Origin of the sequence: Halorussus sp. AFM4 (assembly GCF_051194995.1) — an archaeon.
Classification (GTDB): Archaea; Halobacteriota; Halobacteria; order Halobacteriales; family Haladaptataceae; genus Halorussus.
Genome location: NZ_JBNTJT010000003.1, coordinates 1 through 111,114, shown reverse-complemented (window position 1 = coordinate 111,114; position 111,114 = coordinate 1). Strand labels below are relative to the sequence as shown.

Sequence of the window (111,114 nt, the reverse complement as noted above, 5' to 3'; positions counted from 1 at the left end):
ACCGCGGCCTGCTGGCGGTCGAACCGCTCGTACTCGGGCGTGTCGGGCTCCTGCTCGTTCCGGAGCGCCTTCTTCTCCTCGCGCTCCGCGAGCGTCTCGTCGATGATCTCCCGGATGATGCCGTCGGGCTCCTTCCGGAAGTGGGTGCCGTTGGGCGCGACGTACGTCTCGCCGTCGTACTCCGCGGGGTCGACCTTGGTCTCGGGCGAGGCGTTGATGGTGGTCATCGACATCGGGTACAGCGACTTGAGGTCGAGCACCGTCACGTTCTCCTTGACCCCGGTGATGGGCTCGAACACCGCGCCGCCCTCGTAGTCCTCGCTCTCCTGCTGGCCCTTCGACGGGAGCGCGAACTCCCCGTGGGCCTTGTGGAGGACGTAGACGTCGACCGCGTCGCCGGGCGTGGTCGCGTCCTCGAGCTTGCAGCCGACGAACGACGCGACCTCCTCCCAGAACGAGATGATGTCCTGCTTGCGGTCGAGCTCGACGCAGAGCTCGACGTCCCTGACGTTGTACTCCAGCAGGCGCTCGGGGTCGTCCTCCCAGAGGTCGCCGATGTCGCCCGGGTAGCGCTCCTTGCCGACGCCGAGCTCGACCTCGCCGACCGCGTCGAGCCGGTAGGACTCGAGCTCGGAGAACTGGGTCCGCTTGTAGCCGTACAGCAGGTCGAAGACGACCCGGCCCTTGACCGACGGGCCGCCCCAGTCCGAGCGCCACACCTCGTCGACCCGCGAGAGCCGCTCGACCGAGAGGTCGTACTCGTGGGGGCCGTCGAGCTCCCCGAGCCGGTCGAGCAGGTACGGCGCGTCGAAGTCGTCGGCGTTCCAGCCCGTCAGGATGTCGGGGTCGGTGTCCTCGATGTAGTCGACGTACGCCGCGAGCATCTCCCGCTCGTCGTCGAACGACCGCACCTCGATGTCGGCCTCCTCGATGGGGTCGTAGCCCGAGAGGTCCTCGGGCACCGCTGCGTCGCCGACGGGCGCGTCGTAGAGCCACGCGATGTACTTGTCCGTGTAGGAGTCGAACGTGGTGAGACAGATGATGGGCTCCTCGCCCTCCTCGGGGAAGCCCGACCGGTCGTCGACCTCGATGTCGAAGTAGTGGACCCGGGGGTCGGCCTGCACGTCGACCGGCTCGAGCTCGTCGAGGCCGTCGTGGAAGTAGAGGTCGCCCTCGTCGTCGCGGCGCTCGGGGATGCGGATGCCGCCCTTGATGTCCTTGTCGATGAGGAAGCGGTTGGGGAAGAGGATGTCGGCCTCGTAGTGGTCGAACTCGTCGCGGACGTTCCCGACGTCGCGGGGCGTCCGGCCGAAGATCTTGGTCAGGCGCTCGCCCCGGATGCTCTCGTAGGGCTCGCCGTTCTCGTCGGTGGTCTCGCTGCCCGTGAGGACGTCGTACTCCTCCTCGGGCGGCCCGGAGAGCGACGCGGTCGGCGCGTAGAAGTACGGACGGAACCCGACGACGCGGACGTGTTCGAGGACGTTGTCGCGCGTGCGCCCGAAGACGTGGACGACCGGGCGCTCGTCGTCGCCCGACCCCTCGACGGTGTAGTCGACCTGCACGACCGACAGCTCGATCTCGCCGTCGGGGTCGGGGAGCCAGTCGTCGTCGCCGACCACCGCGTCGGCGGCCTGGTGGTCGCCGCCGGCGACGGCGCGGGCCTCTGCCGCGACGTCGCGGTCGGCGCCCGCACCGGCGTCGGAGAAGTCTGTGAGTGTCGTAGACCCCGGATCGCTCATGTATTCGGGGTTTGGGGCATTCGGCTAAAAACCCTCGCTTTCGCCGGCCCGCGGGGGAACGCGCCGGCCTGCGCGGGAACGCGGCGGCCCGCAGGGCGGTTACCGCGAAGGAAAGACATATATCATGCTAACACATACCAAAGGAAGAGGTGACGCCAATGTCCGACCACGTCGACACCGGTGACGAGCTGGACCGTGCGCGAGCGGCACTTCCCGAACCCGACGACGGGGAGGCGACAGTCGAGTCCTACGAGACGGAGGACGGCGTCGTATTCTACGACGCGGACAACCCGTTGGCGTGGTTGAAGGCGGGCCGACCGCTCACGCTCAGCGAGCAGGTCTGACGCCGCCCGGACGAAGCGCTTTTCCACGTGCCGTCTCCACAGTCGAACGGTGCCGCCTGACGACCCGACGCCGGACGAGCCCGACAACTCGGCCGGCGAACTGCTGCCCGAGGACCGCCCCGGCCCGGAGGCCGACCTGCTCCCGGACGACCCCTCCGAGGGGCTCGCCCCTGACCCGCCGAGCGTCCCGGAGTTCTCTGCGGACGACGCCGACACCGAACTGCGCCGCCAGTTCTGGTCGCTGGTGCTGCTGTTCAACGTCGCGCTGTTCGGGATGAGCCTCGGGCTCATGCTCGTCGGCTTCGAGGGCGAGTGGAAGATCGGGGGCGGGCTGTTCGTCGTCGGCGCGTTCGCGTTCGCCCGCGGGTGGCACGGCTACCGGCGGGCGACCGCCGACGCCGACGGCACCGATGGAGGAGAGACCGTCGACTCCGAGAAAGACGGCGCCGACGAGGCCCACGCAGAGGACTGACGCCGAGCGTGTCGACGGCGCGTCTGACTCCGACGATGCTCGCCTGAATTCCTCCCGTTCCGCCACTCCGCAACGACTAACCCCGCGACGGCCCTACGCCGGCCCATGCGAACCGTCCGGGACGAGTCGGGGACCGTCTACCTGCTCGTCAAGGAGTCCGGCGACGCCTGCAAGGTCCGGGACCCCGAGACCGGCGAGGAGAGCTACCGCGACCGCGACGCTCTCGAACCGGCCGCCGGCGAGTCGCCGCTGGCGACCGCGGCCCGCGCCGTCCCGGAGCCCGCCCGGCGGGTCCTGACCGCGACCCCCGACGAGCGCGCGCTGGGACTGCTCGTCGAGCTGCGCGAGCGCGGCCCCCACTCGGTCCGCCACCTGCTCGACGCGACCGACCTCTGCGAGAGCGACCTGCTGGGCGTGCTCACCGAGTTCCGCGCGGCCGGCCTCGTCGAGGAGGCCGACGTGATGGGCGAGCGCGGCTATGCGGCGACCGACCGAGCCGAGGAGGGACTCGCACTCCTCACCGGCGAGGCTGCGAACGGGAAGAATCGGCGGGAATAGCGTTCAGTCCGCGGCTTCTACGAGCGCGTCGCGTCGTTCGACGGTCGAGCGGTTCGACACCGCGTCCTTCTCGACGTACACCACGTCGTCGGCCGCCGCCACCAGCTCGTCGTCGTGGCTCACGACCACGATCTGTTCGACGCCGAGCGTCCGCATCGACTCGATGAGCTCGGCGAGCTGCGAGACGTGGCCCGAGTCGAGGAAGACGGTCGGCTCGTCCAGGATGAGCGGCGGCATCGGCGCGGTCCCCTCGATGCCCTCCGAGAGCAGCCGGTAGATGGCGCACCGGAGGCTGAGGTTGAACAGCGCGCGCTCGCCGCCCGAGAGCTGCTCGGGGTCGAGCGGCTCGCCGTCCTTCTGGTAGACGGTCAGCTCGTACTCGCCGTCGAGCCGGATGCGGGCGTACGAGTCGTTCTGGTAGACGAGGTCGAACACCTCGTTGAGCATCGACTCGAGCTGGTCGACGTTGCGCTGGCGGAGCTCGGCCCGGAGGTCGCCGTACATCCGCTGGAGCTGTTCGGTCTCCTCCCGGAGCGACTCCAGGGCCTCGACGCGCTCGGCCAGGTCGTCGCGCTTCTCCCGGAGGTTCTCGAGCTCCTCGAGCTCGCTCTCGACGCCGCCGACGGCGCTCTGGAGGTTGTCGCGGCGTTCCTCGAGCTCCTCGAGCTTCACCGCGACCTTCTCCAGGTAGTCCTCGGCCTCTTTCTTGTCCTCGCGGGCGGACTCGACCTTCTGCTCGTCGTAGCTCTCGCGGAGGTCGGCCCGGCGCTCGCGCTTCTCGGCGAGGCGGTCCCGGCGCTGGTCGTTGACCGCCTCCAGGTGGGCGCGCTTCTCGCGGTGGCGCTCGGCCTCGTCCTCGGCGTCGGCGATCTGCTCGCGCACCGACTCGATCTCCTCGAGGCGCTCCTGCTTCGCCGCGATGGCCTCTCGCTCGGCTTCGAGCTCCTCGACGCGGGCCTCGCGTTCCTCGGCCTTCTCCCGGAGGTCGGCGGCGTCGCTTCGCTTGTCCTCGGCGTCGGCCGCGAGCTCGTCGGCCTCTTCGCGTAGCTCCACGGCCTCCTCGCGCTTCTCGGCGACGGCGGCCTCCTTGTTCTCGACCAGCTGCTCGACGTTCCGGCGGTTCTCCCGCTTGCTCTCGACGGTGCGCTCGGCCTCGCGGAGCCGCTGGGCCGCCTCGACGTCGTCCTCGACCGCCTCGCGGTCCTCGCGGACCGACTCCAGTTCGGCCTCGAGCTCGGCGGCGCGCTCGCGGTCCTCGTCGACCGAGTCGACGTGCGGGGAGTCCTCGACCGGCTGGCCGCACTCGGGGCACTTGCCCTCCTCCAGCAGCGCCTCGGCCTCCTCGATGGCGTCCCGGAGGCTGGTGAGCTCGGCGGTCAGCTCCTGCTCGCGCTCCCGGAGGTCGGCGAGCTCCTCCTCGAGTTCGTCGAGGTGCGCGTCGGCCTCGCCGAACGCGACCGGGGCGTCCTCGAACGCCGCCTTCTCGGCCTCGATCTGCTCGCCGAGCGCTTCCAACTTCTCGCGGTACTCCTCGAGGTCGGCCTCGGCCGCGTCGGCCTCGCCGGCGAGCTCGTCGGCGCGCTCGCGCTTCTCGGCCGCGCGGGCCTCCAGCTCCTCGGCGCGCTCGGCGAGGTTGCCGGCCTGGTTGTCGAACATCTGGGCCTGGGTGCGGGCGTCGCCGAGCTCCTCGGCGAGGGCCTCGTCGTCCTCGTCGAGCTCGGAGAGTCGGGACTCGATGGCGTCGGCGTCGGCCGAATCGAGCTCGGTCTCGGCCAGCAGCTCCGCGACCGTCTCCTCCAGACGCTCGATGCGCTCGCGGAGTTCCCGGACCCGCTCGCCGTGGTCGGCCCGCTCGCGATCGGTCTCGCTGATCTCGGCCTCCAGCTCCTCGATGTCCTCGGTCAGCGACTCCAGCTCCTCGCGCTTCTCCTCGTAGCTCTCCAGCACCTCGACGGCCTGCTCGCGGGTCTCCTCGGCGGTCTCCCTGTTGTCCTCGAACCGCTCGATCTCGCTCTGGGTGTCGGCGAGCTTCGACCTGAGGTTGTTCAGCCGCTCGTGGAGGTTCTTGTCCTCCTTCTCTTCGATCTGGTCGTCGAGCCCGGCGAGCCGGCCCTCCTTGTCGTCGAGCACCGACGTGACCCCCAGCCGGGCGTCGCTGGCGCGCTCGCGGTACTCCTCCAGCTTGCCGAGCTGGAGCAGGTCGTCGATCATGTCCTGGCGCTGGGCCGGCGTGGCGTTGATGAGCTTGTTGACCTCGCCCTGCCGGACGTACGCGCAGTTGACGAACGCCTCCGAGTCCATCCGGAAGAGCCGGGTGATCTCCTCGCGGACGTCGCGGGCGCCCTCCACGGTGTCCTCGGGCGTCTCCAGCACGCACTCGGCGGTCGTAGCGCGCTCGCCGGTCGCCCGGATGCGCCGCCGGACGTGGTAGGCGCCGCCGTCGTGGGTGAACCACAGCTCGACGATGGCCTCCTCCTCGCCGATGGTCACCACGTCGTCGAGCGTGCGGTCGAGCGCCCTCGCGCCGTAGAGCGCGAAGAAGCACGCCTCCAGCAGCGAGGACTTGCCGCTGCCGTTCAGCCCGTGGATGACGGTGACGCCCGGGTCGAGGTCGAGGTCGGCGTCGGCGTAGCACTTGAAGTTCCGGAGGCGGACGCGGTCGAACTTCACAGGTACTCCTCCAGGGTCCCGTCCGCGGTGTCGGTCTCGCCAGACGAGGCGTCGTCGGTTCCGGGTTCGGGTGTCCCGTCGTCCGACCCCGGTTCGGACCCGGCGTCGCCGGCCTCGGCGTCCGACGGGGGTTCGGCGTCCGTAGCCTCGCCGTCGGCCACGGTCTCCGTCTCACCGCCGGCCTCGGCGTCCGCCGCGACATCGGCGTCGGCCGCGGCCTCCGCGACCGCCTCGACCGCCTCGGGGTCGTTCGGGTCGGGCGCGCGCTCCCCGTCCCCGTGCTCGTCGGGCGTCGCGGCGTCGCTGCGCTCCTGGTCCCGCGGGGCCGCTCCGTCCTCGTCCGTGCCCGGCCCGGCTCCGTCGTCAGCCTCGTCGGTCTCCGCGGGCGCCGACTCGAACGACGCGAGGTCGCCGTCCTCGACCAGTTCGCTCACGCGGTTCCGGACCGACTCCCGGACGTTCGAGTCGGCGATCTTGCTCGCCCGGACCGTCTCGTCGATGCCGCGGGCGGCCTCGCTCAGGCCGAGGTCGCGGACCCGCTCCCGGACGGCGTCGTCGGGGTCGGCGAACGAGACGTCGACCTCGCCATCGTCCTCCTCGATCTCGCGGCGATCCCGCACCCGGGCGACGAGCGCGCCCCGGTCCAGCGCGAACTCCTCGACCCGGGCGGGCGTGACCTCCTCGCCCTCGCCGTCGATGTCGACGATGGCCACGGCGTCCTCGAGGTCCCGCTCCCGGAGCTTCTCTCGGACCCGGTCGATGCCCTCGCCCTCCGCGAGGTCGGCCTCGACGTACTCGAAGTCGCGGGTGACGTCGAGCCCCCGCCGGGTGATGGTGACGTCGCCGTCGAACTCCACGATGTTGTACCCGCGGTCCTCGCGCTCGTCGGCGCTACAGCGCTCGGTCGACCCGCAGTAGGTGACCCACGTCTCGGCGACCTCCTTGACGCCGGGGTCGTGGTTGTCGCCGAGCAGCATCGCGTCGAAGTCGACGTCGGCCTCGGTCAGCACCTCCTCGGCGTCCCAGTCGCCCAGGTCGAAGGGCTTGAACAGCCCGTGGCTCACGAGCGCGGCGTGGGGCTGGTCGTGGGCGTCGAACGCGTAGTCGAGGTCGTCGCGCTTGGACCGGGGCACGTGGTCGAGCCCGTAGAAGGCGGTCTCGCCGACGACCTCGGGGTCGTCGCGCAGGCGGGTGGCCAGCCCCAGCATCTCGAAGAGGTCGAGCCACTGGCGCCCGCGGGTGCCCTCGTGGTTGCCGACGATGGCGAGGAAGGGGATGTCGGCGTCCCGGAGCTTGCCCAGAATCGAGATGGTGCCGTGGAGAGCGTCCAGGTCGGGGCGACGGTCGTGGAACAGGTCGCCGGCGTGGACGACGGCGTCCACGTCCTCGGCGATGGCGTCGTCGACGACCTGCTCGAAGGCCCGGCGGAAGTCCGCCCGTCGCTCGGGGGAGTGGTACTGGCGGTACCCGAGGTGGGTGTCCCCCGTGTGTATCACCCGTGTCATCGATTCGTCGTTTGCGTCCGGAACCTAAAGGCGTTCCGCGACGTGCCAATCGGGGGAGGGCTCTCCGGGGTCGGTCCGCGCTCGGTCGACTCGACGTCGGTCATGTCTCGGAGTCGCGCGCTCTCGGCTATAAACCTTGGTCTGTTCGCGGGGCGGGTTTTCACCGTTTTGCAGGTACTCGATAATCCAGCAGTTGGCGCGCGCTGGCGGCCCCTCGTGGGCCGCCATCGTCGTGCGAGGGATGAGGACCGCAGGGAGCGTAGCGACCGAGGACCGCAAGCGGTTGGGGAGGGGTGAGGCTCGCGGTCGCGGGGCGGTGCGGGACAGATGTGACGGCAGTAGCTAGCGAATCAGATTCAAGCAGAAATTCCTGCCGTAGTTCGTAACGGTCAATGACTCCTGAAGCGACACTGCCCCCGGGCCGCTACGTCCACTTGTCCAGCCCCGTCTGGACCACCGACTCCTCGATGCGCTCGAAGCCGCGCTCGACCTCGTCGGCGTGGACGCCCCACTCGTCGACGACGTACTCTCGGGCCGCGTCGAGGTCCGGGTCCATCTCGGTGTCGAACGCGTAGTCGTCCGAAACCGTCGGGTTCAGGAACAGCTCGCGGATGACGTCGACGTCCTTGTCGATGCTCTCGCCCCGATTCTCGAGCACGCCCCAGATGTCGCCGTACTCCTTGACCTCCTTCAGCGCGGTCTTTGGGCCGACGCCGGGGACGCCCTCGTTGAAGTCGGTGCCGCAGAGGATGGCGATGTCGACCAGCTGCTCCCAGGTCACGTCGTGCTTCTCGAGGGTGGCCTCGAAGTCCATCAGCTCCGGGTCGCCCTTGCTGGTGAGCTGGCGCAGCGTCAGCGGCGCGCCCAGCGGGAGCGCGTCGTAGTCCTCGGTCCCGCAGTAGTCGACCGCCCCGGTGCGGTTCATGTACGCGGCCTGGGCCTCGCCCTCCGCGGGCGCCTCGATGTACGGCACGTCGAGCCGGTCGAACAGCTCGCGGGTGGTCTCCTGGATGGTGGCGGTCAGCCGCTGGGTGTGGGCCTCGAGCCGGGCGATCTCGACCGCGTCGCCCTCCTCGCGGGCCGCCTCCAGCTGCTCCTCGCGCTTCTCGCGCTCCTCGCGGCGCTGCTCGATCTCGGCGGTCTTGTGGTCGGTGACCGCGCCGTCGAAGACGAAGACGGGCGTCAGGTCGTTCTCGAAGAACTTCGGCAGCCCCTGGACGACCCCGATGAGGTTGGCGACCTCGGTGCCGTCGTCGGTGGTGTACGCGTCGTCCTTCGTCCACTTGACCGTGGTCGTGAGGTACTTGTAGAGCCAGTTGTGCGCGTCCACAGCGACGGTGTTACCGTCGAGCTCCTCGAAGGGGACCTCCTCTAGTACCGCGAGCTGGCGCAGGTCCGTGTTTCCCATTACTACGGGGTAGGTATCGCGGGGGTTTGAAACCTACTCCTCCGGATCGCCGGCGCGCGTTCGGCTGCCGTCGTGAGTTCTCGCGCACTAGCGATACGAGTCCGCAGTCGGGGCCAGCCGGGAGCGATTGATCGACCTGAAGCGTGTGTTCTCCGTGTCTGCCCCGAAAGATTATTATCAACGGAGTTGGATTATCGGGCTGGAATTAATGGTCGACTCCGCGCTCGTCTGGATCTCGCTAACGACGCTGGTGAGCGTCGTCGGTGTCGCCGCGGTCGCCTACCGCTACGTCCGATCGACTGAGTATCGTCTCGAGGCGTTTGCGGTGGCGGTGGTGTTCGGCGGGTACGGGCTCGAACTTGTGATGGCGAACGGCTATCTTCCCGGAAAGTCGCTTCTCGGTGCCGCTGTCGACCCCTGGGCCGTTATCGCAGTCGTCGTAGCGGTCGTTAGTCTGATCGGTAGCGATCGACTCCGGAGATGGTATCGGGGTCGACAGGGCGGGTCGCGATAGATTCTCCTCTCCTGGTCCGGCATCAGGGTCCCGTACGACCGGCAATTGGCGGGTTTTGGACAGGGTGAGTTCGGGAACGGGACCGAATCTGAGCTAGCTACTGCCGTCACATCTGTCCCGCACCGCCCCGCGACCGCGGGCCTCACCCCTCCCCAGCCTCTTGCGCTTCTCGCTACGCTGCGATGCTCATCCCTCGCGCACATCGGCGCGACTACCGGAGGACTCACTTCGTTCGTCCTCCGAGCCCTGTCGTCCGAAAATCTCCGATTTTCGGGATCACGAAAGGCGAAGCCTTTCGAACGACTTCGCTACGCTAAGCAGGACACTGCCGGGTCGCGCCAGTGCGCGCCGATTGCCAAATTCGAGGATGGCAAACTGGCTCTACTCCCCGCGCTTCGGGAGGTCCTCGACGGCCGGCCCGTCCAGCACCTCGCCGTCGACCGAGAACCGCGAGCCGTGGCAGGGGCAGTCCCACGACTGCTCGCCGTCGTTCCAGTGGACGATGCAGTCCATGTGTGTGCAGACCGCCGAGACGACGTGGAGCTCCCCGTCCTCGTCGCGGGCGACCGCCCACTGCTTGTCCCCGCGTCGAACGACCTCGCCCTCGCCCGGCGCCACCGCGGGGTCGCCGCCCCGGAACGGCGCCTTGGCCCAGTCGCGGGTGAACTCCTTGCCGACGTCGAGGTTCTCCGACAGCAGCTCCTTGCCCGCGGCGTCGAGGTCGACGCGCTGGGGGTCGAAGGCGTCGGCCCACTTCGGGGTCGTCCCGCGGGCGAACGCCGCGAGCATCCGGCCCGCGGCTGTGCCGTTGGTCATGCCCCACCCGCCGAACCCCGTGGCGACGTACACCCCGTCGCTGGTCGGCCCGAGGTCGCCCACGTACGGGATCTTGTCGACCGAGACGTAGTCCTGGGTCGACCACCGGTACCGAACCGCCTCGATATCGAAGTGGTCGCGGGCCTGCCGCTCCAGCTTGCGGTACCGGTCGGCTGTCGACCCGCCCTGGCCGGTCTTGTGGTTCTGCCCGCCGACCAGCGCCGCGGGGCCGTCGGCGCTCGGGACCGACCGGACCGAGAAGTACGGCGACTCGTCCCGGTAGTACATCCCCTCGGGCGGCTCCTCGGCGAGTTCGACCGCCAGCACGTACGACCGCTTGGGGTACTGTCGCGCGAAGTAGGCGGCGTGGTCCTCGATCGGGAAGTGGGTGGTCACCAGCACGCTGTCGGCGGTGACGGTCCCGCGCTCGGTCTCGACCCGACAGCGCCCCTCCTCCCCGCCGCCCGACCGGTCCTCGACGTCGGTCACCTTCGTCTGCTCGTACACCGTCGCGTCGCCGGCGTCGGGCAGGTCCTCGGCGAGCGCGAGCAGGTACTTCCGGGGGTGGAACTGTGCCTGGTCGGCGAACTTCACCGCGCCCGGCGCGTCGTCGGGGAACGGCGGGTCGTCGACGTACGAGGCCGGCAGCCCCAGCCCCTCGGCGACCGTGGCCTCGCGCTCGACCGTCGCGCGCTGGTCGGCGCTCGCGGCGTAGGTGTACGCCGGCAGGCGCCGGAAGTCGCAGTCGATGCCGTGCTCGTCGACTCGCGAGGCCACTTCCTCGATGGCCGCGGCGTTGGCGGCGGCGTACTGCCGGGCCGCGGTCCGGCCGTGCTTGTCGACCAGGTCGTCGTAGACGAGCCCGTGCTGGGCGGTGACCTTCGCGGTCGTCCGGCCGGTGACGCCCTCGACGATGCGGTCGGACTCGAGCAGCGCGACCGACTGGCCGGCCTCCGCGCACTCGAGCGCGGCGGTCACGCCGACGATGCCGCCGCCGACGACCGCGGTGTCGACCCGCCGGTCGCCGTCGAGCGGCGGGTAGTCGGTTCGCTCGGTCGTCGCGAGCCACAGCGATTCGTCCTCCCCGGGTAACGCGTCTCTCTCCCCCATGTGAACCCCGAACCGCGTCCAGATTCGACCTCGGCGCGCTTAATCCCGGCGGCCCCACCCCGCGCGTTGCACTGGGGAATCGTTGGAGGCGGCGCTACCCCGGGTCGGCGACCGGGTCGGGCGGTCCCGCGCCGGCCTTCGCCGCCAGGAACTCCCGCTCCGCTCGCGCGAGACCCTCCCGCTCGCGGTAGGCGTCGAGCCCCGACTGGTACCGCTCCCGTGTTCGGTCGGCGGGCGCGGCCATGACCAGTTCGGCGAGCCCGGTCCGCTCGCCGGTGTAGCCGAACCCGGCCTTCGAGAGCGCGTGGTAGGCGAAGGGGTTGTTGACCGCGATCTGCACCCGGTCGTAACCCCTCTCGCGGAGCCGCGCGGTCGCGAACTTCGCGAGCCGCGCCCCCAGGCCCTCGCCGCGGCGGTCGTTCCGGACGGTCACGTACCGGAGCCACGCGGTCGCCGGGTCGGTCCGGTCCCCGTTGAACGCGATCGCGCCGACGATGCTGTCGTCCGCTATCCAGTCGGCGTCGGGGTCGGACTCCCCGACCGGGGCGTCGTCGTCCGCGGCCGGCGGCTCGGCCTCCGGATCGCGGACCACCGCCTTCCCGGTGTTCGACATCACGAACTTCCCGGCGTAGCTGAACGCGCGGTGGTCGAGCCGCAGCTTCGGCCCGTCGTCCGGCCACCCGACCACCGCGTACTCCATGCCGGCGGCTTCGGGCCGGGGCGGTAACTGTGCTTCGCTCGAGACGGTAGCGCGATTGTGGCCCCGCGTGCTGACCCACCCGCTCGGCGGGTCAGCTTTTTGCCGCGTCGCGTCGTGACGGTGGCCCATGAGCCGCGCGGGCGACGTCGCGACCTTCGACCGCGTTGCCCGGTTCTACGACTGGGTCTCGCCGTCGGCGGACGCGGCGGAGTTCCGAGAGGCCCTCTCGTTCGCCGAGCGCGACGTCGAGCGCGTCCTCGACGTCGGCGGCGGCACCGGCCGGGGCGCGAGCGCGCTCGACGTCCGGGAGCGGATCGTCGCCGACGCCGCCGCGGGGATGACCCGGCAGGCGCGACGCAATGGGTTCGAGGCGGTCCGGGCCGACGCCGGCCGGCTGCCTTTCGTCGACGAGAGCGTCGACGCCGTGCTCGTGGTGGACGCGCTCCACCACTTCGGCGACCCGGACCGGGCGCTTGCGGAGGCGGCCCGGGTCCTTCGCCCCGGCGGCGTCCTCGTGATACGGGAGATCGACCCGACGGCGCTGGTCGGCCGACTCGTCGAGTGGGGCGAGCGCGCCTACGGCTTCGACTCGACGTTCTTCCCGCCCGCGGACCTCGGCCGCCGGGTCGCCGCCGCGGGCCTCGACGCCAGGTTCCGGTCGTCGGGCTTCGAGTACACGGTCGTCGGGCGGGCCTGACTCGCGGGATCGCCGTGGAACTCGCTTTAAGCGGCTGGCGGCTCGCGGGCCGCATCGCGGGAATCATAACCGCGGGGGTCCAACTCGCAGCCATGAGCAACGCCGAAGGGCTGTTCCGGTCGCGGGTGGACCGCTCGTCGGGCGCCGCGCTGCTCGCGCTCGGCGACCTGCTGGTGCTGGTCGGGTTCCTCGTGATGGGCGAACTCCGCCACGGCGTGGATCCGATCCGGCAACCCCTCGTGGTCGCCGACACCGTGGGACCGTTCCTCGTCGGCTGGATCGTCGCGTCGTTCGCGGCCGGTGCGTACGCGCCCGGCGCCACTCGGACCGTCAAGTCGGCCGTCGTCCGCGCGGTGGCCGCGTGGGTCCCCGCGGCCGTCATCGGACTGGCGCTGCGTGCCACGGGATACTTCCACGGCGACTCGCCGCTGTCGTTCGCGCTGGTCGTGACGGGCGTCGGCGTCGTCTCCTTCTCGCTCTGGCGCGCGGCGGTGGCGTTGGTGCGCTGACCGGTCCGGCCTGTGGTCGACCGCGGACTCCGAGGCTACGCGCCGACCCGGCGGTACTCCGCGTAGGAGAACACCGCGGCGTACAGCGACACCGCGAGGACGGGCGCCACGACGAGGAGTTCGGCGTACGCCGGGACGAGCGCGCCCAGGGCGGCCACGACGCCCGCGAACTTGAACAGCGGCGCGGCGCGGTCGTGGGTCCGCTTCCAGACCTCGTCGCTGGAGATGGTCCACGGGGTCCGGATGCCGACGAACCAGTTGCGCTCGGCGTGGGCCGAGAGGACGCCGACGTAGTAGTACAGGGCGCCGACCGCCGGCGCGAGCGCCTGGATCAGCTCGAACTCGTAGCCCGCGTTGGCGGCGACCACGACTGCCTGGAGGTACGCCAGGAACGCCAGCACCAGTACGACGAAGGTGTCGTACTGCGCGCGGAACTGCTCGACGTTCTCGCCGAGCGGGTCGATTCGCGGAACCACGGCGAACAGTCCGAGCAGGGCCGCCATGAGCACGGGAAACAGCCCGAGCGCGAGCAGTTTCGGCGTCCGGCCGTCGATCTCGCCGGCGGCGTTCCAGTGGGTCGCCATCTCGGCGGGCAGCTGGGGGTACGCGAGCGCGCCGAACACCGCGGAAGCCGCCACGAGGGCACCGCCGATCGTGTAGCTTCGTCGGGGACTCATACGCCAGAGTTGTCGGTTACGGGATATAAATCTGGGGTCGGTCCGGAACTCTGGGGCCGGTTCGGAACTCTGGGGTCGGTCCGGGCGACCAGCCGCCCGCGAACCGCGACAGTTCCGCCCGCTACCTCAACCCTTTTGCACACCGGCGACCAGACTCGACGTATGCCCGTAGAGAGCGACGCCGAACTGCGCGAGGTGCTCGGCATGGAGCGCGTCGCGGTCGTCGGCTGCTCGTCCACGCCCGGCAAGGACGCCCACGAGATCCCCAAGTACCTGCTCGAGCACGGCTACGAGGTGATCCCGGTCAACCCCACCGCCGACGAGATATTCGGCCGGACCGCCTACGACTCGCTGGCGGACGTCGACGAGGAGGTCGACGTGGTCGACGTGTTCCGGCCGAGCGACGAGGTGGCGGGCATCGTCGACGAGGCGCTCGACCGCGACGACGTGGCGGTCGTGTGGACCCAGCTCGGCATCGCCGACGGGGAGGCGGCCGCCCGGGCCGAGGACGCCGGCCTCCGGGTCGTCCAGGACAAGTGCATCAAGGTCGAACACCAGCGGCTCGTCGCCTGACGCGCCGCCGCGACCGACCACTTTTGAGGGCGCGGCGCCTACACCGGTCTGATGACCGACGCTGACGTCTCTGCCGTCTTTCTCGACCTCGACGACACCATCTGTTCCCATCCCCGGTCGACCGCCGACCGGCTCGCCGACGCCTTCGCGGCGGCGGGGGTCGACCCGTTCTTCGACGCGGCCGACTTCCGGCGGTGGCTCCCGAAGGTGACCGCCGACTCCGCGGTCGAACTCCGCGAGCGGTGTTTCGCGGGCATCGCCGACGAACAGGACCGGGATCGGCGACGACGCGCTCGCGGTGGCCCGCGCCTACGAGGACCCCGATCCGACCGCCGTCGAGTTCCTCCCCGGCGCGGAGGCGGCGCTCGACGCGCTGGGCGCGGGCCACGACCTCGCGCTGGTGACGAACGGCGACCGCGCGACCCAGACCGCGAAGCTCGAGGCGCTGGGCATCGCCGACCGGTTCGACGCGGCGACGTTCACCGAGCCCGGCGGGCCGGTCAAGCCCGACCCCGACCACTTCCACCGCACCCTCTCGGCGCTGGGGCTGGCGGCCGACGAGGCGGTCCACGTCGGCAACTCGCTGCGCTCGGACGTGGCCGGCGCCCACGCCGCGGGCGTGACGTCGGTGTGGCTCGAGCAGGCCGACGCGACCGCCGACCACTCGCCGCACTACACCATCGGGTCGATGCGGGACCTGCGCGATCCGCCCTGGGTCTGAGCGACCGAGCAGACTGTTCTTCGAATCCGAGGGCTCCTGTTGCCGACGTGGTCCGCCGACCGGGCTTGCCGGCCCGTGACGCCGGCGAACCGCGGAACTCGGACACCGGATCGGCCGACCCGTCGAGTCGTCGGTGAGACACGTCTGCGAACTATCTATTTAAAATCCAGAAGATATTTGAAATGGGGTCGGGAGGGTTCGATTAATGGCTCCCTCCATCGCGAGCAACACCACGGAGTTGCTTGTCGTCGTCAGCGTCGCCATGCTGTTCGTCGGCGGCCTGGCCTTCTACGTGATCCAGACGCTGCTCGACCGCGGCGACGGCGACGACTTCGAGTCGTTCGACGAGCTCCGGCGGCTCGTGTCCGCCCAGGACCGCCTCGCGGTGATCCTCCCCGCCGGGGCGTCGATAGACGCGCTGGCGGCCGGACTCGGCTTCCAGGCGGTCTGCCGGGAGTTCGGCGCCACGGCCCGGCTGTTCGTCGACGGCGAGCTCACGAGCGAGGACAGCAAGACGTTCTGCAACCTCTTCGACCTCGACCCCGCCCGGGTCGGCGGCGCGAGCCGGAACGTCGCCGACTGCGACGCCGCGGTCGTCATCGGCGGCGCCGGTGCGATTCCCAACTGCTCGTCGATCCCCGTCGTCGCGGTCATCCGCCACCGACAGCTGACCGACGAGAGCGCGCTAACGATCACCCGCCCCGAGGACGGGGCGACGTCGACGACGGTCACCGAGATCGTCCGGCGGGCGGAGTTCGCGCCGAACCAGCGCGTCGCGACCGCGCTGCTCTACGGCATCCGGGCCGGCACGGGCGAGTTCCGCCGCCCCACCGGCGAGAACGACCACCGGGCCGCGGCCTACCTCCACTCGTTCGCCGACCTCGGCCGGGTCGAGGAGCTCCACGCGCCCAGCATCAGCGACGAGTCGTTCGACGTCATCGGCGACGCCATCAACAACCGGGAGCGCCGGTCGAGCTTCGCGGTCACCAACGTCGGGCTCGTCCCGACGGTCAGCGCGCTCGAGGAGGCCGCCGGCACGCTGCTCCGCGTCGAGGGCGTCTCGACGGCGGCGGTGTTCGGCATCCACGACGAGACGATCGTGATATCGTGTCAGACTGACGACGTCAGGATGAACGCGGTCGACGTCCTCGAGGAGGCCTTCGACGACACCTACGACGTGGCCGGAAACGCCGACGCCTCGCTGGTCCGGGTCCCGCTCGGGATATTCTCGGAGACGGGCGTCTCGGAGAACGAGACGCTCGACGAACTGATCGACCTCAGCGGGCGGAAGGCCCTCTTCAACGCGTTCGAGACCGCTTAGTCAAGTTAACCTTCTCTCATCTTATACCTTCTTCGAACTAGGAATTTACGCCATCATTTCAAACTCTTCCGAGAGTTCTCTGGAAAATACAGGAAATAACACCGGAACATTAAATATGCGGTCTTCTGACGGGACGAACAGCAACGGACGATGGGAAGAAACATCTTGTCTCGACTGCCCTCCCGCCGGACGCGAGCGCTGACCGCTCTCCTCGTCAGCCTCGTCTGTCTCACCGCCCCGGTGCTCGGGGCGGTCGCCCTCGTGCCGACGAGCCCCGCTCCGGCGTCCGGGACGCCGACCCCGGCCGGCGCGGACCTCTCCTCTCGCTCACCCTCGCCCGCGACCGTGACGGCCGACGCCAACGAGTCGTCCGGGACCGCGACGACTACGACATCCGAAACCACTGCGACCTCCACCACGTCTGGGACTTCGACCGCTACCACATCTTCGACCGCGACCACCGTGACGTCGTCGACGACTCAGCGAACCACAGCGACCAGTGACGAGGACGGCCAGGCGACGTCCACCGCGACTCCGGAGAACGAGACCACCACCGAAGGGACGGACACCGAGAACACCACCGCCCGAGAAACGACAACTCGGAACACCACGACTACCACAGCAGGAACCCCGACCGGCAACGCCACGGCGGACGACGGGACGGAGAACGTCACGGCGGACGACGGGACAGGGAACGCCTCCGGGGAGACGGCCTGGATACGCGGAACGCTCCGGTCCGCGTCGGGCCGGCCGCTCGCCAACGACACGGTGTCCGTCGAGGACGGGGAGGGGAACCGGACGCGCACGCTGACGGACGGGAACGGGACGTTCGCGGTGCCAGCGACGCCGAACCGGACCTACACGCTCGTCTACCGGCAGCGCGCGCCGAACGAGACGGCCGGCAGCGAGGACTACGCCGGCGTCGCCGGTCAGGACGGCGTCCCCGACGTCCGGGTCGTCGCGACCGACCTGAACAGCTCGTCCGGCGTCGACCTCGGAACCGAGTCGCTCCCGACCGCCCGCACCGTCGAGGTCGGCGTCCGGGACGGGAACTCGTCCGTGTCGAACGCGAGCGTCAGCCTCCGGTTCTACGGCGACGGCGGGCAGTCCCCGACCGGTGTCGCCGTCGACGGGACGACGAACGCGACGGGCACGACCGACTTCGGCAGGTACGGCACCGCGCTCGAAGTCGCGGATTCGACCACGGTCGAGGCCGTCGGCGTCCGACCCGTGACGACCGCCGAGAGGCGGACCGTCACCGGGAACGCGACGCTCGACCTCCGGGTCGACCGCGAGGCGCCGACCGTTCGGACGGCGGTCCTCGAATCGCCCGTCAACGTCGGGCAGAACACCACCATCTCGGCGGCCGACAGCACGGACGATACCGGCATCGAGCTCTACAAGTGGGACACGCCGTACAACCGCTTCACGACGCTCAGTCCCAACTTCACGACGTCGTACCTGACGACGACGGGCGTCTACAACGTCACCGTCACCGCTGTCGACGGGGCCGGCCGGAACAGCTCGCAGCTGGTCCAGATTCCCGTCGTCGACGAGACTCCGCCCGAGGCGTCGGTCACGGTCGCCGAGTCGACTCCGATGGCGGGCGAGACGCTGACGCTGAACGCGAGCGGGTCGTCGGACAACGGACGGATCAGCGAGTACCGCTGGAACACCGACGGGGACGCGGAGTACGAGGCGGTGACCGCCTCGCCGACCTACCGGACCGCGTACGACACCATCGGCGCTCGGCAGATCGCGGTGGAGGTCGTCGACGGGGCGAACAACACGGCGACGGCGTCCCGGAACGTCACGGTGTATCCCAACGCGACCATCCGGGCGAGCGCCGCGACGGTCGGCGTCGGCGAGCGGGTCCGGTTCGAGGCCGCGAACCGGCGGCCGAACGTCACCTACGAGTGGCGGTACAACGACACCCACAGCCCCGGCGTGACGGTGGCCAACTTCACGACGCGAACGGTCGCGGACGTCGCCCACAACACGTCCTACGAGGTGATCCTGCGGGCCACGAGCGAGAGCGGGCTCACCGCCACCGCGAACCGGACGATCCGGGTCGTCAACCACCCGCCGAACGTCACCGTCGACGCGCCCGAGACCGCGAAGGCCGGTTCGACGGTCGCGCTGGACGCGAGCGGGACCACCGACAGGGACGCCGACGGGCCGCTGACCTACAACTGGACGCTGGCCAACGGGACCGGCGTCTCGCTCGCGAACGCCGACACCGCGACCGCGTCGTTCACCGCGCCGGAGGTGCTGTTCCCGACGACGGTGAACGGCACCGTCTCGGTCACCGACGAGCACGGGCGGACCGCCGAGCGGAACGTCTCCGTGCCCATCCGGCCCGCCCCGGACATCGAGTACAAGCCGTACGTCTACCCGAACGAGACGGTCTCGTTCGCGCTGTCCAACGTCGCCGCCGACCGCGACGCGATCACGGCCTACCGGTGGCGCTTCGGCGACGGGCGGACGAGCGCGAACCGCACCCCGACCCACAACTACTCGGCGCTGGGCACGTATCCGGTGACGCTCCGACTCGACACCACCCGGGGCGAGCCGCGCGCGGTGTCGGCGCCGGTGTCGGTGATTCCCCGGCCGAACGTGTCGCTCCCGGCGACCGAGCGCGTGGCCGCCAACACCACGGTCACGCTGAACGCGTCGGTCCCGGAGGGCCTCGTCGGCGAGACGTACACCTGGCGCGTCGAGCCCGCGGCGAACGACTCCGCGCTCGGGAACGTCTCCCGGACCAGGGTCACGGAGTCGCCGTCGCTGACGTTCGCCGCGCCGTCGAACCTCACCGAACCGGCCGCCCTGAACGTGAGCGTCGAGGTTGTGGACATCAAGGGGAACAGCGCCACGGCGAACGCGACGCTCGCGGTCGCGCCGAACGCGACCGGTGACGGCTCCGCGACGACGGGCGGTACCGGAGACGGTGGCGGTAGTACCGGCGACGACGGCGGTGGTGGCGCTGCCGGTGGTGGTGCCGGCGGGAACGGTGCCGGCGCCGGGAGCAGCACCGGCGGAAACGCCGGTAGCGGCGGTGGCAGTGGCGGTAGCAGTAGCACCGGCGCCGGCGGAGCGGGCAACAGCGGTGGCGGGAGCAGCGGCGGTGGCGGGAGCAGCGGCGGTGACGGGAGCACTGGAGCGAGTAGTAGTGGGGGAAGCAGTAGGGGAGGTAGTAGCAGCGGAGGTAGTAGCGGCGGAGGAAGCAGCGCCGGAGCCAGCAGTGGCGGAGGCAGCGGGAGTTCGGACTCGTCGGCCGGCGGCCAGCCGGGCGGTTCGGGGTCGCCGCCGGCGAAGCTTGGGGTGGAGGTCCGACCCGGTCAGGCGGGCGCGGCGACGGTGACCGTCCGACACGCGGGGTTCGGTAACAAGATCCCGATCTCGCTTCCCGACGGGTCGGGAGCGTCCGCCTCCGCGTCGTTCGAGTCGATCGACCTGGTGACGCCCGCCGAGTCGTCCGGCGCCGTCGTCAACGAGTCGTTCGAGCTCCGGACGCGGGAGCGCGCGTCGCTGCCGCCGGGCGTCGCGGCGCCGCCCGTCCGAACCGCGTTCTCGTATCTCACCGTCCGCAAGGACGGGATCGACAACGCGGCCATCGAGACGGCGACGTTCACCTTCCGGGTGGGGACGGCGGTCCTCGACGACCGCGGCGTCGACCCGAGCGCGGTGACGCTGTACCGCAACCACGCCGGCGAGTGGTCGGCGCTGTCGACCGAGGTGGTCCGGAACGCCTCGGACGCGGTCGTGTTCCGGGCGACGTCCCCGGGCTTCTCGACGTTCGCCATCGGCGTCCCGCACCCCGAACGGGACCCGAACGCCGCCGGCGGCGACGGGTCGACCGCGGCGGGCGGGACGGCTGAGAGCGGCGACAGTCCGACGACAGAGGAGGCCGGCGCTCGACCCGCGGAGACGGCGTCGCAGGGCGACCGGAAGGACGCGGCCCAGGAGTCGCAGTCCGCGGCCGCGAGCGGTGTCGGCATCAGCACGGTGTACGTCGTCGCACTGCTCGTCACGGTCGTCTGCGCCGTGCTGTGGGGCTACCTGCTCCGGCAGCGCGACTGACGATCGGCGAACGGGGAGGCCTCTCGATTTTCTGCTTGGTCCGACGGGGAGCGTCCGTCGATTGCCGCGGAGGGAGAAGGGTGGTCGTTCAGGCGCCGGTGACGATCCGCATCAGGACGCCGCCGCACCGCGGGCAGTCGTCGTCCCAGCGCTCGCTCTCGACCCCGCAGTGGGCGCACTCGTAGACGCTCTCGACGCTCGGGCCGTCGAGCGAGGCCGCCAGCCGCCCCCGCAGGTCATCCATCGGGGAGCGCCCCCCGGCGGTCGGCCATCCCCAGCGACACCCCGACCGTCCAGCCCCCGCGCTCGACCAGCGCGAACTCGTCGAAGATCCTGACGAGGAAGGAGGTGTCACAGTCGGGGCACGACGGCTCGGGCCAGTTCGCTGCCAACCGCGTCTCGCAGCGCGGACAGCGGACGTCGATGTCGCTCGCGTCTCCCGAATCGGTGTTGCAGTCCGGTACCTCGGTTGCGTTCTCGCGTGCCATGGTTCGGTGGGGCGACACCGGACTCCCGGTATCGCTCGCTACCGAGTCCTCTATAGTATTAGGAGTAAAACCTTATCGACGGAAAGCAACATGTTTCCCAGATGCGTCGATTCGAATCAGTATTAGTTCAGGAACGATCGGGCGGGCGGAGAGATATTTTCGAAACCGTAATTTAGTGATCGTCCGCCCGGCCCGAACGACCCTACCCCTCCCACTCCTCGAACGACCGGTAGATGCCCTTCGAGAGGTAGCGCTCGCTGGAGTCGGGGAAGACGGTCGCCACGGCGTCGTGGGGCGCGTCGATCTCGCCGTCGCGGATGCGCTCGGCGACGTGCACGGCCGCCGCGCTGGCCGCGCCCGCGCTCGACGCGACCAGGTGGCCCTCCTCGCGCGCGAGTCGCTTGAGTTCGTCGTGGGCGCGGCGGTCCGGGACCTGGAGCACCTCGTCGACGAGGTCCGGGTCGAACAGCTCGTTCGTCGAGAGGTCGTGGGTGCCGATGCCCTCGATCTTGTAGGCGTCCTCCTCGACGTCCTCGCCCTTGGTCTCGGCGTACAGCGACCCCTCGGGCTCGACTGCCGCGACGTGCGTGTCGGGGTTCTGCTCCAGGGCGTACTCGGCGATGCCCATCAGCGTGCCCGCGGTGCCACAGCCCGCGACCACCGCGCCGACCTCGCCGTCGAGCGCCTCGAAGATCTCGGGAGCCGTGGTCTCGTAGTGGGCCTCGACGTTCAGCGGGTTCGAGAACTGCTGGGGCACCACGGCGCCGTCGATCTCCTCGGCGAGCTCGTGGGCGCGGTCGATGGCCCCGCCCATGCCGTCCTCGGTCGGGGTGTTGATGACCTCCGCGCCCAGCGCGTCCATCAGCTGCTGCTTCTCGACGCTGAACCGCTCGGGGACGACGAAGACCGCGTCGACGCCGAGCTGGCCGGCGGCGACCGCGAACCCGATGCCGGTGTTGCCGGCGGTCGGCTCGATGACGGTCCCGCCGGGCTCGAGGTCGCCCCGTTCGAGCAGCTGTTCGATCATGTACTCGCCGATGCGGTCCTTGACGCTCGCGCCGGGGTTGAACGTCTCGAGCTTGGCGTACACCGGCACCTCGTCGGGTGCGGCGTGGACGCGGACGAGCGGCGTCTCACCCACCGCGTCGAGCACGGAGTCGAGCGGCGTCCGGTGGTCGGTCATCGGGTAGGCAAAAGTTGGGAGGGCGGTTAACCTTTTTTGTGTGGGCCTCGCGGCGAGGGCGAAACCCCTCTCCGTCCCGGTGTCACTCGGTCGCGGCTCCCGCGCTTCGAGGTGATCGCGGCCCTACGCCTCGGCCTCGGCGCCGGACTCCTCGGTGTCCGAGGAACCGGTTCCGACGTCGGGCTCGATCTCGTCGACGTCGATGCCGCGGTCCTCGGCGATGGCCTCGAGGAGCGCGCGCTGCTCGGCGTTCTCCCGCTCCAGTCGCTCGACGCGCTCGCTCGTGGTGTCGAGCTTCTCGCGCATCTCGGTGACCTGGTCGCGGAGCTCGTTGAGCTTGCTGTACAGCTTCTCGGCGGTGTCGGCGAGCTTCTGGACCTTCTTGGCCGTGCTTCCGAGTCCCATACCGACCGGTTCGGTCGCCCGATACGTGACTTTTCCGACTCGACCGCCGGGCTTAATGAGACCTCCGGAGAACGTCCGCGTATGTCGCAGGAGCGCCTCTCGCAGGAGCGGTTGCCCGACACCCCCGCGCCGACCGCCGGCGTCGTCGCCGCGCTCGCGGTCATCGCCGCCGTGATCGCGCCGTACTTCGTCATCGACGCGACCGAGGCCGCGGTCTACTACAGCGCCCCGACGCTCCTCCCGGTCCACTTCGTGGTCGGCCTGCTCGCGATGATCGCGGTCGTGGTGTTCGCGGCCGGGCGCAACGGCCGGACCGACCCGCCGACCGCGGCGGGCGCGGCGGTCGTCCTCGGCGGGTTCATGGCGCTGGTGGTGCTCTGGTGGGCGGTCGCCGCGGGCAGCCTGGTCGGCAGCCTCACCGACGTCGCGGCGTTCGACTACCACCGCTGGGTGCTGCTCGCGACCGCGGTCGCGGTCGCCGCGTGCGCCGGCTGGTTCGCCAGCGACGTGCTGTAGCGGGTCGCGGACGACGGACACCTCCGCTCTCAGCGAGTAGCGACCGATTACTCGGGTGTAGACGCCGCGTGACGTCCTGTCAGCCGACGCATAACAAAGCCCAGTCCGGGAGTAACTCCGGTCGTGTCCGAGAACGACGCCTTCGAGGCCGGCGGGCTGGGCGACGCCCCGGTCCGCGACGACCCGTCGGGCGACGGCGGACTGGGCGACCTCGCGGAGTCGGAGGCGGCCCGCGAGCGCTGGATGCTCAGGGACGACGAGTTCCTGCTCGAGGAGGACCGCGAGTACGTGCTCCGCGACGAGGGCCGGTCGTGGTGGGGCTACGTCTCGCCCGTCGTCTTCGGCGCGGTGCTCGCGGTGATGGTCGGCGACGTGATCACCACGGGCGTCGGCATGGCGATGGGCCTGGAGGAGGCCAACCCGGTCGCGAGCGCGCTCATCGCCGAGGCGGGGCTCGGCGGCCTCGTGCTGCTGAAGGCGATGGCGGCCGTCGTCCTGCTGCTGCTGCCGGGCGTGACCGGCGACGCCCGGCGGACGTTCCGCGCGGGGAGCGCGGCCTACCTGCTGGTCGGCCTCGCGGTCGTGGCCGCCAACGCGTGGGCCATCCTCGCCGCCGCGTGAACGCCCGCGGCGTCCCCGCGGACGGGCCGCCGAAAGCGTCCGGACGCGTTCGGTCGCTGCCGTCGCACGATTAGCGAAAGGCCCTTAAGTCACCAGCCGCTTAGTAGAAGATGGACTAGGTCGGGCAGTTAGGCCCTGCTCGCTACCCGCACTACGGTCTTCAGCGGGGACCGAACCCCGGAGGCGTCCGGTCAGACCGTGCCGGGCCCCGGAAGCCGACTTCGAAGCCTCGTCCTGCGGGGATAGCGGTCTCCGACGGGCACTCGCAGGAGTGCTGCGGTCGGAGTTAGCCGGTGGCAATCCGTCAGGCGCGGAAGCGAGCAGCGGACCACTGGACAGCTATCGCTCGCAGGGTTGCGGGGTGGAGGACGCGACCGGGATTCCCCGGCACGGAACGCCGGGCAATTCCGGGTCGTCCGCACTCATACTTCGTCATTCACGCTCCGACAGCGACCGCGCCGCCGGCCGGAGTCGGTGCGCCGGTCTCCGATCGGTCGCTGCTGTGATGTCCAATTCTGCGCTCGGTTTCGATACGACTCACGCACACGAAGGTGCGACCCAAAGAAGCGACCCGTGGGAGCTATTCGATGCGCGCCCGCGCGGCGCTGGTGTTCGGCGCCTCCTCGGCGAGCGCCGACGCGATGTAGCCCCAGTCGTCGAAGTCGGCGGGGGAGTTGGTCCCGTCGGAGTAGTCGTAGTTGCAGTCGCAGCCGCCCAGCCGGTGGTAGTTCATCACGCTGGGGTACCGTTTGGGCTGGATCGCGTACGAGTCGATGCCGCGGTGTCTGCCGGGGTGGAGCCCGAGGTTGTGGCCGAGCTCGTGCATCAGCGTCTTGGCCACGCGGACCCCGCTCCGGCGGTGCTCGACGACCATCCCGTCGACGCCGGTCGAGGTGATGCCAACCCGGTTGCCGCCGCCGCGGTCGGGCACCTCCTTCACGATCAGCGCGTGGAAGTAGCCGTTGCCGCGGGTGTCGTACTCCGACTCGTAGTAGCCGTTCGAGTACTCGTACAGGGACGTGTCGCGCGCCGGCGCGACCGGGTCGTCGCCGACCCGGACGTGGAGGTCGATGCCCTTCGACCCGTCGGGGTTCTCGACGGGCGCGGTGGCGAACGCGCGCTCGACCTTTTCCAGCTTCTCCGTCGGGACGGCGGTGCCCCGCATGTAGTCGACTTCGAGGAACACGTCCTTGCGGAGCGGGTCGGCGGCCGCCAGCTCCGCCCCGGCCAGGACCTCGACGCCGTCGCGCAGTCCGTCGGCGTCGGTGTCCGGGTCCGTGGGGTCCGTCCCGTGCTCGTGGACCTCCGGGCCGTCGTCGAGGCTGTCGCCGTCGGTGTCGGCGACCGTGGGGTCGGTCGCCCGGTCGAGTTCCGCGCCGTCGGCGAGCCCGTCGGCGTCGGTGTCCCGGTCTACGGGGTCCGTCGGATGCTCGTTCACCTCGGCGCTGTCAGCCAGACCGTCACCGTCCGTGTCGGCCCGGGCGGGGTCGGTGCCGTGCGCGACGACCTCCGCGCGGTCGGCCAGGCCGTCGGCGTCGGTGTCCGGGTCCGTGGGGTCCGTCCCGTGCTCGTGGACCTCCGGGCCGTCGTCGAGGCCGTCACCGTCGGTGTCGAGGCGCGTCGGGTCCGACCCCGCGTCGGTCTCGTTACCGTCGTTCAGGCCGTCGCCGTCGGTGTCGGCGACCGTGGGGTCGGTCGCGCCGCCGCGTTCGGCGCCGTCGGCGAGTCCGTCGGCGTCGGTGTCCGGACTGACCGGGTCGGTCGGCCCCAGCAGTTCGTCGACCGTCGGGACGCCGTCGCCGTCGTCGAGGGCCGCCAGCGCGCCGGCGCTCAGCGTCGCCACTACCAGCACCGCGACGACCGCCGCGGCCGACTTCATCGCGGCGGACCACCGCGTATCGGCGGGTCGGGCGCTTCGCTGCCGCGGGCGTCGCTACTGACCGTTGCTCGAGGAGGGGGAGTCTCCCACCGCTCGCGTGCCATGCCGGTGGAAGCATCTCAGATCACCTTTTTATAAGTTGGCTTTCGGCCTTGACAGAACACCGATTCCGCTCGGGAAGATTCGGGCGGCGGCGCGACGTCGGCGGTACACGCCGCGAGGTTTCCGGCCGTTCGCGGTGGGGGAACGACGCACGGAGAAACGGCGCCGGGGTCTCAGTCGTCGGCGGTCTCGGCGACCGCCTCGACGTTCGTGAGTTCGAGGCCGCCACCGAGCGTCCGGTTCGGGTAGGGGATGTCGATGCCCTCCTCGTCGAACCGCTCCTTGACGCTGGTCACGTACTCGCCCTTGGTCTTCACGTAGTCGCTCCGGGAGGGGTCGGCGATCCAGATGCGCGACTGGAGGCCGACCGACGAGTCGCCGAGCTCGGTGAGCCGGACCGAGGGCGCGGGGTCGTCCAGGATGTCCGGGTGGGCCTCGGCCTCCTCGACGATGATCTCGGTCGCGCGGTCGATGTCGTCGTCGTAGCCGATGCCGAACAGGAACTTCAGCCGGAGCCGGTCGGCCTCGACCGGGTTCTTGATGACGCCGTCGGTCAGCGAGGAGTTGGGCACGGTCAGCAGCTCGTTGTCGAAGGTCCGGACCCGCGTCACCCGCAGGCCGATGTCCTCGACGATGCCCGCGTACGTCTCGTTGTCCCACTCGATCCAGTCGCCGATCTTGAACGGCTTGTCGGTGTAGATGAACACGCCCGCCACGAAGTTCTTGATGACGTCCTGGGTCGCCAGCCCGATGGCGAGGGTGGCGGCGGCCGCGATGGTCGCCAGCGACGTCAGGAAGTTGCCGTAGTCGGCGAAGCCGAACGCCACCGAGACGGCGACGAACACGACCGCGAACTTCACAATCCGGACCAGCGGCCGCTTGGCGTGGCTGTCGACGTCTCGCCGGTCGAGGAACCGCCCGACCAGCGGGACCACCGTCGCCCGCCCGACCAGGTAGACCGCCAGGAACGCGACCACGAAGTACAGCGCCTGGGTCACGGCCAGGGCGTACGCCGTCGGCAGGAAGCTGTCGATTATCGGAAGTGGTTCGACCATACTGCCAAAGGGTCCCGACGGTAGGAAAAACTACTGTCCGGGGCAGAACGGCGGGGTTCCGGCGTTTCCCGGCGGTTCGGGTGCAGTACCGCTCGGACCCGGCGCGACGTCAGTGCAAGACCGCGGTGTTGCCGCGGGTCTCGACCAGTTCGGCGTCGACCCGGTCGGCGAGTTCGTCGGCGAGCTCGTCGGTGGTGGTGCCCCCGCGGGCCGCCCGGAGGAACTTCACCTTCACCAGGTCGCGGTCGGCCAGCTGGTCGGCCAGTTCGTCGGTGACGGCGTCGATGCCGGACTTCCCGACCCAGACGGTCACGTCGAGGTCGTGGGCCCGTTTCCGCAGGTCTTCGTCGGTCATACGTCCGACTCGGGAGCGGACGGGTATAAAACGCTTGCACCCGGTCGGCGGGCTTTATCCGGCGGTGGCCCAATCGTCGCGCCATGGGCGCCGCGAGCCTCGTCGACGACTACCTGTTCGGGTGGGTCCTGCTGGCGGTCGCGCTCGGCGTCGCGTTCCCCGACCTGGCCGCGATAGCGACGCTCTCGACCCCGATCCTCGCGGTCATGGTCGGCAGCGTCTCGCTGACGCTGTCGGCCTCGGCGTTCGCGTCGGTGGACCGGTCGGCGCTCGCGCGGGTCCTCCTCGGCCACGCCGCCATGCCCGCGGTCGCGTTCGGCGTCGCCCGCGTCCTTGGTCTGTCGCCCGCGCTCACCGCCGGGTTCGTCCTGCTCGGCGCGGTCACGCCCGAACTCGTGACGCCGACGATGACCGCGCTCGCAGACGGCGACACCGCCCTCGCCTCGACCGCGCTCGTCGTCATCGGTGCCGGCAGCACGGTCTTCACGCCGCTCGCGGTCGGGGCGCTGCTCGGTCCGGGCGTCCGGATCGACGGCTGGCGCATCGCCGAGAGCCTGGCGGTCGCGGTCGTCGCCCCGATGGTCGTCGCTGTCGGCGCGCGGACGCAGTGGGAGGCGGCCGTCGGCCGGTACGACGAGTACTACGCGACCGTCTCGGCGCTGATGGTGGTGCTCATCATCGGCGGGGTCACCGCGGCCAACGCCGCGCTGATCCGGGGCCGGGCCGACCTGCTGGCGGTCGTCGGGGCGGGCGCGCTCGGACTCAACCTCGCGGGCTACGCGCTCGGCTGGGTCGGCACCCGGTCGGCGGCCCGGCCGGCGCGGGTCGCCGGCGCGCTCTCGGTCGGGATGCGGGACTTCGCGGTCGCGGCCGCGCTGGCGACCGCGGCCGGCTTCCCGGCGAGCGCGTCGCTGCCGGCGGTGGTGTTCGGCATCGTCGAGATGGCGACCAGCGCGCTCCTCGCGCGGCGGTTCGCCGAATAGGTCGGCTGGACGACCCGGACGACGGCCCCGTTACTCGTAGGGGTACCGCTTCTGCGCGCCGCAGTCGCAGGTGAGGACGACGTGGCCGTCCTGCGTCCTGACGCGGGCGTTCTTCCCGGGCCGGAGGTAGCTGTCGCAGCTGTCGCAGGTGAACCGCTTGAGCCGCTTCGGCAGGGCGACGCGGTTGCGCTCGGCGAGGCGCCGCGCGAGCCGGACGTACTCGCGGGCGCGGTCGTCGTGGCACTCGGCGGCGGCGTCGCGGGCGAGCGTAGCGAGGCGCTCGATGCGCTCTTCGGCTATCGTCATGCAATATGGGAATGGGGGGTGGGGGTTTCCGGGGCGAGACAGGACAAGGATAGAAGGTTCCTGTGTTGCCCCATGGGTGGCATTCTCCGAACGGGTAATATAGTTTTTGGTTTCTTCCGGGCGGAATCGACTCCGGTCCGCGACGCCGACCCGGACCCCGAGCCACCGGAACCGCGGCACTCCGGCGGCCCGGACCGCGTTCCGGTACCGTTTTGTCCCGCCCGCGTTTCCCGTCCGACAGTGAGCGCGCAGCGACCCGGAGCCGGCGGTCGCGGGGCCCGACGCCGACCTGAACCATGAAGGTGAGCCACTACTTCGAGTGGGAGGAGTACATCACGGGCGGGCACGCCCAGTCGGTCGACAACCAGCGCAAGATCATGGACCGGCGGGGCGTCGAGTACACGACCGAGCCCACCCTCGACGCCGACCTGCTCCACCTCAACAACATGGGGCCGAAGTCGGTGTACTACGCACGGAAGGCCCGCCGGGCCGGCGTGCCGGTGCTGATCCACGCCCACCAGACCGCCGAGGACTTCCGCGAGAGCTTCGCGCTCTCGAACGCGCTCGCGCGCCCGATGAAGCCGTACCTGCGGTACGCCTACTCGCTGGCCGACCACCTGGTCTGCCCCTCGGAGCACAACCGGCGGGTCCTCGAGGACTACTCCGACGCCCCGAAGACCGTCATCAGCAACGGGTTCGACCCCGACAAGGTGGCCGGCTTCGACGACGAGGGGCTCCGCGAGGAGTACCTGGAGCGCTACGACCTCGACCCGCCGGTCGTGTTCAACGTCGGCCACGTCATCAAGCGCAAGGGGCTGGCGGCGTTCGTCGAGACCGCCCGCGCGATGCCCGACCTCGACTTCGTGTGGTTCGGCTACCTCAACCCCGCGGGCGGGGAGCTCGACCGCTTCCTCAAGAGCCGCGACACGAGGCGGCTCGTCGAGAGCGCGCCCGACAACTGCCAGTTCACGGGCTACGTCGAGGACATCGAGGGCGCGTTCGCGGCCGGCGACGTGTTCTTCTGGCCCTCGAAGAACGAGAACGAGGGCATCGCGCTGCTGGAGGCGATGTCCTGCGGCAAGCCGCTGGTCATCCGGGACATCCCGACCTACGACTGGCTCGACGACGGGACCCACTGCCTCAAGGCCGACGGCGGGGTCGACGACTTCGCCGAGCAGCTCGACCGGCTCCGCGACCCGGCGCTCCGCGACCGACTCGGTGCGGCCGCAGCCGAGAAGAGCGCGGAGTTCGAACTGAGCGCAGTCGGCGACGAGCTCGTCTCGCTGTACCGCGAACTGGCGCAGTAGCCCGTCTCTCTCCGGTTCTCGCCCGGACTCTCAGCTCCGAGTCAACTTCAAAAGGTCTTAAGTACCGGTTCCCAAAGGGGCCAACAATGGAACAGGTCGCCGCGTTCACCGACACCTACCTGCCGACCGTCAACGGCGTGACCTACACCATCGCGTCGTGGCGCGAGCGGTGGGAGCGGGCGGGCGGCCGGATGGACGTGGTCTACCCCCGGGCCGACGGTCACCGGCCGACCGACGGCGAGCACCCGGTCGGCAGCCTGCCGTTTCCCTTCTACGACGGGTTCCGGCTGGGCACGCCGAAGATCCCCCGGGCGGTCCGGGACGCCGAGGTGGTCCACGCCCACACGCCGTTCAGCCTGGGACTGGGCGGCCTGCGGCTCGCGCGCGACCAGGACGTCCCGCTGGTGGCGTCGTACCACACGCCGACCAGCGAGTACGCCGCCTACGTCTCGCCCACCGACTCGGTGGCCTCGGTGATCGGCCGGGTCTCGGAGAGCTACGAGCGGTGGTTCTTCGGCCGGGCCGACGCCGTGCTCGCGCCGTCCGCGGCGACCCGCGACCACCTGACCGAGGAGGTCGGCGTCGACACGCCCGTCGAGGTGGTGCCCAACGGCGTCGACACCGAGCGGTTCCGGCCGGTCGACCCCGACGAGTTCCTGGCCCGCCACGGCCTCGACGGTGACCGGCCCCTCGTCGGCTACACCGGCCGGCACGGCTACGAGAAGTGCCTCTCGGAGCTCGTCGAGGCCGCAGCGGAGATGGACGTCACGGTGGTCTTCGGCGGCGACGGCCCGGCCCGCGGGGACCTCGAAGCGAAGGCCGCCGACCTCGGCGCCGACGCCCGCTTCCTCGGCTTCCTCGACCGGGAGGAGATGCCGGCGTTCTACTCGGCGCTCGACGCCTTCGCGTTCCCGAGCCCGGTCGAGACCCAGGGGCTGGTCGCGCTGGAGGCCAACGCCTGCGGGACGCCGGTCGTCGGTGCGAACGAGGGCGCGCTGGCGAACACCATCGACGACGGCGAGACCGGCTACCACTACGAGAGCGGCGACGTCGAGGACTTCAGGGCCGCCATCCGCCGGACGCTGGCCGAGCGCGAGGAGCTGCGCGAGACCTGCCTGGCCCGGCGCGACGAGGTGAGCGTCGAGCGCGCGGTCGAGAGACTCCGGGACGTCTACGACCGCATCAGGTGACTCCGTCACCGCTCCTGACACGTCCCGAACCGTATAAGTCCCCGCGGCAGCACCTCCAACTGTGACTCTCTCGGATGCGGTCGTCAGCGCGGGGTTCGACGCGCTCCCCGGCCAGGCCGCGGTCCTGGACGCGACCGGACGCATCCTCCGCACGAACCGCGCGTGGCGGGAGTTCGGGACCGCGAACGGGGGCGACTCCGACCACGTCGGCCAGAACTACCTGGCGGTCTGCGACGCGAGCGACGACGAGCGGGCCGCCCGGACCGCCGAGGCGCTGCGGCGACTCCTCGACGGCGAGCGGGAGGCGGTCTCGGTCGAGTACCCGTGCCACACGCCGGATCGCAAGCGGTGGTTCACCATGCGCGCCGAGCGGTTCGCGCACGACGGCGAACAGTACCTCCTGGTCGTTCACTTCGACATCACCGACCGGAAGCTCGCCGAACTGGAGGTCCGCGAGCAGAACGATCTGCTCGAAGCGGTCGCGGGCGTTCTCAGCCACGACATCCGCAACCCCCTCACCGTGGCGATGGGCCGCGCGGAGATGATCGAGTCCGAGCACGCCGACCCGCTGGTCGAATCGCTCGAACGGATCGACGCCATCGTGGGAGACGCGCTGGTGCTGGCCCGCGGGAACGGGGTCGAGGAGACCCGCAGCGTCGACCTCGCTGCGTGCGCCGAGCGAGCGTGGCGGCAGGTCGAGACGGGCGACCGCGACCTCGTCGTCGCCGGGTCCGTCTCGTTCGAGGCCGACCCGGATCTGCTCGGCCACGTCTTCGAGAACCTGTTCCGGAACTCGGCGGAACACGGCGCGACGACCGTCACGATCGGGGTGATCGACGGCGCTGACCCGGAGGAACCGTGCGACGGGGCGACGGCGGAATCGGCCGGCTTCTACGTCGAGGACGACGGTCGCGGCATCTCGCCCCAGGACCGCGAGGCGGTCTTCGACGCGAGCTACTCCACGGCCGTCGACGGGACCGGACTCGGCCTCGCCATCGTCGAGCGGGTCGTCGAGGCCCACGGGTGGTCGGTTCAGGTGACCGACGCGACCGGGGCCGCCCGCGCGGACGGTGCCCGGCGGGCGACGGCCGACGGCGGCGAGTCGGCGTCTGACTCCGGTACGTCGGCGTCCGAACCGGGCACGGAGACTGCGCGCGGCGCGCGCTTCGAGATCCGGTTCCAGAACTGACTGCGGTTCTCGGACCGACGTCGCGGTCAGAGTTCGACGCGCTCGACCAGCTGGTTGCCGTCCTCGCGGACGTTGACCGCGATGATGCGGATGTCGTCCTCGAGCCCGGAGTCCCGGAGCTTCGCCTTCAGCAGGTTGTCGACCTGGTAGACGCCCGCGGCGTTGAGCATCTCGATTTCGACCAGTACCGGTACGGCGTCGCCCTGCATCAGCGAGACGCGCTGGATGGCCTGACTCGAGACGGTGTCGATGCCGCGGCCGCCCTTCTCGTAGGGCATCCGCGAGCGGCCCTTCTCCATGTCGAGGGCGTCGGCGACCCGGACGACACCGGCCTCGGTCGTGAGGGGGTCCTCCTCGGTGTGGTGACAGAGGATCGCGTGGAGCACCTCGCCCTTCATCCGGACGACCTCCTCGGTGCCGTAGAAGTCGAACTGCGGGAGCACGCGGTCGAGCAGGTCGGCCGCAAGCGGGATCGACCAGTAGGCGTGCTCGTCGCGGTGGACGACGTGGCCGATGTCGTGGATGGTCGCCGCCAGCGCGATGATGACCGGCTCGTCGGCCTCGTCGAGGCCCTGTTCGGACGCGCCGTTGAACTCGACGCCGCCCTGCTTGAGGAGGTCGTACAGCGCCAGCGCCCGGTTCCGGACGATAGAGATGTGCTTCCGGCCGTGGTCGTTGTACCCCTTCCGGACCACGGGGTTGACGTTCTGGGCGCGGAGGTAGGTCTGGATCTCGGGATCGTTCTGGACGAACTCGAGCACCTCGTTGAGGCGCTCGTCGGGGAACGCGTGGTCGGCCCGCGGGTCGTACTCCCGGCCCTCGTCGTCGGACTGCTCGGTCTCGTCGGTCTCGCTCATATCTCCTACCTCGTCTCCCAGCGGAAAAAGGACTCGGCCCGGTCGGGACCGGTTCGCACGGTGGCGTTCGAGACTTCGAACCGAACGCGGGAACCGAACGCGATCAGTCGGCCGCCTCGGCCGCTTCGGCCGCCGCCTCGCGGACCGCCTCGTAGTCGGGCTCGACGCCGGGGTCGTCGGTGACCCACTTGTCGGCGATCCGGCCGTCCTCGTCGACGACGAACACCGACCGCTTCGCGACGCCGTAGTAGCCCATGTCGGCGAAGTCCATCTCGACGTCGTAGTCGTCGATGATCTCCTTGTTGGAGTCGCTGATGAGGCCGAAGCTCAGGTCCTCCTGGTCGCGGAACTCGTTGAGCGAGAACGGCGCGTCCACGCTGACGCCGTAGACGGTCGCGTCGGCCTCGTGGAACTCGTCGAGCTGCTCCTCGAAGGTGGCCATCTCGGTGGTGCAGACCCCGGTGAACGCGCCGGGGAAGAACGCCAGCACGATGGGTCCCTCGTCGAGGTTCTCCGAGAGGGTGAACTCCTCGACGTCGCCGTTCGCGAGCGGTGCGGTGAAGTCAGGTGCGTCGTCGCCTACGTCGACCATACAATCGCCGATAGACACGTCCGGGAAAAGTCAGTTCCGAATCTCGTCGGCCCCGAACCGGCGCCTCCCGGTGCGCGGAGTTCGCCTCCGCTCCGGGGTCGCCCGCCGGCCGCCTCTGCGTCGTAGGCTCCCTCGCCGGTTCCCGCGCCGCCGAACAGGTTCGGGCCGCCTCTCGCGGCCGGCGAACTAGCAAAAAGCCTATAGTCGAGAATCAGCTATCCTCAGGTAGAGATGGCACAGATGATTCCACTGTTCGGACCCGTGCCGGGCGGGATGGAGATGATGGTGATCCTCCTCATCGCCGTCCTGCTGTTCGGCGCGAACAAGATCCCGAAGCTCGCCCGCTCGACCGGCGAGGCCATGGGCGAGTTCAAGAAGGGCCGCCAGGAAGTCGAGGAGGAACTGCGCGAGATGCAGGACCCCGACACCACGACCACCACGGAGACGGACACGGCCACCGAGACCGAGACCGACACCAACACCAACTGACCGCTTTTTTGTGGGGCGTGTGGCCTAGTGGATAGGGCAGAAGGTTCCTAACCCTCTGATCGCGGGTTCGAATCCCGTCACGCCCGCTCCAGTGTCGAGCAACGCGAGACCTGGAGCGAAGCGTGCGGGATTCGAATCAGGGAGGTCGCGCGCAGCGAAGCGAGCACGTCCGACCGTGGTTCGAATCCCGTCACGCCCGCTCGACTTCGCTGCGCTCAGTCTCGCGGGCGTGACGACCCTCGCGAACAAACCGCGTTCGCTCGGTCCCGTCACGCCCGCTCCAGTGTCGAGCAACGCAAGACCGGATGAGAGGTATGCATTTTCCGCAACCGCGACTCGCTGCCACCACCCTCAACACGCTCGCATCCCAACCGGGCGCGTGGTCGACTTTCCCCTTCGGTACGTCCACAGACCGCCCGACGATCCGTCGTCGGACGCCCCGGCAGTGCTGGTGCTCCACGGCTACGGGGCCGACGAGCACGACCTGCTGGCCTCCGCCGAGCGACTGTCCGACGACCGCCACGTGCTGAGCGTCCGCGGCCCCCACGCCGCCGGGAACGGCGGGTACGGGTGGATGGCGTCCGGCGCCGACCCGTTCGCGGAGAGCGTGCGACTGCTCGCGTCGTTCGCCGAACTGGTGCCCGAGGCGTACGACGTGGCGCCCGACCGCATCGGCGCGTTCGGGTTCAGCCAGGGCGCGAAGGCCGCGCTGGCGGCGCTGGTCGAACACCCCGACCTGGTCCGGTGGGCCGTCTCGCTCCACGGGTTCCTGCCGCGGGCGTACGACGACCCCGACCGCCTGGCCGCGGCGCGCGACCGGTCGGTCTTCGTCGGCGTCGGCGCGGACGACACCGTCATCTCGCCCGAGCACGGCGAGCGGACCGCCGAGCGGCTCGCCGACGCCGGCCTCGACGTGACGTTCCGCGAGTACCCCGTCGCCCACGCCGTCTCGCCGGCGGCGGTCGCGGACGTCGCCAAGTGGCTCGGCCCGCGGCGGTGAGGCACTCCCGGGTGGCCGGGTCGTCCCCTCGCACGCGACCCGCGCCAGCAGTTCGCAACGCTAGCTATCGAACACCCTACCGGCCGCCCATCGAATACGTATAGGGGTCAGGGTTACACGGTCGTCGCTCCTACGAAGGAGTGATGACTACGAACTCTCTCGCCTCCGGAGCGGTAGTACGGTGATCTGGCAGGACCTCGTCTTCCTCGTCGGCAGCGTGCTCTCGATCGTCTTCCTGGCGCCGACGCTGCGCGACCACACGGCCCGGGTCCCCCTGGGGACCAGTCTGCCGTCGGCGTTCATCGGCGTCGTCTACGGCGCGAGCTTCTACACCATGGGGATGTCGTTCTCGGCCACGGGGTCGCTGCTGACCGGGGTCCTCTGGGCCGGCATCGCGGCGCTGCGCTCGCCGTCGCCGTCGGGGAACCTCGCCGAGGAGATCGCCGCGGTCCGGACGCGGCTGTCGGACTGACCCGTCGCCGTTCTCGTTCCGTACCGTCGAGCGACTAGAATTAGATCCGGGCCCGGTTCTCCCCCCGAGTGGCGGAGCCCGCGTGCGCGACGATTATTTATCGCCACGCTATCCGTCGCCGATTTATCGCCACGCTATCCGTCGCCGATTTATCGCCGCGCTATCCGTCGCCGTGCTCGTCGATGATGACGACCTCGCCGTCCTGGACGTCCACGTTGATCAGCGTCTTGACCTCGTAGTCGGTGTCGTCGAGCTCGTTCGGCCCCTCCTTCTTGATGACCGCCAGCACGTCGGCCACGTCCGCGCCGATGTGTTCGAGCGCCTCCGTGATGGCCTTCATCGTGCCGCCCGTGCTGAGAACGTCGTCGAGCAGGAGCACGCGGTCGCCCTCCCGCACGTTGTTGACGTACATCTCGTTCTCGGAGTAGCCGGTCTGCTGGGAGAGCGCGACCTCGCCCTCCAGGCCGTACTCGCGCTTGCGGATGACCACCAGCGGGATGTCGGTCATCAGCGAGACCGCGGTCGAGATGTGGATGCCCATCGCCGCCGGGGTGACGATCTTGTCGACGTCCTCGAGCTCGGCCTTCCGGATGATCCGGATGACGATCTCGCGGAGGAGGCTCGGCTCGAGGACGGGGATGCCGTCGCTGATGGGATGAACGAAGTAGTGATAGCCGTCCTTCTCGATGATCGGCGCGTCCAACAGGGACTGCTTCAGCTTATCCATGTTGGGGGTACTCGATGAGTCAATAAAAGGTGACGGAATCGGGCGGCCGCGGGCCCGATTCGCACGCGAACCGGCCGCACGGTCCGCCGCGGCTCGGCGCTGTAGTCCCAGCGACCGCACCGCGGCCGCCCGGCCGTCGGGCGGTCCGTCCGGATGCGTCCCCGCGAATCGACACCGGATTTGAGAACTGTTAAGTCTGGCCCGGAGCGAGTCTCGGACGTGCAACCGACACCGGACCCGGCAGCGTCGGCGGTACTCGCCGTCGTGTTCCTGCCGTTCGTCGCGGCCGCGCTGGTGCCGCTCGTCTACCGCGCACTCGGCGAGCGCACCGCATACTACGCGGCCGCGGTCGCGCTGGCCTGCTTCGGACTGGTGGCCAGCCAGTACGGCGCGCACGGCGCGGTCACGGTCCCGTGGATTCCCTCGCTCGGGGTCTCGGTGAGCTTCTACGTCGACGGACTCTCGCTCCTCATCGGCTTCCTGGCCAGCGGGGTGGGCGTCCTCATCCTCACCTACTCCGGCGGCTACATGCACGGGGAACCGGCCCAGCCCAAGTACTACGCCGCGCTGCTCGCGTTCATGGGGTCGATGCTCGGCGTGGCGTTCGCCGCCGACCTCGTCGCACTGTTCGTCTTCTGGGAGCTGACGAGCCTCTCGTCGTTCGTCCTCATCGGTCACTACCAGCGACAGGAGAGCTCGCAGTACGCGGCCCGGAAGTCGATGCTCATCACGGTCTCGGGCGGCCTGTTCATGCTCGTGGGCTTCCTGCTGCTCCACGACGTCCTGCTCGACGTGACCGCCGCGGACAACGCGTTCAGCATCGTCTGGATGCTGGAGCACGCCGACCTGGTCCAGGAGGAGCTCCGGGCCGCCGGCCTGTTCCTGCCGGTCCTCGGCCTGATCGCGGTCGGCGCGGCCGCCAAGTCCGCGCAGGTCCCGCTGCACATCTGGCTGCCCAACGCGATGGAGGCGCCCACGCCGGTCTCGGCGTTCCTCCACTCCGCGACGATGGTGAAGGCCGGCGTCTACCTCCTGGGTCGGCTCCGCCCGATCTTCGTCAGCGAGGAGTGGCAGCTGCTGTTCGCGGTGCTCGGCCTGACCACGATGACGGTCGCCGCCATTCTGGCGGTCGGCGCGACCGACATCAAGGAGCTGCTGGCGTACTCGACCGCGAGCCACCTCGGGCTCATCGTGGCCGGGTTCGGCTTCCTCTCCGACCTCGGCGGCGAGACCGGCGCGTTCCACATCGTCAACCACGCGGCGTTCAAGGCCGCGCTGTTCCTGGTGGCCGGCATCATCGCCCACGAGGCCGGCACCCGAAAGATCGCCAACCTCGGCGGGCTGAAGGACGACCTCCCGATAACGGCGGCAATCACCGCGGTCGCGGCGCTCGGGATGGCCGGCGTCCCGCCGTTCAACGGCTTCTACTCCAAGGAGCTCCTGTTCGAGGCCGCGTGGGAGGCCGCGGCCCACGCGGGCGGCCTCGCCTGGCTCTACCCCGCGGTCGCCGTCTTCGGCAGCGTGTTCACCTTCCTCTACTCCATCAAGTTCCTGATGCTGTTCTTCGGCGAGAAGCCGACCGGTCTCCACAGCGTCCACTCGCCGCCCTGGGTGATGCTCGCGCCGCCGCTGGTGCTCGGCGTCATCGCGGGCGCCATCAGCCTCGGCGGCGTCCTCGGGACGTTCGGTATTCACTTCGCGCCGTTCGACCACTTCGTCGGCGAGGTGTGGGCCAGCACCCTCCCGCCGGAGGCCGAGGGCCACGCGTTCCACTACTACGTGCCGACCCACCTCACCCCGGCGGCCGCGATGAGCGCGGTCACCATCGTCGTCGGCGCGGCGGCCTACCCGTTCTACGACCGGCTCCACCGCGGCGTGAACCGGCTGACCGACGTCGACGCCCTGCGGGCGAACTGGTACTACGACTCGGCGGTGTTCGGCGCCAACGACTGGAGCGACGTCGCGGCCGCCCGGGTCCAGAACGGGCTGCTCCGGACGTACGCCACCTGGGCGATGGCCGCGGTCGCCGCCCTCGCGCTGGCGGGGTACGCCGCGTCGGGGGTCGCGCTCCCGAGCGTCGACATCTCGGCCGGGATGACGCTGCCCATGGCGCTCGTGCTGGGCGTCGCCATCGTCGGCGCGCTCGCGGTGTCCATCGCGCCCTCGCACATCTCGGGCGTGCTGACCCTCTCCATCCTGGGGTTCATGGTCGCGGTGTTCTACGTCCTCGCGGACGCGCCCGACCTGGCGCTGACCCAGCTGGTCGTCGAGACGCTCACGCTGGTCATCTTCCTGCTCGTCCTCGACAAGCTGCCGGCGTTCTACGGCAACGCGGGGCGCGGCAAGATGGTGCGCGACGGCGTGCTCTCGGTCGTGGTCGGCGCGACCGTGTTCGTGACCGTGCTGGTCTCGACCGCGGCCGCGCCCGCCGAGAGCATCGCCGGCGAGTTCCTGGAGCTGTCGGTCCCCGAGGGCGGCGGCGGCAACGTCGTCAACGTCATCCTGGTCGACTTCCGGGCGTTCGACACGATGGGCGAGATCTCGGTCGTCGCGATGGCGGCCCTCTCTGTGCTGACGCTGATCGCGATGCGAGAGCGAGGTGAGATCCAATGAGCACGGTAATCGCGCGGACAGTCACGCGGACAGTGGTACCGCTCATCCTCGTGACCGCCGTCGCCCTGCTGCTGCAGGGCCACAACCTCCCCGGCGGCGGCTTCATCGGCGGGGTGCTCACGGTGACGGCGTTCGCGGTGATCTACATCATCTACGGGCTGGACTACCTCCAGGAGGAGCTGCTCCACCAGTTCCGCGAGCCCCTGCTGGAGTCGTTCCAGCACGGCATCGTGGCCAACTACCAGGTCACGTTCGCGGTCGGCCTGGCGGTGGCCGCGGTCGCCGGCCTCGTGCCGCTGCTGTTCGGGCACAACTTCCTCTACCAGACGCACGGGTACCTCCCTCCCCTGCCGATCTACGGGAAGCTCCACGTCGCCAGCGCGCTCGCCTTCGACCTCGGCGTCTACTTCGTCGTGGTCGGCGCGCTGCTCACGATCCTCGCGGTGGTGGGAACCGAATGACCGCGACCGAACCGCAGTTCGTGCTCGCGCTGGTCCTCGGCACCCTGTTCGCGCTGGGGACGTTCCTCGTGCTGCGCCGGGACGTCGTCCGCGTGGTCTGGGGCGTCACCATCATCAGCCAGTCGGCCAACGTCTACCTGGTGACGATGGGCGGGTTCGCCGGCGGCGTCCCCATCCTCGGCCACGGGGGCCACGGCGGCGGCCACGCGGCCACCGACCCGCTGGTCCAGGCGCTCGTGCTGACCGCCATCGTCATCGGCTTCGGCACGACCGCGTTCGCGCTCGTGCTGACCTACCGGGTGTACGAGGAGCACGGCACCATCGACCTGCTCGAACTGGGTGAGAACGCATGACACAGCAGTTCGTCATCGCGCCGCTGCTCGTCGCGCTCGTGACCGCCATCCTGACCCTGCTGACCCGGCGGCTCGGCCGGGCGCAGGTCACCCTCAGCCTGCTCGGCGGGCTCGGCTACGTCGGGGCGGTCGCGTGGCTGGTCTCGGCGGTCGACCCGCTGGGCGCCGGCAACGTCGTCAGCTACCAGCTGTCGGGCTGGCGGGCGCCGTTCGGCATCACGCTGGTCGCCGACCCGCTGTCGGCGTTCATGCTGGCGTTCTCGGCGGTCGTCGCGCTCGCCGCGCTGGTGTTCTCGGCGTCGTACGTCGACAGCTTCGGCCAGCGGGTCTCGTACCACCCGCTGTTCCACTTCATGCTGGTCGGAGTCACCGGCTCGTTCCTCACCGGCGACATCTTCAACCTGTTCGTCTGGTTCGAGGTGATGCTGATGTCGAGCTACGTGCTCGTGGTGTTCTACAGCGGCCCCGAGCACACCCGGGCCGCGCTCCAGTACGTGGTGCTGAACCTCGTGGGGAGCGCGGTGATGCTGCTGGCCATCGGCGGCATCTACTCGACCACCGGGACGCTCAACATGGCCGACCTCTCCCGGCGGGTGGCGAACCCCGCGGCGTACGGCGACTTCGCGGTCGCCCCCGTGCTCGGCCTGTCGGCCCTGCTGTTCGCGGTGTTCGCGCTGAAGGCCGGGCTCGCGCCGTTCCAGTTCTGGGTGCCCGCGGCGTACCGCGCGGCGCCCGCGCCGGTGTCGGCGATGCTGGCCGGCGTCGTCAAGAAGGTCGGCGTCTACGCCATCATCCGGGTGTACTTCACCGTGTTCGCCGGCGCCGCGATCTCCGGGCTCTCGCTGCCGGGCCTGTCGGTCCCCGAGGAGGGGAGCGCGCTGCTCGCGTTCTACGGCCCGGTCCTGTTCGCGATGGCCGCCGCCAGCATCGTGGTGGGCGGCGTGGGCGCGGTCGGCCGCGACGACATCGACGGCCTGCTCGCGTACTCCTCGATCGGCCAGGTCGGGTTCATCGTCCTGCCGCTGGGCATCGCCGCGACCGCGACCACCGAGGAGATCCGGGTGCTCGGCGTCGCGGCCGCCCTGGTCTACGCGCTGAACCACGGCTTCGCCAAGAGCCTGCTGTTCATGGCCAGCGGCGCGGTGTACGACGCGGTCGGGACCGAGCAGTTCCCCGACCTCGGCGGGCTCTCGGAGACCGCGCCGTGGCTCTCGGCCGGCTTCTTCGTCGGCGCGCTCGCGCTCATCGGCATCCCGCCGCTGTCGGGCTTCTTCGGCAAGCTGCTCGTGTTCGACGCGGCCGGCCGGACCGGCTCGACCGCCGCGCTCGCGGTCGCGCTGTTCGGCGCGATCCTCACCATCGCGTACTTCTCGCGGGCGTGGAACCGCGGCTTCTGGGGCGAGCCGTCGCTGCTGGTCGAACACGGCGACACCCGGTTCCCGCTGGTCGCGGTCGTGGTCGCGCTGGCGCTGGCCATCGCGGTGCTGGGCGTCGGCTTCGACGTGGTGATGCGGGCGGCCGAGGCGGGCGCCCACGCCGCGCTCGACCGCCAGGCGTACATCGACGCGGTCCTCTCGGGCGCCGAGGACGCCGCCACCGGCGGGGGAGGTGGTCACTGATGAAGCCCCGTAAGTGGCCCGTGGTCGGCGTCCTGCTCGCGGTGCTCTGGCTGTTCGTCCGCGGGGTCGCGCTCGACCCCGCCTATGTCCTGGGCGAGTTCCTCATCGGGCTCGCGTTCGGCCTGCCGGTCGCGTTCGCGTTCCGGCGGTTCTACACCGAGCGGGCCGACCTGACCCGCAACCTCCGGGCGCTGCCCTACGCGGGGATCTACGTCGGGCTGTTCCTCAAGGAACTGCTGACCGCGAACGTCGACGTGGCCTACCGGGTGCTCGCGCCGAGCATGCCGATCGAACCCGACGTGGTGGTCGTCCCGCTCCGGGTCGAGTCCGACGCGGCCGTCACCACCATCGCCAACTCCATCACGCTGACCCCCGGAACGCTCACCATGGACCACGACGAGGAGACCAACACGCTGTACGTCCACGGCATCACCGGCCGGAACCGCGAGGCCGTGGTCGAGCCCATCCGGGCGTGGGAGGACTACGCGCTGGTCATCTTCGACGAGGAGCGCAAGCCCGGCGACCCCGTCCCGGAGGTCCCGGTCGCGACCCGGGAGGGGCGAGCCGACGGCGGCGCGCCCGGGCCAGCCGACGGCGGCGACCGGACGACCGACGCCGCCGAGGGAGGTGACGACGATGGCGAGTGACCTGCTCGGGACGGTCCTGAACGGGGCGCTCGTGCTCGCCGCGGCGCTCACCCTGCTGGCGGGCTACCGGGTCATCCGGGGGCCGACGGTCCCCGACCGGGTGGTCGCGCTCGACACCATCGCGACCAACGTCGTCGCAATCGCGGCGCTGTACGCGCTGCTCACCGGCGAGGGCCTGTTCGTCACGGTGGGCCTCGTCCTCGCCATCATCGGGTTCATCAGCACCATCGCGGTCAGCCAGTACGTCATCGAGGGAGACATCATCGAGTAACCATGAACGCGATACAGCAGTTCGTCGTCGCGGCGCTCGTGGCCGTCGGGAGCTTCTTCCTGCTGGTCGGCACGGTCGGCCTGCTGCGGTTCCCCGACGTGTACAACCGGATGCACGCCAGCAGCAAGGCGACCACGCTTGGGGCCTCTTCGATGTTCCTGGCGGGGTTCGCCTACTACGGCCCGCAGGGCGCGGGCCTGACCTCGCTGGTCGGCATCGTCTTCCTGTTCCTGACCGCGCCGACCGGCTCGCACCTCATCTCCCGGTCGGCCCACAAGATGGGCGTGCCGTTCTCCGGGCAGGACGCCGAGTGGCCCGAAGAGGCCGAGGAGCCCGGATCGGACTGACTACAGTTCGTCGGCCAGCTGCTCGGCAACCCGCCACCCCAGCTCCTCTTTCGTCCCCTCGTACTCCCGGACGCTGTTCTCGCGCACGAACAGGGTCCGGGTTAGGTCCTCGCCCATCACCCCGGCGTCGTTGGCGACCACGAACGAGAGGTCGGCCCGCCGGAGCGTCTCGCGGGCCGCCGCGACCATCGCCTCGTCGTCGCCCGACGTCTCGGCCTTGAAGCCCACGACGGGGAGGTCGCCGGCCTCGCGGACCTCGTCGATGAGCTTCGGGGTCGGCGTCAGGTCGAGGGTGAGGTCTTGGCCCGACCGGATCTTCTCGTCGTCGGCCTCGACGGTGTAGTCCGAGACGGCCGCGGCCGAGACGACCGCGTCGGCTGCCCCGCCCTCCACCCGGTCGAGCACCGCCTCGGTCATCTCGGCCGCCGTTTCGACTTCGGCGACCTCGGCGTAGGGCACGTCCTCGCCGTCGTGGACCAGGGTCACGTCCGCGCCCAGCGCGTAGCAGGCGCGCGCGACCGCCCGGCCCGTCTTGCCCGACGACCGGTTGGTCAGCACGCGCACCGGGTCGACGGGTTCGCTGGTCGCGCCGCTGGTGACGACGACGTTCGCGCCCTCGAAGCGGTCGGGCGCCGTGGCCCGGGCGACGTCGAGCGCGATGGCGTCCTCGGTGGCTATCTTGGCCTTGCCCTCCTCGACGCGGGGGTCGACGAACTCGACGCCCCACGACTCGACGCGGTCGATGGCGTCGAGCACGCCGGGGTGGTCGTACATGGGCTCGTGCATCGCGGGGGCGACGACCACCGGGACGCCCGCGCCGAGCGCGGTGGTCGCGCAGGTCGTGACCGGCGTGTCGTCGATCGCGGCCGCGATCTTGCCGACCGTGTTGGCCGTCGCGGGCGCGATCAGCAACACGTCGGCCCAGCCGTCCCGGCCGCAGAGCTCGACGTGTTCGACGTCGCCCGTGATCTCGGTGACGACCGGCCCGTCGGTCGCGAACTCGACCGCCCACGGGTGGACGATGCCGCGGGCGCTCTCCGACATCACCGCCCGGACCGACGCGCCGCGCCGCCGGAGTTCGTGGGCCAGCTCGACTACCTTCACCGCCGCGATGCTGCCGGTCACCCCGAGCGCGACGTTGATTCCCGCGAGCATTATCCGACGTTCGGGTCCTGATAGGTTAAAGAGGTGCGGGTTGGAACGCCGCGCGTCGGCGGCGGTTCGGATTCCGGTGCGACGCGCCCCAACGAGGTTTAAAAAATGGTAAGCACACATTGAAACGGTCGGAACGGTCGAAACGGACCGTTTGCAATCGTCGGGAACGACGACCCGGTTAATGTACCCCCGGCACCAGGAGTCTCCTGTATGTCGGATCACACCGGAACCGAGCCGATCGACGACGTAAGTGCGGCTTTCGACCTCCTCCGCGACGCGCGTCGCCGCGGCGTCCTCTACACGCTGAAGCGCAACGGGCAGACCTCCGTCGAGGAGCTCGCCGAGCGCATCGCCGCGTGGCAGTCGGCCGAGGACGGCGAGACCGACCCCGAGTCCGTCGAGGTGTCGCTGGTCCACGCCCACCTGCCGAAGCTCGCCGACGCGGGCGTCGTGGAGTACGACCGCGACCGCGGCACCGCGGAGCTCGCCGACCGCGGCGACGACCTCGACCCGCTGCTGCGGTGCACCAGCGAGCGCGAACCCGACCTGTTCCGCGCCGCCCGCGGCTCGAACCGGCGGGGCCTCGAAGTCAGTCAGTGAACTGCGGTCCGAGCCCGGTGGCCCCCGCGCCGCGAACCGCAGTCCGCCCCCGACCCCGCTGACCGCCTACGACCCCGCTGACCGCCCGCGAGTCCGGAACCCCGATCTTCCCGCGAGTCCGCGAACCGCCCGCGAGAGACCTGGCCCCGCCGCGACGACGATTCCCTTTCTTCGACGCACCCGACCGGAGTTACTCGCGGTTGCACTCGGTAAGCAGACGGCCTTGCGACTACAGGGCGCAGAAAGCAGGAGAGAAACTGGACGGTCGCCACGCCGCTTCGTCCGGCGCGCTGTCGTTACGCCGGCGCTTCCTCGGCGCCGAGCACGTCGTCGTACTCGCCGGCGTCGACCTTCTCCTTGAACTCGCGGGCGTCCTCGCCCTCGATGGTGACCCCCAGCGAGGCGCAGGTGCCGACGATCTCCTTCGCGGCGTTCTTCGTGTCGTAGGCGAGCAGGTCGGGCTTCTTCTGCTCGGCGATCTTCTTGACCTGTTCGATCGAGAGGTCGGCGACGAAGTCCTCCTGGGGCTCGCCGCTCCCGGTCTCGAAGCCGGCCTCGTCCTTGATGAGCGCCGCCGTCGGCGGGACGCCCACCTCGATCTCGAAGCCGCCGTCGTCCTCGACGGTGATGGTCACCGGGACCTCGGTGCCGTCGAAGGCCTCGGTCTGGTCGTTGATCTCGTTGACGACCTCCTGTACGTTGACCGCAGTCGGTCCGAGCTCCGGACCCAGCGGCGGACCGGGGTCGGCCTGTCCGCCGGGGACGAGTACTTCTATCGTCTCAGCCATACCTAAACGAACACCTCGGAGCGGTTTTAAGGCTTGCTTTTCGGACGCCCCGCGGGACCGGCAGCCACGGCCGCCTCGCGGCGACCGGCGGGGACGCACTGCCGACGGCCCTACCGTGTCGCGGCGTCTACCGGACGCTCACGCCCTGACGGCTCAGGAACTCGCTGGCGGCCTTGATCTCGACCGGGCTGCCGATGATGCGGACGTACTCGGGGGTCGCCCCGTCGCCCGGGGTCGCTCCGTCGCCCGAGGTCGCTCCGTCGCCGGCGGCTCCCTCGGTTCCCCGGTCGCCGACGTCCATCTCGAAGAAGGTCAGCGTGAACCGCTCGTCGAGGTCGTCCCGGAACCCCTCCAGCACCGCCGCGGCGATGACTATCTGGGTGCTGTCGCGGAGCGTGGCGGGGTCCGGCATCGTCGTCGTCCGGGTGGTTCCGCTACCGACATATTAACGTATCGGAGTCATCGGCGCGATCGCCGGCGAGACCCCGCACGAAGGGAGCCCGGCGGGAATCCGCTCGAAGAGAGGTCGGCGGGACTCCGCAGAAAGAAAGCCTTTTTCGGCGCGCACGGCCGACTCACTCCCAATGGGACTGGAGGAAGAAATCGAGGACCTCCGCGAGGAGATCGCCGAGACTCCGTACAACAAGTCCACGGAGGAGCACATCGGGCGGCTGAAGGCCAAGCTCGCGGAGAAGAAGGAGAAACTCGAGAACCAGTCCTCGGCCGGCGGCGGCGAGGGCTACCACGTCGAGAAGCACGGCGACGCCACCGTCGCGTTCGTCGGCTTCCCCAGCGTGGGCAAGTCCACCCTGCTGAACGCCCTGACCGCCGCGGAGAGCGAGACCGGCGACTACGAGTTCACCACCCTCGACGTCAACCCCGGGATGCTGCAGTACAACGGCGCGAACATCCAGCTGCTGGACGTGCCGGGGCTCATCGAAGGCGCGGCCCACGGCCGCGGCGGCGGCCAGGAGGTGCTGTCGGTCGTCCGGGCGGCCGACCTCGTCGTCTTCGTGCTCTCGGTGTTCGAGATCGACCAGTACGAGCGGCTCCGCAAGGAGCTCTACGAGAACAAGATCCGGCTCGACCAGGCGCCCCCGAGCGTCAAGGTCTCTAAGAAGGGCAAGGGCGGCATCCGCGTCACGTCGAGCGTCGACCTCGACCTCTCGGAGGACGTCGTCAAGGAGGTGCTCCGCGAGCACGGCTACGTCAACGCCGACGTCACCATCCGCGAGCAGGTCGACATCGACCGGCTGGTCGACGGGGTGATGGACAACCGCGAGTACATCCCCTCCATCGTCACCGTCAACAAGGTCGATCTCATCGAGCCCGACTACGTCGAGACCGTCAACGAGCAGCTCCGCGACCACGGCATCGACCCCGACGAGGCCATCTTCATCTCCGCCGAGGCGGAGAAGGGCCTCGACTCGCTGAAGGAGAGCATCTGGGAGGAGCTGGGACTGATGCGCATCTACATGGACAAGCCCGGCCGCGGCGTCGACTACGAGGAGCCGCTGGTGCTCGAGCGGGGGTCGACGGTCGGCGACGCCGCCCGGAAGCTCGGCGGCGAGCTCGAGGACCGGTTCCGGTTCGCCCGCGTCTCGGGCCCCAGCGCCAAGCACGACGAGCAGCAGGTCGGCACGGACCACGAGCTCGCCGACGAGGACGTGCTCCGGCTGGTCGTCCAGCGGTGACCGCCGAGTCGACCGGCGCCCGGTCGGCCGAGGCCCGGACGGACCGGTCGGCAGACGTCCGCCGGCTCCTCGCGCTGCTCTCCTTCCTCCTCGTCCCCTGGACCGTTCTGGGCTCCGGTGACCTCGTGTTCGCGTGGGGGCTGGCGACGCTCGACCCGGTCCACGTCACGACGCTGCCCGACTACCTGTTCGTCTACACGCGTGGGCTGCCCAACCGGCTGCTGGCGTGGCCGATCGCCGTCGCGCTGTACCTGCTCGCTATCGCCAACGCGCTCCTCGGGACGGCCGCGCCCCGCCTGGAGGACCGGCGGGTGACCGGGGGACTGCTGGTGCTGGCGGGCGCGAGCGACCTCTGGTTCGCGCTGGGGCTGACTCGGCCGGGGCTGGTGGCGGTGCCGGTCGGGTCGGTGCTGCTGTGGGTCGCGGCGTGGTGGTTCCACTGGCCGGACCTGCGGCACGGGTTGTGGAGGTAGACCGTCGGACGGTCCGCGGCAGCTGGAACTTCACGTGAGATTCACTCCCGCTTCCGCGAACCGTAGCCTTTTCGCGCCGGACCCACCAACTTCGAACCGGCATGAACGCGACGCTCGACCACGTGATGATGCGCGTAGAGGACCTCGACGAGGCGCTCGACTGGTACGGCACCCACCTCGACTACGAGGAGAAGGGCCGATGGGAGGCCGACACCTTCACCAACGTCTACCTCGGCCCCGAGGACCTCCACGAGGAGGGCGCGGTCCTCGAACTCACCTACAACCACGACGGCCGGTCCTACGAGATGGGCGACGCGTGGGGTCACATCGCCGTGCGCGTCGACGACGTCTACGACGCCTACGAGGAGCTGATGGACGAGGGCGTCGAGGACTACCGCGACCCCGACTCCTGCGGCGGGTCGTACGCCTTCGTGAAGGACCCCGACGGCCACGAGGTCGAGATCGTCGAGCGCGACCACGGCGCGCGCTGGAGCCTCGACCACACGATGATCCGCGTCGAGGACGCCGACGAGGCGCTGGGCTGGTACACCCGCAAGCTGGAGTACGAGCACACTGGCCGGTGGGAGGCCGACACCTTCGCCAACTACTTCATGAAGCCCGAGGGCGCGGCCGACGAGGCGATGGCGGTCGAACTCACTTACAACTACGACGGTCGCGAGTACACGATGGGCGACGCGTGGGGCCACCTCGCCGTGCGCGCCGACGACCTCCAGGACGACTGGGAGACGCTGATGGAACGCGACGCCGAGGACTACCGCGACCCCGAGTCCTGCGACAACCGGTACGCGTTCACGAGGGACATGGACGGTCACGAGATCGAACTCCTCGACCCCGACCGGTGACGCATCGAGCACAACACCGGGAACGCATCGAGCACAACTACCGAGAACGTACCGGGCACAACCACCGACGTATCGGGTGCAGCGAGCGTCACCGGGGCCCGCGCCCTCTCGCATAAGGGTGAGCCTATCCCGAGATAATCCGCCGTTTTTCCCGCCTGGAACGCCTGAAACCCCCTGTTGCCCCACAAGGCATATGCTGTTAGCCATGCTGGTTTCTGAGGCCGAGAGGCACTACCGTTAAGCGCCGCGTTAGGTGGGGGACGAGGGCACGAGTAGGGCGGACACTCGAACGACTACTGGAGAGACTACATATGACACGAGTATACGAATTAGGGAGCGTTTGGCTGACGGTGCTGTTAGTGTCGTCGATGGCCGTCGGCTCGACTGCCCTCGCGGGGGCAGCGGTCGACGCCGGACAGACACAGGCTAACGCAACGAACGTACAGGCACAGCCCGCGGAGGGCGTGACAGTAGAACCGCTCGACTCGGGGGCGACGTTCTGGCAGGGCCAGCGGCTGCTGGTCGACGCCGGCCAGTCGAACGCCAGCGAGACCTGGCAGCTCCGCGAGTGGGACGAGTCCGGCGGCGGTAACGTCGGCTCGCTGGTCACCGAGTTCCTGCTCAACGGGTCTGGCGTCGCGGTGCTCCAGACGTCCGGGCTCGCCGGCCAGTACGTGGTGGTGAACGAGAACCAGAACCCGGTGTTCTTCGTCAACGGCTCGGTGGCCGAGACGCCGACCGCGAACGACCCGAGCTTCGAGATCGCGACCCAGTCGCTGAACGCCAGCTTCTCCGACGACACGGTGACCACCGCGACGGGCGACAGCTCGCTGACGGACCTCGAACTCCGGTCGAACCGGGGCGAGTACCGGGTCGTCCTCCGGTCGGACGAACTGACGAACGAGCAGCTCACCGAGATATTCGCGGCTAACACGACCGACGTCGACGGCGACGGCCAGCAGGAGGTCGTCGTGAGCCGGCCCGTGACCGGTCCGCGCGACGCCCTCGACGCCAACTTCAGCACGGTGAGGCCGGGCGAGTACGAGATCATCGCGAGCCCGGTCGACACGACCACGACTGCGCGTGCGACCATCCAGGTCCGCGAGCCGGGCCAGCAGAGCGCGAACCTCAACCAGAGCGTGGTCGTCGAGCAGCGCGGTGACGTGGCCACGTTCACCGTCGAGCTCAACGGCACGGAGACCGCGACCCTCACGGTCGGTTCCCAGGAGGTGAACTACGAGGCGAGCGTCCGCGTCCGGGACGTGAACGACGACGGACAGGTCACCGTCCGGCTCAACACGTACGTCGCCGGTCGCAACATCGCGCCGACCGGCGGGTTCACCGTGACCGGCGCGGACGAGATCATCGACTACAACCTCAACACGGAACCGCTGCAGCGACCCCTCGAAGCGGGCGAGTACGGCGTGCGGACGCTCGTCGACGGGACGCCGTCCGACATCGGCAATCTCGTCCTGAACGAGCCGTCGCTGCAGTCGATGACGGTGTGGACCGCACCTGACTCGGCCGAGCCGGGGAGCGTCTCCGAACTGCTGAGCGCAGTGAGTCAGGACGACACCATCGCACGCGAGGACTGGGCCGTCGTCGAGGTCAGCGGGTCCGGCCTGTACGGCTACCTCCAGGAGCCGGCCAACCTGAGCGACCGGTCGCTCGGGCTGCAGGCGTCCATCACGCAGGTCAACGCCGGTCCGAACGTCGAACCCCAGGAGGTCTCGCTCGACGACGTCCAGCTCGTGACCGACCCGCAGAACAACCACTTCTTCATGCTGTTGGACACCAACGGCCTGGAGAGCGGGGCGCGGTACAACGTCACGTTCACGATGACCGAGCAGAACCCGTACGTCTCGGAGAACCGGTCGGTCTCGGCGACGTTCGACGTCGTCGACCGGCAGGTGACCCTGCAGAACGCGACCGGCGACCAGCCGCTCCAGATCGCGCTCGGCCAGGGGACGGTGTCCGGTAACTCGACGCTCGCGCCCGGAAGCACGTTCGACGTGCGCGTCGAGAGCTCCGGCGCGGACGCGTTCCTCCGCAGAGAGGAGGCCACCGTCACCCAGAACGGGACCTGGTCGGTGAACTTCGACCTGCCCGACGTGGAGAACGGGACCGAGGCGCAGGTGCTGGTCCCGAACTACAACGTGAGCAGCGAGGCGGTGCTGGTTGAGAGCCAGTTCGCGGCGGCCGGCCAGGCCAACCAGACGACGACCGCGGTCGAGACGACGGCCGAGGCGGAGGAGACGACCACGACTACGACCACAACAACGACCACCGAGGAGGAGACCACGACGACTGAGGAGACGACCACGACGACCGAGGAGGAGACCACGACTATAGTAGAAACGACCGAGGAAGGCGGCGGTGGCGGCATCCCCGGCTTCGGCGTCGGTGTCACGCTGGTCGCGCTCGTCGCGGCCGCGCTGCTGGCGCTCCGGCGGAGTCGGTGACGTAGCCCGACTCGGTTACTTCCTTATTTCCGATACGGTTGTGAGACGAGAGCCGAGAATACCACGTTTCTTTTATAAGCCAATCGGCGGTTCGGGACGGCTGCCGATACGGTCGTCGTGACCGACTGAAATCGTTCGTTTCCGCCCGCATCGGCGCTTCGAGGTGGCGAATGCGGTCGTGTGAACGCGACACAGGATGTTCCGCCGACAGATTTCGCTTTCTCCGCTGCTCAGGCCCTGAGAGGCTCGGTAAACGCGACAATAATTCCGCGTGAAACGGAGTAACGACACGAATCGGAGACCACAAAGCACTTATAATCCCGCCATAACCTATCGTCTGTACCCCTACCCATGGTGGCAGTAGCGAGTACAGGTGGTCCGATTCCGGCGCTGTGCCGGGTTCCCCCGAGGGCCACGGGAAAGGTGCTGTCGCCGACCGAATAACCAACCAAACCATGACAACGACAACAGACAAGATGCGTGGCGTATTCCTCGCCGCGCTCCTTGTGATGTCCGTGTTCGCGTCGGTCCCGCTCACTGCGAGCGCCGAGTTCGACAGTGATGCGGCGGCCAACGTGAACACAAATTACTCCCTCAACGTTGCGAGTGGGAGTAACCCAGGTGAAACGACTCAGCAAATACAGTTTAGCAGCCTCGACACCGTCGCTAACGACGAGCACATCAAGATCGACGTTAGCGAAGTGACGGACGCTAACATCTCGATTGGTCACGACGGCGACAGCAACCCTGTCTCCACGACGTCGGGTGCGGGTGCGTCGTACTACAGCAGTAACAGTACGATCGTCGTCCACCCCGACGACACCACCAACAGCCCGTCGGTGACGGTCGAGATTGACGCGACCGGTGCCGAGGTCGACGACCGGATCAGCTACCAGATCACGGCCGAGAACGGCGGCTCGCTCCAGGCGTCGTTCCTGACCTACGAGGAGAGCAGCCAGAAGATCACCAACGGCCAGGGCGACCTCGCCGATGACATCTACGCTGGTGAGACGCTCACCCTCGACGCTGGTAGCACGGACTCGACCATCCGTGTCTACGAGGACAACACCGACTCGAGTAACGGCTACGACCGCGTCAGCACCATCAAGACGCTCTACAGCGACGTCTGGAACTACGACACCAGCGACCTCAACGGTGACTACGTGGTCACGTTCAACAGCAAGGACCCCAGCAACGACGGTCAGTCCTTCACGGTTCTGCCGCTGAACCTGGGCGTCGAGGCCACTGACGGCAACATCACCACCGAGGACGACGTCACGGTCGACGTCACCTCCGAGGACGGCGGTGCATCTGTCACCGTCGAACTCTACGAGGAGGGCGCCGACTTCAGCAACACCGACGACCTGGCCAACGTGACGGTCACGACTGGCCCCAGCGGTGACGCCACCGCCAACCTCGGCAACATCTCGGCCATCGAGGACCAGGGTGCTGGCGACTACGTGGTCCGCGCGGTCCACTCCAGCACCGGCATCGATGCGACTACCAACACGATCAACGTCACCGCCGCTGGTGACGCGACGGTCAACCTCCCGTCTGACACGGTCTACGAGGAGCGCGGCGACATCGCGACCCTCAACGTGTCGGTCGAGAACACTGACGAGGCCTACGTCAAGATCGGTAGCACCAGCAGCAACTACGCGCTGAACTTCACCGCTCACGACGGCAACGACGACGGCTACGTCGTTGTCAAGTTCAACACCGCGAAGACTGACGACGTCGTTACCAGCAACCTGACCGAGGCGGTCTACGCGGCTGGTAACAACGACGACGAGATCACCACTGAGGGCGACAACACCAACCGTCCGCAGGGTGTCTACGCCTACGACTCCAGCGGTAACTGGAACATCGTCACGAACGATGCGCCGCTGAGCACGCCGATTGCGTCGGGTAACTACGACGTCGTTGCGGGTGTCTCGGACGACTCGCGTGACACCAAGACGATCCTCAGCCTGAACAAGCCCTCGGTCGACTCCGTCGACACGTGGGTCCACCAGAGCACCAACAACCTGCCGGACAGCGACGAACTCAGCGAGCTCGTCAACGGTGTCTCGCAGGATGACACCGTCGCGGCCGGCGACATCCTGGTCGTCGAGGCGAAGGCGTCCGGTGTCTTCGGCTACGTCGACGAGAAGAGCGACTTCGGCGACGCCCGCACCGGTAACTCGGGCGTATTCCTGAACCTGACCCAGACCAACGAGGGTCCGAACGCCAACGCCGACGAACTCTCGGCGTCTGACGCGAACCAGGTCTACTTCGACGAGACGAACAACACGATCTACTTCGCGTACAAGACCGGCAGCAACACGAACCTGAACGGTGGCGAGGACTTCAAGGCGGACTTCCACGTCCAGAAGCACAACGCCGTCTACAAGAAGAGCCAGAACGCCTCGGCTCAGCTCAGCGTTGCTGAGGAGTCGATCGAGGTCACTGGCCTGAACTCGAGCGACGTGCTCGAGCTTGAGGCTGGCGCGAACGCGACCGTCGCGGGTACGAGCAACCTCGCGCCCGGGACGTCGGTCGACGTCGAGATCGAGACCTCGGGTACGCTGTTCACCAAGACGGTCGACGTCTCGAAGAACGGCACCTTCACGGCTCAGTTCGACCTCAGCCAGCTGAGTGCCGGTGACTCGGTCACCGTCACCGCTGAGGGCACTGACGCCAGCCACGAGGTCGACGGCATGATCGTCGAGAACGTCCAGGAGACCACGACCACCACCGAGGGTGGCGAGACCTCCACGACGACCACGACGACTGAGGAGACCACCACCACGACCACGACGACTGAGGAGACCACGACTGAGACGACCACCGAGGAGACCACCACCGTGGAGACCACCACCGGCGACAACACCGGTAGCATCCCCGGCTTCGGTGCTGCTGTCTCGCTGGTCGCGCTCGTCGCGGCTGCGCTGCTGGCGCTCCGCCGCAGCAACTGAATAGCTGACTAACCACCGGGATTCCCCCGGTCTTTCGCGGTTCACATTTTTCGTACACTCAACTCCGTAGCGGTAGCTCCGGAACACAGAAACGGAGCATTTCCATAACCGTAGGCCGACGTTACCTTACCGCCCCGGAGCCGTCAACTCTTTATCCGGGGACCGCGTTCACACCGCTAACAGTGACATCGCCGCTGACCGACGGACTCGCGTGGTTCACGATCGGCGTGTTCGCCGCGGCCACCGCGCTCGACTGGTACGACGACGACCGCGGGCGCGGCCGGGCGCGCTACCTCGCGGCGGGGGCGTGGGTCCTCTTCGGCGTGTTCTGGGCCGCGCTGTTCCCGCACTTCGCCTTCGAGCAGAAGAGCTTCGTCGAGGGCGCGCTGAGCCTGGCCGCGCTGCCGGCCTGCCTGTACGTGGCCTACCTGCTCGTGCGGGGCCGGGAAACGCTGTTCCTGCTCTCGCGGGCCGTCGCGTTCATGGGGCTCATCTACATGCCGTTCACGATGATCCCGCCCGCGAAGGAGTGGCTCATCGAGACCGTAGCGTGGCAGGGCGAGGTCGTCATGCGGACCCTGGGGTACGAGTTCCGGGTCATCCAGCGCGAGGGGACCATCCGGGGCACGTACTTCTTCGCCACGGAGGATCACGGCGACTTCACGGTCAACGTGCTGCTGGCCTGCACCGGCCTCGGCAGCATCGCCATCTTCGGCGGGCTCATCGCGGCGGTCCGCGCGCCCCTCCGCCGGAAGCTCCGGGCGCTCGCCGTCGCGGTTCCGGTCATCTGGGCGCTGAACCTGGTCCGAGTCGTGTTCATCACGCTCGCGTTCAGCCAGCAGTGGCTCCAGGTGTTCGTCGAGCCGACGATGGCGCTGGTGGGCTACGACAACCCCAACATGGTGTCGTACTTCATCTCCGACCGGGTGCTCGCCCAGAGCCTCTCGGTGGTCGCGCTGGTCGGCATCTCGTGGGTGGTCGCCCGCGAGGTGCCCGAGCTGCTGACCGTCGGCGAGGACGTCCTCTACGTCGTGACCGGCGACGAGTACGACCTCCACGAGGCGGTCGGCACCGAGCGCCCGGTCGCGGCGGACGGCAAGGGCGAGTAGAAACTGGATTTCTCGACACGGACGCGGAACAAACCACTCAGCACTCAGCGTCAGTCACCGACTACGCGACGTCGAGCAGTTCCTCGGGCGCCCCCGCGAGTTCGCGGAGCGCGTCGGCCTCGATGTGGTGGAGCTCGCCCGGCACCACGAGCAGGTGGAGCGGGTCGCCGAACTCCCGGTCGGCGAGCGCCGTGAGTCGGTCGGCGGCGACCAGCGGGTCGGGGCTCCCGGCCCGGGCGACTGCGACCCCCAGCAGGTCGCCGTACTCGTCGGCGAGCAGGTCGGCGGCGTGGTCGGCGGTCATGTACTCGTCGTGCTCCGCCTTTATATCGAGGTAGATCAGGGTGTGGAGACCGCGTTCGCGGTTCTCGTCGATGGCGTCGGTGACGCTGGCGGGGACGCCGTCGGCGCCGTGGGCGTAGTCGAACGGGAGCGTGGTGGCCCTGCCGAACCGGTAGTTCTGGAGGCCGGTCAGCCCGCTGGCGGCGGACTCGGCGGTCGGCGCGTGGACGACTCCGGTGTCGATGCCGCGCTCCTCGGCCCGGAGCCGGAGGTCGACGTGAGTGGTCGAGATCATCGTGTCGCCCGCGGTGAGGAAGACCGCGTCCCCGTCCTCGGCCGCACGGAGAATTTCCTCGGGATCCTGCTCGACACCGGCGCGGTCGCGGACCTCGACGTCGACCTCGTGGTAGGCTTCGAGGTCCTCGACGGTCGCGCCGAGGAGCTTGCTGGTGTAGAACTCGGCGAAGACGCGGTCGGCGTCGCGGACGGCGTCGCGGCCCTCGATCGTGATCGAGCGCTCGTCGTAGAGACCGAGTCCGACGAATGTGAGCATACCGGTGGTAGGCGTCGGAGGGTGCTATAGGCTTTCGAGTGCGGTACGCCCAAGACGTAACTCGGTGGCCGGCGTTCGGTCGACGGATGGCCCCGTCTCGTCGCGCGTCCTCGCCGTTCGCCGTCGCCGCCCTGCTCGCGGCCAACCTGCTGCCGCTCGCGGGCGTCCTCTGGTGGGACTGGAGCGTCTTCGAGGTCCTCCTCCTCTACTGGCTGGAGAGCGGCGTCGTCGGCGCGTTCAACGTCCCGAAGATACTGCTCGCGGAGGGGACCGGAACCGCGAACTCGACCGGGGACAGTCCCCGACTCGTCGAGTGGGAGGTCGAGGGAGTGCCGACCGAGTGGTTCGAGGACCGGTCGGGTCCGGCCGGGCGCGCCGGACTGGCCGGCTTCTTCGTCCTCCACTACGGCATCTTCTGGGCCGTCCACGGCGTCTTCGTGTTCGCGCTGCCGCTGTTCGCGGCCGCCGGGTCGTTCGGGGGCGGACCGTTCGGAGGAAGTCCGTTCGGCGGTGACCCGCTCGGTGGCCTCTCCCCCGGCGTGGGAGCGGGCCGGGGAACGGGCGCATCGCCCGTCGTCTTCGTCCTCGCGGTCGGGTCGATGGTCCTGAGCCACGGCGTCTCGTTCGCGGTGAACTACCTCCGCGGCGGCGAGTACCGCACCGTCTCGCCCGCCGAGCAGATGATGCGGCCCTACGGCCGGGTGACGGTGCTCCACCTCACCATCGTGTTCGGCGCGTTCCTGGTCGCGGCGCTCGGCTCCCCGCTGCCCGCGCTCGTCCTGCTGGTGGCGCTCAAGACCGCGCTGGACCTCGGCGCTCACCTGCGCGAACACCGGCGATCGGCGCCGCGACCGACGCAACCCGACGGCGATTCGTCCGGCGGTCGCCGACGCCGCCGACCCTGACGTCCCGTAGTCGAGCGGTCCGCCACCGGCGACCGCGAAGCGTCACCCTTACCGCGCGGCCCGAGAACCGGTAGGTATGGAAGTGCCGTGCGTGCGCGTCGAGCGCGAGCGGGGCGAGGAGACCCGGCAGCGGCTGGCCGACGCGGGCCTGCTCGCCGACGAGTACCAGATCGAGGTCGCGGAGGGGTATCTCTACCTCCCCGTGACCGGCGCCGACGCGGTGCCCGGGGACCTCTCGGTGGTCCGGCGCGCGGTCGGCGAGCGCGACACCCCCGACACGCCGGCCGACATCCTCGGGTACGAGCCCACCTACGAGCGGCTCGGCGACATCGTGATCCTCGACGAGGACGACCCGGAGCGCGCCCGCGAGATCGCCGACGCCGTGATGGCCTCGGACCTCCCGGTCGCGGGCGTGGTCAACCGCGCCTCGAAGGTCAAGGGCGAGCTCCGGGTCCGCGACTGGGAGGTGCTGGTCGGCGAGGGAACCGAGACCGTCCACCGCGAGTACGGCAACGAGTTCCTGGTCGACGTGGCCGAGGTGTACTTCTCGCCCCGCCTCGCCACCGAGCGCCACCGGGTCGCCGAGCAGGTCGAGGCCGGCGAGCGCGCCTTCGACATGTTCGCCGGGGTCGGCCCCTTCGTCGTCCCGTTCGCCGAGCGCGGCGCGGAGGTCGTCGGCGTCGACCTCAACGAGCGCGCGATCGCGTACCTCCGGGAGAACGCCCGCCGGAACGGGGTGGCCGACCGGGTGACCGCGATTCACGGGGACGTCCGGGACGTAGTCGCGGGCCCGTCCCGACCGGAGGGAGGTGACGGCGTGGGCGAGGTCGCGCCCGACTACGCCGACTGGGCCGACCGCGTCGTGATGAACCTGCCCCACAGCGCCGACGAGTTCCTCGACGCGGCGGTCGCGGTGGCCGGCGACGACTGCGTCATCCACTACTACGACATCCAGCACGAGGACGACCCCTTCGGGCCGGGCGAGGCCGCGATCCGAGAGGCCGCGGAGCCCGAGTACGACGTCGCGGTCGAGACCCGACACGTCGTCCGGTCGTACGCGCCCCACGAGCTCAACGTCTGTCTCGACGTGCGACTGACTCGCTAGCGTCATGCGATTCCGGAACGCTTATTTCGTGCGCAGAGGCTAAATTAGGTGTAGTCGAGTGCCGGTGTCTCGCCGAACGCGGTGAGGCGAGGCTCGGCGAACGAGCGAAGCGAAGTGCGCCGGTGTAGCTCAGACTGGCTAGAGCGATTCCTTCGTAAGGAATAGGCCGAGGGTTCAAATCCCTCCACCGGCTCTTCTGGCGCGAACGACACGACGAGCCACTTCTTCGACCGACCCTCAGTCCCCACCGCTGGGCGCGGCCTCGACGGCGGACCGGGACTGCCACCGGAGCGCGAACGCGACGAACCCGGCCGCGAGGAAGAACGCCGCGACCAGAACGAACGTGACGGTCACGGTCGTCGCGTCGGTGACGCCGCCGAGCAGCGCCGGCCCGACGAGGCCGCCGACGGAGGCGCCCGTGAAGATGAGCCCGAACCCCTTGCCGGTCGACCCCGAGGGCGTGTACCGACTCACCAGGCGGTCTCGCGACGGGTAGGCCAGCCCCATGACGAACCCGATGACGGCGAAGCCGCCGACGGACGCGACCGGGTGCGACGGAACCGGGCCCAGGGTGAGCGCGAGCGTCCCGGCCCCGCTGACGGCGAGCGCCGAGACGATGGTGCGACGGGGATCGAAGCGGTCGGCGACGACGCCCCCGGTCAGGATGCCGACGGAGGCGCCCGCGAAGAAGCCGGTCAGGGTCAGATTCCCGACGGACTCCGGCAGTCCGTACACCGTCGAGACGAGGACGGCGGTGAACGTCTGGACGCCCTTACTGGCCATCGTCAGCGCGACGAAGAAGCACAGGAGGAGCAACACCGGCGGACTCCAGACGGTCGAGAGCGCGTCGCGGATGGTCCCGCCGTCGTCGCTCGCCGGCGCCGCGGCCAGCTGTCGACGGTAGGGTGAGTCGAGCGTGAGCGCGGCGACCGCCGCGTACAGCACTCCGGCGCCGCCCACGGAGAGGAGGGCGATCCGCCAGTCGGCCCGCAGGGCGATTCCGCCGACGACGACCGGTGCGGCGGCGAAGCCGGCGTACGCGCCGAACGTGTGGACGCCGAAGCTCTTGCCCTCGTTCCCCTCGCCGGTCACCGCGTCGAGCAGCGAGTAGTCGGCGGGGTGGAACGCCGACTGGCCGACGCCCGAGACGACCGCGCCGGCGACGAGTCCGAGGTAAGAGGTGGCGAACCCGGCGAGCCCCACGCCGGCGGCGGTGAGCGCGACGCCGGCCACGAAAACCCGCTTGGCACCCACGCGGTCGACGAGCTGGCCGACCGGCAGCTGCAGCAGCAGTCCGAGCGAGATGACCGACACCAGCACGCCGAGTCCGGTGTTACTGAGTCCGAACTCGGCCCGCAGCGGGCCGACCAGCGGCGGGAACGTCAGCAGGTAGAAGTGCGAGAGGAAGTGGCCGCCGGTCACGACGCACACGGTGTACCGCCAGTCCCGCCGAGTGATATTCATCACCACGCCACTGATGGAGACGGAGCTATTGAACCCACTGGATGGCGGCACCGCGACGGGCGTTACGGACCGGACCCCTCCACGCCCGCGCCGACCGTCGACCGGCGGGTCGCGTCCTCGCGCTCCACGCCGTCGAACTCCAGCGCGTAGTCCGGGCCGAACGCCGACGCCGGCGTGTGGAAGCCGGGTTCGACGTCGCCGTCGACGACCCGGCGGGCCGACTCCACCGCGGTCGCGGCGGTCACGTCGTAGGTGTCGGGCGTCCGCATCTTGGCGGCGAACCGCTCGCCGTCGGCGTTCTCGACCTCGCCCCAGATCCGGCTCTCGCTGCGGGCGCGCTCCTCGGCGGTCGGGCCGGAGACTACGGCGTCGGCGAGGGTCTTCAGGGCCTCCTGGACCGGTCCCAGTCCGAACACCGACGCGAGCGGGCCGGTCTTCGCCATGACGGTCGCGGCGTACTCCGGGACCGTGGCGTACGTCTCGATGTTCGGAATCCCGGTGGTGTAGAAGGCCGACGAGACGTCGCCCCAGGGGACGGTGACTGCGGTCTTGGGACCCCCTCCGAAGTCGAGTTCGCGGGTCCGCCAGGCCGCCGGCACCGTCCGGATCTCGCCGCCGCGCCGGACCGCGCCGGGTCTGGTGAGCCCCTCCGCGATGGACTTGACCGTGCCGGGCGAGAACGTCCCCAGTCCGTCGATGGCCAGCGTCAGCCGATTCGGCGACTCCAGTTGCCTCGCGAGGTAGCCGGCGAGGCAGTCGGTCGGCACCACGTCGAACCCCACCGCCGGGAGCAGGGTCACGCCGGTCGCCTCGGCCTCGGCGTCGCGCCCGGCGATCGCCTCCAGGACGTCGATCTCGCCCGCGATGTCGAGGTAGTCCGTCCCGGCGTTCAGGCACGCCGAGTAGAGCGGTTCGGCGGTCTCGGAGAACGGCCCGGCGCAGTTGAGCACCGCGGAGAATTCCGCGACCCGGCGCTCGACGACCTCGGGGTGTTCGAGGCTGAATACCCGGTGGTCGAGGCCGAGGTCGGTCGCCTGGCGCTCGACGTCCTCGGCCGATCGGCCGGCCAGGACCGGCGTCAGCCCCTCCGCGACCGCCTCCCGGGCGACGAGGTCGCCCGTGTATCCGTACGACCCGTAGATGAGCAGTTCGTCGGTCACGACCGGCGATTACACGGTGAGGCGTAAAACTCGCGGGGCCGACCCGGCGCCGGGTCGGCGGTACCGGACCGGCCGGACCCCCGCCGGTACTCGCTGAACTCCGGTGTCCGTCGCTGGGCTCCGTCGACCGCGGTTCCGTCTAGTCGTCCGATTCCGTCTCGGATTCGGTCGCCCCGGCTTCGGTCTCGCTCGCGGCCTCGTCGTCGGACTCGGCGACGTCCTCGACGTCGGTGCCCTCCGCCACGTCGCGCTGGTCGACGTCGGCGTCCGCGACGTCGGCGGCCACCTCGGCGGACTCGTCGACCTCCGGCGCGGTGTCGGCCTCGTCGATGTCGGCGTCGGTGGTGTCGACGACGTCCTCGCCGGTAGCGTGGTCGGTCTCGTGACCGCCGGGTTCGACCGCGTCCTCGACATCCGGCGAGGTGTCGGCCACCTCGGACGCGTCGGGCCGGGAGCCGCCCGAGCCCCCGCCGGCGCCGCCCGACCGGCGCTGGGCGAGCGCGACGCCGACCCAGAACAGGCCGGCCAGCGCCTGAAGCAGGCCGCGCTTGCGGTCGCCCCGGAGGAAGGTCCGGCCGGCCCGCACCAGCGAGACGACCCCTGACGCGGCCGCGAGGTTGCCCGATTCGGCGTGGCCGGCGAGCTTCGGCGCGACGGTCCCGGCCAGCGACCCGACTCGCTGGGCGACTCCGTTGCTCCCCTGGTCGAGCGTCTCGGAAACGGCGTCGGACGAACTCATGCGTCCGGACCGAGGGTGTCGACGCAGATAGGCGTGGTGGCGACGGTCGCGGGGGCTCGGTCGGCTACCCGGCCGGCGATGCCCCGCCGGCGGTGCCCGACCACCGCCCCCGGGGGACCGGAGCGCCGCGGGTCAGTTGAGCTTCTCGCCGCAGTTCCTGCACTCGACCTGCTTCTTGCCCGTCGGCGTCCGCGAGACCCGCAGCGACCCGCCGGTATTACACGCCGGACAGGCGCTGTTCCCGGTCTCCGCGGCCTGCTGGCGGGCGATCCACGCGACGGTCCGCTCGAGGTCCGCGACGCGCTCGGTCAGCTCCGCCAGCGCGTCCTCGACGGACTCGGGGTCGCCCGGGGAGTCGGGTCGGTCCCCGGCGTCGGACCCGTCGGACGGTCGGGCGGAACGCGCGCCGGCGGTGGCGTCGGACTCGTCGGCGCCGTCGTCGGTCACGGCGCACCACCCGGCTGCGACCGGATTCGTGACATGCGGTATCTAGTAACAACCTTCCGTCGGAAAAAGCTACGTCCGGAACGGGCCGCGGCGCGACAGTCAGCGCCACTAACAATTAACCGCGAGGAGCCCATACCACGGTTGCTGCGCGGGGCGGCTGCTCGGCCGGACGCTGCGCAACCAGAGAGACAGCATGGTCACCGACCGACAACTACGGCGAAGCAAGGCGATACAGCGGCGGACCGGCAGAACGTTCCACGTCGCGACGCGGCTGCTCCCGCGGCGCGTCCGCCACCCGACCTACGTCCTCTACGCGTTCTTCCGGGTGGCCGACGAGGTCGTGGACGACCCGGGTGAGGCGTCGCCGGCGGAGCAGCGCCGGCGACTCGAACGGCTCCGGGACGAGGCGCTCGGCCGCCGGGAGACCGACGACGACGTCCTGGCGGCCTTCAGCGAGGTGCGCGAGGAGTACGGGATCCCCGACGAGGAGGTCGAGACGTTCCTCGACGCGATGCTGACCGACGTCGAGAAGCGCCGCTGGGAGAGCTACGACGAACTGGCGGCCTACATGCGCGGGTCGGCCGCCGCGGTCGGGGTGATGATGCAGCACGTGATGGGCGTCGCGGACCCGGACCGGGCCCGGCCCCACGCGGTCGCGCTCGGCGAGGCGTTCCAGCTGACGAACTTCCTGCGAGACGTCCGCGAGGACGTCGAGGAGCGCGACCGCATCTACCTGCCGGGCGACACCCGCGAGCGCCACGGCGTGACGGCGGCCGACGTCCGGCGGTGCGAGCCGACCGAGGGCTTCCGGGCCGCGATGGCCGCGGAGCTCAGCCGGGCCGAGCGCAGGTACCGCGAGGGGGTCGCCGGCATCGAGCACCTGCCTGCCGACTGCCGGTTTGCGGTGCTGTACGCCGCGGTGCTGTACGCCGAGCACCACCGACTCATCAGGGCGCGCGACTACGACGTGCTCTCCTCGCCGCCCGAGGTGGGGCCGGTCCGGGCGGCGTGGCTCTGGGCCAGGACGCGGTGGCACTGGCGGCGCTCCCGGGACCCGGTGACGGTGTTCCGGGCGGTCAGCGCCGTCCCCGACGACGAGGGGGTCCGCGCCCGCCCGGACCGCCCCGAGGGGGCGTCCCAGGCCGACTGACCGCGGCCGGGATCGCAGATTTTCGGACGAGGAACCGACGCCGGCGAGGACCCGATCAGCTCCGCCCGGGTCGCTCCCGGCCGAGCCCGGCGACGTCGAAGCGGTCGGTCCGGACCAGCCCGGCAGCCAGTCCGGCAGCCAGCGCGACCGGGACCCAGTTGCCGAAGTAGACGTTCATCGCGCCCCAGAGCAGCACGAAGCTCACCAGGTCGTCGAGCGCGAACTCGCAGCCGGCCAGCCGCGCGGCCACCGCCTCGCGGTCGAACCCCCACTCGACCAGCGAGACCGCGATCAGCCCGCTCAGTAGCCAGCCCCGGAAGTTCGACAGGGGAACCCCGTAGTAGGCCCCGCCGCCGTCGTACGCCCAGAAGCCGAGGCCGACCGCCGCGGGGTCCAGCACCAGGTCGATGAGGACCACGACCCCGAGGGCGGCCAGCGTCCGGACGAGGCGACCGGCCCGCGGCAGGAGCAGCACCACCAGCAGGTAGGCGTTGACCACCAGCGGGAGGAAGAACACCGGGAGGCCGACCGGCACGCCGCCGACCATCGGTCCCAGCTCCAGCCGGTAGCTGAACTCGCCGTAGGGCACCCCGTAGTGGACGCCGACGTACTCGACCGCGTAGCTGTAGGCGGTCACCGCCAGCAGGGCGAGGCCGGCCCGGCGATCGACCACCGGGGCGAGCCCAGCGACCAGCGGCAGCCGCATCACGAGGGTCCCGAACAGCACCAGGGCGGGGTTCATGGCGAGCCAGCCGGGCAGCAGCCCCTCGCGGCTGGCGACGAACAGCGCGGCCCCGACCAGCGGGAAGACGACCGCGACGGTGAACCGGTTGTCGCGGACCAGCGCCGACAGCCCGGCCTCGACCGCACGCCGGCTCACCGCCGCCCCGCCGCGGGACTCGTCGCTCCGGGACTTATCCACGCACGACCCCCCAGAGCCCGCCGAGCGTCAGCGCGGTCCCGACCGCGGCGTTGATCGCCGGGAACCACCAGTAGGCCCGCGAGACGTCGACGTCGGTCGCCGCCACGCCCGCGGCGAGCAGGGGGTAGACCAGCAGGACCAGCCCGGCCCGGACGTCGAGCAGGGCGAAGGCGCCCGCGGCCGCCAGCCAGCAGGCCGCGCAGTACGCCAGCGCGCCCCGGGGTCCGAGGACGGTCGCCGTGGTGCGGATGCCGGCCCGGCGGTCGGGTTCGACGTCGGGCACCGCCGAGAAGGTGTGCATCGCCATCGCCCAGAGCCACGCCCCGACCAGCGCGAGCGTCGGCGGGTGGCCGCCGGCCAGCGCGACGTAGGCCGCCGCGCCCGGCAGGACGTAGAGCCCGTTCGAGACCGAGTCGAGCGGCGGGACGGTCTTGAGCCGGAACGGCGGGGCGCTGTAGGCGTAGCCGAGGACGAGAAAGGCGACGACCCAGGCGGCGGCGTTCGCACCGCCGGTCGCCGCGAGCCAGCCCGCCAGCGCGACGCCCGCCAGACCGCAGGCCGCGATGACCGCGGTGACGGTCCGGCCGCCGCGGAACCGGGCCTCGCGGGCGTTCTCGCCGGTCTTCTTGGGGTTCTCGGCGTCGACGTCGGCGTCGAACGCGTCGTTGACCCCGTAGAGGTAGACGTTCGCGGGCACCAGGAAGTAGGCGAACAGCGCGACCGCGGGCGGGGCGAACAGCTCCGCCGGGACGGACGCGCCGTGGGCGACCCCGACCAGCACCGGGCCGGCGAGGTAGAGCCAGAACCGGGGCCGCGAGAGCGTCAGGAGGTAGCCCGCCGCGGTCCCCGGGGCGCGTCCGAACATGGCGCTACTCGCCGTAGTCCTCCAGGACGGCGTCGGCGGTGTGCTGGCCGCTGATGAGACACATCGGGACGCCGATGCCGGGCGTCGTGTACGACCCCGTGAAGTAGAGGCCCGGCACCTCGGTCGAGCGCCGGTTGGGCCGGAGCGGGCCGGTCTGGCGCAGGGTGTGGGCCAGGCCGAGCGCCGAGCCGCGGGCGGCGTTGTACCGGTCGGCGAAGTCCGAGACGCAGAACCGCTCCTCGACGACGATGCGGTCCCGGAGGTCGACCCCGGTGTTCTCCGCGATGTCGTCGAGCACGAAGTCGCGATATCGCTCGCGGGTCGCGGGGTCGTCGTCGAGGCCGGGCGCGATGGGAACGAGGGCGAACAGGTTGCTGTGGCCCTCGGGCGCGACCGTCTCGTCGGTCTCGCTGGGGACGCAGAGGTAGTAGGCCGGGTCGTCGGGCCAGCCGGGCTCCCCGAAGATGCCGTCGAAGTGGTCGTCCCAGTCGGTCGGCAGCACCAGGGTGTGGTGTTCGAGCGGACCGAGGTCGCCCTCGACGCCGAGGTACAGCAGGAACGCCGAGGGCGCGTAGGTCCGGGACTCCCAGTAGTCGGCGTCGTACTGCCGGCCCTGGGGCGGCAGCAGCTCCTGCTCGGTGTGGGCGTAGTCGGCGTCGCTGACCACGAGGTCCGCCCGGAGGTGGTCGCCCGCTCGGTCGGACCATTCGGCGTCCACCTCCACCCGGAACTCCCCGGCCGACCCCAGGATGGCCTCGACCTCGCAGTCGGTCAGGTACTCGACGCCGAGCTCCGCGCCCAGCTCGGCGATGCCGTCGACGACGCCGCCCATCCCGCCCTCGGGGTAGTGGACGCCGAGGTTGAAGTCGACGTGGCTCATCAGGTTGTACAGCGCCGGCGTGTTCTCCGGCGACCCGCCGAGGAAGACCAGCGTGTACTGCATGATCTGCTGGAGCTTCGGGTGGTCGAAGTACTCCTCGACGTGGTCCTGCATCGACCCGAGGAACGTCAGCCCGCGGGCGTGGCGGGCGACGTCCCAGTCGACGTAGTCGCGGAACCGGGGCCGGTCGGTGTAGACGAAGTGCTCCATCCCGATCTCGTAGGTCTCCTCGGCCTCCGCGAGGTAGGCGTCGAGCGCCGCGCCCGCGCCGGGTTCGTACTCCTCGAAGGCGGCCTTCGTCGCCTCGCGGTCGGCGGTGACGGTCACCGCGTCGCCGTCTCGCGGACCCCGTCCGCTCGACGTGTCCGCGCCGGCGGGCGGCGCGCTGTCCTTGAAGAAGATCTTGTAGTGGGGGTCGAGGCGCTCCAGCCCGTAGTAGTCCTCGGGCCGCCGATCGAAGTGGCCGAAGAACCGCTCGAACACGTCGGGCATCAGGTACCACGACGGGCCCATGTCGAACCGGAACCCGTCGCGTTCGAGCACGCTCGCCCGGCCGCCGAGCTGCTCGTTCTTCTCCACGACCGTCACGTCGGCCCCGGCGTCGGCGAGGTAGCATGCGGTCGCGAGCCCGCCGAACCCGCTGCCCACGACGACCACCGACCGGTCGGCGAGTGTCATGCCGGGGTGTCAGGGCGGGAGTCACATAAATTGACGGCCGGACGCGCGACGCCGGGGCGCGGCCCCCGACCGGTCGAGACGGCCGAAGCGTCGTCCGATTGTCCGATTTCCGACCTATCACCGGTACATTTATATCTGGACGATTACCCTCTTGCAAACGCGAAATGAACCCCGCGAAGTTCGCCCTCCTGCTGGGCGTCGGTCTGCTCGCCTTTCTGTTCGTCGTGTCTCTCTACGTCGTCTGGACCCGCATCGTCGGCCTCGACCCGACGCTCGCCCAGTGGTGCGCCGACCTCTCGCGGCCCGGCCGGGTGGTCATCGCGCTGGTCTCCGGGGTCGTGCTCGGCACCGCGAGCCTGGCCGCGCCCAGCGTCCAGGTCGGCGTCGCGGGGATGGTGCTGCTCGCGGCCAGCGTCTTCGCGGCACTGATGCTGTTCGAGCTGGCCCAGCAGCGCGAGCGCGCGGTGAGTTGACGGGCCCGGCGGCCGGTACCAGCGCCCGCAGTGGCTGCCCCTCAGCGCCGCGGTTACCGCTTCTCGAGCGCGATCCGGTAGTGGACGGCGTCCTCGTCCGGGCCGTACCGCACGTCCTCGACCGTCCAGTCGGTGGCGAGCGCGGCCTCCCGGACGCGGTCGGGGCTGAAGAGCCGGAACACCAGGACGTCGCTGGCCTCGCCCTCGTACTCGAACCACATCGCGCGCGAGGCCAGCCCCGGCGCGGGGTCGTCGCGGTAGCCCAGCATCTCCTCGATACCTTCGCGCTCGGGGTCGTAGCAGTCCAGCACTGCGGTCGCGTCGGACGCCGTGACGTGCGCGAGGTCCGCGAGGAACCGCCGGAGCCCGTCCATCGACCCGGCCAGCCCGAGCTGTGTGCCGATGGCGAGCGCCGACCGGAACCGCTCGCGGTCGAACTGCTCGCGGAGCGCGAACATGTCGCCCCGGCGGGCGTCCTCGACGCCGCGTTCCCGCAGCGTCTCGACCAGCGGCTCGCTCACCTCCAGGGCGACCGTCTCGAACCGCTCCTGGAAGTACAGCGCGTGCCGGCCGGCGCCGGCCCCGAGGTCGAGCAGCGGGCCGTCGAGCCGCGAGGCCAGCCACTCGTCGGCCTCGTCGTCGACGGCGTACTCCCCGAAGTAGAACTCCTCGACGGGGTGGTCGCGGGTCCAGTCGCCGTCGCGCTGCACCAGCGGTTCGTCGCGCTCGTCGCGGTGGTGGTCGCGGACGGCGCGGCCGAACGGGTCGGACATGCCCGAACTGTCAGCCAGAAACCGGAAAAGCGTTCGTGAGAATCGGTACCATCTAGCGCCGGGGGCGGCGCGTTCGGACTGCGGCGACTCCGGACGGTCGCGGACGGGAACCCCGGCGTCGCGAACTACTCGGATTCGGGTGCCGGCACGCCGTCGGTCTCGGCCACCGATTCGCCGACCGCAGCGAGGAGGTCGTCCGGGCCGACGACCCGGCCGCGTTCGCAGAGCTCCCGGTAGAGCGCGGCCGCCTCGCTGCCGGCGTAGTTGCGCTCTGCGAAGGGCCGCTCCTCGACGACGACCACCGAGTCGGCCTCGCGGGCGGCCCGGAGGTTGGCGAGGTTGCCCGCGCCGACCTCCACGTCGGCCAGGACAGCGACGTCGGCCTCCCGGACCCGCGACTCGACCGCGCGGCGGGCCGCCTCGCCGACCGGCGCGAACGGCTCCTCGGTCACGACGTCGAGGCCCAGCGTCCGGGCGGTCTCGAGGTCGGAGTCGCCCTCGTTGAGCGCGCCGACCGACACCTCGTAGCCCGCGGCCGACAGCACGTAGAGCAGCCGCGAGACCGTCCCGCCGCCGCCGACGACGTGGACCCGGCCCTCGCGCTCGCTCGGGCGGTCGGGGAGCGCGGTGACGTACGTCGACCCGGTCACGGGGTGGCTGGAGACGACCGCCCGCGTGTCGAAGGCGGCCTCCAGGTGCTCCTCCGAGAGGACGGTCCCGGGGTCGCCGCTGGCCCGGATGCCCCCGCCGGCGAGCAGCCGGAGCTCGTCGCAGTAGTGGGAGGCGAGGTTGAGGTCGTGGATGGCCGCCACCACGGTCTTGCCGTCCTCGTCGACCAGCTCCCGGACGAGCTCGAGCGTCCGGACCTGGTGGTTTATGTCGAGGCTGGCGGTGGGCTCGTCCAGCAGCAGCGCGGGGGTGTCCTGGGCCAGCGCGCGGGCCAGCAGCACGCGCTGGCGCTCGCCGCCCGACACCGCGGCGACCGACCGGTCGGCGAGGTGGGCGACCTCGGTGCGCTCCATCGCGGCGGCCACGCGCTCGCTGTCGGCGATGCCGGCGTTCGCCTCGCCCGGCGACTGCGAGTGCGATCCGTCGGAACCTACTCCGCCGGCCGCGCCGTCGCCGCCGGACAGCACGCCGCCGAACCGCGACCGGTAGGGATGGCGGCCCATCGCCACCACCTCCTCGACCGGGAAGTCGAACGACAGCGAGGTGTCCTGCGGGACGACCGCGACCCGGCGACTCGTCACCTTCGAGGAGAGCGCGGCGACTGGGTCGCCGTCGAGCCGCACCTCGCCGCGGTCGGGTGTCAGCACGCCGTGGATGGTCCGGAGCAACGTGGTCTTGCCCGCGCCGTTGGGGCCGACCAGGCCGACGAACTGCCCGTCCTCGATGGTGGTCGTGACCCCGTCGAGGATGCGGTTCCCGCCGAATTCGACGGCGACGTCGTCTATCTCTATCATGGATTGTTGGTCTCGAAATCCAATTTGTTCGTCACACTACCGCGGTTCCGTCTGGCGTTGTTTCGTCTTCGAAAGCCCCCGCCCGCTCGCGGTCGCTGGCCGACATATCCTCGGCTCGCTCCGCTCGCCTCGGATACGGGTCGGCCAGACGACCACGGGCCGGAGGCCCGCGAGCGGGCGGCCCCTTTCATCCACCCAGACAGGCAGTTGTGGGGCCGAGTGCAACCCTGCCAGTTGTTCGGCCGAGCGCAGTCGTGTCGGATGTATCGCCGAGCGTGGAGGTGAAAACGTAGTCTCACAGCGCGTGCACCTCCCGGGTCCGCAGCAGGTAGAGGAAGAACGGCGCGCCGAGGAACGCGGTCACGATGCCGACCGGGAGCTCCGCCGGGCCCGACCGCGCCACGGTGTCGGTCGCGACCAGGAACGACGCGCCGGCGAGCGCCGACGTGGGCAGCAGGATGCGGTGGTCCGGGCCGACCAGCAGGCGCATCACGTGAGGCACCACCAGGCCGACGAAGCCGATGACGCCCGAGACCGCGACCGCCGCGCCGGTCATCACGCTGGCGACCGCCAGCAGGAGGCGCTTCGTGCGCTCGACCTCCACGCCGAGCGCGTGGGCGTCCTCCTCGCCGAGCAGCAGGACGTTGAGGTCCCGGGCGTACGCCAGCAGGACGCCGAAGCCCAGGAGCGCGACCGGGAGCACGAGGGTCACGTCCTCCCACGCTGCCAGGTGGAGGTGGCCCATCAGCCAGAACACCGCCTGCTCTAAGCTCTCGCCGGTCTGGAGCAGCAGGAACGACACCACCGCGCCGAGGAACGTCTGGACCGCCACGCCCGCCAGCAGCAGGGTGGCGACCGGGGTCCGGCCGTCCTCGGTCGCGAGCAGGTAGACCCCGAAGGCGGCCGCGATGGCCCCGAGGAACGCCGCGGTCGGCAGCGAGAACGGCACCGCCACGGGGAGCGCGATGGTGGCGACCGCGCCCACCGCCGCGCCGGAGGAGACCCCGATGATGGAGGGGTCGGCCATCGGATTCCGGAAGAACCCCTGCATCACCACGCCGGCGGTCGCCAGCGCCAGGCCCACCACCGCCCCGAGCGCGATGCGGGGGAGTCGGATGGTCATCACGATGGTGCGGGCGGTGTCGGGCACCGCGAAGTCGAAGAGGGGCGCGAACTCGAACGACGGCGTCGGCGCGGTCAGTGCCAGCCCCGCGATCCGGACCGTCCGGTCGACGACGCCGACCCCGACCGGGACCGCCAGCGCGTTCAGCAGCACCTTCGCGACGACGACGTAGTCGAGCGCCACCGGACCGACCGCGGCGCTGGCGACTACGACGACCGCCAGCACGGCCGCCAGTCCGCCCGACCAGCCGACGACCCGCGCGCGTTGCCACATCGTCTGAAAGCCAGATTGCTTTAGGCAAATACTTATTGGATACGACCGGAGTTCGGGACGCATGAGACGCAAGGTCACGAGTCTGTTGGCGGTACTGCTGCTGGTGGTCACTGCCGGCGCCGGATCGGTCGGGGCGGCCCCGGTCGGGTCCGCCGGTGCGGCGTCGGTCGCGGGCCAGAGCACGACGACGGCGCAGGCGGACTGTTCGTTCCCGGTCACCGAGACCGACGCGACGGGGACCGAGGTGACGATCGAACAGAAGCCCGAGCGGGTCGTCACGCTCTCGCCGAGCGCGGCCCAGACGATGTGGGAGATCGGCGGGAAGTCGCAGGTCGTCGGCGTCTCCCAGTACGCCGCCTACCTCAAGGGCGCCGAGTCGCGCACCAACATCTCCGGAGCGGGCCAGTCGCGGGTCAACGTCGAGAAGGTCGTCGCGGCCGAACCCGACCTGGTGCTCGCGCCCAACGTCATCTCGAACCAGACGGTCCAGCGGCTCCGCGACGCCGGGCTGACCGTCTTCCGGTTCGGCTTCGCCACCTCGGTGGAGGACATCTACGCGAAGACCGAGCTCACGGGCCGGCTGACCGGCAACTGCGAGGGCGCCGAGGAGACGGTCGCGTCGATGCGGGACCGCATCGAGACCGTCCGCGAGGCCGTCGAGGGCTCGGAGCGTCCCAGCGTGTTCATCTCGGTGGGCGGCGGCTGGACCGCCGGGAACGGGACCTTCGTGAGCAACATGATCGAGCTCGCCGGCGGGAACAACATCGCCGCCGAGGCGAACGTCTCGGGCTACGGCCAGATCAGCGAGGAGGTCATCGTCCAGCAGAACCCCGAGTGGATCGTCCAGCTCGGCCAGTACGGCGCCTACCCGAAGACCGAGGCGTACAACAACACCGCCGCGGTGCAGAACGACCAGGTCATCACGCTGAGCGACCAGCACATCAGCCAGCCCGCGCCGCGCGTGGTCGACGGCATCGTCCAGCTCGCGAAGGCGTTCCACCCCGAGGCCTACGCCGACGCGAACGCGACCGCCACGACGACCGACGCGCCCGAGACCACGACCGACGAGGGCGCGATGCAGGACCAGGAAACGACCGCGACGACCGAGGCGTCCGGCGGCGTCCCCGGCTTCGGCGTCCCCGCGGCGCTGGCCGGGCTCGCCGGTGCGGCGCTGCTCGCGCGGCGTCAGTAACGCCGACGCGCGGCGGTTCGCCGAGCGGTCTCTTTCCTAAGTGTTTAACGGGCGGGGCGAGCAATCCGACGTATGGTCGAGAAAGTCCTGTGGCCCGCGTACTTCGACGCGGCGAAGAGCCGCAGAGAGGGGCGCCGGGTGGCCGCCGAGATGGCCGTCGAGGAGCCGACCGTCGACGAGATCGCCCAGGCGGTCCAGCAGGTGGGCTACGACGCGATAATCGAGCGCGACAAGGCCTACTCCCGGGAGAACTGGAAGGAGCGGGGTCGCGTGCTGGTCCAGAACGCCGACGACTCGTCGAAGAACGACCTGATCCAGGCGGTCGCGGCCTACGTCGCGGCGCTCCGGGACTGATGGCGATGCAACGGCTCGGCGAGGTCGTCCGGACCGCCCAGGGGCTGGCGGTCGTGCGGTGCCCCGACGACGACCCGCCGGACGTCGGCACCGAGGCGGTCGACGACCAGCTCAACGTCGCCGGTCGGGTCGTGGACGTGTTCGGCCCGGTCTCGCGGCCCTACGTCGCGGTCACGCCCGACGAGGGGGTCGCGCTCGCGACGCTGGTCGGAAAGAAGCTCTACGCCCGATAGCACGGCGCCGACCCTGCTCTTCTCCCGCCCTCGCTACTCGCGGCGCCGCCAGTCGTCGGCCGCCGCCAGCCGTGGCCGCTTCTCCTCGAACTCCTCCTCGGCCGCGCCGTAGAAGCGCTCGCGGCCGGCCGGGGTCCGGACGCCGAGGACGACGGTGTTGTCGGTCACGTCGTAGGCCGACAGCGTCCGGCCCGACCGCCGGTGTTCCCACGACCCCAGTACCTCCGCCTCCGCGACCACGCGCGACCCGAGGTCCCAGCTGAGTCGCGACACCGCCGGGAGCGCGAGCGGGAGCTGGCTCGGCAGGCGCGCGGCGCCCGACGACTGACCCCGCGTCCCGTGGCTTGCCATACCACGGCGGTGGCGGTCGGCCCGCAAAAGCGTACCGGTTGCCTCCCGAACGGGGACGACGGCCCTGCGGTCGCGGCGCTCCCGCCGTCGGCAGACGACGGGGTCGGCCGCTTCTCGCCGGCCGCGGGGAGACCACAACCCCAAAGGCCGCGGGGTGCGACGCACCCGACATGGAGAATCGAACGCGCGTGTTCGCCGCGACCGGGCTGACGGTCCTCATCTTCCTGCTGGTCCAGCTCGGCGCGCTGGCGCTGGTCGAGCCGTTCCAGCGGGCGGGCTACCAGCAGACCCCGGACCCCTCCGACCCGATGAACAGCCTGGTCTACGTCGGGGCGATCCTCGTCATGACCGGCGTGATGCTCGCCATCATGAAGCTCGACGTGGAGTGGCTGCTCCGCGGGGCGATCATCTTCACCAGCGGGCTGCTGTCGTGGTACGTCTTCTCGGTCGTGGTGCCGGCGTGGCTGGTCGTCGAGGTCGGCGGCGCGCCCGTGAATCTGGTCGCGCTGGGGCTGGCGGTGGCGGTCGCGGTGGCGCTGGCGGTCCACCCCGAGTGGTACGTCATCGACGCCGCGGGCGTCCTGATGGGCGCCGGCGCCGGCGGGCTGTTCGGCATCAGCTTCGGCCTGCTGCCGGCCATCATCCTGCTGACCGTGCTCGCCGTCTACGACGCCATCAGCGTCTACGGCACCGAGCACATGCTGACGCTGGCCTCGGGCGTGATGGACCTCAAGATCCCGGTCATCCTCGTCATCCCGCTGTCGCTGTCCTACTCGTTCCTTGACGAGGGGACGGCCGAGGAATCCGAGGCCGGCGAGGCCGACGAGGATCGGCCGACGGGAGACGCGACCGACGCGAGCGCGGCCGACGGCGGACGGACACGGGTCGCGGACGCCGAAGCGGACGACGAGACCGAGGTCGACGCCGCGGCCGAAACTGACGCCGAGGCCGAGCGCCCCGGGACGGGCGAACGCGACGCCTTCTTCATCGGCCTGGGCGACGCCGTGATGCCGACGGTGATGGTCGCCAGCGCGGCGTTCTTCGCGCCCGCCGAGCCGCTGGTCTCGGGCATCGCGCTCAACCTGCCCGCGCTGACCGCGATGGTCGGGACGACGGCCGGCCTGCTCGCGCTGCTGTGGATGGTCATGAAGGGTCGTGCCCACGCCGGCCTGCCGCTGCTCAACGGCGGCGCCATCGGCGGCTACCTCGTCGGGGCGCTCGCCAGCGGGATGACGCTGGTGCAGGCGCTCGGGCTCTGAGTTCCCGTAATCCTCTTTGGCGCGGCGGTAGTGTCCGTCGGTGATGGTCTGTCCGCAGACCGCACTGGTTCTCGGAATCGATGAGGGGTACTCCTCGGCGGTGGTGCTGGGCGTGTTTCTGGCGGCAGCAGCCCCGCTCGTCGGGATGTACGTGTTCACGAGAGTTCTGAGACTCCGGCGGTCGTTCCGGACTGAGACCGTCGGACCGCACGTCGTCGAACCGGTAGACCGGGAGTACGGCGACCAGCCGTACACCACCTACCGGTGCAAGTACTGCGAGCGGGAGTTCGAGCGGAAGGAGTTCTTCCGGGACGCGGACTGCGAGGAGTTCGCGGCCGTCGAGCGCTGAGCGCCGGACTCGTCCGGGTCTCCCGCGGCCCGTGATATGCCATCACAACTGATTTGCGAGCCCGTCGCAACCCATAACCGAAGCAACATACTCAAGTGCGAGTAAACATTTTATACGGATATGCGATGGCAGCACCCCCGAAACATGACCGACGTAGAGCGCAAGAAGAACGAGACGAAGGCCGGGACGAACTCGTCGTTCATCGCGGCCGTGATGATCGCGGCGTGAGGTAGCCTTGCACCGAGGCTCCAGTCGCGTCCTTTTCTGAACTTCGTAGCAGTACTCGACAGAATTATCCGCGCAGCGGTCTGGTCGTCGCGCGACCGACTACCGGCCAGTCAGCGCCTCGCTCGCCGGCGCGAACGAGATCTCGCTTCCGAGCCCCTCCGCTCTCGCCTTCTCGTAGAGCATGTGGGCCGCCGCGACCGTCTCGATGCCGGTGCCGCCGCTGTCGAAGACGGTGACGTCCTCGTCGGACTCCCGGCCCGGCGCCTCCCCGGCCACGACCTCGCCGAGTTCGGCGTGGACGTGGTCCTCGTCGACGATGCCCTCGTCGAGCGCGGCCAGGAACGACCCGGCGTCGCGGGTGACGCGCTCGCGGAGGTCGGGGACGTAAGTGGCCCGCTCGATGGTCGTCGCGTCGAGCTCGCGCTTGTTCGGGTGGTACTGGCCCATCGCGGTGACGTGGGTGCCCTCGGCCAGTAGGTCGCCGTCGAAGACGGGCTCGCTCGCGGTGGTGGCCGTCACGACGATGTCGGCCTCCTCGACCGCGGCCGCGCTGGAGGCGACCGCCGCGACCGAGGGTTCGAGCTGCTCGTTCATCTCCGCGGCGAACGCCTCGCGGTTCTCCTTGGTCGGCGAGTACACCCAGACGCTGTCTAAGTCCCGGACGGTCGCGGTCGCCCGGAGCTGGCCGCGGGCCTGCGACCCGCTGCCGATGAGCGCGAGCGTCGAGGCGTCCTCGCGGGCCAGCGCGTCGACGCCGACCGCGCCGGCCGCGCCGGTCTTGAACGGGTTCATGCTCGCGCCGTCGATCAGCGCCAGGGGCTCGCCCGACTCGGCGTCGAACAGCGGCGTCACGAACCAGGCGTCCTCCGCGCCGAAGCCCGCGGCGTACATGTACCCGCCCATCGCGCCGGTCTCGGGCAGCACGGCCGAGTAGTCGGTCAGCATCCCCGGCGGCTCCGCGCTGGTGAGCTTCTCGCGGGGACGGGCCGGTGCGCCCTCGCCGCGCTGGCGGTAGCCCTCCCGGACCGCGTCGACGTACTCGGCGGGCGTCGCGAGTCCGGCGACCTCCTCGCTCGTCAGGAACAGTGCGTCGGTCATGCGCGGGACAACACAGTCCAGCCCCAAAGTCGTTGAGGCATCGCGGTGAAAGCGGCCGGGGACGAACGTGAAGGTGGAGGATGCGCGTCGCCCTGACAGACTGACCGGCGCGCACTGGCGGGACCTCGTGTCGCGCCACCACTGCGCGAGGTCTTCGGGAACGAAGTGACCGAAAGCTCGTCGGAGCGTGCCTCCGACGGTGGACGAGGAGCGCAGCGAAGCGAGCACCGCAGGAGGCTGGGGAGGCGTGAGGCTGTCGCGGTGCTGTGCGGTACATATGTACCGGCAGTAGCTAGCTCTCTATCTAGCCCTCCACTCTCAGCCGTTCTCCGACTGTGTCCTTCCATTCTACTCCGATAGAACTCGTTACGCTCGCATCCCCACAGCGACCCGGTAGCTTTTACTCCCCTGGTTTCGGTGTCCCCCGCATGGTCTGGGTCCGGTCGGAGTACGCGGGCGAACTGGCCGTGGTGTCGGCGTGGCTCTCGGCGCTGCTGCCGTGGAACGTCACCTACTCGACGCTGGCGGGCGTCGGGAGCGTCCTGTTCGTCCGCTTCCCGTTCTTCCAGGTCCGGTACGTCGCCGGCATCTCCGTCGCCGACGGGCTGGCGGTGTCGTCGCCGCTGGGCGCGCTGGCCTACCAGCAGGGGCAGTCCATCGCGGTCGCGTACATGGCGTGGGCGGTCGGCGCCGGCGTGATCGGCGCCGCCGTGGCGCTGAGCCTCCTACTGTACCTCCGCGAGGAGCGCGTCGAGGCGACCGTCGACGCCGTCCGGCTGATGGGCGGGCTGCTCGCGCTCGCGGGCGTCGTCCTCACCGCCGCGACGTGGCTGCTGTGGACCCGGGGATTCCCCGGGCTGCCGGTTCCGCTCGGGGTCGTGCTGCTGTACCTGTTCGGCGGGACGCTGCTGGCGGCTCGTCGGGAGTAGCGACTCGACCCTGCTTCGGACCTACCACTCGCGCGACCGGTCTGAAGACGGGGGCGTCTGACGCCTGTCTGCCGGGTTCCACCCTGCCAGTGGCGTTACGTTCATGACGCGCCGGACCGTAGTGGGTCGTACGGAATGAGGCGCGACTACTTCACGCTGGAGGTGCGCAACGTCGACTGGGTCGAGGAGGACGCCGAAGCCGAGAAGCCGACGGTAATCATCGACTTCGAGGGTCCGTCCTCGACGCTCCGCGAGCGCCTCACGGGGACGGGGGACGAACTGCTCGACGCCGGGGAGACCGACGTGGCGTTCCGGCTCCAGGGGCCGGTCGACGACGACGAGACGACCGGCGTCGTCAGCGTCACCAACCGCATCACGGGCGACTTCGTGCTCGAACTCAACCAGGACGCCGACGACGTGCTCAAGTTCATCACCGCGGCCCGGGAGTACGGCAAGGCGACCAGCGACCGCGACGGCCGCTACCACGTCGAGATCAGCATCAACGGCGACGACCTCGTCGAGTACGACAAGAGCACGTTCCTCGTCTACAACGACGAGGGGAACCTGCTCCGCAAGCACAGTCTCATCCCCAGCGGCGTCGAACTCTGAACTCGCGGCTCGTCGGCGACCCTCCACCGGACCACCGACCGGAGCCCCGGACGATCAACTACCGGTACGACGCTTCTCGGACCGTCAGTACGTGCCGAACAGCAGCAGGTACGCCAGGATGACGGCCGACAGCAGCACGATACCGCCGATGACGATGTCGAACAGCCCTTGCGGATCCGTGAGACTCGGAATGCCCATATCCGGGGGTACGCCCACCCGTGGTTTAATTTTCACGGAATACGCCCGGTGCGCCCGGAACACGCTCGGAACGCGTCCGGACCGCGCCCGAAACACCTCCAGACGACGCCCGCGGTCGGAGGTCGCGACCGCCCTCCCGCCGGGTCCGACCCCGTAGCCCGACGCCGGCCCGGCCGAGCGGCGCTCGGGACGAACCGCGGAAAGCTAAGTATCCCGCTCCCCGAACTCGGGGCATGAACCTTTTCGGGACCGCGGGCATCCGCGGGAGCGCAGTCGAGACGGTCACGCCGGAGCTCGCGCTCGCGGTCGGCCGGGCCGCGGGCGCCGACGGCCGGGAGTTCGTCGTCGCCCGGGACGGCCGCGAGACCGGGCCGGCGCTGGCGGCCGCGATGGAGGCCGGACTGGAGAGCGCGGGCGCCGACGTGCGCCGGGCGGGCCAGTTGCCGACGCCGGCGCTCGCGTTCGCCTCGCAGGGGCGCCGGGGCGCGATGCTGACCGCCAGCCACAACCCGCCGACCGACAACGGCATCAAGCTGTTCGTCGACGGCGAGGAGTACGACCGCGAGGCCGAGGAGACCGTCGAGTCCCGCGTGGCGGCCGACGAGCCGCCGGTTGCCTGGGACGAGTGGGGCGACGGCGAGCGCGTGAACGTGCTCGACGAGTACCGCGAGGCGGTCGCGTCGTACGCCGCCCGGCAGGGCGCGCCCCTCGACGGCCTGCGGGTCGTCGCCGACTGCGGCAACGGGATGGCGTCGCTGGCGACGCCCCAGGTGCTCCGGCGGCTGGGCGCGGACGTCGTCGCGCTCAACGCCAACGTCGACGGCCACTTCCCCGGCCGGGAGAGCAAGCCGACCCCCGAGTCGCTGGAGGACCTCCGGGCGTTCCTCGCGAGCGACCCCGACGCCGACCTCGGCATCGGCCACGACGGCGACGCCGACCGCATCGTCGTGGTCGACGGCGACGGCGAGGTCGTCCACGAGGACACCGTGGTCGCGATCCTGGCGGCCCACTACACCGAGCGGAGCGACGCCGGCGACCCGGTGGTCGTGACCACGCCCAACGCCTCGGGCCGCATCGACGAGCGTGTCGAGGCCGCGGGCGGCCGGGTCGAGCGGGTCCGGCTGGGCGCGCTCCACGAGGGCATCGCCGCGGCCCGCGAGGCCGGCGGCGAGGACACCGCGGTCGTCTTCGCGGCCGAGCCCTGGAAGCACGTCCACACCGCGTTCGGCGGGTGGATCGACGGCGTGGTCAGCGCCGCGGTGGTCGCCCGGCTCGTGGCCGAGGCCGGCGGGCTCGGCCCGCTCCGCGAGCCCGTCACCGAGCGCCCGTACCGGAAGGTCAGCGTCTCCTGCCCCGACGACGCCAAGGCGGCGGCGATGGAGCGGCTGGAGTCGGCGGTCCCCGGGCGGTTCCCCGACGCCTCGGTCGCGACCGAGTACGGCGTCAGGGCGAGCTTCCCCGACGGGTCGTGGGTCCTGGTCCGGCCGAGCGGGACCGAGCCGTACGTCCGCATCTACGCCGAGAGCGACGACGTGGACGACCTAGTCGAGGCGGCGACCGAGGTCGTCGAGGACGCGGTCGCGGCCGAGACGTAGCCGGGGCCGGGACTCGGCGGTCGACGACGGGGGAAGTCGGTACCGCGTGCGCTACCACCCCGCACGTTTTGTGCGACGGTCTGTCACGGTTTTTACCGCGAAACGACGGTTTTATACCTCACTGACGAAGTTCTTGAGTCAAGATGACGAAAATTGACAAACGTAAGCGTCAGCTGCTCAAAGTAAGCGGTGCGGGACTCCTCGCCGGCGGCCTCGCGGGCTGTCTCGGCGGCGGCAGCGGCGGGACAGACACCACCACCGAGGCCGACGACGGGACGACCGAGGCCGGCGGCGAGACGACCGACTCGGGGGCGACCACGACTGAGTCGGACCCGCTGAACGTCGGGATGGTGTACGCCACGGGCGGGCTGGGCGACAACTCGTTCAACGACATGGCCCACAAGGGGATCAAGCAGGCCAAGTCGGAGTTCGGCGTCTCCTTCAAGAACGCCGAGCCGAGCAGTCCGAGCGACGTCGCGACGCTCCAGCGCAAGTTCGCCCGGTCGCAGAACCCCGACTACGACCTGATCAGCTGCATCGGGTTCGTCCAGACGAGCGCACTCAAGAAGAACGCCCAGCGCTTCTCCGACCAGAAGTTCATGGTGGTCGACACGGTGGTCGACAAGCCGAACGTGTCGAGCTACACGTTCAAGGAGCACCAGGGCTCGTTCCAGGTCGGCCACCTCGCCGGCCTGATGACCGACATGGACTTCAGCGCCGGCGCCGGCAAGACCAACGGCGACCTGACCGTCGGCTTCGTCGGCGGCAAGGAGGTCCCGCTCATCAAGAAGTTCGAGGCCGGCTTCAAGGCCGGCGTCAAGCACGCCAACTCCGACGTCACCGTCAGATCGGCGTACGCCGGCGCGTGGAGCGACCCCGGGAAGGGCCAGTCGATCGCCAACTCGATGTACAACAAGGGCGCCGACATCATCTACCACGCCGCCGGCGGCACCGGCAACGGCGTGTTCAAGGCCGCCCAGAACCAGGGCCGCTACGCCATCGGCGTCGACGCCGACCAGTCCAAGAGCCTCCCGGACTACGCCGACGTCATCCTGGCCAGCATGGTCAAGCGCGTCGACGAGGCGGTCTTCCGGTCGGTCAAGCGCACCGCGAACGGGAACTTCGGCGGCGGCTCGGTCCGGACCCTCGGCCTCGAGAAGGGCGGCGTCGAGGCGGTCTACGGCCAGGAGCTCGGCTCCGAGATCCCGAAGGAGGTCAAGTCGAAGCTCGAGTCCTCCCGGAAGAAGATCGTCGCGGGCGACATCGAGGTCCCCACCGACCCGAAGAACGTCTGAGGTCACCGACTCGACGCCCGAACTCCCGGACGGAACGGTCCGGACAGGCTTTCTGCGGTCGCTTTTCTCTCTTTCGCGCGGTCTGCCCCTCAACAAAGCGTCGCTTTCATGACCGTCGGCGCTGAAGTTCGTCTGGTATGTGGGGGAGAAACACGCGACGACGCCGATTCTTGCAAGCACTGGGCGGGACGGCCGCGTTCGGGGCGACGGGGTTCCTGCAGGACGACCCGACCAACGTCGGGATGGTGTACGCCACGGGCGGGCTGGGCGACAACTCGTTCAACGACATGGCGCACAACGGGGTGCAGCGGGCGGCCGAGCAGTTCGACGTGCAGTTCCAGAACGCCGAGCCGGGGTCGCCGAGCGACGTGGCGACGCTCCAGCGCCGGTTCGCCCGGTCGCAGAACCCCGACTACGAGCTCATCTGTTGCATCGGGTTCGTCCAGGCGGAGGCGCTCCGGCAGAACGCCCAGCGCTTCTCCGATCAGAAGTGGATGGTCGTCGACACCGTGGTCGAACGGCCGAACGTCGCCAGCTACGTCTTCAAGGAGCACCTCGGCTCGTTCCAGGTCGGCCACCTCGCGGGGCTGATGACGACGAGGGACTTCAGCGCCGGCGCCGGCAAGACCAACGACGCGACGACCGTCGGGTTCGTCGGCGGCAAGGAGATTCCGCTCATCCAGAAGTTCGAGGCGGGCTACCTGGCCGGCGTCCAGCACGCGAACCCGGACGTGAACGTCCTGTCGGCGTACGCGGGGGCGTGGAACGACCCGGCGAAGGGCCAGTCGATCGCCAACTCGATGTACAACAACGGCGCCGACATCATCTACCACGCCGCCGGCGGGACCGGAACGGGCGTGTTCAAGGCGGCGCAGAGCAACAACCGCTACGCCATCGGCGTCGACGCCGACCAGAGCCGGAGTCTCCCGGAGTACGCCGACGTCATCCTGGCCAGCATGGTCAAGCACGTCGACGAGGCGGTCTTCCGGTCTATCCGGAACGTCACGAACGGTAACTTCAAGGGCGGTCGAGTCTACCGGCTCGGGCTCCAGAAGAACGGCGTCGAGGCGGTGTACGGCAAGGAACTGGAGTCCGCTATTCCGCAGGAGGTCAAGTCGGCGCTCCAGCGATCCGAGCAGAAGATCGTCAGCGGTGCGATCAGCGTGCCGACCAAGCCGTCCAACGTCGGTGGGGCGACCACGACGACGCAGTGAGCACGGCCGCCACCGTTCGGTGAGTCCGGCGACCGCTGCACGGCCAGTCCCGCGGCGGTCGGAAGCCCCCCGACCGTAGCCGGGGCCGGCCGGTCGAATCGTCCCGAGCGTAGCCGGGGACCGGTCGGTCGAATCGCCCGCGGGGCGACGCTAAATCGAACACGTGTCCCTTCTGTGACGGTCTCCTTCCAAATCCACGCATCTTAAGCGGACCCGACGTGAACACCGACCAAAGATGACCGTAGCCGTCCACCTGGAGGGGATAACGAAGCGGTTCCCCGGGGTCGTCGCCAACGACGAGGTCGACCTCGTGGTCGAGGAGGGGAGCGTCCACGCCCTCCTCGGCGAGAACGGGGCGGGCAAGACCACGCTGATGAACGTGCTCTACGGCCTCTACCAGCCCGAGGGCGGGACCGTCCACGTGCACGGGGAGCCCCGCGAGTTCGACACGCCGCGGGACGCCATCGACGCCGGCATCGGGATGATCCACCAGCACTTCATGCTCGTCGACACGCTGACGACCGCCGAGAACATCGTGCTCGGCCACGAGCCCCGGAAGTGGGGCGGGCTCGCCATGGACCGGGCGCAGGCCGAGGCGGACGTCCGGGAGCTGAGCGAGCGCTACGGCTTCGACGTCGACCCGACCGCGAAGATCGAGGACGTCAGCGTCGGGGTCCAGCAGCGCGTCGAGATCCTGAAGGCGCTGTACGGCGGCGCCGACGTGCTCATCCTCGACGAGCCGACCGCGGTGCTCACGCCCCAGGAGGTCGAGGACCTCTTCGAGGTGTTCGACGAGCTGGCGGCCGAGGACAAGACCATCATCTTCATCACCCACAAGCTGGGCGAGGCGATGGAGGCCGCCGACGACATCACGGTGCTCCGGGACGGCCGGAACGTCGGGACGGTGGACGCGGACGCCACCAGCCGCGAGGAGCTGGCCGAGCTGATGGTCGGCCGGGAGGTGCTGCTCGAGGCCGACAAGGAGCCGGCGGAGCCGGGCGACGTGGGGCTGTCGGTGTCGGACCTCCGGGTCACCGACGACCGCGGGGTCGAGCAGGTCGGCGGCGTCGACATCACCGTCCGCGAGGGCGAGGTGTTCGGCATCGCCGGGGTGGACGGCAACGGCCAGTCGGAGCTGGTGGAGGCGGTCACCGGGCTCGCGACCCCCGAGGAGGGGTCGGTCTCGATGGGCGGCCGGGACGTCACCGACCTCTCGCGGCGCGAGCGCATCGACGCCGGGATGGCCTACGTCCCCGAGGACCGCCAGGAGCGGGGCCTCGTGATGGAGTTCGACCTGGTGGAGAACGGGCTGCTCGGCAGCCAGCACGGCCCGCCGTTCGCCGGCGGCGGCCGCATCGACTGGGGGCGGACCCGCGACCACGCCGAGGACCTCATCGAGGAGTACGACGTCCGGCCGCCGAACCCCGACGCCGAGGCCGAGTCGCTGTCGGGCGGCAACCAGCAGAAGTTCGTGGTCGGCCGGGAGTTCGCCCGCGACCCCGACGTGGTGGTCGCGTCCCACCCGACCCGCGGGGTCGACGTGGGGAGCATCGAGTTCATCCACGAGCGCATCCTCGACCTCCGGCGCGAGGACAAGACCGTGCTGCTGGTCTCCTCGAAGCTCGACGAGGTCCGGCAGCTCTCCGACCGGCTCGCCGTGATGTACGAGGGCGAGATCATGGACGTGGTCGATCCCGACGCGGTGACCGAGGAGGAGCTCGGCCTGCTGATGGCGGGCGAGCACCCCGAGGACGCGCCGAGCATCGCCGACCCCGTCGGGGGTGAGCGATGAGCTCCAGCGGTCCGGACGACACGCCCGACCGGGACGACGAGGGGGCCGACCCCGACCCGGAGGACACCTGGCAGGGCCGGGCCGACCGCGCGCTCACGCGGCTGGTCGACGCCTCGGCGATCGAGCGCGTCCTCATCAGCCTCGCGGCGCTCGCGCTGTCGGTGGTCGTCGGCGCGGTGGTCGTGCTCGTGTCCGGGTGGGTCGCGACCTGCGACTCGCCGTTCTTCGCGGCCTCGGGCGTCGGTTCGTTCTGCTACGACCCGGTCGCGGTCTACCGGGTCATGCTCGGGGGCGCGCTGTTCCCGTCGTACAACTTCGCGCTCACGCTCAAGGAGACGACGCTGCTGCTGTTCACGGGCCTGGCGGTCGCGGTCTCGTTCCGCGCCGGGATGTTCAACATCGGGACCCAGGGCCAGCTGGTGCTGGGCGCGCTCGCGACCGCGCTGTCGGTCGTCTGGATCGCTCCGCTGGTGCCGGCGGGCGCCGTCGGCGGGCTTGTCCTGATCGTCGTCGGCCTGCTCGCCGGCGCCGTTGTCGGCGGTATCTGGGGCGCGATTCCGGGCGCGCTGAAGGCCTACGCCGACGCCAACGAGGTCATCACGACCATCATGCTCAACTTCGTGGCGTCGGGCATCGCGTTCACGCTGGTCTCGGAGGTGTTCAAGGACCCCGCGAGCCAGACCGTCCAGACCCGGGCGGTCCCGGAGTTCGCGCGGTTCCAGCCCGTCTTCTTCGGCGAGTCGGTGTTCTCGTTCTCGGCCTACGCGCTGGTCGGCGCGCTCGCGCTGGCCGGGGCCGTCTACTGGATGCTCAACGGGACCTCGTTCGGCTACGACCTCCGGACCAGCGGCGTCCAGCCCGAGGCCGCCGAGTACGGCGGCGTCGACGCCGAGCGGACGATGGTGTCGAGCATGGCGCTGTCGGGCGCCATCGGCGGGATCGGCGGCGCGGTGTACGTCCTGATGGTCGCCTCCCGGTGGCGGACCGGCATCCCGTCGCTCGGCTTCGACGGCATCACGGTCTCCATCCTCGCGGGCAACAACCCGCTCGGGGTGATCCCCGCCGCGCTGCTGTTCGGCGCGCTCAAGACCGGCAGCCTCGCCATCGAGTTCCAGCTCGCGGTGCCCAAGCAACTCGTGGGGGTCCTGCGCGGGCTCATCATCCTGTTCGTCGCCATGCCGGAGTTCTTCCGGATGGTCGGCGTGCGGTTCCGGTCCGGCGAGGACCGCCCGTCGGTCGCCACCGACGGCGCCGGCGGATCTGCGGCCGGCGACTCGGGTCCGACGACAGTCGACACCGGCGACGAGACGACGGACGGACTCGACGGCGGGCCGACCGACGACGCGGCCGGCGAACGGGGAGGTGACGCTCGATGAGCTACGCCGACCCCTCGCGCAAGCGCCGATGGCTCGCCGGCGCCGCGGGCCTGGTCGCGCTCGCGCTGGTCGCGGTCGAGCTGTTCTTCCCGGCGAGCCCGGTCGCCGAGATCGTCCGCATCGTGGACGCGAACTACGTCCGGGCGGTGCTGCGGCTCGCGGTCCCCATCGCGTTCGCGGCGCTCGGGGGCATCTTCGCCGAGAAGAGCGGCGTCATCAACATCGGCCTCGAGGGGCTGCTCATCATCTCGGCGTTCACCTCGATCGCGGTGGCCGCGACCATCGGCGGCGCCGACCCCTCGCAGCTCGAACTCTGGCTCGGGTTCTGGGTCGCGGTGCTGGCCAGCGTCCTGTTCTCGCTGCTGTTCGCGGTGATCTGCATCGAGTTCAAGGCCGACCAGATCATCGCGGGCCTGGCGGTGTGGCTCATCGCGCTGGGGCTCGCGCCGTTCGCCAGCAAGGTCATCTGGGGCCAGGTCAACAGCCCGCCGGTCGCCACGCTGAACAACGTCGACCTGCTGGTGGCAGAGGTGAACCCGCCGGTCGTGATGATGCTGGTCGCGGTGCCGGCCGCGTGGTACGCGCTGAACCGCACCGCCTTCGGCCGGTGGATCGAGGCCAGCGGCGAGAACCCGAAGGCGCTGGACACCGTGGGCGTCGACGTCCGGAAGGTCCGGTACGCGGGCGTGCTGCTGTCCGGGTTCTTCTCGGGGCTCGGCGGCGCCGGCCTGGCGCTGGGCCGGGTCGGCCAGTTCATCGGCGGCGGGGCGACGATGGTCAACGGCCGGGGCTGGATCGGCATCACAGCCTACCTGTTCGGCAACTACAACCCGCTGGGCGCGTTCGGGGCGTCGTTCCTGTTCGCGGGGCTGGACGCGCTCCAGATCCGGCTCCAGCAGCTCGGCTACAGCATCCCGAGCGAGCTCATCGGCATCATCCCGTACGTGACGGTGGTCGTGGTGCTCGCGTTCGTCGGCCACACCCGGATTCCGGACGCGGCCGGCGAGCACTACGAGTCCGGCGAGGAGTAGCCGGTCCGGCGAGTCGGTCCCACACTTTTCTATCGGCGGGTCGTACGATACCCCGTGACAGTCGAATCAGCGATGCGCCGTATCAGGGAGGCCGACGACTCGCGGACGGAGACCGACGACCGCGAACAGCAGTACGAGATGTACCGCAAGACGTTCCGGGCGCTCGAAGACGTGACGCCGGAGGACGACGACGAGGGGATCGCGGTCGTGGCCGACTGGATCGTCGAGCGACTGGAGGCGGACGGCGAGCGACCGAGTTCGAGGGCGGTGCGTCGCCGGGCGCGGGAGTTCTGCGAGCACAACGGGTACGACGTCTCCGACAACGACTGGCTGGGGAGCTAGTCCCACCGGCCGACGCGGTGGCGCCGGTGGAACGACGCCGAGGAGTCGAGGGATTGGGGCCACCGAGGAGTCGAGGGACGTGGGCCACCGAACAGTCGGCGGTCGCAGTGGAGTCGCCGCCCGCAGACGGGAGATATATGCCCCGCGCCTCCCAACCTCCGTCGCCATGGACGAACTCATCCGGGCCGCCCGCGAGGTGCAGGCGGAGGCCCACGTCCCCTACTCGGACTACCCGGTCGGCGCGGCGCTCCGGACCGCCGACGGCACCGTCTACGTCGGCTGCAACATCGAGAACGCCAACTACAGCAACTCGCTCCACGCCGAGGAGGTCGCTGTCGCGGAGGCGGTCAAGCAGGGCCACCGCGCGTTCGACGCGCTGGCGGTGAGCTCGGCCCGGCGTGACGGCGTGACCCCCTGCGGGATGTGCCGCCAGACCCTCGCGGAGTTCTGCGACGACGACATGCCGGTCGTCTGCGACGAGGGCGACGGCGTCACCGAGTACACCCTCGGCGAACTGCTTCCGAACACCATCACCGAGGAGATGCTGGAGTAGCGCAGTCGAAGCGGCTACTCCGCCGAAACGTCCGTGAAGCAGCTGAACTCCACCGTCACCGAATCCAGCGGTTCGCCGCGCGAGTTCACCGCGACGATGCGGTACCGGCCGTGGAGCGGTCGCTCGCCGAGGTACTGTTCGTACAGCAGTCGTCCCCGACCCACGCCGTCCCTGTTCGCCATCAGGTCCGCGTCCCCGGCCGAGACCGGAATTACGTGGGCCAGCCTCCCGGACGGGTCGCGGACGCGGAGCGAGTCGACGCCCCTCTCCCGGACGTCGTCCACGGAAAGCGGGACCGACAGCCTGACGTCGTCGCCATCGACGTCCGCTTGCACCGCGTTGTCGAGGACGTCTCCGTCTCCTCGTTCGACGACGCCGGTCTGACAGTCCCTCGTGGCCGATCCGCCCGAGTTGCCGGCACTGCAGCCCGCGAGTGCCGTGGCGGTCGTGCTTCCGAGCGCGGCGAGAAGCCGTCGTCTGGAGGGCATCGCTCGGGATTCTCTCAGCGACGCTATACGTCTCCTCCGCTACCGCGCTCGGGCGGCGACGAACCCTTTATACTCGGCGCGGGAGTCAGCCAACGGCATGACCGGCGACAGCGAAGACCCCAACGACGACGTGCAGTACCACATCGAGGTGGGCGAGGGCGACGTGGCCGACGCGGTCCTCCTGCCCGGGAACCCCGAGCGCATCGAGAAGATCACCCAGTTCTGGGACGGCGCCGAGGAGGTGGCCCACCACCGCGAGTACCGGACCGTCACCGGCGACTACGAGGGGACGCCCATCAGCGTCACCTCGACCGGTATCGGCAGCCCCTCCGCGGCCATCGCGGTCGAGGAGCTCGCCCGGGTCGGCGCCGACACCTTCATCCGCGTGGGGTCGTGCGGCGCCATCCAGCCCGACATGGCGGTCGGCGACCTGGTCATCACGACCGGCGGCGTCCGCCAGGAGGGCACCAGCGACGAGTACGTCCGGGAGGACTACCCCGCCGTCGCCGACTACGAGGTGGTGTCCGCACTCGTCGCGGCCGCCGAGCGGCTGGGCTACGACTACCACACCGGCGTGACGATGAGCGCCGACAGCTTCTACGCCGGCCAGGGCCGGCCGGGGTTCGAGGGGTTCGAGGCCGCGGGCAGCGACGAGCTCGTCGAGACCCTCAAGGCGGCCAACGTCAAGAACATCGAGATGGAGGCCTCCGCCATCCTCACCCTCGCGAACGTCTACGGCCTGCGGGCGGGCGCGGTCTGCTCGGTGTACGCCAACCGCGAGACCGGCGAGTTCCGCACCGAGGGCGAGAACCGCGCCGCCGAGACCGCGAGCCTCGCAGTGAAGCTGCTCGCGCAGATGGACGAGAAGAAGGCGGAGGCGGGGGTCGAGCGGTGGCATCCCGGGCTCAGTCTCGACTGAGCGACACTGTACTGCGAGCGAACGAAGTGAGCGAGCAGGACTTTTCGGTCCAGCTTTTTGCGCCGAGCGGTACCCGCAACCCCGAGCACGGCGAGGGGTGAGGACACCCGAGGCGGAAAAAGGTGGGATCGGACGAGAAGAAGGCGGAGGCGGGGGTCGAGCGGTGGCATCCCGGGCTCAGTCTCGACTAGACTTTAAGTGCGAAAGGGAGACGAATCAGAGTCGGACGCCTCGTGCGGTCGGTCGGCGCCTGGGTCGGCGACCGCCAGTCCGGCTAACCGGAGACGGCTGAGCCACTTCCGCGCGAAGCCCGCTAGTCGTCGCGGTCCGCCGCCCGCACCGACAGCACGGGCACCTCGGAGGTCCGGACGACCTTCGCGGCGGTGCTGCCGATGAAGTACCGGTCGAACCCGGTCCGGCCGTGGGTGCCCATCGCGACCAGGTCGACGTCCGCCTCGTCGGCGTAGTCGAGCAGCCCCCGCGCCGGGACGCCTTCGCGGACCGCGGTCGCGGCGTCGAGCCCCGCCTCGCGGGCGCCCTCGGCGACCGCCTCGGTCGCGTCCCGTCCGCGCTCTTCGAGCCGCTCCAGCAGTCCGGTATCGACGGGTGCGTCGACCGCAGTGGCGACGGTCCTGACGTCGACGACGTAGACCGCGTGGACGGTCGCGTCGAACTGGTCGGCGATGGCGATCCCGTGGTCGATCGCGAGTTCCGCGCAGTCGCTCCCGTCGGTCGGAATCAGGACGTCGTCGTAGCCGTCATCGACGACGCTGCGCTCGGTCGCCCGCACGGTGAACACCGGGACGTCCGACAGCCGGACCACGCGCTCGGTCACGCTTCCCGTGGCGTACCGGTCGAACCCGGTCCGGCCGTGGGTCCCCATGAACACGAGGTCCGCGCCGCACTCCTCTGCGTAGGCGAGGATGCCCTTCGACGGTCGGTTCCGGACGACCGCCGTCCGGACGTCGTCGCCCGGTTCCGCGAGCGCTTCGAGGTCGGCGATCGTCTCGCGGGCCCGGTCCTCGAGGCGGCCGATGAACTCCTCGTCGACCCCACCGGCGCTGAAGAGACCGCCCGCCTCCTGGACGTCGACGACGTTGATCAAGTGGACCGTCGCGTCGAACGCCCGCGCCAGGGTCAGCGCGTGCTCGGCGGCCCGCTCCGCGTGTTCGCTGCCGTCCGTCGGGACGAGGAGCGTGTCGTACATCGTGAATCGTACCGCGTCGTACGACCTGAATTCCCTTAGTTCGGCCGCCGCTCCTCGAATCGCGAGAACCGGATCGAAGAAGTCGGTCGCTCCGGCGTGGCTTTACAGCAGGTCGGCGTCGACGAGCCGATCGACCGCCTCGCCGATGCGCTCGGTGCTGTTGGCGTAGGAGATGCGGGCGTAGCCCGGCGCGCCGAACGCGCTGCCCGGCACGGTGGCGACGTGGGCCTCCTCCAGCGCCTGCTCGCACCACGCCTGGTCGTCGTCGGCCACGGGCATCATGAGGTAGAAGGCGCCGTCGGGTTCGGGCGCCTCGACGCCCTCCTCGCCGAGGCGGTCGAGCAGGAACGACCGGCGCTCGGCGAACGCCTCGACCATCTCCTCGACCGCCTCGTCGGTGTTCCGGAGCGCCTCGACGCCGGCGTGCTGGACGAAGTTGGTCGCGCAGGAGACCGAGTGGGAGTGGAGCTTCCCGGCCTGCGAGATCAACTCTTCGGGGCCGGCGAAGTAGCCCAGCCGCCAGCCGGTCATCGAGTAGGCCTTCGAGAACCCGTTGACGGTGACGGTCCGCTCGGCCATCCCGTCGAACGTGCCGAGGCTGGTCGGCTCCGCGCCGTAGGTGATCGCCTGGTAGATCTCGTCGCTGATGACGGTCACGTCGTGGTCGACCGCCAGGTCCCGGACGCCCGCCAGGGCCTCGTCGGAGTACACCGCGCCCGTGGGGTTGCTCGGCGAGTTGACCACGAGCAGTTCGGTGTCGTCCGACATCGCCTCGCCGAGGTCGTCGAGCCCGGGTTCGAGCTGGAAGTCGTGGGGCGAGAGGTCGACCCGGTTGAGCCGGCCGCCCGCCAGCTTCACCATCGCCTCGTAGGAGACCCACGCCGGGTCCAGCAGCACGACCTCGTCGCCGTCGTCCACGAGGGTCTGGACCGCCTCGTAGAGCGACTGCTTCGCGCCGGGCGTCACGATGACGTTGTCGGCCTCGTAGTCGAGGCCGTCGTCACGGAGCTTCTCGGCGACGGCCTCCCGGAGCTCCGGGATGCCGTTCGAGGGGGTGTAGCCGGTGTGGCCGGCCGCCATCGCCTCCTGGCCGGCCTCGACGACGTTCTCGGGCGTGGGGAAGTCGGGTTCGCCCACGCTCAGGTCCACGACGTCCGCGCCGTCGGCCTCGAGTTCGGCCGCGAGGTTGCTGATGGCGAGGGTCGCGCTCGGTTCGACTCGCTGGATTCGGTCGGAAAAGTCCATGTTCAGAGTTCCTCCGTCAGGTCGATCGCCGCGTCTACCGCCTCCGCGCCCTTGTCGACGCGCTCGCGGGCCTCCGCCCCGGACATGCCCGGGCCGCTCACGCCGAAGGTGACCGGCGTGTCCCGGTCGAGGCTCACGTCGGTCAGCCCCTTCGCGGTCGCGTCGGCGATGACGCGGTCGTGGTCGGTGTCGCCGGTCACGATGCTGCCGACCACCGCCACCGCGTCGACGTTCTTGCGCCGGGCCAGCCGATCGGCCGCGAGCGGGGCGTCGTACGCGCCGGGGACGCGGAGCGTCTCGACGACCTCCGCGCCGCGGTCGTCGGCAGCCTGGCGGGCGCGGTCCTCCATCTGCTCGGTCACCTCGCGGTTGAATCGCGAGACGACGAGCCCGAGAGCAACCATGCTCGAGACGAGGGCTGGCCCGGTAAAAGAACTACCGTTCTCCGGAAAACTTGTATCCCTCGGGATGGTTCCCGGAAACGATGACCGCAGACGAGCAGTCCGCGAGCGCCCGGCGGTGGACGCCCGACGCCGTGACCGCGTTCGGTCGGACGGTCGGCACTCGCACCGCCATCGCGGTGCTCGCGGTGACGCTGCTGGCGCTGTCGCTCCGCTTCTACGCGCTCGGCGCCCGGGTGTTCCACTGGGACGAGGGCCGGGTCGGCTACTGGATCCTGCGGTACGCCGAGAACGGCATCTGGGAGTACCACGCCGTCATCCACGGCCCGTTCCTCTACCACGTGAACAAGTACCTGTTCCAGCTGTTCGGGGCCAGCGACTTCCTGGCGCGCGTGCCGGTCGCTGTGGTCTCGGGGCTGCTGCCCGCGACCGCGTGGCTGTTCCGCGAGCGCCTCGGGCGCGTCGAGATGATCGCGGTGGGGCTGTTCTTCGCGGTCAACCCCGTCGTCCTCTACTACTCGCGATTCATGCGCAACGACGTGCTGCTGGCGGCGTTCATGGTGCACGCGCTGGCGTTCTACGTCCGGCTGTTCGACACGCGCAAGCCGCGGTACCTCTACGCCGGGACGCTGATGCTCGCGCTGGCGTTCACCACGAAGGAGAACGTGCTGGTCTACGTGGTGACCTGGATGGGCGCCGCGGTGCTGCTGCTGGACCACCGGCTCCGGCTCGCCGACGGCGACCGGACCGCGGCCCTCCCCGGCCCGCTCGGGGAGGCGGCTCGTGCTTACGTCGCGGCGCGCGAGGACGGCGTGAGCCGGTCCGGGGCGCTCTCTCGGGACGCGCTCCCGCGGTTCGGACGCGGCGTGCTGTCGAGCAGGTGGACCCCCCACGCCGTCGCCGGCCTCGTCTTCTTCTTCGCGATCGTCGTCTTCTTCTACGCGCCCCGGTCGCGGGGCATCGCCGAGCCCGGCCTCTGGAAGGCGTTCTCGAACCCCGGCACGTTCCCGGCCGTCATCGAGGAGGCGACCGTCGGGTCCTGGGAGTCGTTCGTCGGCAAGTGGGGCGAGGGCAACCAGAAGTCGTACATCAAGACGTTCAAGTCGCTCGGGGCGGTGCTCTGGGCGGGTGCCCCCGTCCTGCTCGCGCTGTCGGTGGTCGGGTTCGTGGTCGACCGGTTCGCCGGCGACCGGCCGCGCGACCTGGTGTCGTTCGCCGGCTACTGGGGGTTCGTCAGCGTGCTGGGCTACCCCGTCATCGTCGAGAACGCCTTCCCGTGGGAGGTCGTCCACGCCGTGGTCCCGCTGGCGATCCCCGCGGGCGTCGGCCTCGCCATCTTCGTCCGGTGGGGCGCCGAGTCGGTCGCCGACGGCGACGCGGTGAGCGCCACGCTCACCGCCCTCTTCGTGCTGCTGCTCGCCGGTCAGGTCGCAGCCGCCGCGGTCAACACCGCGTACCTCCACCCGGCCGACCGGTACCTCGACGACGCCGAGCAGAACGAGAACAAGCTGCTCCAGTACGGCCAGCCCGCCGAGGGGCTCCGGCCGACCCTCGACCGGGTGCGCTACGCGGTGAACCGCAACGACGGCACCGACGTGCTGTACTACGGGTCGGACTTCTACGTCGCCGACGAGTCCCAGAACGACCGCTGGGCCGCGGGCGGTGGCTGGTACGACCGCCTGCCGCTGCCGTGGTACACCGAGAAGTACGGCGCGGTCGTAGACAGCACCACCGACCTCGACGAGGTCGCCTCGAACCCGCCGCCGGTGGTCGTCGCCCGGGCGGAGGACCGGGAGGCCGTGGCCCAGCGGCTCGACGGCTACCGGGCGTTCGAGCACGAGCTCACCCTCTGGGGGAGCCGGACGGTCTTCTTCATCGACCGGGAGTACCTCCGGCCGGCGGGCGACAGCAGCGCGAGCCGGCAGCCCGTCGCGCCACCGGCGGGCGTGTGATCCGGGAGCGCTGACTGCCGTGAACAGCCGGCGCGGCGGTGGCCACGAACGTGGATATCGCTCGCCCCAGTTGGCAAATCTTATGCAGGGGCGTCCACAATCTCCGCCCAGATGACCGACAACGAGACGCTCGGCGTCGTCGGCGGCGGACAGCTCGGCCGGATGCTGGCGGAGGCGGCCGCCCCGCTCGGCGTCGAACTGGTCGTGCTCGACCCGACGCCCGAGTGCCCGGCCTCGCTCGTCGCCCGGGACCAGATCGTCGGGGAGTTCGACGACGAGGCGGCCGTCCGGGAGCTGGCCGAGCGGGCCGACCACCTGACCTACGAGATCGAGCTCGCCGACCCCGACGTGCTCGAGGCGGTCGAGCGGGAGTACGGCGTGCCCGTCGACCCCGACCCCGAGACGCTCCGGACCATCCAGGACAAGCTGGTCCAGAAGGAGACGCTGCGGGAGGCCGGGATTCCGGTCCCGGAGTTCCGGCGGGTCGACGACCGCGCGGACCTGGAGGCCGCGGTCGAGGACTTCGGCTACCCGGTCATGCTCAAGGCCCGCGAGGGCGGCTACGACGGCCGCGGCAACGTCCCGGTCGAGAAGGAGGGCGACATCGACGAGGCGCTGGCCCAGGTCGAGGGCGGCGCGATGGTCGAGGAGTTCGTGGACTTCGAGCGCGAGGTCTCGATCATCGGCGCGAAAGGGGCGGACGAGACCGCCACCTTCCCGCTCGGCGAGAACGTCCACCGCGAGGAGATCCTGCGCGAGACGGTCGTGCCGGCCCGGACCGACGAGGCGGTCGCCGAACGCGCCCGCGAGGTGGCCGAGGACGTGCTCGACCTGCTGTCGGGGCGGGGCGTGTACGGTATCGAGCTGTTCGAGACCCCCGACGGCGAGATTCTGGTCAACGAGATCGCCCCGCGACCCCACAACTCGGGCCACTACACCATCGAGGGCGCGCTGACCTCCCAGTTCGAGCAGCACGCTCGTGCGGTGACGGGCCGCCCGCTCGGCGCGACCGACCTCCGGAGCCCGGTGGTGTCGGCGAACATCCTCGGCGACGGCGACGAGCGCCGGTCCGCCGAGATATCGGGCGAGGAGGCGATTCTGGCCACGCCCGGCGCGAGCTACCACTGGTACGGCAAGCGCGAGGTGTACCCGCTCCGGAAGATGGGCCACTTCACGCTGGTCGGCGACTGTGAGGGGAGTGACGTGGGCGACGAGAGCAACGACGAGAATGCGAACGATGCGGACGACGTGGACGAGCTCCTGCGGCGGGCCCGCGACCTGCGCGAGGAGGTGACCTTCGAATGAGCGACGGCGAACTCCAGGACCTCATCGACCACCTTCGAGCGGAGGCAGAGCGCGATAGAGACCCCGAGGACACCCCCGACGTCGGCATCATCATGGGGAGCGACTCGGACCTCGACGTCATGGCCGGGACCGGCGACTCCCCGGGCGCCTACGACGCGCTGACCGAACTCGGGTTCGAGGAGGTCACCGACTACGACGACCCGCCGGAGTCCCGGTTCACCTTCGAGACGTACGTGGTGTCGGCCCACCGGACCCCGGAGCTGATGTACGCCTACGCCGAGACCGCCGAGGACCGGGGGCTCGACGTGATCATCGCCGGCGCCGGCGGCAAGTCGGCCGACCTGCCGAACATGACCGCCTCGCTGGCCTACCCGCTCCCCGTCGTCGGCGTCCCGGTCCAGGAGAAGTCGCTGCCCTCGGTGGTCGGGATGCCGACGGGCGCCCCCATCGTCGCGGTCGACGCCGGCAAGTCGTTCAACGCGGCGCTGTCGGCGGTCCAGATCCTGGCCCGCCAGCACGACGAGTTGCGGGACGAACTGGTGGCGTATCACGACGACCTCCAGGAGAGCGTCGCGGACGTCTCCCGGCGGCTCCACGAGCGGGGGACGCCGGCGTTCCGCGACGAGGAGTAGGGCCGCCCGAAGCGGACTCTCCGTCGGTGACAGGTCCTCGTCGACGCCAGCAGCGCCGCGTATCGAGGTCCCTCCGAGGCGTGCCGCTGGATTGCTCGGCTTAACGTCAGTCCCCGGAACTGACGACAGCGGCGTAGCGCCGGTGAACCCCGGCAGGCCGCGACGCCCGGACGGAAACATTCCGTTTCCCGACAGAAACCGTCAAACCCGCGAAAGGCAGCCGAGGCGGCCGGATTCGGACGAATCGCAAGAATCAACGCTTATAGGGGTGCGCTCATAATCTCGGGATGGTAGGAGAATATCGGCATGAATCCATGGATAGCGATTGGCGCGCTGGCGCTGGTGGGGCTGTTGATTCCGGCGGGGATGATGACCCTGTCCAGCCTGCTCCGGCCCACCGTGCCCGAAAAAGGAAAAACCACCACCTACGAGAGCGGCGAGGTGCCGACGGGCGGCACGCGCATCCGCTTCAACATCCAGTACTACATGGTTGCGCTGCTGTTCGTCGTGTTCGACATCGAGACCGTCCTCATCTTCCCTTGGACGGTCATTTACCAGAACGCGGTCTCGATGGAGGGCGTGGGCCTGACGGGGGCCCTGCTGCCGATGCTGATCTTCATCGGCGTCCTCGTCGTCGGTCTCGGCTGGGCGTGGCGTAACGGCGCAGTCCGGTGGGTGAAGAACCCCGAACGGTCGCAACGGAGCGTGGAACGACAATGAGCAACGAACCACGGGAGACGATTCACGGTAGCACAGACCCGCAGACCAAGACCCGCGAGGCGCGGACGGGCCCGGATCTGGACAACCGGTTCAACTCGAAGCTGCGGGAGGCGTTCGGCTCGTCGCCGTTCATCCTCACGAAGTTCGACAAGTTCATGAACTGGGTGCGGGGCTCGTCGATGTTCATGCTGCAGTTCGGGATCGCCTGCTGCAGCATCGAGATGATGCACACCTACGCGGTCAAGCACGACCTCGACCGCTTCGGGTCGGGCGTCCCCCGGGCGTCGCCGCGGCAGGCCGACGTGATGATCGTGCCCGGGACCATCGTCTCGAAGTTCGCGCCCCGGATGAAGCGGGTGTACGACCAGATGCCCGAGCCCAAGTTCGTCGTCAACATGGGCTCGTGCGCCATCTCGGGCGGCCCGTTCCAGGAGGGGTACAACGTCATCAAGGGCGCCGAGGAGGTCATCCCGGTCGACATCCACGTCCCCGGCTGCCCGCCCCGGCCCGAGGCGCTGGTCTACGGCGTCGTCAAGCTCCAGGAGCGGATCGCCAACGGCGAGTCGAGCCCGGTGACGGTCAAGCCCTACGAGCTCGAGCAGTTCGGCGACCTCGAGCGCGACGAGCTCGTCGAGAAGCTCGCCGACGACATCGACGAGGACACCCTCGTGATGCGGTACAACTGGGCTGATTCGCCATGAGCCTGGAGAAGCGAAGCACCGACGTCGGCGTCACCGAGGCCGGCGTCGACTACGACGAACTCGAGGCGCTGCTCGGCGACCGCGTCATCGGCCGCGAGACCCACCTCAACGCCGAGGCGTTCGTGGTCCGGCCCGACGAGGTCGCGGAGACGCTCGAACTCCTCCGGGACGAGGCGGGCTTCGACCACCTCTCGATGGTGACCGCCCAGGACTACCCGGACCGCTACGAGAGCATCTACCACCTGACCAAGTACGACGACCGGACCCAGGAGGTCGGCGTGGTCGTCCCCACCGACCCGGAGGACCCGACCAGCGAGTCGGCGGCGTCGGTGTACAAGACGGCGGAGTGGCACGAGCGGGAGGCCTACGACCTGGTCGGCATCGAGTACGAGAACCACCCCGACCTGCGGCGGATCCTGCTGCCCGAGACCTGGCAGGGCCACCCGCTGAGCTCGGACTACGACCAGGACAAGCCCCAGCTCGTCACGCTGAGCGAGCACGTCAACCCGCTCGCCGAGTCGTCGAAGGACGCCGAGTCGGACACGATGTTCCTCAACATCGGTCCCCACCACCCCGCGACACACGGCGTCCTCCACGTCAAGGCCGTCCTCGACGGCGAGCAGGTCGCGGACGTCGACCCCGACATCGGCTACCTCCACCGGTGCGAGGAGCAGATGGCCCAGCAGGGCACGTACCGCCACCAGATCATGCCGTACCCCGACCGGTGGGACTACTCGTCGGCGGGGCTGCTCAACGAGTGGGCGTACGCCCGCGTGGCCGAGGACCTCAACGACATCGAGGTGCCCGAGTACGCCCAGATCATCCGGACGATGGGCGCCGAACTCTGCCGCATCGCGGCCCACCTGCTGGCGCTCGGGACGTTCTGTCTGGACATCTACGGCGACTTCACGGCCATCTTCATGTACGCGATGCGCGACCGCGAGAAGGTCCAGAACATCCTGGAGGACCTCACGGGCCAGCGGATGATGTTCAACTACTTCCGGCTCGGCGGCGTGGTCTGGGACCTGCCCGAGCCCCGCGAGGAGTTCTTCGCGAAGATCCGGGACTTCATCGACGACCTGCCCGAGACCCTCGAGGAGTACCACGACCTCATCACGGGCAACGAGATCTTCCAGAAGCGCACCATCAACACGGGCATCCTCGAACCCGACGTGGCCAAGCAGTACGGCTGCACGGGGCCGGTCGCCCGCGCGTCGGGCGTCGACTACGACCTGCGACGGGACGACCCGTACGGCTACTACGACGAGCTCGACTGGGACGTCGTCACCGAGGACGGCTGCGACAACTTCGCCCGGCTGCTCGTCCGGATGCGCGAGGTCGAGGAGTCGGCCAAGATCATCAGCCAGTGCGTCGACCTGCTCGAAGACTGGCCCGAGGACGAGCGCAACATCCAGAGCAACGTCCCGCGGACGCTCAAGCCCGACCCCGACACCGAAGTCTACCGGGCTGTCGAGGCCGCGAAGGGCGAGCTCGGCATCTACATCCGGTCGGACGGCACCGACAAGCCCGGCCGGTTCAAGATCCGGAGCCCCTGCTTCAACAACCTCCACTCGCTGGAGGCGATGGCCGAGGGCGAGTACGTGCCCGACCTGGTCGCCGCGCTCGGGAGCCTCGACGTGATCCTCGGGGAGGTGGACCGCTGATGAGTCCGCTCCTCCCCCTCCAGGGCCAGGCCGAGCCGCTGCTGCCCGAGACCATCGGCCGGTGGCTGTTCGGCGGCGACCTGACGGTCTGGCAGGAGGCGATCGCGGCGTTCATCGGCGCGTTCATCATCGCCAACATCATGCTGGCCAACGCCGGCGTCGCCGGACCGTGGGCCAAGCGGAAGATAACCGCGGCGTTCACCGACCGCATCGCGGTCAACCGCCACGGCCCCGCGGGCCTGCTCATCATCCCGGCCGCCGCGGTCCAGCTGATGGCCAAGGAGCTCATCATCCCGGACGGCGTCGACCGTCCGGCGTACGACCTCGCGCCCATCGTGCTGGCGTCGTCGGCGCTCATCGGGTTCGCGGTCGTGCCGATGGGGTCGATCTTCGGCGTCAACCTGCAGCTGGCCGACCCCGAGAGCGGGGCCGCCTACATCTTCGCGGCCGCCTCGATCGCCACCCTCGGGCTGGCGATGGCCGGCTACGCGTCGAACAACAAGTACTCGCTGATGGGCGGACTGCGCGCCATCGCGCAGAACATCGCCTACGAGATCCCGCTGGTCGTCACCGCGGCGTCGGTCATCCTGTTCACGGGCACGCTCCAGATGAGCGAGATCGTCGCCCAGCAGGCCGAGCCGCTGGTGACGGTCGCCGGCATCACGATCCCGTCGTGGTTCGCGTTCGTCAACCCGTTCGCGTTCGTGCTGTTCGTGGTGGCGAACCTCGCGGAGGTCGGCCGCAATCCGTTCGACATCCCCGAGGCGCCGACCGAGATCGTGGCCGGGTACATGACCGAGTACTCGAGCATCTACTTCGTCCTGTTCTACATGGGCGAGTTCATCCACATCTTCCTCGGCGGCGCGATCATCACGACCTTCTTCCTCGGCGGCCCCGCGGGCCCGGTGCTGCCCGGGTTCGTCTGGTTCCTCATCAAGATCTGGGCCGTCTTCCTGTTCACGCAGTGGGCGCGGTCGGCCGTGCCGCGCGTCCGCATCGACCAGCTGATCGAGATCGGCTGGAAGGGCATGCTCGTGCTGAGCTTCGCCAACCTGGTGCTCACGGCCGTCATCGTCGGGGTGATGCTCTAATGATCGGAGTCCTCAAGTCCATGGCAACGACGCTGAAGCACGCACTGGACGGGTCCACGTTCACGGTCGAGTACCCGGACGTGGCGCCCGAAGTAAGCCCGCGGTTCCGCGGGGTCCACAAGTTCAGCCAGGAGCGCTGCATCTGGTGTCGCCAGTGCGAGAACGTCTGTCCGAACGACACGATCCAGATCGTGCAGGACGACCAGCGCAACGGCGAGCAGTACAACCTCCACATCGGCCAGTGCATCTACTGCCGGCTGTGCGAGGAGGTCTGTCCCGTCGACGCCATCCTGCTGACCGAGAACTTCGAGTTCACCGGCGACACCAAGGACGACCTCGTGTACAACAAGGAGCAGCTCAAGAACGTCCCCTGGTACAAGGACATGGACCCCCTCGAGTCCCGCGAACCCGACCGGGGCGCGTGGATCGGCGAGGGCGAGGGCGAGGTGGACTACCAGTAAGTCCGTCTCGAAACGTTAAAAGGCGGATTACGAGAATTTCAAGGTGACTGAAATGGTATACGAGACACTCGCGTTCGGGCTGTTCGCCCTCGTCACGCTGGCGAGCAGCCTGGGCGTCGTCCTGGTGCGGGACGTGTGGCACTCGGCGTTACTGCTGGGTGTCGCGCTGCTCTCAGTCGCGGTCCACTACGTGATGTTACAGGCCGAGTTCCTCGCCGCGATGCAGGTGCTCGTCTACGTGGGCGGCGTGCTCGTCCTCATCACGTTCGCCGTGATGCTGACGCGCCAGGCTGACACGGAGGAGGTATCGAACGCATGAGTGGATACGACGACGACCGCGAGGAGCGGGGCCTCAGCGCCCGACCCGACGTCGACGACCGGGGCCGGCTGTGGCCCGGCGTTGCCGCCGTCGCGCTGTTCGCGGTCATGGCGTGGGTCTTCGTCGGCGCCGAGTTCGGCGAGGCCGCCGAGAGCTTCGCGGGCGACGCCGGCGTCACCGCCAGCATCGGCTACGCGATGTTCAACATCGCGGCACAGAACGCGATCCCCAGCGAGGGGTTCCTCATCCCCTTCGAGGTCATCGACCTCGTGCTGGTCGCGGCGCTGGTCGGCGCGGTGATGCTGGCCCGGCGCGACGACGGCGGCGAGATCACGTCGGCGCTGCGCTCGGACGCGGTCGAGCAGGAGTCGACGCCCGGCGAAGTCGTGGCAGACGGCGGAGAGCGAACGGAGGTGGACGACTGATGGTACCCATCCAGTACTACCTCCTGCTGTCGGCCGCGATCTTCTGCGTCGGCGTGTTCGGCATCCTGACCCGCCGGAACGCGCTGCTGTTCCTGATGAGCGTGGAGCTGCTGCTGAACGCCGCGAACATCAACCTCGTGGCGTTCTCGCGGTTCCACGGCAACCTGACGGGCCAGACGTTCAGCCTGTTCACGCTGGCGCTGGCGGCCGCCGAGGTCGCGGTCGGCATCGGCATCATCCTCGTGCTGTACCGCAACTTCGCGGACGTGGACGTGACCGAAGCGACAACCATGAGGTGGTGAAACGATGGCAGCACTCCCCTTCGAACTGACTCCGGCCATCGCGGCCCTGCCGTTCGTATCGTTCCTGATCGCGCTGTTCGTCGGCGCGTTCGCCCCGCGGCTGCTGCCCAAGGGCGGCGCGATCCCCGGCATCATCGCGACCGGCGGTTCGCTGCTGCTGTCGCTGTGGGTCGCGCTCACGGTGGCGGGCGGCGAGACGTACCACGAGTACATCACGTGGGTCGCGGGCGCCGGCGAGGCGACGTTCGACCTGCACCTGGGCGTCCTCGTCGACCCGCTGTCGGCGATGATGCTCGTCATCGTCTCGCTGGTCGCGTTCCTGGTCCACATCTTCAGCCTCGGCTACATGAACGACGAGGGCGAGACGGGCCTGCCCCGGTACTACGCCGGGCTGGGCCTGTTCACCGCGAGCATGCTGTCGTTCGTGTTCGCGGACAACCTGCTGATGGCGTTCATGTTCTTCGAGCTGGTGGGCCTGTGCTCGTGGCTGCTCATCGGCTTCTGGTTCCGCGACGAGGCGCCGCCGAGCGCGGCGAAGAAGGCGTTCCTGGTCACCCGCTTCGGTGACTACTTCTTCCTCGTCGGCCTCGTCGGCGTCTTCGCCACCTTCGGCACCTCGATGTTCGTCGGCGGCGAGGGCGAGGGCGCGCTCCACTCGTTCCCCCACATCGCCGAACAGGTCCTCGCGGGCGAGGGTGCGGCCGAGGTGACGACCTACCTCGGGCTCGACCCGCAGGCGTGGTTCGCGGTGCTGGGCCTGCTCATCCTGGGCGGCGTCATCGGCAAGTCCGCCCAGTTCCCGCTCCACACCTGGCTGCCCGACGCCATGGAGGGTCCGACCCCCGTCTCGGCGCTGATTCACGCGGCGACGATGGTCGCGGCCGGCGTCTACCTGGTCGCGCGCATCTACGGGTTCTACGCGCTGCTGCCGAACGTGCTGGCGCTCATCGCGTTCGTCGGCGGCTTCACGGCCCTGTTCGCCGCGACCATGGGCGTCGTCAAGAAGGAGATCAAGCAGGTGCTGGCGTACTCGACCATCTCCCAGTACGGCTACATGATGCTGGGGCTGGGCGCCGGCGGCTACGTCGCCGCCACCTTCCACCTGATGACCCACGCGTTCTTCAAGGCGCTGCTGTTCCTCGGCGCCGGGTCGGTCATCATCGCCATGCACCACAACGAGGACATGTGGGACATGGGCGGCCTGAAGGACGAGATGAAGGTGACCTACTACACCTTCCTCTCGGGGTCGCTCGCGCTGGCGGGCATCGTCCCGTTCGCGGGCTTCTGGTCGAAGGACGAGATCCTCTACGAGGCGCTCGTCCACGGCCTCACCAGCCCGCTGCTGCTCGCGGCCTACGCGATGGGCCTGCTCGCGGTGTTCTTCACCGGGTTCTACACCTTCCGGATGGTGGCGCTGACGTTCCACGGCGAGCCCCGGTCGGACACCGCACGCAACCCCCACGGCGTGCGCTGGAACGTGAAGGGTCCGCTCGCGGTGCTCGGCGTCCTGGCCGCGGTGGCCGGGCTGGTCAACATGGTGCCGGTCGCGAAGCTGACCGGCCTCCACATCGAGTACCTCCACGACTGGCTCGACGCCGGGCCGGAGGCGCTCTCGGCGCACCACTACGGCGAGCTCACCCACGACTTCGCCCACTACACCGCCGGCACCATCGGCTCGGAACTGACGACGGTGCTGCTCAGTGCGGGCGCCTCGCTGGCGCTGGCGCTGGCAGGCGCGGGCCTGGGCTACTACCTGTACTCCAGCGACCCGCAGGAGTACACCGACAAGCTGGGCGGCGCGAAGACGGTGCTGTACAACAACTACTACCAGGACGAGTACCAGGTCTGGCTCGCGGAGGGGCTCACCCTGCCGCTGGCCCGCGCCGCGGACAAGTTCGACCAGGGCGTCATCGACGGCGTGGTCAACGGCGTCTCGAGCGTGAGCCTGTTCGGCGGCAGCCGGGTCCGGCGGGTCCAGACCGGCGTGGTGTCGAACTACGCCTTCCTGCTGACCGCGAGCTTCGTCGTCCTGCTCGTCGCCATCGGTCTCTTGGGAGGTTGGTTCTGAATGTGGATCGAAGCACTCATCGCCGTGACGATGGCGAGCGCGCTCGCGGTGTTCGTCGCCCCGAACCGGGTGGCGGGCAAGCTCGCGTTCGCGCTCAGCCTGCTCCCGCTCGCCGGGAGCCTCTGGATGTACAGCACCTACGAGGCCAGCGGGAACGCCCTGCTGGCGGGTAGCGAACTGGCCTTCGAGACCCAGTTCCGGTGGGTCACCGCCGGCCCGTACGGGCTGAACTGGCACGTCGGGCTCGACGGCATCAGCATGCCGCTGGTCGCGCTGACCACGGTGCTCACGTCGCTGGCGCTGCTGGCGTCGTGGACCCCCATCGACGAGCGCCAGAGCCAGTTCTACGGCCTGATGCTCTTCCTGGAGGCGAGCCTGCTCGGCGTCTTCTCGGCGCTGGACTTCTTCCTGTGGTTCGTCTTCTGGGAGATGGTGCTGGTGCCGATGTACGTGCTCATCGGCGTCTGGGGCGGCCCGCGCCGGAAGTACGCCGCCATCAAGATGTTCGTCTACACGAACATCGCCAGCCTCGCGATGTTCATCGGGTTCATCGCGCTGGTGTTCGGGCTCGGCGACTCGGTGACAACCCTCGACATGCCCGCCATCGCCCAGGCGCTGCGGGCGGGCGAACTCGGCGGGCTCGGGCCGATCGACGCGAGTACGCTCCGGACGGCGGCGTTCGTCGCCATGTTCGCCGGCTTCGCGGTGAAGGTCCCGGTCGTCCCGTTCCACACGTGGCTGCCCGACGCCCACGTCGAGGCCCCGACCCCGGTCTCGATCATGCTGGCCGGCGTGCTGCTGAAGATGGGCACCTACGCCCTGCTCCGGTTCAACTTCACGATGCTGCCGGAGGTCGCCCAGCAGAACGCCCAGATTATCGCGCTGTTCGCGGTGGTCAGCGTCATCTACGGCGCGATGCTGGCGCTGGCCCAGTCGGACCTCAAGCGCATCGTGGCGTACTCCTCGGTGTCGTCGATGGGGTACGTCATCCTCGGGCTGGTGGCCTACACGCTGTACGGCATGGGCGGGGCGACGTTCCAGATGGTCGCCCACGGCCTCATCTCGGGGCTGATGTTCATGGCGGTCGGCGTCATCTACAACACGACCCACACCCGGATGGTCTCGGACATGTCCGGGCTGGCTAGCCGGATGCCGTTCACCGTGGCGGTGTTCGTCGCGGGCGCGTTCGGCTACATGGGCCTGCCGCTGATGGCCGGCTTCGCGGCGGAGCTGTTCATCTTCCTGGGCTCGTTCGGCGCGTTCGCGGGCTCGGTGTGGTTCACGGCCGCCGCGATGTTCGGCATCGTCGTGGTCGCGGGCTACCTGCTGTTCGCGATGCAGCGCACCCTGTTCGGGACGTTCGAGGTCGAGACCGACTACGAGGTCGGCCCGGCCGCGTTCCACGACGTGGCGCCGCTCGTGGTGCTCATCCTGCTGGTCATCCTGCTGGGCGTCGAACCGAGCATCTTCTACACGATGATTCAGGACGCGGTCAATCCGCTGGTTCCGGCGGTCGGAGGTGGTGTATAGATGGCGTACCAGCTTCCGACGTGGATGTCGCTCGGGCCGACGCTCGCGCTCGGGCTGACCGCCCTGCTGCTGCTGGTGATCGACAGCATCAACCCCGACGACACCGACCGGGGCGTGCTGGCAGGCACCGCGGCCCTCGGGTCGCTGGTGGCGGTCGGGCTCGCGGCGTGGTACCTGCTGGCCGGCACGGGCGAGGACCCGATCCGGCTCTACCAGAACTCACTGGTCGTCGACACGATGGCGCTGTTCTTCGCCTTCGTGTTCGCCAGCGTGACCGCGCTGGTCGTGGTCGCCAGCTACGACTACATGCGCGACCACTCCTACCAGGCGGAGTACTACGCGCTGGTGCTGCTCGCGGCGACGGGCATGACGCTGATGGCGGCCGCCAACAGCCTCGCGGTGGTGTTCGTCAGCATCGAGCTGTCGAGCCTGCCGTCGTTCGCGCTGGTCGCCATCCTGAAGCGCAACCGCGGCAGCGTCGAGGCCGGGCTGAAGTACTTCCTCATCGGCGCGCTGTCGTCGGCCATCTTCGTGTACGGCGTCAGCCTCGTCTACGGCGTCACCGGCTCGCTGCTGCTGCCCGAGATCGCGAGCGCCGTCGGCGGGACCGACCTGACCGGCGTGCTCGGCATCGGCGTGCTGATGATCCTGGGCGGGTTCGCGTACAAGACCGCCTCGGTGCCGTTCCACTTCTGGGCGCCCGAGGCGTACGAGGGCGCGCCCGCACCGGTCGCGGCGTTCCTCTCGTCGGCCTCGAAGGCCGCCGGGTTCGCCGCGGCGTTCCGGGTGTTCACCGTCGCGTTCCCGGTCGACCAGCTGGTGACCGGCGCGGCCGCCGACGTCAACTGGGTCCTGGCGGCCCAGGTCCTGGCGGTCGTGACGATGACCCTCGGTAACTTCGCGGCCGCGACCCAGGACGAGGTCAAGCGGATGCTCGCGTACTCGTCGATCGGTCACGCGGGCTACGTCCTCATCGGGCTGGCGGCGCTGACCGGCGGCGACGACCGGCTGGTGCTGGCCGGCGGCATGGCCCACCTGCTCGTCTACGGGTTCATGAACACGGGCGCGTTCCTGTTCATCGCCCTGACCGAGTACTGGTCGGTCGGCCGGACCTTCGAGGACTTCAACGGGCTGGCCTCCCAGGCGCCGTTCGCCTGCGCGGTCATGACCGTGCTGCTGTTCAACCTCGCGGGGCTCCCGGTCGGCGGCGGCTTCATGAGCAAGTACTTCCTGTTCGGCGCCGCGGTCGGCGCGGGCTTCTGGTGGCTCGCGGCCGTCGGCGCGATCAACAGCGCGCTGTCGCTGTACTACTACTCGCGGGTCGTGAAGGCGATGTGGATCGAGGAGCCGGCGGACGAGTTCGACATCGAGTCGAAGCCGGCCGGCCTCTACGCCGCGCTGGTCGCGGCCGCGGTCGTCACCGTGCTCGTCCTGCCCGGGTTCGGCCCGGTCTGGCAGTACGCCACCGACGCTGCCGCGGCGCTCGTGGCGTAACGCGACTCGCTTCCGATCTCGGCTTTCTTCGGAGTCCCGTTCCCGCGAGCCGCGGGACCGTCCGGCGATCCGACCTCGAACACCGGCGGCGGCGGTCGCGGAGAGCGACGGTGGACGGACGACCCCGGCGTGCGCCGGTAGACGGTAGACTTTAGGCCGCGCAACGGGAAGCGCGGGGTAGGATGGTTTCCCGGTTGATACTGGGGTGTGGAACCGTCGGACAGAACCTCGTGGAGGCGATAGCCGACGAACCGGGGAGCCTGCTCGTCATCGACGACGCCGAGAACCGCATCGACGCGCTCCGCGAGGAGGGCGTCTCGGCCACCCTCGGCGACCCGACGGACCCGGAGACGGTGCGGGGGAGCGCCGGCAGCGCCGAGATGGTGGTCGTGGCCGACCCCGACCCCGAGGTCAACCGCCGCGCGGCCGAGCTCGCGACCGAGCTGTTCCCGAACGCCTACGTGGTCGGGTTCCTCGGCGAGGGTTGCGACGACGACCAGCGCGAGGCGATCGAGGCGCTGGCCGACCACGTGGTCGACCCGATCGCCGCAATCGCCCACCGGGTGCTGGCCGTCGCGCTCGGCGACTCCGCCGTCCGGACCGCGGGCCTCCGCCGGACGCTGCGGTCCATCGACGGCACGCTCGGGGTGTTCATGCACGACAACCCCGACCCCGACGCCATCGCCAGCGCGGTGGCGCTGTGCCGCATCGCCGAGCAGGTCGGCGTCGAGGCCGAGCCCTGCTACTTCGGCGACATCTCCCACCAGGAGAACCGGGCGTTCGTCAACCTGCTCGACCTCGACCTCCGGAACCTGCAGGCGGCGGAGTTCGACCCCGACGAGTTCGGCGGGATCGCGCTGGTCGACCACTCCCGGCCCGGCATCAACGACCAGCTCCCGGCCGACACCGCGGTCGACGTCGTCGTCGACCACCACCCGCCGAAGGAGGCCCCGGAGGCGACGTTCGTCGACCTCCGGAGCGACGTGGGCGCGACCTCCACCCTGCTGGCCGAGCACGTCCAGCGGCTCGGCATCGACCTCGACGAGGCGGTCGCGACCGGCCTGCTGTACGGCATCCGGGTCGACACCAAGGACTTCTCGCGGGAGGTCTCGACCGCCGACTTCGAGGCCGCCGCCTACCTGCTGCCCCACGCCGACGTGGGGCTGTTGGAGCGCGTCGAGAGCCCGTCGGTGAGCGCCGACACGTACGAGACCCTGGCCCGGGCCATCCGGAACCGCCGGATCGAGGGGTCCGTGCTGGCGACCTGCGTCGGCAAGCTGGCCGACCGCGACGCCCTGGCCCAGGCGGCCGACCAGCTGCTCGACATGGACGGCATCACCACCACGCTGGTGTACGGCTTCCGGGACGGGACGGTGTACGTCTCCGCGCGCGCCCGCGGGACCGACATCGACCTCGGGGAGACGATGCGGGCGGCGTTCGGCCAGATCGGCAGCGCGGGCGGCCACGCCGACATGGCGGGCGCCCAGATCTCGCTCGGGCTGCTCGGCACGGTCGAGCAGGAGGAGGAGGCCTCGCTGGCCAGCGTCGTCAGCGACGTCATCACCGACCGCTTCTTCGAGACGATCCAGTCGACCCCCGAGAGCGGCGGCGAGTACGCCCACGGCGGCGACGTGAGCTTCGACGCGACCGCGGTCGAGCCCGAGAACTGATCTGCGCCGCCCGGTGTCGCACCGCGCGCTCGGCCGGACCGGGGTCGGGTCGCCGCGAACGGTCCGGCCCGGCGGGAAGCCTTTTTGACCCGCGACCGCTTGCGAGTACCCATGGACGTGCCGGCAGCCGACGGCGGGACCGCCGACGGGAAGCCGACGGTCAAGGACTACATGACCCGCGAGGTGGCGACGGTGTCGCCCGACGCCACCGTCGGGGAGGTGGCCCACCGCATCGTCGAGAGCGACGAGCACAACGGCTACCCGGTCTGTGACGGCCGGCGGGTCGAGGGGTTCGTCAACGCCAGGGACCTCCTGCTCGCCGACGACCAGGAGCCCATCTTCAAGGTGATGAGCAAGGACCTCATCGTGGCCCACCCCGACATGGACGTCAACGACGCCGCCCGGGTCATCCTCCGGTCGGGCATCCAGAAGCTCCCCGTGGTCGACGACGCGGGCAACCTGGTGGGCATCATCTCGAACACCGACGTCATCCGCTCGCAGATCGAGCGGGCGACCCCCGAGAAGGTGGGCAAGCTGATGCGGACCCTCGAGTCCATCCACGACACCGAGGTCGAGCAGACCCGCCGGGAGGTGGCGCTCGAGGACCTCACCCCCACGCAGGGCAAGGTGTACGCCGACGAGCTGGAGGGCCGGACCTACGAGCTCGAGCGCGGGCTGGCCGAGCCGCTGGTGGTCATCGACTGCGCGCCCGGTAGCGGGACTCCCGAGGAGTCCCGGGAGGCGAGCGGGGAGGAACGACCCGCGAGCAGCGACGAGGCGGGCGACCTGCTGCTGGCGGACGGCCACCACCGGGTGATGGCGGCCGACCGGCTCGACATCGAGGAGATGGACGCCTACGTCATCCTGGTCGACGAGGACGTCGACCTCGGGATGGCCAAGACCGCCGAGAAGGAGGGCCTGGAGTCGCTGGCGGACGTCCAGGTGGTCGACTACGCCCGCCACCCGCTGGTCGAGACGACCAAGCGACTGCAGTGACCGCGGCCGGACTCTTCCTGACAGCTCCCCCGGACTGACGCCGTGCGTCGGCCGGGGACCCGCGCCGAAAGAGCCGGTGCGGAATCTTAATGGACGACCCGGCAATTATTACGGGTATGTTCGACGACGACGACCTCGCGGAGATACGCGACGCCAAGGAGGAGTGGGAGGACGAGACCCTCGACCCGGTCCTCGACGCCTACGGCGAGCGGAAGGAGCGGTTCGCCACGGTGTCGAACCTCGAAGTCGACCGGCTCTACACCCCCGAGGACGTCGCGGACCTCGACTACGAGGAGGACCTGGGCTTCCCCGGCGAGGACCCCTACACCCGCGGCGTCTACCCCACGATGTACCGCGGCCGGACCTGGACGATGCGCCAGTTCGCCGGCTTCGGCACCGCCGAGGAGACCAACGAGCGGTTCCACTACCTCATCGACGAGGGCCAGACCGGGCTCTCGACCGCGTTCGACATGCCGAGCCTGATGGGCAAGGACTCCGACGACCCCCTCTCGGACGGCGAGGTCGGCAAGGAGGGCGTGGCGGTCGACACCCTCCGGGACATGGAGATCCTGTTCGACGGCATCGACCTCGGCGAGGTCTCGACGTCGTTCACCATCAACCCGTCCGCCCCCGTCGTCTACGCGATGTACATCGCGCTGGCCGACCAGCAGGGGGTTCCCCGCGAGGAGATCCGGGGCACCCTCCAGAACGACATGCTCAAGGAGTTCATCGCCCAGAAGGAGTGGGTGGTGCCGCCGGAGCCGAGCCTCGAGGTCGTGACCGACACCATCGAGTTCGCGGCCGAGGAGACCCCCAAGTTCAAGCCCATCTCCATCTCGGGCTACCACATCCGGGAGGCCGGCTCGACCGCGGTCCAGGAGCTGGCGTTCACCCTGGCCGACGGGTTCGCCTACGTCGAGGACGCGATGGACCGCGGGCTCGACGTCGACGAGTTCGCCCCGCAGCTCTCCTTCTTCTTCAACTCGCACAACTCCATCTTCGAGGAGGTCGCGAAGTTCCGCGCGGCCCGCCGCATCTACGCGAACGTGATGGAGGAGTGGTACGGCGCCGAGGCGGAGGCCAGCAGGCAGCTCAAGTTCCACACCCAGACCGCCGGCCAGAGCCTCACGGCCCAGCAGCCGCTCAACAACATCGTCCGGGTGACCATCCAGGCGCTGGCGGGCGTGCTCGGCGGTACCCAGAGCCTCCACACCAACAGCTTCGACGAGGCGCTGGCGCTGCCCTCCGAGGAGGCCGTGCGGGTCGCGCTCCGGACCCAACAGATCATCGCCGACGAGTCGGGCGCGGCCGACATCGTCGACCCGCTGGGCGGTAGCTTCGCGGTCGAGAGCCTCACCGACGAGGTCGAGGAGCAGGCGATGGCCTACATCGAGGAGATCAAGGAGATGGGCGACGGCTCGGTCCGGGACGGCGTCCTCCAGGGCATCGAGCAGGGGTACTTCCACCGCGAGATCCAGGACGCCTCCTACGAGTACCAGGAGCGCGTCGAGGCGGGCGAGGAGACGGTCGTCGGCGTCAACAAGTACGAGATCGAGGAGGACACCCGGCCGGACATCCTGAAGGTCGACGAGGAGGTCCAGGAACGGCAACGCCGTCGCCTCGCCCAGGTCAAGGAGGAGCGCGACGACGAGGCGGTCGAGGCCGCCCTGGCGGACCTCGACGACGCCATCCAGAGCGACGAGAACGTGATGCCCGCCATCATCGACGCCGTCAAGGCATACGCCACGATGGGCGAGATCATGCAGGTGTTCGAGGCCGAGTACGGCAGCTACCAGGAGACCGTCAGCGTCGCCTGACGCCCCGGACTGACCCGACTACCGCGACCGTCCGCCGACCAACGCTTTTCCGACCGCGGGTCGATAGCTCCCGCATGGAGTACACCGTCCAGTACTACGACCTCGTGCTGGTCGCCATCGTCGCCACGATGGGGGCCGGCGCGGTCGTCGGCGTGCTGACCCCGCTCGCGCTCCCGACCGCGGTGACCGCCGCGGGCGTCGTCGCCGCGCTGGTCATCGCCCACGGCCTGTTCGTCAACGGGCCCGTGGACGAGCCCGGCGACCTGACAGACGAGGTCGACGCGCTGAACTGAGACGCCGCGGAAAGCCCGGCTTAATCCGGCGGTTCGCGCCGCCTGTCGTCGGGAACACGCTGCTTTCGCCAGCGTTCGGTGTGCTAACTCGCGCCAACCTTTATTGCTCTGCTTAATGAGTATTAGGACGTACTCATGGCCGAAGAGACCGCGGAACTGGAAGCACGGCTCGCCGAACAGGACGAGTTCGAACCCCCCGAGGAGTTCGTCGCCCAGGCGAACGTCTCCGACGACTCCATCTACCGGGAGTTCGAGGAGGACTGGCCCGACTGCTGGGAGCGGGCGGCCGACCTCCTCGACTGGGAGACCGACTACGACACGGTGCTGGACGACTCGAACCCGCCGTTCTACGAGTGGTTCACCGGCGGCGAGCTGAACGCCTCGGCGAACTGCATCGACCGCCACCTCGAGGACCGGGGCGAGGAGGCCGCCATCGAGTGGATCGGCGAACCCACCGACGAGGCGAACCGGACCTACACCTACGAGGAGCTCCACCGGGAGGTCAACGAGTTCGCTGCGGCGCTTCGAGACATGGGCGTCGGCGAGGACGACGTGGTGACGATGTACATGCCGATGATTCCGGAGCTGCCCATCGCGATGCTGGCCTGCGCCCGCATCGGCGCACCGCACAGCGTCGTCTTCGCCGGGTTCTCGGCCGACGCCCTCGCCACCCGGATGGAGAGCGCGGACTCGGAGTACCTGGTCACCGCCAACGGCTACTTCCGGCGGGGCGACCCCCTCGACCACTTCGAGAAGACCCGCGAGGGCCTCGACGGCGTGAGCCACGAGGTCAGCGACGTGGTGGTCGTCGACCGCCTCGGCGAGCACGGCCACGGCTACGAGCTCGAGGACAACGAGCACTACTACGGCGACCTCGTGGCCGACCAGGAGGGCGCGACGGTCGAGCCGGTGTCGCGGGACGCCGAGGACATGCTGTTCCTGATGTACACCTCGGGCACCACGGGGCAACCGAAGGGCGTCAAGCACACCACCGGCGGCTACCTCGCCTGGACCGCCTGGACCTCGCAAGCGGTGCTCGACATCAAGCCCGAGGACACGTACTTCTGCTCGGCCGACATCGGCTGGATCACCGGCCACTCCTACATCGTCTACGGCCCCCTCGCGCTCGGCACCACCACCGTGATGTACGAGGGGACGCCGGACCACCCCGAGCGCGACCGGCTCTGGGAGATCATCGAGGACTACGAGGTGAACCAGCTCTATACTGCCCCGACCGCGATCCGGGCGTTCATGAAGTGGGGCAGCGACTTCCCCGACCGCCACGACCTCTCGAGTCTGCGCCTGCTGGGCACCGTGGGCGAGCCCATCAACCCGCGGGCCTGGAAGTGGTACTACACCCACATCGGCAACGAGGAGTGTCCCATCGTGGACACCTGGTGGCAGACCGAGACCGGCGGCATGATGGTGACGACGCTGCCCGGCGTGAAGACGATGAAGCCGGGCAGCGCCGGCCCGCCGCTGCCGGGCGTCGACGCGCAGGTCGTCGACACCGACGGGAACGAGGTGGAGGCCGGCCAGGCCGGCTACCTCACGGTGCAGAAGCCGTGGCCGGGGATGCTCCGGACGCTCTACAGGAACGACGAACGGTACATCGACGA

The 111,114-nt window shown here is 69.8% G+C and carries 111 protein-coding genes, 2 tRNA genes and 1 other RNA gene (1 of these 114 only partly in view); 75 read left to right on the top strand and 39 right to left on the bottom strand.

All coding sequences use genetic code 11. The features are described from left to right. Positions 1-1,739, bottom strand: the 5' portion of a protein-coding gene (locus tag ACQUQF_RS13595) for a DNA-directed DNA polymerase (RefSeq protein ID WP_435179640.1). 997 nt of this gene lie to the left of the window's left edge; only the first 1,739 of its 2,736 coding nucleotides appear in the window; its start codon is at positions 1,737-1,739; its stop codon lies beyond the left edge, outside the window. 158 nt (positions 1,740-1,897) lie between these two features. On the opposite strand from ACQUQF_RS13595, the gene ACQUQF_RS13590 reads away from it, so the two are divergent. The 3 genes from ACQUQF_RS13590 (at position 1,898) to ACQUQF_RS13580 (ending at position 3,113) form a co-directional block, all read left to right on the top strand. After that, on the top strand, positions 1,898-2,083 hold the full coding sequence (locus ACQUQF_RS13590) for a DUF7331 family protein (protein WP_435179639.1): 186 nt from the start codon (positions 1,898-1,900) through the stop codon (positions 2,081-2,083). Positions 2,084-2,132: 49 nt separating this feature from the next. After that, entirely contained in the window at positions 2,133-2,555 is a 423-nt protein-coding gene (locus tag ACQUQF_RS13585) for a DUF7322 domain-containing protein (RefSeq protein WP_435179638.1), read from the top strand. A gap of 105 nt (positions 2,556-2,660) precedes the next feature. Then, positions 2,661-3,113, top strand: coding sequence for a DUF7346 family protein (locus ACQUQF_RS13580; RefSeq protein ID WP_435179637.1), 453 nt, complete (start codon positions 2,661-2,663; stop codon positions 3,111-3,113). Between the two features lie 3 nt (positions 3,114-3,116). On the opposite strand, the gene rad50 is transcribed toward ACQUQF_RS13580, so the two are convergent. The 3 genes from rad50 to fen all read right to left on the bottom strand — a co-directional run bounded on the left by rad50 (position 3,117) and on the right by fen (position 8,696). Further along, complete coding sequence (gene rad50 / locus ACQUQF_RS13575; RefSeq protein WP_435179636.1) at positions 3,117-5,783, bottom strand: DNA double-strand break repair ATPase Rad50; 2,667 nt, start codon at positions 5,781-5,783, stop codon at positions 3,117-3,119. Next, the gene (gene mre11, locus ACQUQF_RS13570) at positions 5,780-7,288 is read right to left on the bottom strand and encodes a DNA double-strand break repair protein Mre11 (protein ID WP_435179635.1); all 1,509 of its coding nucleotides are present in this window, start codon (positions 7,286-7,288) and stop codon (positions 5,780-5,782) included. Before mre11 ends, rad50 begins: the two co-directional genes overlap by 4 nt. Positions 7,289-7,712: 424 nt before the next feature. After that, a complete protein-coding gene (gene fen, locus ACQUQF_RS13565) occupies positions 7,713-8,696 on the bottom strand; it encodes a flap endonuclease-1 (protein WP_435179634.1) in 984 nt (327 codons plus the stop codon). A gap of 208 nt (positions 8,697-8,904) precedes the next feature. Here fen and ACQUQF_RS13560 point away from each other — a divergent pair, with 208 nt between their 5' ends. Beyond that, positions 8,905-9,210 carry a hypothetical protein gene (locus ACQUQF_RS13560; protein ID WP_435179633.1) on the top strand — a complete coding sequence of 102 codons (306 nt, stop codon included), beginning with the start codon at positions 8,905-8,907 and terminating at the stop codon, positions 9,208-9,210. 381 nt (positions 9,211-9,591) lie between these two features. Here the strand turns inward: ACQUQF_RS13560 and ACQUQF_RS13555 are convergent, their stop codons facing one another. Continuing rightward, the gene (locus ACQUQF_RS13555) at positions 9,592-11,136 is read right to left on the bottom strand and encodes an FAD-dependent oxidoreductase (protein WP_435179632.1); all 1,545 of its coding nucleotides are present in this window, start codon (positions 11,134-11,136) and stop codon (positions 9,592-9,594) included. Between the two features lie 94 nt (positions 11,137-11,230). After that, positions 11,231-11,836: a GNAT family N-acetyltransferase gene (locus tag ACQUQF_RS13550; protein ID WP_435179631.1), complete on the bottom strand. Its 606-nt coding sequence runs from the start codon at positions 11,834-11,836 to the stop codon at positions 11,231-11,233. A gap of 127 nt (positions 11,837-11,963) precedes the next feature. Here ACQUQF_RS13550 and ACQUQF_RS13545 point away from each other — a divergent pair, with 127 nt between their 5' ends. After that, on the top strand, positions 11,964-12,533 hold the full coding sequence (locus ACQUQF_RS13545; protein WP_435179630.1) for a class I SAM-dependent methyltransferase: 570 nt from the start codon (positions 11,964-11,966) through the stop codon (positions 12,531-12,533). A gap of 92 nt (positions 12,534-12,625) precedes the next feature. Then, entirely contained in the window at positions 12,626-13,042 is a 417-nt protein-coding gene (locus ACQUQF_RS13540) for a DUF3054 domain-containing protein (protein ID WP_435179629.1), read from the top strand. A gap of 35 nt (positions 13,043-13,077) precedes the next feature. Here the strand turns inward: ACQUQF_RS13540 and ACQUQF_RS13535 are convergent, their stop codons facing one another. Then, entirely contained in the window at positions 13,078-13,719 is a 642-nt protein-coding gene (locus ACQUQF_RS13535) for an SdpI family protein (protein ID WP_435179628.1), read from the bottom strand. Positions 13,720-13,881: 162 nt separating this feature from the next. On the opposite strand from ACQUQF_RS13535, the gene ACQUQF_RS13530 reads away from it, so the two are divergent. The 3 genes from ACQUQF_RS13530 (at position 13,882) to ACQUQF_RS13520 (ending at position 16,334) form a co-directional block, all read left to right on the top strand. After that, on the top strand, positions 13,882-14,292 hold the full coding sequence (locus tag ACQUQF_RS13530; protein ID WP_435179627.1) for a CoA-binding protein: 411 nt from the start codon (positions 13,882-13,884) through the stop codon (positions 14,290-14,292). A gap of 298 nt (positions 14,293-14,590) precedes the next feature. After that, positions 14,591-15,013 (top strand): HAD family hydrolase, encoded by a 423-nt coding sequence (locus ACQUQF_RS13525; protein WP_435179626.1) that lies wholly within the window; start codon positions 14,591-14,593, stop codon positions 15,011-15,013. A 205-nt stretch (positions 15,014-15,218) separates the two neighbouring features. Next, positions 15,219-16,334 (top strand): DHH family phosphoesterase, encoded by a 1,116-nt coding sequence (locus ACQUQF_RS13520; RefSeq protein ID WP_435179625.1) that lies wholly within the window; start codon positions 15,219-15,221, stop codon positions 16,332-16,334. A gap of 53 nt (positions 16,335-16,387) precedes the next feature. Here ACQUQF_RS13520 and ACQUQF_RS13515 read toward each other — a convergent pair whose 3' ends face one another. Then, complete coding sequence (locus ACQUQF_RS13515) at positions 16,388-16,795, bottom strand: hypothetical protein (protein WP_435179624.1); 408 nt, start codon at positions 16,793-16,795, stop codon at positions 16,388-16,390. 1 nt (position 16,796) lies between these two features. Here ACQUQF_RS13515 and ACQUQF_RS13510 point away from each other — a divergent pair, with 1 nt between their 5' ends. Beyond that, a complete protein-coding gene (locus ACQUQF_RS13510; protein WP_435179623.1) occupies positions 16,797-20,414 on the top strand; it encodes a PKD domain-containing protein in 3,618 nt (1,205 codons plus the stop codon). 88 nt (positions 20,415-20,502) lie between these two features. On the opposite strand, the gene ACQUQF_RS13505 is transcribed toward ACQUQF_RS13510, so the two are convergent. The 4 genes from ACQUQF_RS13505 to ACQUQF_RS13490 all read right to left on the bottom strand — a co-directional run bounded on the left by ACQUQF_RS13505 (position 20,503) and on the right by ACQUQF_RS13490 (position 22,490). Further along, positions 20,503-20,658 carry a hypothetical protein gene (locus ACQUQF_RS13505; RefSeq protein ID WP_435179622.1) on the bottom strand — a complete coding sequence of 52 codons (156 nt, stop codon included), beginning with the start codon at positions 20,656-20,658 and terminating at the stop codon, positions 20,503-20,505. Then, positions 20,651-20,902: a hypothetical protein gene (locus ACQUQF_RS13500; protein WP_435179621.1), complete on the bottom strand. Its 252-nt coding sequence runs from the start codon at positions 20,900-20,902 to the stop codon at positions 20,651-20,653. Before ACQUQF_RS13500 ends, ACQUQF_RS13505 begins: the two co-directional genes overlap by 8 nt. 202 nt (positions 20,903-21,104) lie before the next feature. Further along, entirely contained in the window at positions 21,105-22,085 is a 981-nt protein-coding gene (locus tag ACQUQF_RS13495; protein ID WP_435179620.1) for a PLP-dependent cysteine synthase family protein, read from the bottom strand. A 123-nt stretch (positions 22,086-22,208) separates the two neighbouring features. Beyond that, on the bottom strand, positions 22,209-22,490 hold the full coding sequence (locus ACQUQF_RS13490) for a DUF5798 family protein (protein ID WP_435179619.1): 282 nt from the start codon (positions 22,488-22,490) through the stop codon (positions 22,209-22,211). An 81-nt stretch (positions 22,491-22,571) separates the two neighbouring features. On the opposite strand from ACQUQF_RS13490, the gene ACQUQF_RS13485 reads away from it, so the two are divergent. The 3 genes from ACQUQF_RS13485 (at position 22,572) to ffs (ending at position 24,050) form a co-directional block, all read left to right on the top strand. Beyond that, positions 22,572-23,006, top strand: a complete 435-nt coding sequence (locus ACQUQF_RS13485; RefSeq protein WP_435179618.1) for a DUF7548 family protein — start codon at positions 22,572-22,574, stop codon at positions 23,004-23,006. Between the two features lie 123 nt (positions 23,007-23,129). After that, complete coding sequence (locus ACQUQF_RS13480) at positions 23,130-23,627, top strand: DUF5658 family protein (protein WP_435179617.1); 498 nt, start codon at positions 23,130-23,132, stop codon at positions 23,625-23,627. 108 nt (positions 23,628-23,735) lie between these two features. Continuing rightward, an RNA gene (ffs, locus tag ACQUQF_RS13475) (signal recognition particle sRNA) lies at positions 23,736-24,050 on the top strand. A 157-nt stretch (positions 24,051-24,207) separates the two neighbouring features. Here the strand turns inward: ffs and ACQUQF_RS13470 are convergent. From ACQUQF_RS13470 to ACQUQF_RS13460, 3 genes are all read right to left on the bottom strand, one after another. Further along, positions 24,208-25,506 carry a hypothetical protein gene (locus tag ACQUQF_RS13470; protein ID WP_435179616.1) on the bottom strand — a complete coding sequence of 433 codons (1,299 nt, stop codon included), beginning with the start codon at positions 25,504-25,506 and terminating at the stop codon, positions 24,208-24,210. Positions 25,507-25,781: 275 nt separating this feature from the next. Beyond that, positions 25,782-26,663: a mechanosensitive ion channel family protein gene (locus tag ACQUQF_RS13465; protein ID WP_435179615.1), complete on the bottom strand. Its 882-nt coding sequence runs from the start codon at positions 26,661-26,663 to the stop codon at positions 25,782-25,784. A 109-nt stretch (positions 26,664-26,772) separates the two neighbouring features. Further along, entirely contained in the window at positions 26,773-27,018 is a 246-nt protein-coding gene (locus tag ACQUQF_RS13460; RefSeq protein ID WP_435179614.1) for a YhbY family RNA-binding protein, read from the bottom strand. An 83-nt stretch (positions 27,019-27,101) separates the two neighbouring features. On the opposite strand from ACQUQF_RS13460, the gene ACQUQF_RS13455 reads away from it, so the two are divergent. Further along, positions 27,102-28,001 (top strand): bile acid:sodium symporter family protein, encoded by a 900-nt coding sequence (locus tag ACQUQF_RS13455; RefSeq protein ID WP_435179613.1) that lies wholly within the window; start codon positions 27,102-27,104, stop codon positions 27,999-28,001. A 30-nt stretch (positions 28,002-28,031) separates the two neighbouring features. On the opposite strand, the gene ACQUQF_RS13450 is transcribed toward ACQUQF_RS13455, so the two are convergent. After that, positions 28,032-28,307: a ribonuclease P protein component 4 gene (locus ACQUQF_RS13450; RefSeq protein WP_435179612.1), complete on the bottom strand. Its 276-nt coding sequence runs from the start codon at positions 28,305-28,307 to the stop codon at positions 28,032-28,034. 296 nt (positions 28,308-28,603) lie between these two features. On the opposite strand from ACQUQF_RS13450, the gene ACQUQF_RS13445 reads away from it, so the two are divergent. The 3 genes from ACQUQF_RS13445 (at position 28,604) to ACQUQF_RS13435 (ending at position 31,993) form a co-directional block, all read left to right on the top strand. Then, positions 28,604-29,614, top strand: a complete 1,011-nt coding sequence (locus ACQUQF_RS13445) for a glycosyltransferase family 4 protein (protein WP_435179611.1) — start codon at positions 28,604-28,606, stop codon at positions 29,612-29,614. An 86-nt stretch (positions 29,615-29,700) separates the two neighbouring features. Continuing rightward, entirely contained in the window at positions 29,701-30,804 is a 1,104-nt protein-coding gene (locus tag ACQUQF_RS13440; protein ID WP_435179610.1) for a glycosyltransferase family 4 protein, read from the top strand. 61 nt (positions 30,805-30,865) lie between these two features. Further along, on the top strand, positions 30,866-31,993 hold the full coding sequence (locus tag ACQUQF_RS13435; RefSeq protein ID WP_435179609.1) for an ATP-binding protein: 1,128 nt from the start codon (positions 30,866-30,868) through the stop codon (positions 31,991-31,993). Between the two features lie 26 nt (positions 31,994-32,019). Here ACQUQF_RS13435 and ACQUQF_RS13430 read toward each other — a convergent pair whose 3' ends face one another. Next, entirely contained in the window at positions 32,020-32,850 is an 831-nt protein-coding gene (locus ACQUQF_RS13430) for an HD domain-containing protein (protein WP_435179608.1), read from the bottom strand. 103 nt (positions 32,851-32,953) lie between these two features. Continuing rightward, positions 32,954-33,442, bottom strand: coding sequence for a redoxin domain-containing protein (locus ACQUQF_RS13425; RefSeq protein ID WP_435179607.1), 489 nt, complete (start codon positions 33,440-33,442; stop codon positions 32,954-32,956). Positions 33,443-33,673: 231 nt separating this feature from the next. Between ACQUQF_RS13425 and ACQUQF_RS13420 the strand changes: the two genes are divergently transcribed. The 4 genes from ACQUQF_RS13420 to ACQUQF_RS13405 all read left to right on the top strand — a co-directional run bounded on the left by ACQUQF_RS13420 (position 33,674) and on the right by ACQUQF_RS13405 (position 35,403). Beyond that, positions 33,674-33,931: a Sec-independent protein translocase subunit TatA/TatB gene (locus tag ACQUQF_RS13420; protein WP_435179606.1), complete on the top strand. Its 258-nt coding sequence runs from the start codon at positions 33,674-33,676 to the stop codon at positions 33,929-33,931. A 13-nt stretch (positions 33,932-33,944) separates the two neighbouring features. Beyond that, positions 33,945-34,017: transfer RNA gene (locus tag ACQUQF_RS13415), tRNA-Arg, on the top strand. Positions 34,018-34,310: 293 nt separating this feature from the next. Then, complete coding sequence (locus tag ACQUQF_RS13410) at positions 34,311-34,931, top strand: alpha/beta hydrolase (protein ID WP_435179605.1); 621 nt, start codon at positions 34,311-34,313, stop codon at positions 34,929-34,931. A 181-nt stretch (positions 34,932-35,112) separates the two neighbouring features. Beyond that, positions 35,113-35,403, top strand: a complete 291-nt coding sequence (locus tag ACQUQF_RS13405) for a hypothetical protein (protein ID WP_435179604.1) — start codon at positions 35,113-35,115, stop codon at positions 35,401-35,403. Between the two features lie 160 nt (positions 35,404-35,563). Here the strand turns inward: ACQUQF_RS13405 and hpt are convergent, their stop codons facing one another. Then, positions 35,564-36,130, bottom strand: coding sequence for a hypoxanthine/guanine phosphoribosyltransferase (gene hpt, locus ACQUQF_RS13400; RefSeq protein ID WP_435179603.1), 567 nt, complete (start codon positions 36,128-36,130; stop codon positions 35,564-35,566). 219 nt (positions 36,131-36,349) lie between these two features. Between hpt and mbhE the strand changes: the two genes are divergently transcribed. From mbhE to mnhG, 7 genes are read left to right on the top strand one after another with little or no spacing between them, the layout of a single operon-like run. Next, positions 36,350-38,743 carry a hydrogen gas-evolving membrane-bound hydrogenase subunit E gene (gene mbhE / locus ACQUQF_RS13395; RefSeq protein ID WP_435179602.1) on the top strand — a complete coding sequence of 798 codons (2,394 nt, stop codon included), beginning with the start codon at positions 36,350-36,352 and terminating at the stop codon, positions 38,741-38,743. Then, complete coding sequence (locus ACQUQF_RS13390; RefSeq protein WP_435179601.1) at positions 38,740-39,204, top strand: MnhB domain-containing protein; 465 nt, start codon at positions 38,740-38,742, stop codon at positions 39,202-39,204. Before mbhE ends, ACQUQF_RS13390 begins: the two co-directional genes overlap by 4 nt. Continuing rightward, positions 39,201-39,557 carry a sodium:proton antiporter gene (locus ACQUQF_RS13385; RefSeq protein ID WP_435179600.1) on the top strand — a complete coding sequence of 119 codons (357 nt, stop codon included), beginning with the start codon at positions 39,201-39,203 and terminating at the stop codon, positions 39,555-39,557. The genes ACQUQF_RS13390 and ACQUQF_RS13385 overlap by 4 nt, the downstream gene beginning before the upstream one ends. Further along, the gene (locus ACQUQF_RS13380) at positions 39,554-41,176 is read left to right on the top strand and encodes a complex I subunit 5 family protein (RefSeq protein WP_435179599.1); all 1,623 of its coding nucleotides are present in this window, start codon (positions 39,554-39,556) and stop codon (positions 41,174-41,176) included. Before ACQUQF_RS13385 ends, ACQUQF_RS13380 begins: the two co-directional genes overlap by 4 nt. Continuing rightward, on the top strand, positions 41,176-41,823 hold the full coding sequence (locus ACQUQF_RS13375) for a Na+/H+ antiporter subunit E (protein WP_435179598.1): 648 nt from the start codon (positions 41,176-41,178) through the stop codon (positions 41,821-41,823). The genes ACQUQF_RS13380 and ACQUQF_RS13375 overlap by 1 nt, the downstream gene beginning before the upstream one ends. Then, complete coding sequence (locus ACQUQF_RS13370) at positions 41,813-42,094, top strand: monovalent cation/H+ antiporter complex subunit F (RefSeq protein WP_435179597.1); 282 nt, start codon at positions 41,813-41,815, stop codon at positions 42,092-42,094. The genes ACQUQF_RS13375 and ACQUQF_RS13370 overlap by 11 nt, the downstream gene beginning before the upstream one ends. 2 nt (positions 42,095-42,096) lie before the next feature. Next, on the top strand, positions 42,097-42,441 hold the full coding sequence (gene mnhG, locus ACQUQF_RS13365; protein WP_435179596.1) for a monovalent cation/H(+) antiporter subunit G: 345 nt from the start codon (positions 42,097-42,099) through the stop codon (positions 42,439-42,441). Here mnhG and coaBC read toward each other — a convergent pair whose 3' ends face one another. Next, positions 42,442-43,596, bottom strand: a complete 1,155-nt coding sequence (coaBC, locus tag ACQUQF_RS13360; protein WP_435179595.1) for a bifunctional phosphopantothenoylcysteine decarboxylase/phosphopantothenate--cysteine ligase CoaBC — start codon at positions 43,594-43,596, stop codon at positions 42,442-42,444. A 210-nt stretch (positions 43,597-43,806) separates the two neighbouring features. Between coaBC and ACQUQF_RS13355 the strand changes: the two genes are divergently transcribed. Next, the gene (locus ACQUQF_RS13355; RefSeq protein ID WP_435179594.1) at positions 43,807-44,196 is read left to right on the top strand and encodes a DUF7344 domain-containing protein; all 390 of its coding nucleotides are present in this window, start codon (positions 43,807-43,809) and stop codon (positions 44,194-44,196) included. Between the two features lie 296 nt (positions 44,197-44,492). Here ACQUQF_RS13355 and ACQUQF_RS13350 read toward each other — a convergent pair whose 3' ends face one another. Together ACQUQF_RS13350 and ACQUQF_RS13345 are read right to left on the bottom strand one after the other, a co-directional pair. Continuing rightward, positions 44,493-44,984 (bottom strand): 50S ribosomal protein L11, encoded by a 492-nt coding sequence (locus ACQUQF_RS13350; protein WP_435179593.1) that lies wholly within the window; start codon positions 44,982-44,984, stop codon positions 44,493-44,495. 127 nt (positions 44,985-45,111) lie between these two features. After that, a complete protein-coding gene (locus ACQUQF_RS13345) occupies positions 45,112-45,396 on the bottom strand; it encodes a VNG_1110C family protein (RefSeq protein ID WP_435179592.1) in 285 nt (94 codons plus the stop codon). Positions 45,397-45,568: 172 nt separating this feature from the next. On the opposite strand from ACQUQF_RS13345, the gene ACQUQF_RS13340 reads away from it, so the two are divergent. From ACQUQF_RS13340 to artA, 6 genes are all read left to right on the top strand, one after another. Next, positions 45,569-46,678 carry an OBG GTPase family GTP-binding protein gene (locus ACQUQF_RS13340; RefSeq protein ID WP_435179591.1) on the top strand — a complete coding sequence of 370 codons (1,110 nt, stop codon included), beginning with the start codon at positions 45,569-45,571 and terminating at the stop codon, positions 46,676-46,678. Beyond that, a complete protein-coding gene (locus ACQUQF_RS13335; protein WP_435179590.1) occupies positions 46,675-47,151 on the top strand; it encodes a TIGR04206 family protein in 477 nt (158 codons plus the stop codon). Before ACQUQF_RS13340 ends, ACQUQF_RS13335 begins: the two co-directional genes overlap by 4 nt. Before the next feature lie 101 nt (positions 47,152-47,252). Then, positions 47,253-48,014 carry a VOC family protein gene (locus ACQUQF_RS13330; RefSeq protein ID WP_435179589.1) on the top strand — a complete coding sequence of 254 codons (762 nt, stop codon included), beginning with the start codon at positions 47,253-47,255 and terminating at the stop codon, positions 48,012-48,014. A 464-nt stretch (positions 48,015-48,478) separates the two neighbouring features. After that, complete coding sequence (locus ACQUQF_RS13325) at positions 48,479-50,476, top strand: BGTF surface domain-containing protein (RefSeq protein ID WP_435179588.1); 1,998 nt, start codon at positions 48,479-48,481, stop codon at positions 50,474-50,476. Positions 50,477-51,177: 701 nt separating this feature from the next. Beyond that, complete coding sequence (locus tag ACQUQF_RS13320) at positions 51,178-53,433, top strand: BGTF surface domain-containing protein (RefSeq protein ID WP_435179587.1); 2,256 nt, start codon at positions 51,178-51,180, stop codon at positions 53,431-53,433. A 182-nt stretch (positions 53,434-53,615) separates the two neighbouring features. Next, the gene (artA, locus tag ACQUQF_RS13315) at positions 53,616-54,542 is read left to right on the top strand and encodes an archaeosortase A (RefSeq protein WP_435179586.1); all 927 of its coding nucleotides are present in this window, start codon (positions 53,616-53,618) and stop codon (positions 54,540-54,542) included. A 61-nt stretch (positions 54,543-54,603) separates the two neighbouring features. Here artA and dph5 read toward each other — a convergent pair whose 3' ends face one another. Further along, entirely contained in the window at positions 54,604-55,377 is a 774-nt protein-coding gene (dph5, locus tag ACQUQF_RS13310; RefSeq protein ID WP_435179585.1) for a diphthine synthase, read from the bottom strand. Positions 55,378-55,463: 86 nt separating this feature from the next. Here dph5 and ACQUQF_RS13305 point away from each other — a divergent pair, with 86 nt between their 5' ends. The 3 genes from ACQUQF_RS13305 to ACQUQF_RS13295 all read left to right on the top strand — a co-directional run bounded on the left by ACQUQF_RS13305 (position 55,464) and on the right by ACQUQF_RS13295 (position 57,580). Beyond that, the gene (locus tag ACQUQF_RS13305) at positions 55,464-56,282 is read left to right on the top strand and encodes a DUF6498-containing protein (RefSeq protein WP_435179584.1); all 819 of its coding nucleotides are present in this window, start codon (positions 55,464-55,466) and stop codon (positions 56,280-56,282) included. A 76-nt stretch (positions 56,283-56,358) separates the two neighbouring features. Continuing rightward, positions 56,359-57,387, top strand: coding sequence for a class I SAM-dependent methyltransferase (locus tag ACQUQF_RS13300; RefSeq protein WP_435179583.1), 1,029 nt, complete (start codon positions 56,359-56,361; stop codon positions 57,385-57,387). 118 nt (positions 57,388-57,505) lie between these two features. Further along, positions 57,506-57,580, top strand: a tRNA-Thr gene (locus ACQUQF_RS13295). A gap of 44 nt (positions 57,581-57,624) precedes the next feature. Here the strand turns inward: ACQUQF_RS13295 and ACQUQF_RS13290 are convergent. From ACQUQF_RS13290 to ACQUQF_RS13275, 4 genes are all read right to left on the bottom strand, one after another. Beyond that, complete coding sequence (locus ACQUQF_RS13290; protein WP_435180396.1) at positions 57,625-58,851, bottom strand: MFS transporter; 1,227 nt, start codon at positions 58,849-58,851, stop codon at positions 57,625-57,627. A gap of 62 nt (positions 58,852-58,913) precedes the next feature. After that, entirely contained in the window at positions 58,914-60,011 is a 1,098-nt protein-coding gene (locus ACQUQF_RS13285; RefSeq protein ID WP_435179582.1) for a saccharopine dehydrogenase family protein, read from the bottom strand. A gap of 139 nt (positions 60,012-60,150) precedes the next feature. Next, a complete protein-coding gene (locus ACQUQF_RS13280; RefSeq protein WP_435179581.1) occupies positions 60,151-60,750 on the bottom strand; it encodes a hypothetical protein in 600 nt (199 codons plus the stop codon). Between the two features lie 132 nt (positions 60,751-60,882). Next, positions 60,883-61,197, bottom strand: coding sequence for a hypothetical protein (locus ACQUQF_RS13275; RefSeq protein WP_435179580.1), 315 nt, complete (start codon positions 61,195-61,197; stop codon positions 60,883-60,885). A gap of 193 nt (positions 61,198-61,390) precedes the next feature. Between ACQUQF_RS13275 and ACQUQF_RS13270 the strand changes: the two genes are divergently transcribed. Further along, positions 61,391-62,347 (top strand): phytoene/squalene synthase family protein, encoded by a 957-nt coding sequence (locus ACQUQF_RS13270; RefSeq protein ID WP_435179579.1) that lies wholly within the window; start codon positions 61,391-61,393, stop codon positions 62,345-62,347. A gap of 55 nt (positions 62,348-62,402) precedes the next feature. Here the strand turns inward: ACQUQF_RS13270 and cruF are convergent, their stop codons facing one another. The 3 genes from cruF to ACQUQF_RS13255 are packed head-to-tail and all read right to left on the bottom strand — an operon-like array spanning position 62,403 to position 65,692. Then, the gene (cruF, locus tag ACQUQF_RS13265) at positions 62,403-63,269 is read right to left on the bottom strand and encodes a bisanhydrobacterioruberin hydratase (protein ID WP_435179578.1); all 867 of its coding nucleotides are present in this window, start codon (positions 63,267-63,269) and stop codon (positions 62,403-62,405) included. Further along, on the bottom strand, positions 63,262-64,134 hold the full coding sequence (locus ACQUQF_RS13260) for a prenyltransferase (protein WP_435179577.1): 873 nt from the start codon (positions 64,132-64,134) through the stop codon (positions 63,262-63,264). Before ACQUQF_RS13260 ends, cruF begins: the two co-directional genes overlap by 8 nt. A 4-nt stretch (positions 64,135-64,138) precedes the next feature. After that, the gene (locus tag ACQUQF_RS13255; RefSeq protein WP_435179576.1) at positions 64,139-65,692 is read right to left on the bottom strand and encodes a phytoene desaturase family protein; all 1,554 of its coding nucleotides are present in this window, start codon (positions 65,690-65,692) and stop codon (positions 64,139-64,141) included. A 164-nt stretch (positions 65,693-65,856) separates the two neighbouring features. Between ACQUQF_RS13255 and ACQUQF_RS13250 the strand changes: the two genes are divergently transcribed. Next, the gene (locus ACQUQF_RS13250) at positions 65,857-66,165 is read left to right on the top strand and encodes a hypothetical protein (protein ID WP_435179575.1); all 309 of its coding nucleotides are present in this window, start codon (positions 65,857-65,859) and stop codon (positions 66,163-66,165) included. Positions 66,166-66,218: 53 nt separating this feature from the next. Here the strand turns inward: ACQUQF_RS13250 and ACQUQF_RS13245 are convergent, their stop codons facing one another. The 3 genes from ACQUQF_RS13245 to btuC form a co-directional block, all read right to left on the bottom strand. Beyond that, positions 66,219-66,938: a class I SAM-dependent methyltransferase gene (locus ACQUQF_RS13245; RefSeq protein WP_435179574.1), complete on the bottom strand. Its 720-nt coding sequence runs from the start codon at positions 66,936-66,938 to the stop codon at positions 66,219-66,221. Between the two features lie 125 nt (positions 66,939-67,063). Continuing rightward, entirely contained in the window at positions 67,064-68,401 is a 1,338-nt protein-coding gene (locus tag ACQUQF_RS13240) for an ATP-binding cassette domain-containing protein (RefSeq protein ID WP_435179573.1), read from the bottom strand. Between the two features lie 295 nt (positions 68,402-68,696). Beyond that, positions 68,697-69,797, bottom strand: coding sequence for a vitamin B12 ABC transporter permease BtuC (btuC, locus tag ACQUQF_RS13235; protein WP_435179572.1), 1,101 nt, complete (start codon positions 69,795-69,797; stop codon positions 68,697-68,699). A 61-nt stretch (positions 69,798-69,858) separates the two neighbouring features. Between btuC and ACQUQF_RS13230 the strand changes: the two genes are divergently transcribed. The 3 genes from ACQUQF_RS13230 to ACQUQF_RS13220 all read left to right on the top strand — a co-directional run bounded on the left by ACQUQF_RS13230 (position 69,859) and on the right by ACQUQF_RS13220 (position 71,576). Next, positions 69,859-70,989, top strand: coding sequence for a PGF-CTERM-anchored ABC transporter substrate-binding protein (locus tag ACQUQF_RS13230; RefSeq protein ID WP_435179571.1), 1,131 nt, complete (start codon positions 69,859-69,861; stop codon positions 70,987-70,989). Between the two features lie 72 nt (positions 70,990-71,061). After that, complete coding sequence (gene srp19 / locus ACQUQF_RS13225) at positions 71,062-71,343, top strand: signal recognition particle subunit SRP19 (protein WP_435179570.1); 282 nt, start codon at positions 71,062-71,064, stop codon at positions 71,341-71,343. A 5-nt stretch (positions 71,344-71,348) separates the two neighbouring features. After that, positions 71,349-71,576, top strand: a complete 228-nt coding sequence (locus ACQUQF_RS13220) for an H/ACA ribonucleoprotein complex subunit GAR1 (RefSeq protein ID WP_435180395.1) — start codon at positions 71,349-71,351, stop codon at positions 71,574-71,576. A gap of 33 nt (positions 71,577-71,609) precedes the next feature. On the opposite strand, the gene ACQUQF_RS13215 is transcribed toward ACQUQF_RS13220, so the two are convergent. Next, the gene (locus ACQUQF_RS13215; protein WP_435179569.1) at positions 71,610-71,927 is read right to left on the bottom strand and encodes a hypothetical protein; all 318 of its coding nucleotides are present in this window, start codon (positions 71,925-71,927) and stop codon (positions 71,610-71,612) included. 170 nt (positions 71,928-72,097) lie between these two features. On the opposite strand from ACQUQF_RS13215, the gene ACQUQF_RS13210 reads away from it, so the two are divergent. Next, positions 72,098-73,186, top strand: a complete 1,089-nt coding sequence (locus ACQUQF_RS13210) for a presenilin family intramembrane aspartyl protease PSH (RefSeq protein ID WP_435179568.1) — start codon at positions 72,098-72,100, stop codon at positions 73,184-73,186. A 43-nt stretch (positions 73,187-73,229) separates the two neighbouring features. Continuing rightward, a complete protein-coding gene (locus ACQUQF_RS13205) occupies positions 73,230-73,535 on the top strand; it encodes a hypothetical protein (RefSeq protein WP_435179567.1) in 306 nt (101 codons plus the stop codon). Between the two features lie 327 nt (positions 73,536-73,862). On the opposite strand, the gene ACQUQF_RS13200 is transcribed toward ACQUQF_RS13205, so the two are convergent. Beyond that, on the bottom strand, positions 73,863-74,861 hold the full coding sequence (locus tag ACQUQF_RS13200; protein WP_435179566.1) for an ornithine cyclodeaminase family protein: 999 nt from the start codon (positions 74,859-74,861) through the stop codon (positions 73,863-73,865). A 428-nt stretch (positions 74,862-75,289) separates the two neighbouring features. Here ACQUQF_RS13200 and ACQUQF_RS13195 point away from each other — a divergent pair, with 428 nt between their 5' ends. From ACQUQF_RS13195 to cdd, 10 genes are all read left to right on the top strand, one after another. Further along, positions 75,290-75,790, top strand: coding sequence for a DUF7549 family protein (locus tag ACQUQF_RS13195; RefSeq protein ID WP_435179565.1), 501 nt, complete (start codon positions 75,290-75,292; stop codon positions 75,788-75,790). Between the two features lie 135 nt (positions 75,791-75,925). Continuing rightward, on the top strand, positions 75,926-76,399 hold the full coding sequence (locus ACQUQF_RS13190) for a DUF5793 family protein (RefSeq protein ID WP_435179564.1): 474 nt from the start codon (positions 75,926-75,928) through the stop codon (positions 76,397-76,399). A 431-nt stretch (positions 76,400-76,830) separates the two neighbouring features. After that, the gene (locus tag ACQUQF_RS13185; protein WP_435179563.1) at positions 76,831-78,192 is read left to right on the top strand and encodes a phosphomannomutase; all 1,362 of its coding nucleotides are present in this window, start codon (positions 76,831-76,833) and stop codon (positions 78,190-78,192) included. A gap of 143 nt (positions 78,193-78,335) precedes the next feature. Beyond that, a complete protein-coding gene (locus ACQUQF_RS13180; protein WP_435179562.1) occupies positions 78,336-79,487 on the top strand; it encodes a BMP family lipoprotein in 1,152 nt (383 codons plus the stop codon). 170 nt (positions 79,488-79,657) lie between these two features. Continuing rightward, on the top strand, positions 79,658-80,701 hold the full coding sequence (locus ACQUQF_RS13175) for a BMP family lipoprotein (protein ID WP_435179561.1): 1,044 nt from the start codon (positions 79,658-79,660) through the stop codon (positions 80,699-80,701). Between the two features lie 235 nt (positions 80,702-80,936). Then, positions 80,937-82,493, top strand: a complete 1,557-nt coding sequence (locus ACQUQF_RS13170; protein ID WP_435179560.1) for an ABC transporter ATP-binding protein — start codon at positions 80,937-80,939, stop codon at positions 82,491-82,493. Next, the gene (locus ACQUQF_RS13165; protein ID WP_435179559.1) at positions 82,490-83,869 is read left to right on the top strand and encodes an ABC transporter permease; all 1,380 of its coding nucleotides are present in this window, start codon (positions 82,490-82,492) and stop codon (positions 83,867-83,869) included. The genes ACQUQF_RS13170 and ACQUQF_RS13165 overlap by 4 nt, the downstream gene beginning before the upstream one ends. Next, positions 83,866-84,900 carry an ABC transporter permease gene (locus tag ACQUQF_RS13160; RefSeq protein WP_435179558.1) on the top strand — a complete coding sequence of 345 codons (1,035 nt, stop codon included), beginning with the start codon at positions 83,866-83,868 and terminating at the stop codon, positions 84,898-84,900. Before ACQUQF_RS13165 ends, ACQUQF_RS13160 begins: the two co-directional genes overlap by 4 nt. A 54-nt stretch (positions 84,901-84,954) precedes the next feature. Then, positions 84,955-85,242, top strand: a complete 288-nt coding sequence (locus tag ACQUQF_RS13155; protein ID WP_435179557.1) for a hypothetical protein — start codon at positions 84,955-84,957, stop codon at positions 85,240-85,242. Positions 85,243-85,408: 166 nt separating this feature from the next. Beyond that, positions 85,409-85,795, top strand: coding sequence for a cytidine deaminase (gene cdd / locus ACQUQF_RS13150; protein ID WP_435179556.1), 387 nt, complete (start codon positions 85,409-85,411; stop codon positions 85,793-85,795). Between the two features lie 14 nt (positions 85,796-85,809). Here cdd and ACQUQF_RS13145 read toward each other — a convergent pair whose 3' ends face one another. Further along, positions 85,810-86,283 carry a hypothetical protein gene (locus ACQUQF_RS13145; RefSeq protein WP_435179555.1) on the bottom strand — a complete coding sequence of 158 codons (474 nt, stop codon included), beginning with the start codon at positions 86,281-86,283 and terminating at the stop codon, positions 85,810-85,812. A 97-nt stretch (positions 86,284-86,380) separates the two neighbouring features. Here ACQUQF_RS13145 and ACQUQF_RS13140 point away from each other — a divergent pair, with 97 nt between their 5' ends. Further along, positions 86,381-87,202, top strand: a complete 822-nt coding sequence (locus ACQUQF_RS13140) for a nucleoside phosphorylase (protein ID WP_435179554.1) — start codon at positions 86,381-86,383, stop codon at positions 87,200-87,202. A 313-nt stretch (positions 87,203-87,515) separates the two neighbouring features. Here the strand turns inward: ACQUQF_RS13140 and ACQUQF_RS13135 are convergent, their stop codons facing one another. From ACQUQF_RS13135 to ribH, 3 genes are all read right to left on the bottom strand, one after another. Beyond that, entirely contained in the window at positions 87,516-88,409 is an 894-nt protein-coding gene (locus tag ACQUQF_RS13135; RefSeq protein ID WP_435179553.1) for a universal stress protein, read from the bottom strand. Positions 88,410-88,511: 102 nt separating this feature from the next. After that, positions 88,512-89,654 (bottom strand): pyridoxal phosphate-dependent aminotransferase, encoded by a 1,143-nt coding sequence (locus ACQUQF_RS13130; RefSeq protein ID WP_435179552.1) that lies wholly within the window; start codon positions 89,652-89,654, stop codon positions 88,512-88,514. A gap of 2 nt (positions 89,655-89,656) precedes the next feature. After that, positions 89,657-90,058 carry a 6,7-dimethyl-8-ribityllumazine synthase gene (gene ribH / locus ACQUQF_RS13125; RefSeq protein ID WP_435179551.1) on the bottom strand — a complete coding sequence of 134 codons (402 nt, stop codon included), beginning with the start codon at positions 90,056-90,058 and terminating at the stop codon, positions 89,657-89,659. An 80-nt stretch (positions 90,059-90,138) separates the two neighbouring features. Here ribH and ACQUQF_RS13120 point away from each other — a divergent pair, with 80 nt between their 5' ends. From ACQUQF_RS13120 to ACQUQF_RS13030, 19 genes are all read left to right on the top strand, one after another. Continuing rightward, positions 90,139-92,007: a flippase activity-associated protein Agl23 gene (locus ACQUQF_RS13120; RefSeq protein WP_435179550.1), complete on the top strand. Its 1,869-nt coding sequence runs from the start codon at positions 90,139-90,141 to the stop codon at positions 92,005-92,007. A 111-nt stretch (positions 92,008-92,118) separates the two neighbouring features. Further along, positions 92,119-93,312, top strand: a complete 1,194-nt coding sequence (locus ACQUQF_RS13115) for a 5-(carboxyamino)imidazole ribonucleotide synthase (RefSeq protein ID WP_435179549.1) — start codon at positions 92,119-92,121, stop codon at positions 93,310-93,312. Then, entirely contained in the window at positions 93,309-93,944 is a 636-nt protein-coding gene (gene purE / locus ACQUQF_RS13110; protein ID WP_435179548.1) for a 5-(carboxyamino)imidazole ribonucleotide mutase, read from the top strand. The genes ACQUQF_RS13115 and purE overlap by 4 nt, the downstream gene beginning before the upstream one ends. 306 nt (positions 93,945-94,250) lie before the next feature. Continuing rightward, complete coding sequence (locus ACQUQF_RS13105; RefSeq protein WP_435179547.1) at positions 94,251-94,664, top strand: NADH-quinone oxidoreductase subunit A; 414 nt, start codon at positions 94,251-94,253, stop codon at positions 94,662-94,664. Continuing rightward, complete coding sequence (locus tag ACQUQF_RS13100; protein ID WP_435179546.1) at positions 94,661-95,365, top strand: NADH-quinone oxidoreductase subunit B; 705 nt, start codon at positions 94,661-94,663, stop codon at positions 95,363-95,365. Before ACQUQF_RS13105 ends, ACQUQF_RS13100 begins: the two co-directional genes overlap by 4 nt. Next, positions 95,362-97,029: an NADH-quinone oxidoreductase subunit D gene (locus tag ACQUQF_RS13095; RefSeq protein ID WP_435179545.1), complete on the top strand. Its 1,668-nt coding sequence runs from the start codon at positions 95,362-95,364 to the stop codon at positions 97,027-97,029. Before ACQUQF_RS13100 ends, ACQUQF_RS13095 begins: the two co-directional genes overlap by 4 nt. Continuing rightward, positions 97,029-98,120: a complex I subunit 1/NuoH family protein gene (locus ACQUQF_RS13090; protein ID WP_435179544.1), complete on the top strand. Its 1,092-nt coding sequence runs from the start codon at positions 97,029-97,031 to the stop codon at positions 98,118-98,120. The genes ACQUQF_RS13095 and ACQUQF_RS13090 overlap by 1 nt, the downstream gene beginning before the upstream one ends. Continuing rightward, entirely contained in the window at positions 98,120-98,581 is a 462-nt protein-coding gene (locus ACQUQF_RS13085) for a NuoI/complex I 23 kDa subunit family protein (RefSeq protein WP_128478025.1), read from the top strand. The genes ACQUQF_RS13090 and ACQUQF_RS13085 overlap by 1 nt, the downstream gene beginning before the upstream one ends. Positions 98,582-98,633: 52 nt before the next feature. Next, positions 98,634-98,900, top strand: a complete 267-nt coding sequence (locus ACQUQF_RS13080; RefSeq protein ID WP_435180394.1) for an NADH-quinone oxidoreductase subunit J — start codon at positions 98,634-98,636, stop codon at positions 98,898-98,900. Continuing rightward, positions 98,897-99,325 carry an NADH-quinone oxidoreductase subunit J family protein gene (locus tag ACQUQF_RS13075; protein WP_435179543.1) on the top strand — a complete coding sequence of 143 codons (429 nt, stop codon included), beginning with the start codon at positions 98,897-98,899 and terminating at the stop codon, positions 99,323-99,325. The genes ACQUQF_RS13080 and ACQUQF_RS13075 overlap by 4 nt, the downstream gene beginning before the upstream one ends. Beyond that, the gene (gene nuoK, locus ACQUQF_RS13070) at positions 99,325-99,627 is read left to right on the top strand and encodes an NADH-quinone oxidoreductase subunit NuoK (RefSeq protein ID WP_435179542.1); all 303 of its coding nucleotides are present in this window, start codon (positions 99,325-99,327) and stop codon (positions 99,625-99,627) included. The genes ACQUQF_RS13075 and nuoK overlap by 1 nt, the downstream gene beginning before the upstream one ends. A 4-nt stretch (positions 99,628-99,631) precedes the next feature. Continuing rightward, positions 99,632-101,695, top strand: a complete 2,064-nt coding sequence (gene nuoL / locus ACQUQF_RS13065) for an NADH-quinone oxidoreductase subunit L (protein WP_435179541.1) — start codon at positions 99,632-99,634, stop codon at positions 101,693-101,695. Next, positions 101,696-103,225, top strand: coding sequence for a complex I subunit 4 family protein (locus ACQUQF_RS13060; RefSeq protein ID WP_435179540.1), 1,530 nt, complete (start codon positions 101,696-101,698; stop codon positions 103,223-103,225). Beyond that, a complete protein-coding gene (locus tag ACQUQF_RS13055; protein WP_435179539.1) occupies positions 103,226-104,719 on the top strand; it encodes an NADH-quinone oxidoreductase subunit N in 1,494 nt (497 codons plus the stop codon). Between the two features lie 182 nt (positions 104,720-104,901). Beyond that, positions 104,902-106,389 (top strand): NAD-binding protein, encoded by a 1,488-nt coding sequence (locus ACQUQF_RS13050; RefSeq protein ID WP_435179538.1) that lies wholly within the window; start codon positions 104,902-104,904, stop codon positions 106,387-106,389. 111 nt (positions 106,390-106,500) lie between these two features. After that, positions 106,501-107,385 carry a CBS pair associated ParBc domain-containing protein gene (locus ACQUQF_RS13045; protein WP_435179537.1) on the top strand — a complete coding sequence of 295 codons (885 nt, stop codon included), beginning with the start codon at positions 106,501-106,503 and terminating at the stop codon, positions 107,383-107,385. Between the two features lie 116 nt (positions 107,386-107,501). After that, complete coding sequence (locus ACQUQF_RS13040; RefSeq protein WP_435179536.1) at positions 107,502-109,202, top strand: acyl-CoA mutase large subunit family protein; 1,701 nt, start codon at positions 107,502-107,504, stop codon at positions 109,200-109,202. Between the two features lie 74 nt (positions 109,203-109,276). Next, a complete protein-coding gene (locus tag ACQUQF_RS13035; protein WP_435179535.1) occupies positions 109,277-109,495 on the top strand; it encodes a hypothetical protein in 219 nt (72 codons plus the stop codon). 135 nt (positions 109,496-109,630) lie between these two features. After that, a partial coding sequence (locus tag ACQUQF_RS13030; RefSeq protein ID WP_435179534.1) for an acetate--CoA ligase occupies positions 109,631-111,114 on the top strand: 1,484 nt, incomplete at its 3' end.

Coding starts and splice junctions, on each gene's coding strand:
- ACQUQF_RS13055 (WP_435179539.1), top strand. CDS start 103,226: ATGGCGTACCAGCTTCCGACGTGGATGTCGCTCGGGCCGACGCTCGCG.
- ACQUQF_RS13080 (WP_435180394.1), top strand. CDS start 98,634: ATGGTATACGAGACACTCGCGTTCGGGCTGTTCGCCCTCGTCACGCTG.
- ACQUQF_RS13045 (WP_435179537.1), top strand. CDS start 106,501: ATGGACGTGCCGGCAGCCGACGGCGGGACCGCCGACGGGAAGCCGACG.
- purE (WP_435179548.1), top strand. CDS start 93,309: ATGAGCGACGGCGAACTCCAGGACCTCATCGACCACCTTCGAGCGGAG.
- nuoK (WP_435179542.1), top strand. CDS start 99,325: ATGGTACCCATCCAGTACTACCTCCTGCTGTCGGCCGCGATCTTCTGC.
- cdd (WP_435179556.1), top strand. CDS start 85,409: ATGGACGAACTCATCCGGGCCGCCCGCGAGGTGCAGGCGGAGGCCCAC.
- ACQUQF_RS13195 (WP_435179565.1), top strand. CDS start 75,290: ATGGTCTGGGTCCGGTCGGAGTACGCGGGCGAACTGGCCGTGGTGTCG.
- ACQUQF_RS13090 (WP_435179544.1), top strand. CDS start 97,029: ATGAGTCCGCTCCTCCCCCTCCAGGGCCAGGCCGAGCCGCTGCTGCCC.
- ACQUQF_RS13555 (WP_435179632.1), bottom strand. CDS start 11,136: ATGGGGGAGAGAGACGCGTTACCCGGGGAGGACGAATCGCTGTGGCTC.
- coaBC (WP_435179595.1), bottom strand. CDS start 43,596: ATGCTCGCGGGAATCAACGTCGCGCTCGGGGTGACCGGCAGCATCGCG.
- ACQUQF_RS13370 (WP_435179597.1), top strand. CDS start 41,813: ATGGCGAGTGACCTGCTCGGGACGGTCCTGAACGGGGCGCTCGTGCTC.
- ACQUQF_RS13455 (WP_435179613.1), top strand. CDS start 27,102: ATGGGCGCCGCGAGCCTCGTCGACGACTACCTGTTCGGGTGGGTCCTG.
- ACQUQF_RS13270 (WP_435179579.1), top strand. CDS start 61,391: ATGGTCACCGACCGACAACTACGGCGAAGCAAGGCGATACAGCGGCGG.
- ACQUQF_RS13345 (WP_435179592.1), bottom strand. CDS start 45,396: ATGCCGGACCCCGCCACGCTCCGCGACAGCACCCAGATAGTCATCGCC.
- ACQUQF_RS13135 (WP_435179553.1), bottom strand. CDS start 88,409: ATGTACGACACGCTCCTCGTCCCGACGGACGGCAGCGAACACGCGGAG.
- ACQUQF_RS13100 (WP_435179546.1), top strand. CDS start 94,661: ATGAGCAACGAACCACGGGAGACGATTCACGGTAGCACAGACCCGCAG.
- ACQUQF_RS13105 (WP_435179547.1), top strand. CDS start 94,251: ATGAATCCATGGATAGCGATTGGCGCGCTGGCGCTGGTGGGGCTGTTG.
- ACQUQF_RS13385 (WP_435179600.1), top strand. CDS start 39,201: ATGACCGCGACCGAACCGCAGTTCGTGCTCGCGCTGGTCCTCGGCACC.
- ACQUQF_RS13430 (WP_435179608.1), bottom strand. CDS start 32,850: ATGAGCGAGACCGACGAGACCGAGCAGTCCGACGACGAGGGCCGGGAG.
- ACQUQF_RS13500 (WP_435179621.1), bottom strand. CDS start 20,902: ATGGCACGCGAGAACGCAACCGAGGTACCGGACTGCAACACCGATTCG.
- ACQUQF_RS13560 (WP_435179633.1), top strand. CDS start 8,905: ATGGTCGACTCCGCGCTCGTCTGGATCTCGCTAACGACGCTGGTGAGC.
- ACQUQF_RS13535 (WP_435179628.1), bottom strand. CDS start 13,719: ATGAGTCCCCGACGAAGCTACACGATCGGCGGTGCCCTCGTGGCGGCT.
- ACQUQF_RS13240 (WP_435179573.1), bottom strand. CDS start 68,401: ATGATAGAGATAGACGACGTCGCCGTCGAATTCGGCGGGAACCGCATC.
- ACQUQF_RS13130 (WP_435179552.1), bottom strand. CDS start 89,654: ATGGACTTTTCCGACCGAATCCAGCGAGTCGAACCGAGCGCGACCCTC.
- ACQUQF_RS13255 (WP_435179576.1), bottom strand. CDS start 65,692: ATGACACTCGCCGACCGGTCGGTGGTCGTCGTGGGCAGCGGGTTCGGC.
- ACQUQF_RS13160 (WP_435179558.1), top strand. CDS start 83,866: ATGAGCTACGCCGACCCCTCGCGCAAGCGCCGATGGCTCGCCGGCGCC.
- ACQUQF_RS13095 (WP_435179545.1), top strand. CDS start 95,362: ATGAGCCTGGAGAAGCGAAGCACCGACGTCGGCGTCACCGAGGCCGGC.
- ACQUQF_RS13210 (WP_435179568.1), top strand. CDS start 72,098: ATGGAGAATCGAACGCGCGTGTTCGCCGCGACCGGGCTGACGGTCCTC.
- ACQUQF_RS13180 (WP_435179562.1), top strand. CDS start 78,336: ATGACGAAAATTGACAAACGTAAGCGTCAGCTGCTCAAAGTAAGCGGT.
- ACQUQF_RS13190 (WP_435179564.1), top strand. CDS start 75,926: ATGAGGCGCGACTACTTCACGCTGGAGGTGCGCAACGTCGACTGGGTC.
- ACQUQF_RS13145 (WP_435179555.1), bottom strand. CDS start 86,283: ATGCCCTCCAGACGACGGCTTCTCGCCGCGCTCGGAAGCACGACCGCC.
- ACQUQF_RS13495 (WP_435179620.1), bottom strand. CDS start 22,085: ATGACCGACCACCGGACGCCGCTCGACTCCGTGCTCGACGCGGTGGGT.
- ACQUQF_RS13165 (WP_435179559.1), top strand. CDS start 82,490: ATGAGCTCCAGCGGTCCGGACGACACGCCCGACCGGGACGACGAGGGG.
- ACQUQF_RS13375 (WP_435179598.1), top strand. CDS start 41,176: ATGAAGCCCCGTAAGTGGCCCGTGGTCGGCGTCCTGCTCGCGGTGCTC.
- ACQUQF_RS13220 (WP_435180395.1), top strand. CDS start 71,349: ATGCAACGGCTCGGCGAGGTCGTCCGGACCGCCCAGGGGCTGGCGGTC.
- ACQUQF_RS13470 (WP_435179616.1), bottom strand. CDS start 25,506: ATGAAGTCGGCCGCGGCGGTCGTCGCGGTGCTGGTAGTGGCGACGCTG.
- ACQUQF_RS13230 (WP_435179571.1), top strand. CDS start 69,859: ATGAGACGCAAGGTCACGAGTCTGTTGGCGGTACTGCTGCTGGTGGTC.
- mre11 (WP_435179635.1), bottom strand. CDS start 7,288: ATGACACGGGTGATACACACGGGGGACACCCACCTCGGGTACCGCCAG.
- ACQUQF_RS13580 (WP_435179637.1), top strand. CDS start 2,661: ATGCGAACCGTCCGGGACGAGTCGGGGACCGTCTACCTGCTCGTCAAG.
- ACQUQF_RS13185 (WP_435179563.1), top strand. CDS start 76,831: ATGAACCTTTTCGGGACCGCGGGCATCCGCGGGAGCGCAGTCGAGACG.
- ACQUQF_RS13250 (WP_435179575.1), top strand. CDS start 65,857: ATGAACCCCGCGAAGTTCGCCCTCCTGCTGGGCGTCGGTCTGCTCGCC.
- ACQUQF_RS13060 (WP_435179540.1), top strand. CDS start 101,696: ATGTGGATCGAAGCACTCATCGCCGTGACGATGGCGAGCGCGCTCGCG.
- ACQUQF_RS13540 (WP_435179629.1), top strand. CDS start 12,626: ATGAGCAACGCCGAAGGGCTGTTCCGGTCGCGGGTGGACCGCTCGTCG.
- ACQUQF_RS13115 (WP_435179549.1), top strand. CDS start 92,119: ATGACCGACAACGAGACGCTCGGCGTCGTCGGCGGCGGACAGCTCGGC.
- ACQUQF_RS13355 (WP_435179594.1), top strand. CDS start 43,807: ATGTCGGATCACACCGGAACCGAGCCGATCGACGACGTAAGTGCGGCT.
- ACQUQF_RS13330 (WP_435179589.1), top strand. CDS start 47,253: ATGAACGCGACGCTCGACCACGTGATGATGCGCGTAGAGGACCTCGAC.
- ACQUQF_RS13425 (WP_435179607.1), bottom strand. CDS start 33,442: ATGGTCGACGTAGGCGACGACGCACCTGACTTCACCGCACCGCTCGCG.
- srp19 (WP_435179570.1), top strand. CDS start 71,062: ATGGTCGAGAAAGTCCTGTGGCCCGCGTACTTCGACGCGGCGAAGAGC.
- hpt (WP_435179603.1), bottom strand. CDS start 36,130: ATGGATAAGCTGAAGCAGTCCCTGTTGGACGCGCCGATCATCGAGAAG.
- ACQUQF_RS13260 (WP_435179577.1), bottom strand. CDS start 64,134: ATGTTCGGACGCGCCCCGGGGACCGCGGCGGGCTACCTCCTGACGCTC.
- ACQUQF_RS13420 (WP_435179606.1), top strand. CDS start 33,674: ATGGCACAGATGATTCCACTGTTCGGACCCGTGCCGGGCGGGATGGAG.
- ACQUQF_RS13460 (WP_435179614.1), bottom strand. CDS start 27,018: ATGACCGACGAAGACCTGCGGAAACGGGCCCACGACCTCGACGTGACC.
- ACQUQF_RS13440 (WP_435179610.1), top strand. CDS start 29,701: ATGGAACAGGTCGCCGCGTTCACCGACACCTACCTGCCGACCGTCAAC.
- ACQUQF_RS13075 (WP_435179543.1), top strand. CDS start 98,897: ATGAGTGGATACGACGACGACCGCGAGGAGCGGGGCCTCAGCGCCCGA.
- ACQUQF_RS13205 (WP_435179567.1), top strand. CDS start 73,230: ATGGTCTGTCCGCAGACCGCACTGGTTCTCGGAATCGATGAGGGGTAC.
- ACQUQF_RS13280 (WP_435179581.1), bottom strand. CDS start 60,750: ATGAGTTCGTCCGACGCCGTTTCCGAGACGCTCGACCAGGGGAGCAAC.
- ACQUQF_RS13200 (WP_435179566.1), bottom strand. CDS start 74,861: ATGACCGACGCACTGTTCCTGACGAGCGAGGAGGTCGCCGGACTCGCG.
- mnhG (WP_435179596.1), top strand. CDS start 42,097: ATGAACGCGATACAGCAGTTCGTCGTCGCGGCGCTCGTGGCCGTCGGG.
- ACQUQF_RS13300 (WP_435179583.1), top strand. CDS start 56,359: ATGGAAGTGCCGTGCGTGCGCGTCGAGCGCGAGCGGGGCGAGGAGACC.
- ACQUQF_RS13215 (WP_435179569.1), bottom strand. CDS start 71,927: ATGGCAAGCCACGGGACGCGGGGTCAGTCGTCGGGCGCCGCGCGCCTG.
- ACQUQF_RS13590 (WP_435179639.1), top strand. CDS start 1,898: ATGTCCGACCACGTCGACACCGGTGACGAGCTGGACCGTGCGCGAGCG.
- ACQUQF_RS13450 (WP_435179612.1), bottom strand. CDS start 28,307: ATGACGATAGCCGAAGAGCGCATCGAGCGCCTCGCTACGCTCGCCCGC.
- ACQUQF_RS13550 (WP_435179631.1), bottom strand. CDS start 11,836: ATGGAGTACGCGGTGGTCGGGTGGCCGGACGACGGGCCGAAGCTGCGG.
- ribH (WP_435179551.1), bottom strand. CDS start 90,058: ATGGTTGCTCTCGGGCTCGTCGTCTCGCGATTCAACCGCGAGGTGACC.
- ACQUQF_RS13050 (WP_435179538.1), top strand. CDS start 104,902: ATGGTTTCCCGGTTGATACTGGGGTGTGGAACCGTCGGACAGAACCTC.
- fen (WP_435179634.1), bottom strand. CDS start 8,696: ATGGGAAACACGGACCTGCGCCAGCTCGCGGTACTAGAGGAGGTCCCC.
- ACQUQF_RS13465 (WP_435179615.1), bottom strand. CDS start 26,663: ATGGTCGAACCACTTCCGATAATCGACAGCTTCCTGCCGACGGCGTAC.
- ACQUQF_RS13505 (WP_435179622.1), bottom strand. CDS start 20,658: ATGGATGACCTGCGGGGGCGGCTGGCGGCCTCGCTCGACGGCCCGAGC.
- ACQUQF_RS13290 (WP_435180396.1), bottom strand. CDS start 58,851: ATGAATATCACTCGGCGGGACTGGCGGTACACCGTGTGCGTCGTGACC.
- ACQUQF_RS13120 (WP_435179550.1), top strand. CDS start 90,139: ATGACCGCAGACGAGCAGTCCGCGAGCGCCCGGCGGTGGACGCCCGAC.
- ACQUQF_RS13305 (WP_435179584.1), top strand. CDS start 55,464: ATGGCCCCGTCTCGTCGCGCGTCCTCGCCGTTCGCCGTCGCCGCCCTG.
- btuC (WP_435179572.1), bottom strand. CDS start 69,797: ATGTGGCAACGCGCGCGGGTCGTCGGCTGGTCGGGCGGACTGGCGGCC.
- ACQUQF_RS13035 (WP_435179535.1), top strand. CDS start 109,277: ATGGAGTACACCGTCCAGTACTACGACCTCGTGCTGGTCGCCATCGTC.
- ACQUQF_RS13350 (WP_435179593.1), bottom strand. CDS start 44,984: ATGGCTGAGACGATAGAAGTACTCGTCCCCGGCGGACAGGCCGACCCC.
- ACQUQF_RS13390 (WP_435179601.1), top strand. CDS start 38,740: ATGAGCACGGTAATCGCGCGGACAGTCACGCGGACAGTGGTACCGCTC.
- ACQUQF_RS13245 (WP_435179574.1), bottom strand. CDS start 66,938: ATGTCCGACCCGTTCGGCCGCGCCGTCCGCGACCACCACCGCGACGAG.
- ACQUQF_RS13530 (WP_435179627.1), top strand. CDS start 13,882: ATGCCCGTAGAGAGCGACGCCGAACTGCGCGAGGTGCTCGGCATGGAG.
- ACQUQF_RS13545 (WP_435179630.1), top strand. CDS start 11,964: ATGAGCCGCGCGGGCGACGTCGCGACCTTCGACCGCGTTGCCCGGTTC.
- ACQUQF_RS13380 (WP_435179599.1), top strand. CDS start 39,554: ATGACACAGCAGTTCGTCATCGCGCCGCTGCTCGTCGCGCTCGTGACC.
- ACQUQF_RS13485 (WP_435179618.1), top strand. CDS start 22,572: ATGTCGCAGGAGCGCCTCTCGCAGGAGCGGTTGCCCGACACCCCCGCG.
- ACQUQF_RS13490 (WP_435179619.1), bottom strand. CDS start 22,490: ATGGGACTCGGAAGCACGGCCAAGAAGGTCCAGAAGCTCGCCGACACC.
- ACQUQF_RS13170 (WP_435179560.1), top strand. CDS start 80,937: ATGACCGTAGCCGTCCACCTGGAGGGGATAACGAAGCGGTTCCCCGGG.
- ACQUQF_RS13140 (WP_435179554.1), top strand. CDS start 86,381: ATGACCGGCGACAGCGAAGACCCCAACGACGACGTGCAGTACCACATC.
- ACQUQF_RS13085 (WP_128478025.1), top strand. CDS start 98,120: ATGATCGGAGTCCTCAAGTCCATGGCAACGACGCTGAAGCACGCACTG.
- ACQUQF_RS13445 (WP_435179611.1), top strand. CDS start 28,604: ATGAAGGTGAGCCACTACTTCGAGTGGGAGGAGTACATCACGGGCGGG.
- ACQUQF_RS13040 (WP_435179536.1), top strand. CDS start 107,502: ATGTTCGACGACGACGACCTCGCGGAGATACGCGACGCCAAGGAGGAG.
- dph5 (WP_435179585.1), bottom strand. CDS start 55,377: ATGCTCACATTCGTCGGACTCGGTCTCTACGACGAGCGCTCGATCACG.
- nuoL (WP_435179541.1), top strand. CDS start 99,632: ATGGCAGCACTCCCCTTCGAACTGACTCCGGCCATCGCGGCCCTGCCG.
- ACQUQF_RS13520 (WP_435179625.1), top strand. CDS start 15,219: ATGGCTCCCTCCATCGCGAGCAACACCACGGAGTTGCTTGTCGTCGTC.
- ACQUQF_RS13340 (WP_435179591.1), top strand. CDS start 45,569: ATGGGACTGGAGGAAGAAATCGAGGACCTCCGCGAGGAGATCGCCGAG.